Source organism: Bradyrhizobium zhengyangense (assembly GCF_022012435.1).
GTDB classification, from domain to species: domain Bacteria; phylum Pseudomonadota; class Alphaproteobacteria; order Rhizobiales; family Xanthobacteraceae; genus Bradyrhizobium; species Bradyrhizobium zhengyangense.
Genome location: NZ_JAKLUA010000011.1, coordinates 115343 through 227891, shown reverse-complemented (window position 1 = coordinate 227891; position 112549 = coordinate 115343). Strand labels below are relative to the sequence as shown.

99 protein-coding genes and 14 pseudogenes (1 of these 113 only partly in view) are annotated in these 112549 nt (G+C 58.7%); 47 read left to right on the top strand and 66 right to left on the bottom strand.

Annotated elements, in window-relative coordinates; all coding sequences use genetic code 11:
• Positions 1-531: 531 nt before the first annotated feature.
• From L6637_RS29010 to argE, 8 genes are all read left to right on the top strand, one after another.
• The gene (locus tag L6637_RS29010; RefSeq protein ID WP_128929540.1) at positions 532-1026 is read left to right on the top strand and encodes a flavin reductase family protein; all 495 of its coding nucleotides are present in this window, start codon (positions 532-534) and stop codon (positions 1024-1026) included.
• 14 nt (positions 1027-1040) lie between these two features.
• Positions 1041-2477, top strand: a complete 1437-nt coding sequence (locus L6637_RS29005; RefSeq protein WP_128955169.1) for an NAD-dependent succinate-semialdehyde dehydrogenase — start codon at positions 1041-1043, stop codon at positions 2475-2477.
• 47 nt (positions 2478-2524) lie between these two features.
• The gene (locus L6637_RS29000) at positions 2525-3796 is read left to right on the top strand and encodes a hypothetical protein (protein WP_128929542.1); all 1272 of its coding nucleotides are present in this window, start codon (positions 2525-2527) and stop codon (positions 3794-3796) included.
• Between the two features lie 243 nt (positions 3797-4039).
• On the top strand, positions 4040-5299 hold the full coding sequence (locus L6637_RS28995) for a Glu/Leu/Phe/Val family dehydrogenase (protein WP_128929543.1): 1260 nt from the start codon (positions 4040-4042) through the stop codon (positions 5297-5299).
• A gap of 328 nt (positions 5300-5627) precedes the next feature.
• Positions 5628-6917, top strand: coding sequence for a flavin-containing monooxygenase (locus L6637_RS28990; RefSeq protein WP_128930144.1), 1290 nt, complete (start codon positions 5628-5630; stop codon positions 6915-6917).
• 64 nt (positions 6918-6981) lie between these two features.
• A complete protein-coding gene (locus L6637_RS28985; protein ID WP_128930145.1) occupies positions 6982-7398 on the top strand; it encodes a RidA family protein in 417 nt (138 codons plus the stop codon).
• Between the two features lie 4 nt (positions 7399-7402).
• Positions 7403-8077 carry a DUF1028 domain-containing protein gene (locus L6637_RS28980; RefSeq protein WP_128929544.1) on the top strand — a complete coding sequence of 225 codons (675 nt, stop codon included), beginning with the start codon at positions 7403-7405 and terminating at the stop codon, positions 8075-8077.
• A gap of 304 nt (positions 8078-8381) precedes the next feature.
• The gene (gene argE, locus L6637_RS28975) at positions 8382-9545 is read left to right on the top strand and encodes an acetylornithine deacetylase (protein WP_128955170.1); all 1164 of its coding nucleotides are present in this window, start codon (positions 8382-8384) and stop codon (positions 9543-9545) included.
• 459 nt (positions 9546-10004) lie between these two features.
• On the opposite strand, the gene L6637_RS28970 is transcribed toward argE, so the two are convergent.
• The 7 genes from L6637_RS28970 to L6637_RS28950 all read right to left on the bottom strand — a co-directional run bounded on the left by L6637_RS28970 (position 10005) and on the right by L6637_RS28950 (position 14822).
• Complete coding sequence (locus tag L6637_RS28970) at positions 10005-10160, bottom strand: hypothetical protein (RefSeq protein ID WP_164934241.1); 156 nt, start codon at positions 10158-10160, stop codon at positions 10005-10007.
• Entirely contained in the window at positions 10161-10346 is a 186-nt protein-coding gene (locus L6637_RS42855; protein WP_367401020.1) for a hypothetical protein, read from the bottom strand.
• A 75-nt stretch (positions 10347-10421) separates the two neighbouring features.
• Positions 10422-10661 (bottom strand): SDR family NAD(P)-dependent oxidoreductase, encoded by a 240-nt coding sequence (locus L6637_RS42850; RefSeq protein WP_128929546.1) that lies wholly within the window; start codon positions 10659-10661, stop codon positions 10422-10424.
• An 84-nt stretch (positions 10662-10745) separates the two neighbouring features.
• The gene (locus L6637_RS28965; protein WP_164939084.1) at positions 10746-11765 is read right to left on the bottom strand and encodes an Ldh family oxidoreductase; all 1020 of its coding nucleotides are present in this window, start codon (positions 11763-11765) and stop codon (positions 10746-10748) included.
• 16 nt (positions 11766-11781) lie between these two features.
• Positions 11782-12840, bottom strand: a complete 1059-nt coding sequence (locus tag L6637_RS28960) for a ketopantoate reductase family protein (RefSeq protein ID WP_164934239.1) — start codon at positions 12838-12840, stop codon at positions 11782-11784.
• A gap of 35 nt (positions 12841-12875) precedes the next feature.
• Entirely contained in the window at positions 12876-13850 is a 975-nt protein-coding gene (locus L6637_RS28955; RefSeq protein WP_128929549.1) for a flavin reductase, read from the bottom strand.
• Positions 13851-13904: 54 nt separating this feature from the next.
• Positions 13905-14822 (bottom strand): SMP-30/gluconolactonase/LRE family protein, encoded by a 918-nt coding sequence (locus L6637_RS28950; RefSeq protein WP_128929550.1) that lies wholly within the window; start codon positions 14820-14822, stop codon positions 13905-13907.
• 205 nt (positions 14823-15027) lie between these two features.
• Here L6637_RS28950 and L6637_RS28945 point away from each other — a divergent pair, with 205 nt between their 5' ends.
• From L6637_RS28945 to L6637_RS28925, 5 genes are all read left to right on the top strand, one after another.
• Positions 15028-16326, top strand: a complete 1299-nt coding sequence (locus L6637_RS28945) for an NtaA/DmoA family FMN-dependent monooxygenase (RefSeq protein ID WP_128929551.1) — start codon at positions 15028-15030, stop codon at positions 16324-16326.
• Between the two features lie 93 nt (positions 16327-16419).
• A complete protein-coding gene (locus L6637_RS28940; RefSeq protein WP_164934238.1) occupies positions 16420-17406 on the top strand; it encodes a TRAP transporter substrate-binding protein in 987 nt (328 codons plus the stop codon).
• The gene (locus tag L6637_RS28935; protein WP_128929553.1) at positions 17403-19271 is read left to right on the top strand and encodes a TRAP transporter large permease subunit; all 1869 of its coding nucleotides are present in this window, start codon (positions 17403-17405) and stop codon (positions 19269-19271) included. Before L6637_RS28940 ends, L6637_RS28935 begins: the two co-directional genes overlap by 4 nt.
• Positions 19272-19308: 37 nt before the next feature.
• Positions 19309-20175 carry an amidohydrolase family protein gene (locus tag L6637_RS28930; protein ID WP_128955172.1) on the top strand — a complete coding sequence of 289 codons (867 nt, stop codon included), beginning with the start codon at positions 19309-19311 and terminating at the stop codon, positions 20173-20175.
• A gap of 115 nt (positions 20176-20290) precedes the next feature.
• Complete coding sequence (locus tag L6637_RS28925) at positions 20291-20998, top strand: RraA family protein (RefSeq protein ID WP_128929555.1); 708 nt, start codon at positions 20291-20293, stop codon at positions 20996-20998.
• Between the two features lie 24 nt (positions 20999-21022).
• Here the strand turns inward: L6637_RS28925 and L6637_RS28920 are convergent, their stop codons facing one another.
• A complete protein-coding gene (locus L6637_RS28920; RefSeq protein WP_128929556.1) occupies positions 21023-21889 on the bottom strand; it encodes an IclR family transcriptional regulator in 867 nt (288 codons plus the stop codon).
• A gap of 655 nt (positions 21890-22544) precedes the next feature.
• On the opposite strand from L6637_RS28920, the gene L6637_RS28915 reads away from it, so the two are divergent.
• A complete protein-coding gene (locus L6637_RS28915; protein ID WP_128929557.1) occupies positions 22545-23003 on the top strand; it encodes a helix-turn-helix domain-containing protein in 459 nt (152 codons plus the stop codon).
• A 625-nt stretch (positions 23004-23628) separates the two neighbouring features.
• Positions 23629-25902, top strand: a complete 2274-nt coding sequence (locus L6637_RS28910) for a hypothetical protein (RefSeq protein ID WP_128929558.1) — start codon at positions 23629-23631, stop codon at positions 25900-25902.
• 546 nt (positions 25903-26448) lie between these two features.
• Here the strand turns inward: L6637_RS28910 and L6637_RS28905 are convergent.
• Positions 26449-26721 (bottom strand): annotated as a pseudogene (locus L6637_RS28905) (IS21 family transposase); the annotation flags it as partial.
• 178 nt (positions 26722-26899) lie between these two features.
• On the opposite strand from L6637_RS28905, the pseudogene L6637_RS43040 reads away from it, so the two are divergent.
• Both L6637_RS43040 and L6637_RS28900 read left to right on the top strand, forming a co-directional pair.
• Positions 26900-27162, top strand: a pseudogene (locus L6637_RS43040) (IS110 family transposase); the annotation flags it as partial.
• A complete protein-coding gene (locus tag L6637_RS28900; RefSeq protein WP_128929559.1) occupies positions 27140-27640 on the top strand; it encodes a type 1 periplasmic-binding domain-containing protein in 501 nt (166 codons plus the stop codon). The pseudogene L6637_RS43040 and the gene L6637_RS28900, both read left to right, overlap by 23 nt.
• A gap of 374 nt (positions 27641-28014) precedes the next feature.
• Here the strand turns inward: L6637_RS28900 and L6637_RS28895 are convergent, their stop codons facing one another.
• Positions 28015-28431 (bottom strand): hypothetical protein, encoded by a 417-nt coding sequence (locus tag L6637_RS28895; RefSeq protein ID WP_128929560.1) that lies wholly within the window; start codon positions 28429-28431, stop codon positions 28015-28017.
• A gap of 455 nt (positions 28432-28886) precedes the next feature.
• Here L6637_RS28895 and L6637_RS28890 point away from each other — a divergent pair, with 455 nt between their 5' ends.
• The 5 genes from L6637_RS28890 (at position 28887) to L6637_RS28870 (ending at position 32982) form a co-directional block, all read left to right on the top strand.
• The gene (locus tag L6637_RS28890) at positions 28887-29138 is read left to right on the top strand and encodes a multiubiquitin domain-containing protein (RefSeq protein ID WP_042336969.1); all 252 of its coding nucleotides are present in this window, start codon (positions 28887-28889) and stop codon (positions 29136-29138) included.
• Positions 29125-29508 carry an E2/UBC family protein gene (locus L6637_RS28885; RefSeq protein WP_082847948.1) on the top strand — a complete coding sequence of 128 codons (384 nt, stop codon included), beginning with the start codon at positions 29125-29127 and terminating at the stop codon, positions 29506-29508. Before L6637_RS28890 ends, L6637_RS28885 begins: the two co-directional genes overlap by 14 nt.
• Before the next feature lie 146 nt (positions 29509-29654).
• Positions 29655-30854 carry a HesA/MoeB/ThiF family protein gene (locus L6637_RS28880; protein WP_232995573.1) on the top strand — a complete coding sequence of 400 codons (1200 nt, stop codon included), beginning with the start codon at positions 29655-29657 and terminating at the stop codon, positions 30852-30854.
• Entirely contained in the window at positions 30808-32412 is a 1605-nt protein-coding gene (locus L6637_RS28875; protein ID WP_128929562.1) for a phosphotransferase, read from the top strand. Before L6637_RS28880 ends, L6637_RS28875 begins: the two co-directional genes overlap by 47 nt.
• A gap of 9 nt (positions 32413-32421) precedes the next feature.
• Positions 32422-32982: a ubiquitination-like system serine protease family protein gene (locus L6637_RS28870; RefSeq protein ID WP_128929563.1), complete on the top strand. Its 561-nt coding sequence runs from the start codon at positions 32422-32424 to the stop codon at positions 32980-32982.
• A gap of 297 nt (positions 32983-33279) precedes the next feature.
• On the opposite strand, the gene L6637_RS28865 is transcribed toward L6637_RS28870, so the two are convergent.
• Entirely contained in the window at positions 33280-33549 is a 270-nt protein-coding gene (locus L6637_RS28865; RefSeq protein WP_128929564.1) for a WGR domain-containing protein, read from the bottom strand.
• 266 nt (positions 33550-33815) lie between these two features.
• On the bottom strand, positions 33816-34409 hold the full coding sequence (locus L6637_RS28860) for a Cap15 family cyclic dinucleotide receptor domain-containing protein (RefSeq protein ID WP_128929565.1): 594 nt from the start codon (positions 34407-34409) through the stop codon (positions 33816-33818).
• Here L6637_RS28860 and L6637_RS28855 point away from each other — a divergent pair.
• Positions 34408-34860 (top strand): hypothetical protein, encoded by a 453-nt coding sequence (locus tag L6637_RS28855; RefSeq protein ID WP_128929566.1) that lies wholly within the window; start codon positions 34408-34410, stop codon positions 34858-34860. The genes L6637_RS28860 and L6637_RS28855 overlap by 2 nt on opposite strands.
• Positions 34861-34872: 12 nt before the next feature.
• On the opposite strand, the gene L6637_RS28850 is transcribed toward L6637_RS28855, so the two are convergent.
• The 4 genes from L6637_RS28850 to L6637_RS28840 form a co-directional block, all read right to left on the bottom strand.
• Positions 34873-35991, bottom strand: coding sequence for a nucleotidyltransferase-like protein (locus L6637_RS28850; protein WP_128929567.1), 1119 nt, complete (start codon positions 35989-35991; stop codon positions 34873-34875).
• The gene (locus tag L6637_RS42845) at positions 35972-36280 is read right to left on the bottom strand and encodes a Cap15 family cyclic dinucleotide receptor domain-containing protein (protein WP_210214794.1); all 309 of its coding nucleotides are present in this window, start codon (positions 36278-36280) and stop codon (positions 35972-35974) included. Before L6637_RS42845 ends, L6637_RS28850 begins: the two co-directional genes overlap by 20 nt.
• Entirely contained in the window at positions 36184-36549 is a 366-nt protein-coding gene (locus L6637_RS42450) for a Cap15 family cyclic dinucleotide receptor domain-containing protein (protein WP_276575774.1), read from the bottom strand. The genes L6637_RS42845 and L6637_RS42450 overlap by 97 nt, the downstream gene beginning before the upstream one ends.
• Positions 36550-36779: 230 nt before the next feature.
• Positions 36780-37763, bottom strand: coding sequence for a CBASS cGAMP-activated phospholipase (locus tag L6637_RS28840; RefSeq protein ID WP_164934236.1), 984 nt, complete (start codon positions 37761-37763; stop codon positions 36780-36782).
• A gap of 192 nt (positions 37764-37955) precedes the next feature.
• Between L6637_RS28840 and L6637_RS28835 the strand changes: the two genes are divergently transcribed.
• From L6637_RS28835 to L6637_RS28825, 3 genes are read left to right on the top strand one after another with little or no spacing between them, the layout of a single operon-like run.
• Positions 37956-39104, top strand: coding sequence for a CBASS cGAMP synthase (locus L6637_RS28835; RefSeq protein WP_128929569.1), 1149 nt, complete (start codon positions 37956-37958; stop codon positions 39102-39104).
• On the top strand, positions 39034-40785 hold the full coding sequence (locus L6637_RS28830; RefSeq protein WP_128929570.1) for a ThiF family adenylyltransferase: 1752 nt from the start codon (positions 39034-39036) through the stop codon (positions 40783-40785). The genes L6637_RS28835 and L6637_RS28830 overlap by 71 nt, the downstream gene beginning before the upstream one ends.
• On the top strand, positions 40782-41234 hold the full coding sequence (locus L6637_RS28825) for a Mov34/MPN/PAD-1 family protein (protein WP_128929571.1): 453 nt from the start codon (positions 40782-40784) through the stop codon (positions 41232-41234). Before L6637_RS28830 ends, L6637_RS28825 begins: the two co-directional genes overlap by 4 nt.
• 28 nt (positions 41235-41262) lie before the next feature.
• Here the strand turns inward: L6637_RS28825 and L6637_RS28820 are convergent, their stop codons facing one another.
• Both L6637_RS28820 and L6637_RS28815 read right to left on the bottom strand, forming a co-directional pair.
• Positions 41263-42159 (bottom strand): hypothetical protein, encoded by an 897-nt coding sequence (locus L6637_RS28820; protein WP_128929572.1) that lies wholly within the window; start codon positions 42157-42159, stop codon positions 41263-41265.
• A 617-nt stretch (positions 42160-42776) separates the two neighbouring features.
• On the bottom strand, positions 42777-43358 hold the full coding sequence (locus tag L6637_RS28815) for a hypothetical protein (protein ID WP_128929573.1): 582 nt from the start codon (positions 43356-43358) through the stop codon (positions 42777-42779).
• 157 nt (positions 43359-43515) lie between these two features.
• Between L6637_RS28815 and L6637_RS28810 the strand changes: the two genes are divergently transcribed.
• From L6637_RS28810 to L6637_RS28800, 3 genes are read left to right on the top strand one after another with little or no spacing between them, the layout of a single operon-like run.
• Entirely contained in the window at positions 43516-44514 is a 999-nt protein-coding gene (locus L6637_RS28810) for a hypothetical protein (protein ID WP_128929574.1), read from the top strand.
• On the top strand, positions 44508-44996 hold the full coding sequence (locus L6637_RS28805; protein WP_128929575.1) for a hypothetical protein: 489 nt from the start codon (positions 44508-44510) through the stop codon (positions 44994-44996). Before L6637_RS28810 ends, L6637_RS28805 begins: the two co-directional genes overlap by 7 nt.
• Positions 44997-45016: 20 nt before the next feature.
• Complete coding sequence (locus L6637_RS28800; protein WP_128929576.1) at positions 45017-46711, top strand: hypothetical protein; 1695 nt, start codon at positions 45017-45019, stop codon at positions 46709-46711.
• Here the strand turns inward: L6637_RS28800 and L6637_RS28795 are convergent.
• The 4 genes from L6637_RS28795 to L6637_RS28780 form a co-directional block, all read right to left on the bottom strand.
• Complete coding sequence (locus L6637_RS28795; protein ID WP_128929577.1) at positions 46686-47867, bottom strand: radical SAM/SPASM domain-containing protein; 1182 nt, start codon at positions 47865-47867, stop codon at positions 46686-46688. The genes L6637_RS28800 and L6637_RS28795 overlap by 26 nt on opposite strands.
• Before the next feature lie 245 nt (positions 47868-48112).
• Positions 48113-48319, bottom strand: a complete 207-nt coding sequence (locus L6637_RS28790; protein ID WP_050631493.1) for a hypothetical protein — start codon at positions 48317-48319, stop codon at positions 48113-48115.
• A gap of 294 nt (positions 48320-48613) precedes the next feature.
• Positions 48614-49645, bottom strand: coding sequence for a nucleotidyl transferase AbiEii/AbiGii toxin family protein (locus tag L6637_RS28785; protein WP_232995576.1), 1032 nt, complete (start codon positions 49643-49645; stop codon positions 48614-48616).
• Positions 49646-49654: 9 nt separating this feature from the next.
• Positions 49655-50323: a DUF6088 family protein gene (locus L6637_RS28780; RefSeq protein ID WP_128929578.1), complete on the bottom strand. Its 669-nt coding sequence runs from the start codon at positions 50321-50323 to the stop codon at positions 49655-49657.
• 586 nt (positions 50324-50909) lie between these two features.
• Between L6637_RS28780 and L6637_RS28775 the strand changes: the two genes are divergently transcribed.
• The 3 genes from L6637_RS28775 to L6637_RS28765 all read left to right on the top strand — a co-directional run bounded on the left by L6637_RS28775 (position 50910) and on the right by L6637_RS28765 (position 55933).
• Entirely contained in the window at positions 50910-52223 is a 1314-nt protein-coding gene (locus L6637_RS28775) for a DUF2130 domain-containing protein (RefSeq protein WP_128955173.1), read from the top strand.
• 606 nt (positions 52224-52829) lie between these two features.
• The gene (locus L6637_RS28770) at positions 52830-53843 is read left to right on the top strand and encodes an SIR2 family protein (RefSeq protein ID WP_232995577.1); all 1014 of its coding nucleotides are present in this window, start codon (positions 52830-52832) and stop codon (positions 53841-53843) included.
• Complete coding sequence (locus L6637_RS28765) at positions 53840-55933, top strand: ATP-binding protein (RefSeq protein WP_128929580.1); 2094 nt, start codon at positions 53840-53842, stop codon at positions 55931-55933. Before L6637_RS28770 ends, L6637_RS28765 begins: the two co-directional genes overlap by 4 nt.
• Positions 55934-56512: 579 nt before the next feature.
• Here L6637_RS28765 and L6637_RS28760 read toward each other — a convergent pair.
• From L6637_RS28760 to L6637_RS28730, 6 genes are all read right to left on the bottom strand, one after another.
• Complete coding sequence (locus L6637_RS28760; RefSeq protein ID WP_128929581.1) at positions 56513-58069, bottom strand: hypothetical protein; 1557 nt, start codon at positions 58067-58069, stop codon at positions 56513-56515.
• A gap of 15 nt (positions 58070-58084) precedes the next feature.
• A complete protein-coding gene (locus L6637_RS28755) occupies positions 58085-58855 on the bottom strand; it encodes a helix-turn-helix domain-containing protein (protein WP_128929582.1) in 771 nt (256 codons plus the stop codon).
• Positions 58856-60005: 1150 nt separating this feature from the next.
• Positions 60006-60827 (bottom strand): hypothetical protein, encoded by an 822-nt coding sequence (locus tag L6637_RS28745; protein WP_232995578.1) that lies wholly within the window; start codon positions 60825-60827, stop codon positions 60006-60008.
• Between the two features lie 276 nt (positions 60828-61103).
• Entirely contained in the window at positions 61104-62033 is a 930-nt protein-coding gene (locus tag L6637_RS28740) for a relaxase/mobilization nuclease domain-containing protein (protein ID WP_232995579.1), read from the bottom strand.
• A gap of 143 nt (positions 62034-62176) precedes the next feature.
• Complete coding sequence (locus L6637_RS42840; protein WP_128929583.1) at positions 62177-62695, bottom strand: plasmid mobilization protein; 519 nt, start codon at positions 62693-62695, stop codon at positions 62177-62179.
• Positions 62696-63119: 424 nt separating this feature from the next.
• Positions 63120-63281 carry a hypothetical protein gene (locus L6637_RS28730; protein WP_232995580.1) on the bottom strand — a complete coding sequence of 54 codons (162 nt, stop codon included), beginning with the start codon at positions 63279-63281 and terminating at the stop codon, positions 63120-63122.
• Between the two features lie 334 nt (positions 63282-63615).
• Between L6637_RS28730 and L6637_RS28725 the strand changes: the two are divergent.
• Positions 63616-64311 (top strand): annotated as a pseudogene (locus tag L6637_RS28725) (IS91 family transposase); the annotation flags it as partial.
• 113 nt (positions 64312-64424) lie between these two features.
• On the opposite strand, the gene noeE reads toward L6637_RS28725, so the two are convergent.
• A complete protein-coding gene (noeE, locus tag L6637_RS28720) occupies positions 64425-65630 on the bottom strand; it encodes a nodulation protein NoeE (RefSeq protein ID WP_276575773.1) in 1206 nt (401 codons plus the stop codon).
• Between the two features lie 898 nt (positions 65631-66528).
• Here noeE and L6637_RS28715 point away from each other — a divergent pair.
• Positions 66529-66749: pseudogene (locus L6637_RS28715) on the top strand (helix-turn-helix transcriptional regulator); the annotation flags it as partial.
• 200 nt (positions 66750-66949) lie between these two features.
• Here the strand turns inward: L6637_RS28715 and L6637_RS28710 are convergent.
• The 10 genes from L6637_RS28710 to L6637_RS28665 all read right to left on the bottom strand — a co-directional run bounded on the left by L6637_RS28710 (position 66950) and on the right by L6637_RS28665 (position 73939).
• Positions 66950-67933, bottom strand: a complete 984-nt coding sequence (locus tag L6637_RS28710; RefSeq protein ID WP_128929584.1) for a hypothetical protein — start codon at positions 67931-67933, stop codon at positions 66950-66952.
• Positions 67934-68178: 245 nt separating this feature from the next.
• Entirely contained in the window at positions 68179-68604 is a 426-nt protein-coding gene (locus L6637_RS28705) for a WGR domain-containing protein (RefSeq protein WP_371746380.1), read from the bottom strand.
• Positions 68605-68639: 35 nt separating this feature from the next.
• A complete protein-coding gene (locus L6637_RS28700; protein ID WP_128929585.1) occupies positions 68640-69005 on the bottom strand; it encodes a hypothetical protein in 366 nt (121 codons plus the stop codon).
• An 83-nt stretch (positions 69006-69088) separates the two neighbouring features.
• Positions 69089-69763 (bottom strand): hypothetical protein, encoded by a 675-nt coding sequence (locus tag L6637_RS28695; protein ID WP_128929586.1) that lies wholly within the window; start codon positions 69761-69763, stop codon positions 69089-69091.
• Positions 69764-69886: 123 nt separating this feature from the next.
• Positions 69887-70441, bottom strand: a complete 555-nt coding sequence (locus L6637_RS28690) for a 3'-5' exonuclease (RefSeq protein WP_128929587.1) — start codon at positions 70439-70441, stop codon at positions 69887-69889.
• Complete coding sequence (locus L6637_RS28685; protein ID WP_128929588.1) at positions 70438-71604, bottom strand: hypothetical protein; 1167 nt, start codon at positions 71602-71604, stop codon at positions 70438-70440. Before L6637_RS28685 ends, L6637_RS28690 begins: the two co-directional genes overlap by 4 nt.
• Positions 71604-72500, bottom strand: coding sequence for an AAA family ATPase (locus tag L6637_RS28680; RefSeq protein ID WP_128929589.1), 897 nt, complete (start codon positions 72498-72500; stop codon positions 71604-71606). The genes L6637_RS28685 and L6637_RS28680 overlap by 1 nt, the downstream gene beginning before the upstream one ends.
• On the bottom strand, positions 72497-72997 hold the full coding sequence (locus L6637_RS28675; protein ID WP_128929590.1) for an HORMA-1 domain-containing protein: 501 nt from the start codon (positions 72995-72997) through the stop codon (positions 72497-72499). Before L6637_RS28675 ends, L6637_RS28680 begins: the two co-directional genes overlap by 4 nt.
• 2 nt (positions 72998-72999) lie before the next feature.
• Positions 73000-73755, bottom strand: coding sequence for a CBASS oligonucleotide cyclase (locus L6637_RS28670; RefSeq protein ID WP_276575777.1), 756 nt, complete (start codon positions 73753-73755; stop codon positions 73000-73002).
• A complete protein-coding gene (locus tag L6637_RS28665) occupies positions 73670-73939 on the bottom strand; it encodes a hypothetical protein (protein ID WP_232995582.1) in 270 nt (89 codons plus the stop codon). The genes L6637_RS28670 and L6637_RS28665 overlap by 86 nt, the downstream gene beginning before the upstream one ends.
• Before the next feature lie 212 nt (positions 73940-74151).
• Here L6637_RS28665 and L6637_RS28660 point away from each other — a divergent pair, with 212 nt between their 5' ends.
• Positions 74152-75216 (top strand): XRE family transcriptional regulator, encoded by a 1065-nt coding sequence (locus L6637_RS28660; protein WP_128929591.1) that lies wholly within the window; start codon positions 74152-74154, stop codon positions 75214-75216.
• Between the two features lie 193 nt (positions 75217-75409).
• Positions 75410-75712 carry a PIN domain-containing protein gene (locus L6637_RS43035; RefSeq protein ID WP_465251691.1) on the top strand — a complete coding sequence of 101 codons (303 nt, stop codon included), beginning with the start codon at positions 75410-75412 and terminating at the stop codon, positions 75710-75712.
• 1300 nt (positions 75713-77012) lie between these two features.
• Here L6637_RS43035 and L6637_RS28655 read toward each other — a convergent pair.
• The gene (locus L6637_RS28655) at positions 77013-77933 is read right to left on the bottom strand and encodes a nucleotidyl transferase AbiEii/AbiGii toxin family protein (RefSeq protein ID WP_128929592.1); all 921 of its coding nucleotides are present in this window, start codon (positions 77931-77933) and stop codon (positions 77013-77015) included.
• The gene (locus L6637_RS28650; protein ID WP_128929593.1) at positions 77920-78717 is read right to left on the bottom strand and encodes a type IV toxin-antitoxin system AbiEi family antitoxin; all 798 of its coding nucleotides are present in this window, start codon (positions 78715-78717) and stop codon (positions 77920-77922) included. The genes L6637_RS28655 and L6637_RS28650 overlap by 14 nt, the downstream gene beginning before the upstream one ends.
• 315 nt (positions 78718-79032) lie before the next feature.
• On the opposite strand from L6637_RS28650, the pseudogene L6637_RS28645 reads away from it, so the two are divergent.
• Positions 79033-80308 (top strand): annotated as a pseudogene (locus L6637_RS28645) (DUF2130 domain-containing protein).
• A 416-nt stretch (positions 80309-80724) separates the two neighbouring features.
• Here L6637_RS28645 and L6637_RS28640 read toward each other — a convergent pair.
• Positions 80725-81981, bottom strand: a pseudogene (locus L6637_RS28640) (AAA family ATPase).
• 80 nt (positions 81982-82061) lie between these two features.
• On the opposite strand from L6637_RS28640, the pseudogene L6637_RS28635 reads away from it, so the two are divergent.
• A pseudogene (locus tag L6637_RS28635) lies at positions 82062-82404 on the top strand (transposase); the annotation flags it as partial.
• Here L6637_RS28635 and L6637_RS28630 read toward each other — a convergent pair.
• The 7 genes and pseudogenes from L6637_RS28630 to L6637_RS28600 form a co-directional block, all read right to left on the bottom strand.
• The gene (locus tag L6637_RS28630) at positions 82314-82709 is read right to left on the bottom strand and encodes an AAA family ATPase (protein WP_164935606.1); all 396 of its coding nucleotides are present in this window, start codon (positions 82707-82709) and stop codon (positions 82314-82316) included. The pseudogene L6637_RS28635 and the gene L6637_RS28630 sit on opposite strands and share 91 nt — an antisense overlap.
• A gap of 129 nt (positions 82710-82838) precedes the next feature.
• Positions 82839-83585, bottom strand: coding sequence for a restriction endonuclease (locus L6637_RS28625; RefSeq protein ID WP_128929596.1), 747 nt, complete (start codon positions 83583-83585; stop codon positions 82839-82841).
• Between the two features lie 51 nt (positions 83586-83636).
• Positions 83637-84643 (bottom strand): annotated as a pseudogene (locus tag L6637_RS28620) (nucleotidyl transferase AbiEii/AbiGii toxin family protein).
• Complete coding sequence (locus L6637_RS28615) at positions 84636-85235, bottom strand: DUF6088 family protein (protein ID WP_128955174.1); 600 nt, start codon at positions 85233-85235, stop codon at positions 84636-84638. Before L6637_RS28615 ends, L6637_RS28620 begins: the two are co-directional and overlap by 8 nt.
• A gap of 179 nt (positions 85236-85414) precedes the next feature.
• Complete coding sequence (locus L6637_RS28610; protein ID WP_128929598.1) at positions 85415-85831, bottom strand: hypothetical protein; 417 nt, start codon at positions 85829-85831, stop codon at positions 85415-85417.
• 58 nt (positions 85832-85889) lie between these two features.
• Entirely contained in the window at positions 85890-87083 is a 1194-nt protein-coding gene (locus L6637_RS28605) for a Fic family protein (RefSeq protein WP_128929599.1), read from the bottom strand.
• Positions 87084-87488: 405 nt separating this feature from the next.
• Positions 87489-88313, bottom strand: coding sequence for a hypothetical protein (locus tag L6637_RS28600; RefSeq protein WP_128929600.1), 825 nt, complete (start codon positions 88311-88313; stop codon positions 87489-87491).
• A 56-nt stretch (positions 88314-88369) separates the two neighbouring features.
• Here L6637_RS28600 and L6637_RS28595 point away from each other — a divergent pair, with 56 nt between their 5' ends.
• Positions 88370-88789: a GFA family protein gene (locus L6637_RS28595; protein WP_128929601.1), complete on the top strand. Its 420-nt coding sequence runs from the start codon at positions 88370-88372 to the stop codon at positions 88787-88789.
• Between the two features lie 52 nt (positions 88790-88841).
• Here the strand turns inward: L6637_RS28595 and L6637_RS42445 are convergent.
• Positions 88842-89564, bottom strand: a pseudogene (locus L6637_RS42445) (CBASS cGAMP synthase); the annotation flags it as partial.
• A gap of 313 nt (positions 89565-89877) precedes the next feature.
• On the opposite strand from L6637_RS42445, the gene L6637_RS28585 reads away from it, so the two are divergent.
• From L6637_RS28585 to L6637_RS28565, 5 genes are all read left to right on the top strand, one after another.
• Positions 89878-90069 carry a hypothetical protein gene (locus L6637_RS28585; RefSeq protein WP_128929603.1) on the top strand — a complete coding sequence of 64 codons (192 nt, stop codon included), beginning with the start codon at positions 89878-89880 and terminating at the stop codon, positions 90067-90069.
• Positions 90070-90309: 240 nt separating this feature from the next.
• The gene (locus L6637_RS28580; protein ID WP_128929604.1) at positions 90310-90567 is read left to right on the top strand and encodes a hypothetical protein; all 258 of its coding nucleotides are present in this window, start codon (positions 90310-90312) and stop codon (positions 90565-90567) included.
• Positions 90568-90678: 111 nt separating this feature from the next.
• Positions 90679-91479 carry an SAM-dependent methyltransferase gene (locus L6637_RS28575; protein WP_194408521.1) on the top strand — a complete coding sequence of 267 codons (801 nt, stop codon included), beginning with the start codon at positions 90679-90681 and terminating at the stop codon, positions 91477-91479.
• A 15-nt stretch (positions 91480-91494) separates the two neighbouring features.
• Complete coding sequence (locus L6637_RS28570; RefSeq protein ID WP_128929606.1) at positions 91495-91716, top strand: hypothetical protein; 222 nt, start codon at positions 91495-91497, stop codon at positions 91714-91716.
• On the top strand, positions 91713-93374 hold the full coding sequence (locus L6637_RS28565; RefSeq protein ID WP_128929607.1) for a hypothetical protein: 1662 nt from the start codon (positions 91713-91715) through the stop codon (positions 93372-93374). The genes L6637_RS28570 and L6637_RS28565 overlap by 4 nt, the downstream gene beginning before the upstream one ends.
• A gap of 229 nt (positions 93375-93603) precedes the next feature.
• On the opposite strand, the pseudogene L6637_RS28560 reads toward L6637_RS28565, so the two are convergent.
• The 3 pseudogenes from L6637_RS28560 to istA all read right to left on the bottom strand — a co-directional run.
• A pseudogene (locus L6637_RS28560) lies at positions 93604-94054 on the bottom strand (hypothetical protein); the annotation flags it as partial.
• Positions 94055-94265: 211 nt separating this feature from the next.
• A pseudogene (istB, locus tag L6637_RS28555) lies at positions 94266-94988 on the bottom strand (IS21-like element helper ATPase IstB); the annotation flags it as partial.
• Between the two features lie 8 nt (positions 94989-94996).
• A pseudogene (istA, locus tag L6637_RS28550) lies at positions 94997-96487 on the bottom strand (IS21 family transposase); the annotation flags it as partial.
• A 115-nt stretch (positions 96488-96602) separates the two neighbouring features.
• Between istA and L6637_RS28545 the strand changes: the two are divergent.
• The 3 genes and pseudogenes from L6637_RS28545 to L6637_RS28535 form a co-directional block, all read left to right on the top strand.
• Positions 96603-96989 (top strand): annotated as a pseudogene (locus L6637_RS28545) (IS66 family transposase); the annotation flags it as partial.
• Complete coding sequence (locus tag L6637_RS28540) at positions 96986-97588, top strand: plasmid pRiA4b ORF-3 family protein (RefSeq protein WP_128929609.1); 603 nt, start codon at positions 96986-96988, stop codon at positions 97586-97588. The pseudogene L6637_RS28545 and the gene L6637_RS28540, both read left to right, overlap by 4 nt.
• Positions 97552-97899 carry an ATP-binding cassette domain-containing protein gene (locus L6637_RS28535; protein WP_371746379.1) on the top strand — a complete coding sequence of 116 codons (348 nt, stop codon included), beginning with the start codon at positions 97552-97554 and terminating at the stop codon, positions 97897-97899. Before L6637_RS28540 ends, L6637_RS28535 begins: the two co-directional genes overlap by 37 nt.
• Before the next feature lie 81 nt (positions 97900-97980).
• Here L6637_RS28535 and L6637_RS28530 read toward each other — a convergent pair whose 3' ends face one another.
• The 13 genes and pseudogenes from L6637_RS28530 to L6637_RS28475 form a co-directional block, all read right to left on the bottom strand.
• Positions 97981-98637, bottom strand: coding sequence for a GntR family transcriptional regulator (locus L6637_RS28530; protein ID WP_128929610.1), 657 nt, complete (start codon positions 98635-98637; stop codon positions 97981-97983).
• A 162-nt stretch (positions 98638-98799) separates the two neighbouring features.
• Complete coding sequence (locus L6637_RS28525; RefSeq protein ID WP_128929611.1) at positions 98800-100206, bottom strand: MmgE/PrpD family protein; 1407 nt, start codon at positions 100204-100206, stop codon at positions 98800-98802.
• 204 nt (positions 100207-100410) lie between these two features.
• Positions 100411-101232, bottom strand: a complete 822-nt coding sequence (locus tag L6637_RS28520) for a pyrroline-5-carboxylate reductase family protein (protein WP_164933845.1) — start codon at positions 101230-101232, stop codon at positions 100411-100413.
• A 29-nt stretch (positions 101233-101261) separates the two neighbouring features.
• On the bottom strand, positions 101262-102578 hold the full coding sequence (locus tag L6637_RS28515; RefSeq protein ID WP_128929613.1) for an NAD(P)/FAD-dependent oxidoreductase: 1317 nt from the start codon (positions 102576-102578) through the stop codon (positions 101262-101264).
• A gap of 7 nt (positions 102579-102585) precedes the next feature.
• Positions 102586-103881 (bottom strand): NAD(P)/FAD-dependent oxidoreductase, encoded by a 1296-nt coding sequence (locus L6637_RS28510; protein ID WP_128929614.1) that lies wholly within the window; start codon positions 103879-103881, stop codon positions 102586-102588.
• A gap of 116 nt (positions 103882-103997) precedes the next feature.
• Positions 103998-105552: pseudogene (locus L6637_RS28505) on the bottom strand (MFS transporter).
• Between the two features lie 124 nt (positions 105553-105676).
• Positions 105677-106702 (bottom strand): Ldh family oxidoreductase, encoded by a 1026-nt coding sequence (locus tag L6637_RS28500; RefSeq protein WP_164933844.1) that lies wholly within the window; start codon positions 106700-106702, stop codon positions 105677-105679.
• Positions 106703-106727: 25 nt separating this feature from the next.
• A complete protein-coding gene (locus L6637_RS28495; protein ID WP_128929616.1) occupies positions 106728-107495 on the bottom strand; it encodes a LamB/YcsF family protein in 768 nt (255 codons plus the stop codon).
• The gene (locus L6637_RS28490) at positions 107473-108519 is read right to left on the bottom strand and encodes a 5-oxoprolinase subunit C family protein (protein WP_128929617.1); all 1047 of its coding nucleotides are present in this window, start codon (positions 108517-108519) and stop codon (positions 107473-107475) included. The genes L6637_RS28495 and L6637_RS28490 overlap by 23 nt, the downstream gene beginning before the upstream one ends.
• On the bottom strand, positions 108516-109220 hold the full coding sequence (locus L6637_RS42835; RefSeq protein ID WP_128929618.1) for a carboxyltransferase domain-containing protein: 705 nt from the start codon (positions 109218-109220) through the stop codon (positions 108516-108518). The genes L6637_RS28490 and L6637_RS42835 overlap by 4 nt, the downstream gene beginning before the upstream one ends.
• A 16-nt stretch (positions 109221-109236) precedes the next feature.
• Entirely contained in the window at positions 109237-110661 is a 1425-nt protein-coding gene (locus tag L6637_RS28485; protein WP_128929619.1) for an MmgE/PrpD family protein, read from the bottom strand.
• Between the two features lie 22 nt (positions 110662-110683).
• Complete coding sequence (locus L6637_RS28480) at positions 110684-111901, bottom strand: pyridoxal phosphate-dependent aminotransferase (protein ID WP_128929620.1); 1218 nt, start codon at positions 111899-111901, stop codon at positions 110684-110686.
• A 71-nt stretch (positions 111902-111972) separates the two neighbouring features.
• On the bottom strand, positions 111973-112549 hold the 3' portion of the coding sequence (locus tag L6637_RS28475; RefSeq protein ID WP_128929621.1) for an extracellular solute-binding protein. It continues 491 nt past the right edge of the window; only the last 577 of its 1068 coding nucleotides appear in the window; the start codon falls outside the window, past its right edge; the stop codon is at positions 111973-111975.

Genomic DNA, 112549 nt, shown 5'->3' with positions numbered 1-112549 from the left:
ATGCGTCAGTACTGGATGCCGACCCGCTACGCTCGCACAGGCTGATCACTGCAGACGTGGGAGCTCATACCGGTTACGCCCTTCTGTGCGTCCCTCCCGAACTCGGCCGCCAGCCTCAGAGGTCGGCGCTCCTTTTTTCTGAGGAGTGAATGGCTACCGTCGCGGTTTGAGAGCGGCTTGGCTCGAGGATGAACGGATTCTGCGTAGGGGACTCCGAAGCATCGTCGCCTGGTCATCGTGACCGTTGGAGACCACCGGGCTGCCTAACACAGCTGGCATTTGAGGCGCCCGTGACCACGGATGAGTGGCGTTGGTAGGAGTATAATCAACGGTCAATGGCAATCAGCGCGCTGCGCGCCGCGCGCGGAACATGCGAGTTTGGTGCAACTATGCCTGATCCGAATACATGCCTTCAGTATCTCAATTGGATGAAGGCCAATGGCAATGATACGTCTTTGTTCGCTGTGGACGGGGCCGTCCTTCGCCACCGCTATCATGCTTTCGCTGGTACCTCAAAGGAGGGTCCATTAGATGATCGATGCAGGTCGCGCCATTGCCACAGCGACGCCCGAAACATTTCGAGAAGTGTCGCGGAAGTGGGCCTCTGGAATCGCCGTCGTAACTGCAGTCGATAGTCACGGAGCGCTTTTCGGCACCACGATGAGCGCCGTCGTCAGCCTATCGATCAGCCCCCTGCAATACCTGATATGCATCGACAGAAAGTCGAACTCGCTCCCCGCCATCACTTCGACAGGGTGGTTTTGCATCAACATGCTCTCCTCATCCCAAGAGCGCATTGCGATGACGTTTGCAAAGAAGGGGACAGATAAGTTTTCGGCGATTTCCTATCGAGAAGGTCTAAATCGATTACCAATTATCCAGGACGTCGCCTCATATATTATCTGTCACCTGAACAGCAGCTTTGATGGCGGCGATCACGTCATAATCGTTGGCGATGTCATCGAGATCGGTCTCCACGATGCGTCTCCGCTGGTCTATTTGAATGGACGCTTTAATAACGGATGACTTGCGGGGAACACATGAAATATGAGAATACGCTCCTCTTTATTGACGGAGAATGGTGCTCCGGCTCTGAGAAGCAAACGATCCCGATCTTTAATCCAGCAACTGACGAGGAGATCGGTCACGTCGCTAAGGCGACGGTGGCCGATCTCGACCGTGCAGCTGCGTCCGCCGAGAAGGCGTTCCATGTTTGGCGGAGAACGCCCGCGGTGGAACGCGGAGTTACGCTACGTAAGGCAGCTGGCCTGCTCCGCGATCGACTAGAGTCCATCGCCCATGTTCTCACCTTGGAGCAAGGTAAGCCTCTTTTGGAAGCGCGAGCGGAGATCGCGAGTTGCGCCGATGCCTTCGAATGGGCTGCTGAAGAGGGAAGGCGGCTCTATGGGCGCGTGATACCGTCGCGTGCAGCAGGCGTTGCGCAATATGTCGTACGTGCTCCAGTAGGCCCGGTTGCTGCGTTCACCCCGTGGAATTTCCCCGCGAGCCAAGTCGCGAAGAAGCTTGCTCCAGCGTTGGCTGCCGGATGCTCCGTGATCGTCAAGGCCTCGGAAGAGGTGCCACGATCTGCCGCGGCAATCATCACGTCACTTGTCGATGCTGGCATTCCAACAGGTGTTGTCCAGCTCGCATACGGCACTCCCGATGAAATATCGCGGCACCTGATTGCCCACCCGGCGATTCGGAAGATCTCCTTCACCGGCTCTGTTCCGGTTGGAAAACATCTAGCTGCGCTCTCGGGCGAGCAGATGAAGAGGACGACGATGGAACTCGGCGGGCATGGGCCGGCGATTGTCTTCAAAGACGCCGACATATCCTCAGCCGCGGCGCTGCTCGTTTCAGGCAAGTATCGCAACGCCGGTCAAACCTGCGCCGCGCCGACGCGGTTTATGGTACACAACGATGTTTATCATGAGTTCGTCGCAGCTTTTGTTGAAAAGACACAATCGCTTGTCGTTGGCAACGGTCTGGATGCGACAACGCAGATGGGCCCCCTCGCGAACGAACGCAGAGGGAAACTCTTCGATCAATTTGTGGACGACGCGAGGCAGCGAGGCGCAAAGCTCATGTGCGGCGGCGAGAGCTTATTTACTCGCGGAACATTCAGGCAGCCAACAGTACTTGCGAATGTCGATCCATCGATGCGAGTCATGAACGATGAGCCATTCTGCCCAATCGCGCTCATTAGCGGCTTTGACAATCCAAATGAAGCTGTTGCAGAGGCTAACCGATTGCCCTTCGGGCTCGCCGGATATGCCTTCACGGAATCATCGGCGAACGCTCAGTTCCTGGCGGAGAATCTTGAGGTCGGTATGCTCAGCATCAACCACCTGGGCCTTGCCTTGCCGGAAACGCCCTTTGGCGGCGTCAAAGAGTCTGGGTACGGTTCCGAGGGTGGCCTAGAATCAACTGAAGGCTATCTCAATACCAGATTCATCACCAATAAGGCCTACTAGGCGTCATGCCATTTGGGCAATCGACCACGACGACTCTGTGAGGAGCAATGTCCCCTTCAACTATCAACGAAAGAGTCAGCATCACACGACTTGGTGGTCAGGATTACAACTTCTTTTTTGGTTACTATAATAAGACGCCGTGGGACGGGCAGGGTCGCCTTATCCTAGGCCACCAAGTCGATGAACCTAACTTCCGCATTGGCAGAAATAGCGGCTGCAATGTCGGTTATTTTGATGAAGCGCGTGAGTTTCGGCTGGTTGATCGAACCCAAGCCTGGAACTGGCAAATGGGGAGCCAACTACAATGGCTCACCGGCATGCCTGGCCGTAACATAATCTACAATATTCGTACGTCGCACGACGCGGGTGGCCCGTATCCCAACATCGGTGCGCGGATTACCGACGTGGATACGGGGCGCACTCGCGATCTCAATATCCCGATTTACGTCGTAGCCGCGAACAGCAAATTCGCGATGTGCATTGACTATCGACGTCTCTACAAAACGCATGAGACGATCGGCTACTGCGCACTCGCGGGACGGCTTCCACTGGATAATGCACCGGACGATGATGGCATTTGGCGCCTCGACATTGCAAGCGGCGACTCGACACTCGTTGTCAGTTACCGCCAACTTTACGAGCTTGCTCATAAGCCATCCATGGATAAGGCAATTCATTGGGTGAGCCATATTGAGATAAATCCGTCATCAACACGTGTGCTCTTCCTTCACCGATGGACAGAGCGTGTTGAAGACGAGACCTGCTTCTTGCATCGCTTGATCACAATGGATCCGGATGGAAGCAACTTACGTCTCCTTGAATGCTCTGATCATCCATTGCCGCAGCTGGCTCGGCGGTTCGATTCAAAGGCCGTAGGTACCTACGACTACGAAAAGTCCGAATACCAGATCTCTCACCCGTTATGGCGGGATGATAGCAGCATCGTCGTCTGGGGACCTCACGCCGGACGTATAAACTATCAGGTTTACCAAGACGCGCACAATGGCTTAGTCCAGACTATTGGCGACGGCCTCCTAAGAGAGAACGGACACATGTCCTATTCACCTGTGAATATGCGCTGGCTTTTGAGCGATACGTATCCGCATTCCGAGACCAACCTGCGTGATCTCTTCCTTTTCGATGCCAACAATGAAGTCCGGCTCGACCTCGGAAGCTTTTATACTGATCCAACTCTGGCTAAAGAGAACCGGTGTGATCTTCACCCAAGGTGGAGCCGCGATGGGAAGTGCGTTTGCATCGACTCCTATCACGAGAGACGGAGGCGAATGTACACAATTGATGTCTCCGCTCTCGTGTAGTGCTTGTTGTTTTCCCTATCCAGCGACAGCAGGTGTCTAAAAGCAAGGGAACGTTGTTTTCCGCAAGGCATCCGTCCAAGGGCATTTCGACCTACCTTGAGCGCTCAGCTCATCGAATCTCGTTGAAATTCAGCATAACGACCTCGCTGAAGGGGCTTGCTTGCCTCTTACAGCGGCGGGAATACTTCGAATGGTAGCTATCCGCCGTCCGATCCGGTTTCGATCGAGTACAATGGAGCAAACGTGACCACATACAGTGGACCTGTCTTTGACATGGCCGTACAACAGTTCGAAGTGATCGCTGATCACCTGTCTGTGCCGCAGGACGCGAGGGCGCGCTTGTTAATACCAAAGCGCGCGATCACTGTATCTTGTCCTATTCATCGAGACGACGGCACGACGGCGGTTTTTGAAGGGTATCGAGTTCAGCATCACCTCACGCTAGGACCTACGAAAGGCGGCACGCGCTTCGCGGCTAGTGTGGACCTCGGCGAGGTTGCTGCGCTTGCGATCTGGATGAGTTGGAAGTGCGCCCTAACCGGCTTGCCCTATGGTGGCGCCAAGGGCGGCATCAGCGTCGATCCATCGAATCTATCAAGGCGCGAACTAGAGGCATTATCACGCCGCTACATGCAGGAGATGATCCCCTTCGTTGGCCCTCACACTGATGTCATGGCCCCCGATATGGGGACCAACGAGCAGGTGATGGCGTGGTTTATGGACACCTATTCGATGTATCAGGGCCGGACCGTGACGGAGATCGTTACCGGTAAACCGGTCAGCGCCGGAGGGACATTGGGACGCCGCGAGGCGACAGGGCGGGGCGTCGCGCATCTGACGCGCCGCGTGATGAACGAACAGGGCATCAATCTGAACCATGCAACGGCTGCTGTGCAGGGCTTCGGAAATGTCGGCTCGATCGCCGCACTTGAGCTTCACCATATGGGCGTTAAAGTGATCGCCGTCAGCGACCACACCGGCGCGCTCTACTGCGCTTCCGGCCTCAACATTCCAGAACTCGTGGTACATGCGGCAACACATGGCAGTCTCTCGGGGTATTCGAGTGAACTAGCCTTCGATCCGCAGGAAGTCCTCACGCTGTCTTGTGATGTTCTTGTGCCAGCCGCGATGGAGCGGGTCATCGACGCTGCTGTCGCCACGAAGCTGCGTTGCCGTATTGTCGCTGAAGGGGCCAATGGGCCGACGACACCGGAAGCCGATCTGGTTCTTACGCAGCGACAGAATGAGATCTTCCTGATCCCGGATATTCTGTGCAATTCCGGCGGGGTAGTGGTGAGCTATTTCGAATGGGTGCAGGATCTGCAACAACTCTTCTGGGAAGAGGAGGAAGTAGTACGACGCGAATACCAGATTCTCGATCGAGCGTTCGATCGGATGGTGGCGAGGGCGAGCCGCGACAAGGTGTTCAATCGCACGGCGGCCATGGCCATAGGCGTCGAGCGGGTGCGGGGCGCCAAGAATACGCGAGGTCTATTTCCATGAGGGACGGCCTGGTCGGATTCCGTGATGTATTTGCCCGAACCCGCAATGGTTCACATCGAGCCTTATTAGCGCCGGCGAGCCGCAATGGCCACAACCTGAATGGGATGGCGGTTGTATCAAGCGCACGGATAGTCGCTAATTCCATAGCGGTATGATGCCATCATGTTGCAACTCCGCGCTCAGTTTCAGAACAGCTTCTGCGGCGCATAGATGCAGGCCTAAGCGCTCCGACATAATCCCACATGATCATGCTCGCCTCCAAACTCTCGAACCGGATTTCCTCCATGTTCGACGCGATCACTCAATCGAATTAGAAATGGATACAGAGATGTCATTAGAAGTAGTAGATACGATCGTGATCGGAGCCGGTCAGGCAGGGCTGGCTATGAGTGAACATCTGACTTCGGCTGGTATTCCTCACGTCGTCTTGGAAAGGCACCGGATCGCGGAGAGATGGCGAACAGCCCGGTGGGACTCGCTGGTGGCTAATGGTCCCGCGTGGCATGACCGTTTCCCCGGCCTAACATTTCAGACGCACCCTGATGCGTTCCCGGGTAAGGAGGAGATCGCGGACTATTTCGTTGCCTACGCAAAGAAGATTGCCGCGCCGGTGCGCTGTGGGGTGGAGGTTACGGCCGTACAACGGAACGAGGGACGATTGGGCTTTCGAGTGGAAACCTCGCAAGGGACGTTGGAGGCAAATAACGTAGTTGCAGCGATCGGTCCATTCCAGATTCCGACAATACCTCAAGTAGTACCGCAGGACATTGGAGTCGTCCAAATTCACTCGAGCGACTACCGAAACCCGGAGCAGTTGCCTAGAGGGGCCGTGTTGGTTGTTGGCGCAGGATCTTCCGGAAGCCAGATCGCAGACGAACTTCTGCGCTCTGATCGGAAGGTCTATCTCTCCGTGGGCCCCCACGAACGCCCCCCGCGCTCCTACCGCGGCTACGACTTCTGCTGGTGGCTCGGCGTCTTGGGAAAGTGGGATAATGAAGCAAGAGTTCGCGGTACCGAGCACGTAACGATCTCCGTCAGTGGGGCCCGTGGGGGATACACGGTCGACTTCAGGAAGCTCGCCGCAGACGGAATGATGCTTGTTGGCTCAACTGAAGCGTTCGAGGCAGGCAACGTAACGTTTGCCAGTGATCTCGCGAAGAATGTCGCGATGGGTGACGCCTCGCTCTTCACTCTGTTGGATGAGGCCGATGAATACGTTAGGCGGAATGGACTTGCACTTCCGGAGGAGCCTGAAGCGCGCAGGTTACTCCCGGACCCGGACTGCCTAATGAATCCGCAGCGTGAGCTCAATCTAAAGACTGCCGGCGTGAATACGATCATCTGGGCGACGGGCTTTTCGTCGGACTACAGCTGGCTTAAGGTCAAGGCCTTCGACGAGGCCGGAAAACCCGAACACCAACGTGGGGTATCCTCGGAGCCGGGCGTCTACTTTGTGGGCTTGCCTTGGCAATCTAGGCGAGGGTCCGCTTTTATCTGGGGTGTCTGGCATGACGCTAAATATATTGCTGATCGTATCTCTACTCGGCGGCGTTACCTGGAACATCACGTCGTAAAATCGGAGAAAGTTGATCCACGAAAAGCGACGGGAGGCCCCTAAGTTTTTTGGCGAAACAGTTCACCAGTTGGGGTTGCGGGTGCTGACACGTAAGAAGGAGCAAGAAGTGGCTCATAGGCGGATTCGGAAATTCAATACGAAACACACTTATCCGGAGCAGAAGCTCGACAATGATCTATGTCAGGCAGTGGTGACTAGCGGCGGAAAAATTATTTGGCTACGGGGCCAGTGCCCCCAGAGCTTGAATGACGCCGTCAACATCGACAGCCATGATCCTGTCGAGCAGACGCATAAGGTGATGCAGAATATTAAGCAACTCATCGAAGAAAGTGGCGGTAAGATTGAACATTTGGTCAAGGTTGTCGTTTACCTTACCGACGTGCGGCATCGGGAGGCCGTTTATCGAACGATGGGTCAGTACATAAAGGGCGTGCATCCCGTGTCCACAGGACTTGTTGTCCAAGCGTTGGCGCGACCTGAGTGGCTTGTTGAAATCGACGCCACAGCGGTGATACCCGAGTGAGCGTATGACGTTTTCCCTAGTTGCTCGGTGCGACCAGACTGGAATGTTCGGCGTAGCGATTTCGTCTTCATCTCCGGCTGTCGCTTCAAGGTGTTCATTCGCGCGAGCTGGTGTCGGCGCGGTCGCTTCGCAGAACGTAACTGATCCCTCGCTAGGACCATTGGCCTTGGATGCGATGGAGAGCGGCATGTCCGCGTGGGAAGCCGTCGAAGAAGTGAAACAACGTAGTCGATTTATCGAGTATCGCCAGCTACTGGCAGTTGACCGCGACGGAAATGCCGCTGTTTATTCAGGGCCCAATTCACTAGGCATATGGGCTCAGACGAGCGGAGAAAATGTCGCGGCCGGCGGCAATCTCCTAGCAAATGACGGAGTACCGCACGCAATTGTCGATGCATTCATTGGTTCGTCAGGGCATCTTGGTGACCGCCTGATTGCGTCACTAAGAGCCGGGTTGGCCGCCGGCGGGGAGGCCGGTCCGTTACACTCAGCCGGCATGAAGCTTGTTGACCAAGTCAGTTGGCCAGTCGTGGACCTGCGCTGCGACTGGACACAAGAGTGTCCGATCGAACTGCTCGTTTCTGCCTGGAAGGTCTACAAACCCCAACTTAACGCCTACGTGAAGCGCGCGCTTGATCCACGAGCGGCTCCTTCGTTCGGCGTCCCGGGTGACGAATAGCGCTCCGACGAGCGCTCGCCATTGGCCGCACCGCTCCCTTGATCGTCTTCATGACGCGGTGCCAGAGCACAGAGTAGATTGAGCTATACGCTTCAAGTCAGCAGTCTACGCAAACCCGCGGATGTTGACAGAAGACCCCTGAATTGTGGGCATTGGCAAATGTCGGGCAGATTGGGGTTAATTTTGTATCGACCTTTCATAGCGGAGATCTGATGCTGTCTCGGACAACCATGATGACGCTGTAGTCTGGCGACGAGCGAACGCTACGAACCTCAGAAGAACTGGAAAACTGAGCAAAATACAGATGGACAGCATCGCCATTATTCAGAGGTTGGTTGCGTTTCCGACCGTCAGCCAGGAATCAAACCTCAATTTGATTGACTTTGTCGTTCAGCTGCTTCGCGAAAACGGCGTGACCTGCCGTCTTGTCTATTCGCAGGACGGGCGAAAAGCGAGTTTGCTGGCTACGATCGGACCCGATGATCGGCCAGGCGCAATTCTCTCAGGTCATACGGACGTCGTTACGGCCGATGATCAGAGCTGGACCAAACCGCCATTTAGCGCCACACGACAAGACGGTAAGCTGTATGGTCGTGGAACTGCAGACATGAAAGGCTTTGTGGGCTGTGCCATTTCCGCCGCGCTTAAGGCGTCGAAGACACGCTTAAATGCGCCTCTCTACCTGGCACTATCATATGATGAAGAGATTGGCTGTGTAGGAGTGCGAGGTCTGCTTGACTCGATGGTGAATGAGCTGCAACGGCAATCTTTCTGTATCGTTGGTGAGCCAACAAATATGAACGTTGCAATCGGACACAAAGGCAAGGTTGCGGCTCGCGTTACTTGCGTTGGCCGGGAATGCCATTCCGCATTGGCGCCTACCGGGATAAACGCGATCCATTTGGGTTGCGAATTTGTCGAAGCCATCCGCAGAGAGCAAGCTAAGTTGTGCGACGAGGGCGCGCGGGATGCGAGCTACGAAATTCCGTATACAACGCTTCACGTCGGCACGATTAAATCGGGGGGAATGCTCAATATTGTGCCGAGCCGATGCGAGTTAGAGTTCGAGATCAGGAATGTCGCAGCGGAGATACCTGAGGAGATATTGAGTAGGCTGCGAACTAGAGCGAGTGAAATCGCCAATGGCGCAAGGACCATCGCGTCCGAAGCCGCTATAAATATTGATGTAGTCAACAGTTATCCCGGGCTCAATATCGCCTGCGACGCCCCGGTCGTCCATCTTGTCAAGTCTCTCACCGGTGACGCCAACGTGGTGAAGGTGCCATTCGGAACGGAAGCCGGCCTGTTTTTGCAGAGACTGGGGGTTCCAACGATCGTTTGCGGACCGGGGTCGATGCAGCAGGGTCACAAGCCGGATGAGTTTATCGAAATTGACCAGATTGACCGCTGCGACAAGATGTTAGATAGATTGATTGACCGACTAGCAAGCGGCCATGGCTTCCCCTGAGCGAGGCGTTGCGGCCCGATGCGGCAGGAACTCGCGCAACGATGTGACTTGCGCCCAGACATAGAGTGAGCCCGGGAGACCGCGGCGGTGAGATCGCCGAACTACCCCGCTAGACCATCACCCACTTGGGTGGCGCGGGAACCGAGCTGCCTGCGGGGTTGGACCAGCCGCTCCCGCCCGGCTGGGGCGAGACATAGGCTTCTTGGCACCACCGACCATCAAATCAGCACTCGAAGACTGCGAAGCTCGGACTGCTCAAAATCCAGCTCGCGAAGGATTTCAGCCGGCGTCCGCTCGAGGATATCGCCTCGCGAATCGCTGACGCCTGACGCGCTCTGCTCTGAACTCGACCGGACGCAAGACTGCAAGCTCAAGTTCAAAGGCGGGAGAGCTGTTGGCCACCGCCAACGTCGATATGAATGCCGATCGCATAAGGGATCTCTCCGCGAACAGGGAGGGTCACGGCCCGGCCGATCTCTTCAGGCCCCAGCGCGCCATTGGAATGCCGCCGGTGGCGATCAAATCGTCATAACGATCCTTCGCCGCGGCTGTCATCTCGGTGCGAATGATGACGAAGCTGTTCGCCTCACGACTGGCTTCCGAGCCTATCACCATCTACGACGTCAGGCCGGGTGTCATTCCAACGCCCGCCTTGCTGATACAACAGTCGGCCCTGTTTTCGCCGATGATCTCTGCATTCGCCGAGCCGATGAAGATCACCGATCCCGGGCGCCTTTCGACGAGGCCCAGGCACCTCCTCGCAAAACACTGTGTGAGGAAAAAGCCGGCACGAAGGTTGATGTCCAGCGTCCGATCGTAGCTTTCCGGCTCAAGGTCGAGGATATCCCCGCGCTGCAGTGCTGCAGTGAGCTTACGCTAGCATTGTTGACCAGGCAGGTGGCTCGCCGAGCTCTCCCGCAATCCGGGCCAGCAACGCATCGTTTCCCGATCTCGGAAAACATCGTATCTATAATACCGGTCGGGAGCCGGAATTGGCTCCTGCTCCAGATCCTCGGGACTCACGTGGGCGACGGTGAAATTGGCCTTACCGAGCGCGTCGGCGATTGCACGACCGATTCCACGCCCTGCGCCCGTAACGACCGCCACGTCCCTCATCGGTCGCGTCCTCCCACCGGCGCCGCCAGCGCACGAGACGGCCACCACAAACCGCACCTCGGAGCTCACCTGCGAACGATTGAACTAAGCTGGAAGTACCGCTCCGCCTTCTCGACCGAGTTCGGCAAGTTGTTCGAAGAGATTGCGCTCGATCGCGATCCCGACCTGGTCCGCTTGCGCGCGCAGTTCTGCCGCGCGCTCGCCGGGAATGCGGCCATTTCCTCCGACCGCTGCGAGATAGCGCTGCGTCCAAGCCTGCATGTTCTGATCGAAAGCATCTTTGCCGATGAGCGCCGCCGGATCGAACACGAAGCCGAAGGCGCCGACGCCGCCCGGGGCGCCGCCTTCCGACAACAGGGGCCTTGCCCCGGTCAGCACTCCCGCAAGCACTTCCACGATCATCGCCAGCGCGAGTCCCTTGTGACCGGCGGCCGGTAGGATCGAGCCGGCGAGCGCCGCGGTCGGGTCGGTCGTCGGCCGGCCCTCCGCGTCGATCGCCCAGCCTTCCGGGATCGGCAGGCCATCGCGTAGGGCGACGTGGATCTTGCCGCGCGCGACATTGCTCATCGCGAAGTCGATCAGCAGCGGTGGTCCGTCCGGCCTCGGCGCTGCAAATGCAATGGGATTGTTACCGATTGCCGGCCGCGTTGCGCCCCCGGGAGCCATCACCGGCTGGGTCACCTGCGACAGGAAGCCGACCCTGCCGCTTTCGGCGACGTCGAGCAGATGCGAGCCGACTGCGCCAAGATGTCCGGCGTTGCGGATCAAAAAGGGGACGAACGGTCGGGTCGGGCCAAGCGCATCCATCGCCAGTGCCAACGCCTTGGGGCCAACGATTTGTCCAAGCCCAAGATCGGCGTCGATTACCAACACCGTGCCATGCCAGCCGCATTTGATATCCGGCCTCGGGTTCAAGCCGCGGCGCGCGAGCTGGCGCCAATACGAGGGCAGACGCGCGATGCCATGGGTCCGTACGCCCGTGATGTCGGCGAGCAGCAGACGACGGGCTGCCAGCCTCGCGTCATCTTCGCCGAGTCCGGCCCGCGCGAAGATGGTTGCGACCCACGCTTCGAGCGGCGGCAGCAGCATGTTGATCGTCTCCATCGCCCGGCTTTCTATCTCAAATCTCGAACAGCAGCTCCGGGCGCGGGGTAACCTCGCCGCGTTCGACCTTGCGGACGATATCGACGATCCGCTCATGCGCCGGCGCTGCGCAGCCGGCCTCCTTCGCCTTGCGGACGATGAAGCCGTTGATCTCACCGATCTCGGTGCGCCGCCCCTTCTGGATATCCTGTGCCATCGAGGGACGCTGCAAATTGCTGCGCGCCTGCGAACCGGTTCCCTTCTGCATGTGCCGCTCGACCTCGGCCAGCGCCGTGGCGTCGCCTTCGGATGCCGAGCGTAGCAGGTTCGGCTCGATGCCCGTGATGTGCTCGAGGTCGAGGCCGAGCGACTGGCCGGTCCGGATCGCTTCGCCGCCGAGGCGGATGACGAGGCGGCGGATCACGGGATGGGCGTCGCGTTCGTTTCCGCTCATGCCGGTCGCGGCGCTGACGCCGTTGCGCATGCCGTTGACGCAGAGCTTCGACCAGCGCACGCCCCACAGATTGGTAGTGACGCCAGAGCCGTCGATCGGGGTAAACAGGGCGTGCAGCTCCTTCACGCGCGGCGTCACGCGCCCATGGACCTCACCGACGAGAATCGATTTGGTCTCGAAGTCGCGCGGCATGGTGCGACGGACGCAGCCCGGTTCATAGAGATCGACGGCGAAATTATTGCCGACGATGCAGCCGACCGTGCGTCCCCATCCGACGACGCCGGCGATGATCTCCTCGTTGATCGAATTCTGCGCCGAGACGACGTAGCCCTGCGGCGAGAGATACGGCCTGATGAGGGTCGTGCACCATTCGGTATCGTAGGATTTGCTGGAGATGATCGCGATATCGATCGGCCGCTGCCTCGAAAGGCTCTGCACCTCGGTGAGGTGCATCGTCGGGACCGAAACGATGCAGGTTTCCTCATCCCTCATGCCGGACAGATGCAGCCCGCGTTGGCGGATCGTCTCGATGTGCTCGGGCCAGGGATCGATCAGCGTGACGTCGTTGCCGGTGCGCGCCAAATGGCCGCCGAGATAGCTGCCGACAGCGCCGGCGCCGACGATTGCGATACGTTTCTTCATTACCATTGTTCCTTCGTCGTCGGCCTTGGTTCTTACTATGCCGTCGGTGCGCGGCGAACGAGCTTGTCGAGAACGTGCCGGCAACTCGCGATCTCGCCGGGCGAAATGCCGGACAGTTCCTTTGCCTCGATTGCGCGGGCGCGCGCGTGTAGTGCGTGGTTGCGGTCGCGTCCCATGGCCGTGAGTGTCAAGCCGCCGCTAGCGTCGGCCTCGACGAGGCCCATGCGCACTAGCTCGTTCACGGTGCTCTCCGCGGCGTTGAGCCCGAGAAACAATTCAGGCAGCAAGCTCGCGAGCGTGCGTCCCGGCAACGTTTCGATCGCGGCCATCAACCGGCTCTGCAGGACGCTGAGACCTTCGGCATGGCGACCCTCGTCGAGCGCTGCCGAGAGCACGCCATGGGCACGATACATCAGCGCCGTCATGAACTCATTCATCGGGCCGCCGGCGTGCGCCTGTCCGGTCGCCTTCGACAGGTCGGTGGGATCGGCGAAGTCGGCGGCCATGCAATAGCGTCCTTGCGCAAACAGTAGCGGGCCGCGGTCGTGGCGCACGAAGCGTTCGACTTCACCCAGCATGATCAGATGATCGCCGCCGGGATATTCGGCCGCCTTGCGGCATTCGAAGCTGCACAGCGTTCCCTCGAGCAGCGGTGCGCCGCCGATGCCGCGCTTCCAGGAGACGCCCCCGAACTTGTCGCCGCCCGAGCGGCCAAAATGATTTGAGAGAGCGATCTGGTCGCTGGATAGAATGTTTACGGCGAAATGCGTGGCGACCTTGAAGGTCGGGAAGCTCTGGCTCGTTCGCTTGGCCGACCACAGCACGAGCGGTGGATCGAGCGAGACCGAGGAGAACGAGTTCGCCGTCATTCCGACGAGCTCGTCACCGTGAGCGGCGGTGACGACGGTCACGCCGGTCCCGAATTGGCCGAGGCAGCGCCGAAACGCGGCCGGATCTGCCTTGGGATCGCCGCTGTCGACGGCCGCGATGGTCGGGGAGAACTGCTGCATGGCGTGCACTCGGCCTTCTGGTCAGTCGCTCGGAGGTTGCTGCGAATATCCTGATCACGCAGCGTGGGAGTACATCGGCCGTCCCGCCACCGGCATTTCCGCTGCGAGGATCGTACCGCTCTTCGATTCCGTGATGAAGAGTGTCCGCCGATCCGGACCGCCATAGGCGCAATTGGTGGTGAGAAGTCCCTTCGGAGACTTGATGCGCAGCATCGGTTCTCCGAGCGCGCTGAACAGCCAGGTGGCGCCGAGGCCGACGTGACAGATCGCGATATTGTCGTCCTCGTCGATCGCAAGGCCATCGGGGCCGCCACCTCCGGAAAGCTGGATGAAGGTGCCAACCTTGCTTGCGGTGCCGTCGCGCATCAGCGGCACCCGCCAGATCGCATTGGCGCGCGTCACCGCCAGAAACAGCATCGTCTCGGCCTTGTTGAGCACGAGGCCATTCGGGCTCGGAATCCGGTCGAGCACGCAATCGAGCTGGCCACTGGGTCGCAATCGATAGAGGCGGCCGCTCGGATCATGCAATCCGGTCTGCCCCTGATCGGTGAAGTACATGTCGCCGTTCGAGGCGAACACGAGATCATTGACGCCCTTGAATCGCTGCAACAGCGAGCGCTCCAGGAAGGGCTCGACGCGACCCGTGGCCGGGTCGAACACCATGATGCCCTGCTTGTGGTCGGTGATGAAGCCGCGCCCGTCCCTGTGAAACTTCAGGCCGTTCGGCTCACCGTCGTACTCCGCGCCAACACTGACCTCACCGTTCGGCGTGATGCGCAACAGGCGGCCCCAAGGAATGTCGACGACCCAGAGATCGTCATTGCGGTCAAAGGATGGGCCTTCGAGAAAGGTCGGCGTCGGTGCGCCGTGAAACTGCACCTCAGCCCATTCCGAGCGCTGGCCGCTCTTGAACAGATGCTCGGGGATTGCAGTGAAGACGCGCGCCTCCACGCTTGGCGGTGCTGCATACATCGTCGAGTTCTCCCGTGCGCGGAGTTAATCCGCGTCTCGTTAAGCCGCGCATTCCGTGACGACACGTGAGCGCAACCGGCTTGACAGCCGTGGTGATTGGCTATCTATTCTTATATAAGGATAACGTTCCGAAATGAGAACGCAAGGAAAAACCGGGGCGTCGCGCCAGCGCGATGCGGCTCGGCTTTTCGGAGGGAGCGACTTCATGCGTGGCGGCATGCACTTGATCGGGTTTCTGATCAACTCGCCTATCAATCACACGATCCTGAGCTGGTCGGATCCCGCCGATCAGCGTCTCGAGGCGATGGGAAGCCTGAAGCGCTGGCAGAGGCTTGCGCAGACCTATGAGCGCGGCCTGTTCGATGGGCTGTTCTTCGCGGATACGCCGGGTGTGTTCGACCGCTACAAGGAGCGTTCCGACGAGGCGGTGCGCTACGGCGTGTGCTGGCCGCCGCACGATCCGGTCGTTCTGCTGAGTGCACTCGCCGCCGCCACCGATCGGCTCGGCCTTGCGGTGACGCTCTCCATTTCGGCCAATCATCCCTATCAGGCGGTCCGCTCGCTCTCGACGCTCGACTATATGAGCGGCGGTCGGGTCGGCTGGAACATCGTCACTGGCCATCTGCGCGGCGAGTACCGTGCACTCGGTCTCAATCAACTCGATCACGACCAGCGCTACGATCGCGCCGATGAATATATGGAAGTCTGTCGTGCGCTCTGGAGCGGGGTGCGCGAGGGCGCGGTCCAGGCCGACAGGACGACAGGCGTCTATGCTGATCCGGCCAAGGTGGACATCATCAATCACGAGGGCGAGTATTTCCGCTGCCATACGGTGCCGCCGGCTTTGCCGTCGCGGCAGGGCCATCCGGTGCTGTTCCAGGCCGGATCCTCCGGCCGCGGCCAGCGCTTCGCGCAGAAGCACGCCGACGTGGTGTTCTCCATTCAACCGCATCTGGGCGGCATGAAAACCTTCATGCAGGAGCTCGGCGCAGCATCGGGGAGCGCGGCCGCGCCCAAGGTGACGTTCGGCGTGCAGCCGATTCTCGGAAGCTCCGAGGCGGAGGCGAGGCGCCGGCTCGACGAATTCGCCGCGCGCATTCCGCTTGAGGCCGCGCTGAGCCGCTTGTCCGGTTCGCTCGGGGTGGATTTCAGCCAAGTCGAGCTCGATCTGCCGCTCGAGGAGCAGAAGACGCAGGCATCGCAGGGTCTGATGAAGGCCATGTCGGCCTCGTTCGAGAATCGCCGCTTCACGCTGCGCGAGGCGGCGGTACGCTGGGGCCTTGCGGTCGGCATGCCGCAACTGATCGGAACACCGGAGCAGGTTGCCGATCAGCTCGAGACGATCTGGCGGGAGACCGGGTGCCACGGTTTCAATATCACGCCGACGACCACGCCCTCCAGCGTCGAGGAATTCGTTGACCAGGTGATCCCAATTCTGCAGAAACGAGGTGTGTTCCGCACCGCATATGAGGGCGAGACGTTCCGCGAAAATTTGCTGAACTGAACGGCAACGGCCACGCGAGTTGGCCGCGTTCCAACGAGTATCGTTACGAGCAGGGAGGAGATCGTGACAATGAATCACACTCGGAGAGCGTTCGTGAAGACGACGCTGCTCGCGGGCATCGGCGCGCCGGCCCTTGGTCTTTTCGCGCCGAACATCGCGCGGGGGCAGGGGGCGGTCACCCTGAAATTCGCTCATCCCGACAGCAACCTCCATCCCAACCACAAGATGGCGGAAGCCTTTGCGGGCCGGGTAGGCGAACGCACCAATGGCGCTGTCAAGATCGATATCTTCGCCGGCGGACAGCTTGGCTCCAGTGTCAGCATCGCGACCGGCGTTGCGACCGGGACGGTCGATCTCGTGTACCACACCGCGGGATTCCTCTCCTCCATCTTCCCAATGATGCAGGTGCTCGATCTGCCGTTCCTGTTCCGCGACGCGCGCAGCGGCGAAAGGGTGACCGATGGCGAGATCGGCCAGATGATCTTCGCCAGCCTCGCGCCGAAGAATGTCTATGGCCTGGCCTGGAGCACCAATGGCTGGCGGGTGGTGGAGACCACCAGAAAGGTCGTGCGAGCTCCCGACGACCTTTCCGGGATGAAGTTCAGGATCCAGCAAAGCCCGGTCTTCGTCGCGATGGCCAAGGCATTCAACGCCCAGCCCGTGTCGCTCGACGTTTCCGAGATGTATCTGGCGCTGACGCAGAACACGATCGACGGCTACGAATTCCCGCTGCTCTCCGTCGTCGCGACCAAGCTGCACGAGGTGACGAAATTCGTTTCCGAAACCAATCACACCTACAACGCGATGGCGCTGCTCGGCTCGAAGTTCAAGCTCGACAAGCTCGATCCGACGCACCTGAAGGTCCTGCGTGAGGAAGCGCTGCGGTTCGGCAACGACACCCGCAAGTCGATCGTCGAGGCCTCCGCCGCGGCCAAGAAAACCTGCCAAGATGCCGGCATCCAGTTCAACCCCGTCGACTACGCGCCGTTCAGGCAAAAGGTCGAGCCCGTGTTCGCTCAGTTCCGCACGTCGATGGGCGAGCAGCTCATCGACAAACTGCTGAAAGCCGCCGAGGGATGACCGAGCAGGTCTGTGATGTTCCGGCTTCAGGGCACAGCCACGCTCTGTCGCGCTTTGGTCTCGGTGCCATCGCCGAGATCATGGTGGCGATCGCGCTGGCGTTGCAGCTGGCCATCACGCTGCTCTCCGTGCTGATTCGCGAGGTGACGCCGTTCTCCATCCTGTCGGTGGACGAAACCGCAAAATTGTCGCTGAGCGTGATTGCCTTCATGGGCGGCGCCATCGCCTATCGGCGCGCCGAACATGCCTCGATCGAGGTCATCACAAAGCGTTTGACCCCGCACTGGCGACAGGTCCTGGGCTGCGTGGTCGACCTTGGGGTGCTGGTGACGGCGATATCCATCCTCCGGGGCAGCGCCTCGCTGTTCATGGTCCGTCTCGACGAGCATCTGCCGATCACGGGTTGGCCGACCGCCACCCTGGTCGTGCCGCTCGGGCTCGGGCTGCTGCTGATCGCCCTGACCGCCGCCGAGCGGCTCTTGGCAAAGCGCGGGCGACCGCTCCTGGTCGCGCTTGCCGCCGCTACCGTGCTTGCCGGCTGCCTGTTCGCCGATGCCAGCCTCTTCACACAGACTTTCAGCTCGCGATATTCGCTGGTGGCGCTCTTGATCGTGCTGTTCGCCATGATCGGCATCGGCATGCCGATCGGCTTCGCACTGATGGCGGGCTCGCTGATCTACCTCCTGGCCAACGACATTCCACTGGTCGCGATCGCGCAGAGCATGATCGACGCCAACAGCAACTTCATCCTGCTGGCGTTACCGTTCTTCATCCTCGCCGGCGGTATCATGGATCAGGGCGGAATCAGCGTGCGCTTCGTGCGCTTTGCGATGTCGCTGGTCGGCCATTTCCGTGGCGGTCTGCTCCAGGTGGTGGTGATCACGACCTATCTCGTGTCGGGTATCTCCGGATCGAAAGCGGCCGACGTGGTCGCCGTAGGATCCGTCATGCGGCGAGAGCTTGAAAGAACGGGCTACAAGCCCCAGGAATCCGCCGCGGCGCTGGCGGCATCGGCCGCAATGTCCGAGACGATCCCGCCGAGCATCGCGATGCTGATCCTCGGAACGGTGACACCGGTTTCGATCGGCACGCTGTTCGTCGCCGGTCTGATACCCGCGGCAGTGATTGCCGTGATGCTCATGCTGCTGATCTATGTTTCCGCCCGCAACAGCGGTTTGTCCGCCAATCCCAAAGCGACCGCCGGAGAGCGAGCCAGGGCCGGCACGGACGCGTTGCTGCCGCTCGGCATGCCGGTCATCATGATCCTCGGCATCAAGTTCGGCTTCGCCACACCGACCGAAGTGTCCTCGATCGCCGTGCTGTATGGGCTTGTCCTCGCATCCGTGTTCTATCGCGCGCTCACGCTCAGGGCATGCGCCAGAATCCTGATTGAAGCCGGACGGCTGACAGGGATGGTTCTGTTCATCGTCGCGGCCGCGGGCGCATTCGGCTGGGTGTTGACCGCCGCCGGGCTGAACGCGCATCTGAGCCAGGTCGTCGCGCTGCTCGGCAACAGCAAGTTGCTGTTTCTCCTGGGTTCGATCGCCCTGATCATCATCGTCGGGGCCTTGCTGGAGGGGTTGCCGGCGATCATCATCCTCGCACCCGTCCTGATGCCGATCGCCAATCAACTCGGCATCGATTCCATTCATTATGCGATGGTAATCATCCTGTCGATCGGCGTAGGCGTCTTCATGCCGCCTGTCGGCATCGGCTTCTATATCGCTTGCGCTGTCGTACGCGCGGACATCGACCAGGCGTCGCGATCGATGGTGCCGTACCTCGTTGTGCTCTGTCTCGGCGTGCTGCTCATCGCCTATGTCCCCTGGTTTACGCACGCGCTGCCAAATCTGATCGGGAAGTGAGGCTCCGGACCGTCTGCCGCGGTCGAAGGTCTCGACGATGTCGTGCCAAGAAGAAAGAAGAACGGTGACCCGGAGTTCTCAAGCAAGTTTCAAGACCATGCCGGGACGGACCGATACCCATTTCCATGTCTTCGGCCCGGAGGCCCGATATCCCTATCGGACCGAGCTGACCTACGCGCCGCCTGCTGCAACACCCGCAGCCTATATGGCGTTGGCCGAGCGGCTTGGCATCGATCGTGCCGTCATCGTCCAGGCCAGCGTCTATGGATCGGATAACAGCCGGCAGCTCGATGCGATGCGCGAAATCGCAGGCGTGGAAACACGTGCAGTTGTCGTCGTCGATCCCGATGTCTCGGACGAAGAACTCGACGAGCTACACCACAAGGGCGCGAGAGGCGTGAGGTTCATTGCGACCCGGCCAGGCAGCTTGCCGCTCGCACAGCTGGAGCGAATTGCATCCCGGATTCGGCGATGGGGCTGGCATGTCGCGCTGATGCTCGACGGTCGCTCCATCGTCGCGCTTGAGGACCGGCTGCAAAAATTGCCGTGCCCCTTCGTGATCGATCACCTGGCCGATCCCGACGCCCAAAAGGGAACGGAACAACCTGCTTTTCAGGCTCTCCTTCGGCTGCTCCGATCGGGCAATTGCTGGACGAAGATTTCGGCGCCGTATCACATGAATACCGCTGCACCGGCTTATGACGAGCTCGAGCCGCTCGTCGAAGCCTTATTGGCTGAGGCACCGGATCGTCTGCTGTGGGCGACCGACTGGCCGCATGCCGCAACGCATGGACCGACCCCTGACGCGACAGATCTCCTTTCGGCGCTTTATTCGTGGTGCGACGAAACCGTCCTGACCAAGATCATGGTTCGAAATCCGGCGGCTCTGTACGGATTTGGCTGATGCAATGCTCGATCATGACCGTTGGCAGATGCGGCTCGTGTGAGCACCCGAGGATGCGGCTCCGGGCAACTTGAAAACCCTTCGTACGTGAAGAACGCTTACAGAAAGAGGAAACATGCAGTCCGTCATCTACAAGCGCATTCCGCAATGCCCGGCAGACCTCCTGGCCGAGGTCGCAAAATATCCGGTCTCCGATTTGCACGAGGCACTCGGCCCGGTCGAGGGGCGCATGCAGCTCATGAGCTCGCGCATGCGGCCGATCGCGCCAGGCCAGCGGATCGCGGGCCAAGCCGTCACGTCGTATAATTTCCCTGGCGACAACCTCATGATCCATGCCGCCCTCAACGTCGCGCAGCGAGGCCAGGTGCTCGTCCTCGTCAACGGCGGTGGCGCGCACGGCTCGTTGTGGGGCGACGTGGCCGCGACCTTCGCCAAGCAGAAGGGGATTGCGGGCATCATTGTCGATGGTCCGGCCCGGGATGTCGCTGCGCTGCGTGAGCTCGGCTCGCTGACCTGGTCGACGTCGATCTCCTCCAGTCATCCCGAAAAGCGCGGCCCCGGCGCGGTGAACGTGCCGATCGTTTGCGACGGCGTACGTGTGGATCCCGGTGACGTGATCGTCGCCGATGATGACGGGGCGCTCGCGATTCCGCTGCGCTCGCTCGAGCGTGCGGTGAAGGGCGCACGGGAGCGCAATCGGAAGGAGATCGAGCTGCGCGACCGTCTGAAGACCGGCTCGTCGTTGTTCGAGCTGCTGCAGATGGACAAGAACGTGCAGGCCGCCGGCGCTGAAATCAGGGATACTCTCTGGATTGACGGCTGACCGGACGGCGTCCCTGGCGCGAGGTCATTTCTTGCGCCGCTTGCCGGTGTCGGCCCGCTCGGCAGAATCTTCTGCCGGCGGATATGGGCCGCGATAGCCGAGGATCTGCGAGATCTGTTCGGCGGCCTTGAAGGTCAGCCGCTCGATGTGCTCGCGCGCAAGCAGCAGGCGCGCGGTAGGGCCGGCGATCGTCACCGAGCAGCTGACGAGGCCGGCCTCGTCAAAACAGGGGCTCGCGATGCCGGTGGCGCCATCAATTATACCATTAGCGTCGACAACGACGCCGCGGTGACGGATTTCGGGGAACATGGCGACGAGTTCCTCTTTCGAGGATGTGTCGTCCGTGAACTTTACAAACTTGGTCTGGGTCAGATACGCCGTCTGAACATTCTCTGGTAGGAATGCCAGCATCGCCTTTCCTGCGGCCGTACAATACAGCGGCCGCCGGTTGCCGATGCGGACCGCAAAGCGCAGCGGCTTTTCCGATTCGATGACATCGACGTAAGATATCTCGTGGCCCTCCTCGGAGAGGACACCGAGCAGGATCGTCTCCTCGGTCTCTCGTGCGAGCCGCTCCAGGACGGGACGCGCACATTTCGGGAACGATCGAGCCTGAGCCAGGCTCGCGCCAAGCTTGATCGCTTGATCGCCGAGAATGTAGTGGCCGTTGTCGCTGCGAGCATATCCCCCGCCTTCGAGCGCGCGCATGAGGCTGAAGACGCTCGTTTTCGGCAGTTTTAGGCGGTCACTGAGCTTTGCCAGCGTAAGACCTTCCGGTTCGGCCGCTAACGCCTGCAGGATATCCATCACCCGAAGCGCCGAACGAGGGCCGCTGAAGGCCCGTTCGGTTGTCCTCGCGTTGTTGGACATTTGTTCGTCGTGGCGTTTCATCGGTTGATCTTACTTTCATTATTCCTGTCATTCGATTAGCCAGAGCGCAAGCAGCCCAAGCGAGCATCAGTTGAGGGTCCAGATAGACCGTTCTAACAGCTATAGGTTATACTCCACGCAGCCGACCGCGACGCGGCTGGCCGTTGTCTACCCATGTCATCGCCAATGGGGCGGATTGGGCTCAGGTGCTGAAAGAATATGAAGATCTCCCCAGCCATGCCTCGCTAGGTCCGTTTAATCGGCGTGGAACGAGAAGCGCACGAGCGCAAGCTCCGACTGCACGACCCTCGGATGCGTATCGAGGGTCAGAGCCGAGCCACATTGCGGATGAAGCCGTCGGTCCTGTTAGGATGTGAGAGCAGGGCCGGGGGGCTGAACGGAAAAAGATCAGTCTTGATAAAACAGCCTTCCCCCTATGCGTAGGCTCTGCCCAGAATTACTTCTGGACTTCACCGGGCGGTTGCCCGGTCCTGGGCCAGTTCCGCAGCATTCCATGCTTATCCGGGGCGGCCCCGAAAGTCTCACCTTGCATTGAGCTACTTGACCCCGGGGAGGGGACCCCAGCCAACCGGAACTTCAGTATTTTCGTTTATTTCACTTGTTGCGTTTATTTCGAATATAGCCTACATACAATGCCGTACCGAGGAGAACAACGATTACGATGCCAGCCTACGCCGAAGAGCTGGGAGGTACTCGCCTGCCTTCCGCGAGCGAGAAGGCGGCAGCCAACCAGCTTCGTCAAATACTCGCGTCGCATGCGACTGGGGATGCCAAGCTACGCGTGCTCGACGATGCTCAAAAGGCTGCTGAGATAACCTTGTCGCCGGCCCTGTCGAGCCTCTTAATGGAATTGCTTCGGCACATCGGCCGCGGCGATGCGGTGACCCTTGTGCCTGTGCATGAGATGTTGACCACACAGCAAGCTGCCGACATCCTAAATGTCTCACGTCCGTTTCTGGTTTCTCTGCTAGAGAAGAACGAAATTCAGCACGTGACAGTGGGGCGTCATCGCAGGATTAGGGCAGAGGATCTATTCGCCTATAAGCGCACGCGTGATGAGAAGCGAGGCAACGCGCTTGCGAATCTCGCCGAGCTGGACGCGGAGCATCTGTAAGCTTGTTTGCGAATCGTTTCACCGCATTCGTCGATGCGTGCTCCCTTGCGAGTGCCCTCAAAAATAGACTGGCCTCAGGCAGCACAATTTTGATGCAGCTCTGATTTCGGATATTCCAAAATGAAGGTTGTGCAAATCAACGAAAGCTGACTGAGATCAATCGCCTGCGTGTAAAACGACCCGCTGGCTGTCTCCTGCACTCGCGCCACTCTCGGTCTCTGCGCCGAACTAGCGCTATCAAAGGCAGTATTCCCGCGACTGGACCACCGATAGATCATCGCTTCCAACTGCCCGCGAAGGTCAATCGAATGCTCTGCGTATTCAGCCCGACTGTGATCGCACCATCGGCTCTGCAGCGTGCGCGTCCGATACCTCGCCTGCTGAGGGCCCACCAGCCTCTGCTTTAGGGCGGGGAGTGTTGCGCTCCGTCTCCACGGCCTGGTTGCAAAGCAGGACGCGTGTCTGCAGACCGGAAACCTCAAACCAAGGCATCTTCTATGGAATTGGAAGCACGGTGATTCTGATTTTCGTGGTGAGTCCGGGAGAATGCCGTTCGTCAGCTGATCGTCAGCCAAGCCGTCTATCTAATTAGGCTTCACGTTCTCGCCTGGATCGGAGTTAGAATATGACGGGTATTGGCCGGCCTGGCAAATCGCTCGTTGGGGCTCCCGGAGCCGACAGCACTTGGGACTCGAGCAGTTTGCGTTCAGAATCGAGTCTCGCCGCTGGGGAGGGCGGCCAATCCTTCTATTCCATCGTGGAGCGAATGCGCTCTTGGCCTCAGGATAGAGCGGCGTTGGTCGGCAGCCAGCCGCGAACTTCGGATATGGCAGTCCCCATTTCATCGACGGGTGACGAGATCAAGGCAACAAAGCGACAAATGGAAAGCCTGCTCTCGGAAGTTGGCGCTCGCAGTAAGGCGGCCATGCAAGCGCGGAGCTCGTCAGAGGCACAAGAGCTGATCGACAAGCTCATCCAGGTCGGCTCAAAAGTTCTGGAGTACTACGCCAGCCTGCCCCAGCACGAGGCGCGCAGGATTCTGTCTGACGATCAGGCTCGCGGTCTCCGGGACGAGGTGCTCCATGCGGCGGAGCAATGTAACGCTCTGGCCACCCCGACCATCTACGCCTTGGAGCAGAGCAGGAAAAGTGCAACCGTCGTGCTCCAACGGATGCTATCCAACACTCCCTCTGACCTACTGAACCGAGCGGTTTCCGGCGTAGCAAACCGCTATGCGGACTGCATGGAGTGGTGGGGAAAGAAGGCGTTGCGTTCGGAACGGATGCAATGCGTCTGCGCCGCTACTGCTAATTTACCCAATGTAACGGCCCAAAAGCGGCAGGCCGACGAGGCCGCACTGCGGCTGCACAGCGGTTGGGCACTGCACACCAAGTGCATGCATCTGCAATCGCAGGTCGCTCTCGCACAAATCATGATTGAGCCTCTCGAAAGCACGTTCGACCCAGCCACGAGGGAAATCCTCATGGCCGAGAACGGACGGGCTCGCCTGCTCGGCACTTTCATCGATGACGTTTTTCCGGCATTCATATCGACAAAGGACGCAGTTCTACAGAGCCAAGGACGCGCACTCGACGCGGCGCACTGCGCGGTCCTGGAAGGAGTTATGGAGCGGCTTTCTGAATTTGCGTTGGGAGTGCACAACCTCGTTTCAAAGCTAAGGGGTCAGGGGACCGGTGACGACCTGCCATTGAAACTGTTGCATCAGATCGTGGAAAGCGCGTGGGTCACTGCACACGACGTTATGCGGCTGCTGGATCTACAGCCCAAAACGTCGGCCATCAATTCACCGGCGGTCGAAGCAGGGGCTGCGAAGCCGGCCAACGCTACGCGAGAGGCTGTAGCGGCCGAAGGCACTTCTGCGCGCAGGAAGGGTAAAGCCAAACGTACACCGAGCACTCTCGCCGGGAGTTCGGCACGCGACGGGACGCAGCTGCAGATCGCTACAACCGACAAAGCCACGGCGCCAGCAGCCAAAGTTGTGGTGCTCTCGGATCTGGGTACGAAGAAGCTCGTGAGCGCGGAAGAGGCGCATGCGAGGGCGACATCCTCGGCGACGGCACACTTGGCGATCTGGCAGGCCCCGCCATCAATGGAGACGCTGGCGCGCCTACTCGAGCGGTTGGACGCACTTTTGCAGTTTGATCTGGCTGGTCAGCAACGGGCCGTCTCGCAAGCCCGCCAAATGAAGCCCGAGGACGCCGACCACGTTGTGGATGCCGTGATCGAGCGCCTGCAGACCCAGGCCGCCGAAATGCAGGCTTGTGAGGGTTCGCTCGCGGAGCCTGGTCGACGTATCCTACTCACGCCAACGCAAGTGCCCGAGGTGCATGGCAAGCTAGTCCGACTCAAGATGATGCGGGCCGAGGCGCAGGGGCTCGCCAAGACTTTGGACGAGCGAAGGGCATTGACTAGGATTGAATGCATGAAGACCTACGGCTTTCCGTCGCAGAAGTACCTTGAACAGTTGCGCGCGGCCGGGGAGTTGGCGCCTGCCGATCTACCGCGCGCGTTAAAGGGCGAGCCAGGGGTGCTGTTTCAGGTTAAGCTGCAACCCAAGGCGCTGCGCAATGGTGCAATGCCGAGCCCCATGTGGGTTCACATCCATACGAAGCGACCGGTACATACGGGCCAGTTGGCGACGCTGGATGACGCCGACTTCGCCGCTTGCCACGTCAAGTCCAACGAACAACGCGGCTATAATCAGCAGTGGCAGAACGCCCGGGCGGCGACGGGCTGCGAAAACGTCGTGATTCACCGCGGCAAGCTCACGCCTGCGTTCTGTAAGTCCTTGTTGGCCACAGTGCGTAGTGACATCCCACCCTATCGGCTTGCCGAGGCGGAGCAACTGTCAACGCAGGCCGCTCGACTTGGGATCTAGGGGCTTTAACGGTAGAGTACCGAGTGGCGACATCATTGGTCAGACCAGGAAATCCGAAGCCAGTGGGCCGTAATCGGGGTCGTGGGCCTACAAGCTGGCCGGCGACAGCTTGCGCGCGACTGTCCGGTCTGGCCGCAGCGATTGGAAGGAGACAAACTGAGCGTCGGGCGCACCCTTTCGCCGACGCGGACGATCAGCCCGCGTAAGTAGGTCAGGCAGGCTTTGTTGCAGCGAGTCGCCAGCGCGATGTTTCGACAGGAGATTTGGTACAAGTGTTGCAGGTACGAGGTGAGGTCTTCGATGCGGAAATTCTTTCGGTGTTGGGAAAGATCTATGATGAAGCGGTGGCGGCGCTGCCTGCAAGTATGCGAACTCCCGTCAATCGAACAGAGCTTGCCAAGCTGGTACTTAGGCGCACGGCCGCTGGTGAGGCCGAACTGGCTCTCCTAAGAAGGCTAACGGTGGCTATTGCGCCAGTCGCTTAGGCGAGCAGCGGTTGAATGCCTCTACTTGAATTCCAGAACTATAACCGCGTTACCACGGCCGGCGCAGGTCTTCGAAGATCCGGATCAACGTCAGCTGTTCACGAGCCGGTTTAGCATCGTTCGCCGCGAGCAGTCCGTCAAGCTCTACTGGCCATCCTCCCAGCTTTGGCCGCGGCTGCACTTGGCGGTCAAACTCGAAGGAGGTCTCCCCAGACCTCAGTACCTTTCGGACCGTGTTCCGCGACACCTTCGGGTCACAGGCGATCTCCTTGATCGTCTTGCCTCTGATGAAGTGCTCACGCCGTATTCGCGCAATCGTCTCCATGACCAGCATCGCCGACCACCTGCTTCATTCCAAAGCAGGCAGCGCAACAGCCCAACTGGGTCAATGTTGGGCGCGATCCCGGCTTAGGGGGGCAATATTGCAGACGATGACGTAATTGCGGTCGCGCCCGCGGCACGAAAGGTCCACTATCTTCAAGCCCTCCACCATCTTACGAATCGGAGGGGCTATGAAGCAATATGTTGGGCTGGATGTCTCGCAGAATGAAACGTCAGTGTGTGTGCTCGACGAGGTCGGTCAGGTCTTGTTAGAGGGAAAGGCCAAGTCCGACCCCGGGCGCTCACGGCACTGCTCCGCAAGCGAGCTCCACACGCCGAGCGCATTTGTTTTGAGACCGGGACGATGGCGAGTTGGCTGTGGCACGAGCTTCGTAGGGCTGATCTTCCAGTGGTCTGTATCGACGCTCGGCATGCGCAGGCGCCTTTGTCAGTGCTCGAACCGCTCGGATTCTCAGTCATTCTCGCGCAGTCGCGCTACGACTCTCCCCTCGCAGGATCGCCTGCTGACTGCACTGCTGTCGCGGCGGCCGGAGGCGATCATCATGGTCGGATCACCCGCAACGGAGGAGGGCGCTCGCCTGCTGCGGCATGCACGCAGTCCCGTAGGTGAAACACGGGAGCTGCCATCGTCTCCAATCGATGCAGTCGTCGGTTTCGATAACTACCAGGCGGGCGATACCGTCGCCCGGCACTTCGTCGCGCAAGGACGCAAGAACTTAGCGTTCATCGACGGCACCGACCCGCGCACGACCCGCCGCCGGCTCGGATTTCGCGACAACGCCGTTGCGAGCGGCCTTACTGACCCACGTCGGCTGATCCTGGACCGCAACACGGCCTGCACGACGCTGGCGCATGCGCAGCTTCCCGGCGTAGACGCCGTGTTCACGGCTAATGATGCTGCCATCGGTTAAATGGCGGGCTTGCGCAAAGCCGGTTCTTGCGCGAGGCCTGCCTCTGAGGCCCACACTTCTTTGAACGTTCCAACGGTTCCGCTACAGCGTCCAGCACCAACATCCGGCCGACGCTTGCGACCTGCGCCAGCATACACTTCGATACGCGGCCACAACGGTCGTCTTATGTCGTCCGAATAGTCGTCCATTGTGAGCACCCTTGCTGAAGATGACTTTTCTAGCGGGGATCACGCGACTACGCAACCGACGACAGCAGGTACTTAGGGACCAACTTCAGACTACACAATTTGATGCAAACTCAACTTCGGATATTACATAATGAAGGTTATACGAATCAATCATCTTCGATGCTGGAGCCAAGGCCCGTCCTTTGCTCACGAGCGAGCTCTCGCACGTTGCAACTGCCGCAACGCTTGGCGTCGGGTTTGTTTGCGCAGGCGTCGAACCGGCGTGATCGACGGCATCGGCGACAGTGTCGTGGCTGGCGCCGGCTCCTCGACCGCGCGGGCATCAGGCAGCTCCATTGGCTGAGCTGGTGCGGGCCGCGCCTCCATGACCGCGAGAACCTCGCGTCCCTTATCAGTGATGCGCCAGCCGCCGTTCCTTCGCTCGATGAGACGTTGGGAGAAGATATCCAGGTCAGGCACGCGGGCCGCCAATCGCTTCGTGCGTTCGGCCCAGTCCCGTCCGCTGGTGGCCAGAATCGCCATATCGCGCTTGATGTCCTCCAGGACGGCGAACCCGTCCGGATAGCTGACCAGCACCTTGAGAACCGTCACCTGGAAGTTCACTGCCCCACCCGTACGCGGCTTCCGCGAACTTACTTCCCTACATCTTAGAGGCACTCGAGACCTCCTGTCGACTCACGCCATTCATTCGTTGGTTTGTCTTGGAGGTGCGGGCGTGGTGATGGCGTAGCACTCCAGCTCGGAACGGTCATGCCCGCGTCGGGATTGAGGATAGTTGACGTGCAAGCTTGAAGAATTCACCCGCGCGCGGCGCCGCAAGCAGCCGCTTAGATTGCTTCCGCGATCCAGGACGCAGCTAGGCCCGCGCGAAGCGGCGGCGTTTCGCCACTCGCTGGTAGCCGCCAGTCACGTTGAGCCGCACGAACTCGGCGCAACTGACAGGCACCTAGCTGCAAGATCCAAGGGGAGAAGACCTTGACACTGTTCTTTATTTGTTCTAGCTGATAGCATGCGCATCGGTCTTCGTCGGGAGGCCGCACCGGAGCAGGTAGGAGATCATGAACGACAAAAAAGAAAAGGAATTCCACTTTTTCGTTGATGGGGTGAAATACGAGACCGAGCATTCTTATCTCTCCGGGGCCGACATTAAGCGGATCGCCAAGATCGAAGCGAATTATCAGCTTTTTTTGGAAGAGCAGGGAGACACGCCGGATCGTCCGATCGCTGACCCAGATACAGTGCCCCTGAACGATCGGATCAAGCATTTTTTTGCAGTGCCGCCGGCGACATTTGGACATGGAAATCATTGATAAGCAGTTTGCGGCGCTCCAACAGCATTTTCCCTTGGCGCGTCGAACCCCGATGTCCAACGGAGCTGTATTGGTTGAGATTCCGGAATTCGATCTTCCAGAAGGTTGGAGCATCGCTAAAGGGACCGTCATTTTTCTGCTGCCACCGGGATATCCTTCGGCACAACCGGATTGCTTCTGGTTGGAACCGGGGCCTGTTCGCTTGGTGGACGGCGGCGCTCCAACCGCCTCGAACGATGCCAATCCGGTCCCAGGGGGTGAGCCGCGAGGCACTTGGTTTTCGTGGCACTTGCAATCTTGGAATCCAAATCGCGACAACATGCTGACCTATGTCAACGTCATCGCGCAACGTCTAAACCCCGCACGATAGTGGACGATCTTCTCATCACCTTTGCCGATCTCGACTTCGTCCGGCGCTCCGTGCTGGGCGGTCGAACCGAGTTATGCTTGGTCTTGATGTGCGGCAGAACGTCTCGGGCCGACGGTCGTGCAAGGGTGTTGGTGCGAGAGGTCGTAGTGCCCGCTGAAGACGACTACACTCGGCGCAGCCAACTCGAAGCAGAGCTGCGGCCTGCGTTCATCGCCAGGTGGGCAAAGATTGCTGCGCGGACCAAAAGTAGCCTGGTGTTTGTGCATAGCCATCCCGGGAGGGCCGCGCCCGAGTTTTCGCGCATTGACGATGCGGGCGAGGAGGTTCTCGCACACTTCTTTCGGCATCGAACCCCTGACTTGCAGCATCTGGCCCTTGTTGTGAGCGACGGAGGGTATGCATGTCGCTACCTTGGAAGCGACCGACATCTTCGTCTGATTGCGGTAGGGGATGATCGACGAGTCCTGTTTGATCCCAGTCGATCACACGACCCTTCCGATCTTTACGATCGGCAGGTTCGGGCCTTCGGTCGTGCCGGGCAGAGCATCCTCCAAAGCCTCAGGGTGGGGATCGTGGGACTTGGTGGCACGGGATCGCTGGCCGTGCAGCAATTGGCTCACCTCGGCGTCAAGGAGTTCGTTCTAGTTGATCCAGATGACGTCGAGCTGACTAATTTGAACCGCTTGGCAGGGTCCGCATCTGCCGATACGGGGCAGGCCAAAGTCGCGGTGGCCGAGCGATATATTCGCGCAGTTCAACCTCGTGCCGTAGTCACCTCTTTTCAAGAGAACGTCGTCTTCGTCGAAACCGCAAAGAAATTGCGAGACGTTGATGTGCTGTTTTGCTGCACCGATTCACACGGTAGTCGAGCCGTCCTTCAGCAATTAGCTTATCAATATCTCATTCCTTGCATCGATATCGGGACGGTTATCGCCGTTAAGGGGGGCAAGATCACTCACATTACCGGCCGCGCCCAGATGCTGTCGCCTGGATTGGCTTGCCTCACCTGCGGTGGCCTCTTGGACGGTAACGAGGTCCGCCGCGACATGATGTCGGAGGCCGAGCGCAAGCAGGATCCTTATCTCGTCGGCGCTCGTGAACCTGCGCCCGCGGTGATCTCGATCAACAGCACTATTACCTCGCTCGCCATCACCATGTTCTTGTCCGCTGTTGTCGGCGTGCCATCGCCGGCGCGGCATCTTCTGTATGATGGTCTGAGAAGTCGCCTCCGGTCGGTCAAGGGTGAGCCCGTCCAGGACTGCATCGTCTGCTCGCGGGCAGGCGTTTTGGCAAGGGGCGATGGATTGGCTCTCCAAGGCCGTCTCGCTCAAAATGTCAATCGTTGACGTTACAGCTTTTGGTCGGTCGGAGGTTGGCTGGATCGGCGCCGATCCCCCGGCTGAGGCTAAGGCGCCGTTTCAAGACCGCGGCCTCACGATCAGACAACAGCAGATTACCGCTTTTCAGCCGATGGAGCCTGCTCTGTTGGCGAGCCTTGCCGCCGTCGTAATCGTCCAGCAACAAGATTACCCATCAAGATTCCAGCGAATCGTTCGAAGCTGCCTTAAGCACCTGCTTGATTACGAATGCCGCGTCTTTGTCGTGCCGTTCGGCGTTGCTGGTCTTCCGCAAGTGTATAGATGTCTGGAAGAGGCGCGTGTGTTTGCCAGCAACCTTCCGAGCGACGTCCTGCGCAATCAGTTCACGTGGCAGAGATCATTGGGCGATCCGATGCCTCTCCCCCCGCTGCCGCACGTCACCATCTTGTCGCCCATTGCCAATTGGTCGGAAGCGGCCAACTTCTTGGTTCGGCATCTCCCCGGCGAGGCCGTACAAGAGTCTGTCAGTTTCAGCTTCGCTCCCGAATGCGAGTTTGGAGAGAACGACGCTGGTGTTGGCCAAGTCCTTCTGAAGCGCGCATTCAGAGGTTACACGGCCGTGCATTTCAGTCCAATGACCGAAGGCCGGTCCGGGGCTGCCGTATACCGTGCCTACCCGGTCTTCGGCGCCTTTCATACTATGCCGCGTTTTGTCAAACTCGGTGATCGCAGCAAGATCTTTCAAGAATTTCAGAATTACCAATTGAATGTCGAGAAATACGTGCCTTTCAATCTCGGGCCGCGATTGAACTACGATTTATGCTGTCTCGGATCGACACGCGGTGTGCTGGTCGGCGATCTCATCGAATCCTGCGAGAGTCTAAGGCTTGCCGCACGGAGCGGCCGGGCCGGGCCGGCAATATCGTGCCTGTTCGATCGAACGCTGCAAGCGTGGTATCGAAATATCGAACGCCGAGATACGCCACTTTCGCAGACCCTGGGTCCGCGCTTTCCAAAGCAATTTGACCGGCGCCGGATGCAAAGGGCGCGATCGATCGGCTCGAGATGCGACCGCGATCGACTGTTTACATTGTTCGAATACTGCGCAAGTTCTCCGGTGTTATTCGCAAAGATTCATGGCGATCTCCACGTCGACAATGTTCAGGTGAGGGGGCACGAGGCGCTCGTCATCGACTTCTATGCCAATCAGGATGGACCGCTGGTGTGGGACATAGCGACCTTGGAGGCCAGCCTATTGGTCGATGCCTTCGATAATCATGAGCTCTGGTCCTTCGATGAGTGGTGGAGGTCGATTGAGCAACCGTATGGTGGTAAGCCGCTCGACATGCTGCTCGGGCACGGTGATCCGCGCGATCCGCATCGCTGGTTTCACGAAGCCGTGCGACAGATCCGGCACTATGCCGCGCGTGTCGCGTCAGCAGATCAATACGGAGCGGCTCTTGCACTGGCCCTTCTGAACAAGGCGGCCAAAGATCCAAACCTGAAAGGTCCTGAGGATGAGCGTCGCGCCGCTGCGTACGTGTTAGCAGAGCGCATTCTCAACAACAACTTCGCACCGCAGTGAGGCGAATTCATGGGCATCGTCATTCTCAACTTTCGGGCGAAGGTTTCTTCACGAGGCGAGGCGGACCAGCACCTGTCGAAACCCGGCGATGCTGTCCTGGTCAACCGCGGTGGTCCACGTTGGCTTGTGTTGTCCTGTCCTTGCGGTTGCGGCGAACGATTTCCAGTCAACCTCGATCCAAGAAGTGGGCCCGCCTGGCGTATCTACAATGCGGAAGGAGGAAAAATGAGTGTGTTTCCTTCTGTTTGGCGCGATACCGGCTGTCAAAGTCACTACATCATCTGGCGCGGACGTATTTATCTGTTCGGATCAGACAATGATGCGGAAACAGACGCTGGTATTGCATTGGACGATTTGCTCGAGCCAGTGTCGAAACGATTGTCGTCCGCCGCTTGGCGGTCATTTGTCGAGGTCGCCGATGACCTCGGAGAGATCCCTTGGGACGTTCTGGAGGCCTGTCGGACCCTCGCTCGCAAGCGGGTGGCCGAGGAGGGAACTGGCAAGCTGAGAAGCCACTTCCGTTTACGTTCGGCCTTGGGAAGGACGGACAAGGTCGACTTCACGGCTTGAGAACGTTTGCTTCAAACGGCTGCGAATATCGAAGATAAAATAGTCAGCTCGCGTACTCGTCACTTGATTGATCAGCACGAGAGCGCGTTGGGGCAGGGCAAGTTGGGTTGAATTGCTGCGCTGGCAAATAGCTCGTTCTGCAAATGCTCGATACTAAAAGAGGTTGTGATCGGCTAGGATTACTTGGATTCGCATAATGAAGATTATGGAATACTTTTGCAATTCTTGCGAATAGGACTGAAACGACCTTAGATTACTTTGATATACTTATTTCGGCTTTTCGTCCAGCCCAGCATCTCACGCCGGGTCACAGCTTGACGAGTGCCGCTGGACGTAACCACGACTGGTTTTTCGCCTGAGCCAACACTCAAGGGCCTCGACGGCCTGCGCGTGACCATCGAACAAATCGAGCCGCCGTCGACCGCGCCCACCGAGGCGCCCCCATTCACGCACCAATGCCGTATCGCCAAACAGCGTCGGCTCGATCGTGAGCACATAGAACCGCGCCATGTTACGGGCCGGATCGCGACGCTCGAGCACGAGATATTGCACGGTGAGTTCGGACATGCGCCAGAATCGCAATTACCGAATCGACCGTCCAATTAAATAAATGAACCGATCAGGGCCTAAGATTCAGAAATTTCATTGTGGCAACAAACGCCGAGGCCAAGCGTATCCGCTTTCCGCCGATGACCCCGTCAAGCGCCGCCCGATAGAGCTTATGCCGTTGCGTCGACAACTGCGCCCAATCGATTGCGAGGCCTTTAGCGGTACAGCCCGGTCATGGATGCGCCCACACCCGCCGATCGCAAGATCGGGCGCGGCATCGTCGCCTAAAACCAGGCGTGCCTCTCCAGTTTGAACTCGGCGATGCCATTTGTCGGCTGGTCCGTAAAATATTCACCGCTTAAAGTCTTCGTCCCCGACATCCCAACACTCATTATAGCCACGCCTCGATAAATCGTAGGAAGCCCAGGCTTAGTGTACTCAGCCTTCCGTCGATTCTCGAAGACGTAGTACACATGGTATTGCGTGCCGGTAGGATCGCGTGTGGCTACAACCGCCAGCGTAGTCGAGGTCGATTCCCTGGTTTCGAGGACAAGAGACATCCCGCTCAAGTGATGTCGGATCGTCAGCGTGGCATCCCTGAGCTCCTGCCTGTCGGGTGGACCATAGCGCAGCACACCGGTCCACCGGCCACCCAAATAGGGGAATGTCATACGCTGAAGTATCGGGATAGCACGCCATGCCCCGTAGATGACGACAGCAAGAGCAGCAGGTATGCCAAAGACATACCTGGAGAATATCCAGACGTCTTCGTAGGTGTTGCCGGTGAATACATCGGCAAACTTCAACCCTGCGAATATCGCTATCGCCAGACAGACGACTATCGTAAATAGAAGCCGGGTCTGAAGAAAGTTGATCATGTCGAAGACCGAAGCCGCGATGACTGGAATAGACGAAATCTTCAGGATTCTGGCTGGACGTCCAGCAGCTTTCGATCCGCTGATTTGCTGTCTCTACCATCAGAATAACCTACCACGTTTCGCCGAGCCAATGCCGCGCGATCCTTCCCCCGAGGTGGGCCAATTCCTCGACCAGAATTTTGCGGAGACCGTGCGAGCAGCAATCGCTTTTAACGAGGCGATTCACGATGGAGCGATCATGGCTGCCGTAGATCATCATTCGCGCTGTACCATCACGGGGTGGTCCTACCGCCTCTTCCCTCCCCCCTCAGAGATACCCCCACCTGTCAACAAAGGATCGGCGTTCAACAGTTGCGTGGCGATGTCCCTCGTTCCCGGGATCCTGGCTCTCTACCTGGTCTCCAAGGGCACGACGTGGAGATTCGAACGCGGCAGCGTCAATAGGCTTTAGCGGCCCGACGACTTAACTCGGTATCTCGATCGACTCGATGGCGCCTCGCGCCACCCCCCAGGGTATGCCCAGATCGAACGTCAGTTGCGGCTTCTGCTCCTTGGCGACGTTCTTCACGAGATCATCGATTTCATGTGAGAGCGCCTTCATGCCTTCGTACTTCTCCTGTGTGTCGAAAATGAACCGGGAGCTGTCCGGGACGCGCAACTTCTTTGCTTCTTCAGGGTTGTGATACAGGTAATCCAAATGTCGCTGCACCTCCGCGAGGACCCGTAACTCGTAGAGATATCCGATTTTCAAGGCCGTCTGATCCGCGTGATACATGGTAGCGGCTATGTCGAAGCTGGGGAAATTGATCTTGGTACCCTCCTCGACCGCATCAGCCTTGACGTTCTTGCAGAGCCGTATGGCCTTCCTCAGGCCGCCGAGACACGAACTGCAACGATCTTCGATCAGCTTTATGTGTTTGAATGGGAAGTTCTCGATTGTCTTCGGCACTTTGCGATCGAGAATAACAACTCCTCGGTCGTGAATCTGTCTAGACTGCTGGTAGACGACGGTATCGTACCAGTGGGACGGAACAACATCCACCGGTCGCGCCAGAGACCCTCCAGAAACGGCGACCGCCTTCCCACCGGACGTATCGACGTCGGCGGCTGGAAAGTTCAATGGCAGGATCTTCTCGATCGAGGAACGTAGTTCGCCTAGCACTCCAAGCGAGTTGCGCGCCGTGGGAACATAGGTGCCTGCCGCGGGCCCCGACGAGTGGAATATGAGGAAACCGGTCTCCAGCACGAGCAGATCGACGTCGCTGACTCCCCGGATATGGACGTTGAGGGGCACCGACCCCTGAAGCCGAAATTCGACCGAATCGATGGATTTCTGGATTTGGTTGCCCACGCGCTCGGCCGTTTCGACACTGATTCTGGTGTACTCAGGTCCCACCTCCTGCATCGCGCCAAGCGCATATCGCGTGTAAGCATGCGACGGAGCCCTATTCTGCCAGCTTTCCGCAGCCAAGCTCTTCGACAACACTTCCTTGCGGGAAGCCTCGTTGAGTTTTCCAAGACGGTCGACGCCCCTGCGACGCAGGCGCAGTTTGTTCAGTCGACTATTGATGTCCCTTACCATGGTCCCTCTTCAAACTAATCGTGCCAAATGTGAAGCGGCCGTGACCGTTGAAATACTCGCCCTCTGCTGATTCCAGATCTTTCGAGAAAATAAGCATGCAGGAACCGAGATGGCTTCTTAAGTCCACCTCTCCGATAGCCGGGTCGTTCCGATAGTTGTACAGAAGCCTATATCCCTCTGCGTCGTCGCAGATCAGGGCTGCCCAATGCTGTCGGAGCCCGATTGATCCGTCTTCAGCCTCACTCGGATCTTGTCCCAGGTCTGAAAGATCGTGAGGGTCGCCCTCCATGCGTAGCCGAGGCTCCCGTCGGGCTTGAGGCTTCGTCCTTCGCAGGACCAGCTCCCAGCGAGATCCGGGACCTTCAGCGCCGCATTCAGAAAGGGCCATCGCCACGCGTACCGATCGAGCGTCCAATAGAGCGCCGCAAAGACCATGCCCGCACCGACGAGGGAAAGGACCGATGGTGGCAGGTTGACATTGAGCCCGAAGCGGTTCGCCACGTCGACCACGGAAAGCAGCGTGAAAACGATCGCAGCCGATACCGACGCGGCGATCAACGTTAGGTAGCGTCCGACCTTGGCTCGGTTCAGTCCACCGTGCAACGAATAGTCGTGTTGTTTCACTTCAACGTTCCATTTGGCAAATCTCGATTGCGACACATTGACCGAAACTTTAACCTCGATGATCCCGCACTAGCTTTCCGGCCCCACGAGTAGCTCGCATCTCAACCTGCTCGCGGCCTTCAGGCAATCTGCCGATGTTACGCGTTGGATCCCTCTTGCGTAGTTCACACGTGATAGAACGTCGGCTTGGTAGGCCGATGTGCCAACATATCGATGACGCGCCTATCGTTGCACAGCGCTTGATAGCAACCGTCCGCCATCCCTAGCAGGGTCTTCCGCCGGCTCTCGGTCGCGAGGTCCATCCCGAGATCGGAAATCTGCTCGGCGGAGGGCTGCTCGTCGAACCTGATGTAGCGATCGCCGAGCTGATGCTTGAGCATGAAATCGACCAGCTGTTGCTGCGAGGAAATGATGGTCGATGGAAGCCGGTTGTTCTCGAGCCAGTCCCTTTGGCCGAAATTGCGTCCCGCCGACGTCGGCAGCGAGAATTTGCTGGTGGTCGTGCCAATGCTCATCACCGATACGTCCTCGATCTTTTGATCCAGGAACTGGACAGCTTCGTGCAGCGCACAAAGGTCAGGTGCGTTCGCGACCACGCCGCCGTCAATGAAATAGCTGTTCCCGATCTCGGCCATCGGGAAGTACAGCGGCGCGGCCGCCGTCGCCATGGCGATGTCCGCGGCCTTCACCTTGTAATCGGTCATGAACCTCGGATTATGCGCGGTCTTGAACATCTGGACGCTTCCCTTGGTCATGTTGACCGTCGGAACAAGCACGCGCGTCTTCGCGTCGCCGAGCTTGGCGTCGGCGCCGAGCACGCCCTCGATCTTGCTCCGGAGCACCGTACCGTCGTACTTGGGATGTCGCCACTCGAACCACCGGGCCTGCATTTGCGCCAGCCGGCTTTTCGGCGTCTCCCCGCGGGGGAATATCTCTTCCCCGTGCTTGAGAAACATCTCCTGAATCGTCTCGGCCTTCTTTCCCATCGCCAGACCGAGGGCGATAATGCCGCCTGCCGATGTCCCCGAGATCAGGTCAAAGCATTCGTGAAGGGGGCGCTTTGCCTGCTCCTCCAGGCGCGCCAGGACCGAACTTGTGAACAGGCCTCGAAAGCCACCGCCGCTGAGAGCAAGTATCTGAAAAGTCATTGCAATCTCTAGTTTCGGAGCACGCTGTGGCATCGGAGATCCACCGAGGCTCGGGAATCCCGTATGAAATGTTCATTTTCTGTTCTACAATCTAGTGGACTCTCAAGATAGAGTCTGATTCGCGCGGTTGTGCGACTGGAGGGCATTGTCCACCGTCTAGATCTCCCTCGCTTTTCCAGATGGAGATCGGCCATGGCCAACGTCTCGAAAGTGCTGCACGCGTCTGGCGACGCGGCGTGTTTCCTGAAGAACCTGAACATCGCCGATACCGACCGCGCGTGCCTCATGGAAGCGCGCGAGAAGGTTCGAGATTGCCTGCGCAAGACGTTCGCGGCTTTGACCAAGCAGGAGCTCGGCGTGACAGTCCATCCCCGGTTTTTCACGCAGGGCAGCTTCGCATATCGGACCATCAACGATCCGTGCTGGACCCCGCCGCAGCAGATGGACCTCGACGACGGCGCCTACCTCCCGATGACGTTTATCCAGGGCGTACAGCGGCCTTCCGTCGCCGCTACCGCCTTCTTCAAGGTGGTTGACGCCGCGCTCGAGAAGCTCGCGAAGGAAGAAGGCTGGCAGTTCGGGAAGAAGCCGACCTGCTCGCGGCTGGTGATCTCGTCGAACTCGCACATCGACGTGCCGCTGTACGCGATTCCAGATGCGGAATTCGAGAAGCTCGAGAAGCAGATGAAGTCGTTCGACGCTATGGCCCGCGATGCGCGCGTCGACAGCGATGATCGTTGGGACGCGCTGCCGTCGGACTGCGTCCTGCTCGCCCATCGCGAGCACGACTGGATCTCGTCGGATCCGCGCAAGATCCGGGACTGGTTCGTCGAGGCCATCAAGATCTATGGTCCGGTGCTTCGCCGCGTCTGCCGGTACCTGAAGGCCTGGCGCGACCACCACCGCCCCCATCTCGACGACGTATCGTCGATCCTTCTGATGGTGTGCGCCTTCGAAGCGTGCGAGGACCTCGGCCGTCCGAACGTTCCCGGCCGTGACGACCTGGCGCTGCTGCGGATCGCCGAACGTCTTCCGCGCCTGCTGGAAGGCCCGGTCTACAATCCCACCGACCGCGACGAGCGCGTCGACGGCAGACTGAGTGCGGCCAGCCGCCGTATCGCGATCGACATGGCCAAGAAGTTCGATGCGGAGCTCACAGAGATCGTCGAGAAGTGCTTCGATCCCGAAGAAGCCATTGAAAGGCTGACCGCATTGTTCGGTGACCGCATTCCGGATCAGATCGATCTCGTCGACGTCACCAAGGCCGCGCATGCCGAGATACGCTCGCATGCTCCGAGGATCGCCGCCGCCCCCACGGTCGGCAAATCGACCAGTGCCTGAGCGGGACGACGATTCTGTCCGGCGCATTCACGACGCCTTCAGTCAGCGCAACTTCCGGCGCGACTTTTCGCGTCGTGGCCTTCACTACATCGGCCTTCTCGACGAGACCGGACTCAAGGTCCCGGCGGTCGTATCCGTCGACGACCTCGACTTCATCAGGCCTCCGGTCATTTGCCTGACCGACCCGGAAGCGGGATCGAAGGGGCAGGTCCCGCATGTGCTCCGCTCGGACGGCACGTTCTGCTATCTCGACCGCAAGAGCGTCGTGCTCGACCGCTACAAGCCCGCCGAGACCATCATCCAGTGCCTCGAGCGTGCGGACCAGGTGCTGCGTGACGCCGTAAGGGGCCGCCTGGTCGACGACCTCGCCGAGGAGTTCGGCGGCTACTGGTCGGACGGCGAGGTCTTGGTCGATCTGCCCCCTTCTTTCGAAGGCGACGCGAAGGTCCACATCCTCAGGCTGGACCGCGATCCGGAGCACAAAACCATCGTCGTCTCCCACGACAAAACAAGTTTCGCGAAGCTGCACCGGAGGAACACCGTGAAGGATCCTGGTCCAGGTATCCTTTGCCCGATAATTCTGGTGCCGCCGCTTTCGTTCGATCCGAAGCTGCCGTGGCCGCCCAAGGATCTGGCGCAGCTCAACGGCTGGCTGAAGAAAATGGCCCCCAATGCGCTCGGATCGATCGAAGCGGCGTTCGCCAGGACGAAAGATCTCCACATCCAATGGATCTGCCTGTCCGCGCCGAACGGAAGGTTCTTCGTATCGGCGGAGATCGCCAAACCCTATCGGACGCCGGAATTCCTGAAGAACAGGCGAGCCAGCATCGCGCGAACGCTCGATCGGATACCGGCCGCTGTCGAAATTTCGGGCTATGTGGGAGTCCCCGCCGATGAAGGCTATGTCTTTTCGAGGAATCTCGGTCACATGAAGAACCTCGCAGGAAAGCGCATCCTGCTGATCGGATGCGGAACGGTCGGCGGATTTCTTGCGCAGCACCTGGCTCAAAGCGGTGCCGGCGCCGGCGGCGGAAGATTGATGCTCGTCGACGACGACGAACTCCAGGGCGCGAATCTCGGCCGGCACCTCCTCGGCGCGCCGTATCTCACGTGGAACAAGGCCGAAGCCTGCGCCGATTTTCTGGGCCAGCAGCTGCCGCACCTGGACATCGGGTTCAGCTGCGATTCGATCATGAAGCAGCTGGCAATCCTGCAGCGGTACGACCTGTGCATCGATGCCACAGGCGAAGAAGCGCTGTCGATCGCGCTGAACGACTACGCCGTAAGAAAGCGTCCTGACTTCCCGCCGATCCTCTATACTTGGCTCGAAGGAAACGGTGCCGCCGCCGTCGGCTTCATGTCGCACGATCCCGATCTCGCCTGCTTCAAGTGTCTGAAGGTTGAGCTCGCAGGCGAGAAGAGATTCCGGCTGCTACGCGAGGGAGTGGAAATCGAGACCGCCCGGAATCTCGCGTGCGGAGACGCCCACTACATCCCCTTCCCCGTGTCGCGGGCGGCTAGCGCGGCCGGCCTCGCGTGCGACATGGTTCTCGATTGGGCGAACAACGGCGAGCGTCATCGCTGGCGGTCTCTCACGATGGATCATCGGACCGCCAACGAGGTGAAGGACGGCAATCCCAAGCGGGTCGTCAAGTGTCCCGCCTGCGGCGGAAGCGCATGATCTTTCTCGCGAAGGGCCGTCTGGTGACCCTCGCCGACGCCGTCGCGCAAGAGCTCGCGCGCTTCGCGGCTCCGCCGGAGTCGGATCGCGAGGCCGGCGGCATACTTTTGGGACGCTACCGAGGCCCGCACGTCGAAGTATTGAAGTGCACGACTCCGATGCCGGAAGACCGCCGCACCCGCTTCGGATTCGTGCGGCAGGACAAGGGCCATCAGGAAATCGCGAGCAGAGAGTGGTTCGAAAGTGGAGGGGCCGTGAACTTCGTGGGCGAGTGGCACACCCATCCCGAGCGGCATCCAACGCCGTCCTGGGTCGACCGGCGGTCGTGGCGCAAGCAGTTGCGAAGGCACAAGTCCGACCCTTTGGTATTCATCATAGTCGGTACAGCCGCGACGTACTGTGAGATCGGCTCCGACGGGCACCTCGTCGCCATGGGCAAGATCGGTTGAGCCGGCGCAAGCGCTGATCTCCCGCAAATCACAAGCCGAAGTCCCAGGTAGGCGAGCCGAAATGAATTCGGATCAGCCTAGTGAGTGCGGAAACAGATTGCGCGCTTCCTGCGATCAGCTTCAAAAGCCTCTTGCCGTCATCCATTTTATCGACTGCGAAGAGCGCCAATGCGCCCTTCATGACGGAATCGCAATCCTCGTTCGAGGCGACCGATCCAGCATATTCCACCTGATTGAAACCGATCGACAACCAGGCGCTGGCCATGTCGAGGAGCCGATTCCTTCCGCTGCCATCCGGTTGCATGTGTTTGTCCAAGGCGTGGACTCCATGCGCCAGAACGTAGGACAAAAGCTTGCCTGACGTCGTCTGAGGCGAGGGGTCTGCGATTTTCTCGAAGCAATCCGGCTTGGTTCGACAGTAATTCTGGTGATGCCGGACGAAGTCCAATCCCGAGATGTCCGACAACGGAAAATCATCCGCAACCATAAACTCTGAACAGAAATCCGGATGCCACCGCCACTTCCCGTCGACACGCCTCAATGGGCCGTCATCCTTCTCCGGATCGTACTTCGTCACCAACGGCGAAGCGATATCCTCGAACGCCATGAGAAAACGGAAGGCCGGCGGGTGGTAGTTCGGCATCGCCTCGACCCAGTAGATCTTCTTGTGTTTGACGAGTTTCTCCCAATCGAACTGAAATTCGACGGTCCCATAGAGTGACCCCAGCGACCAATTATTGGCCGACAGCCAGGTGACGCTGATGCGTGATTTGTTGAGCCGGCTCTTGTCGAAGACAAGCCCGGACTTTATCCGTCCGTCCTCGATGATCCGGCGGGCGACAGGCAGGTGCACGATATGCCGCACGGTAGTGAGTTCGGCGTACTTGTCGGCAATCTTGTATCGCTCCCATTCTGGCTGGGGCATTTCAGTCCTCGGTTGTCTTCGAGCTCCAAGTGTCGGAACCTGCCCTATCTATCGAACGAGAGGGATCGTCCTTCCGTCAGATCGCCAAGGAACGCGGCGCAACGCGATCTATCGGAGCATAGAGCAGACCGTCTCCGCCGATCTGAACCGGTCCGTCGCTGCGGCGCGCCCTCGCGTCGAGGCGTTGGCCTGCGAGAGCTCTCCGGATGACATCCGCATCGACCCCTACGAACCGGATCGAGTTCGGCATCGCTTGGGCGAGGGTCTGAGCTTGACCGAGGGGAAACGGCAGCACGCCAAGCGGCCCAACGGGTACGCCTAGATAGGTGGCGGAGTCCTCACCGTCAGACCCGAGGAACGCTCCCTCCAGAGGCCTGTTGCCGCCGGCAACGTGCTCCGCCAAGAGCTGCGATGCCATCTCGCTGAACCCCATGCCGGCCAGAAGGTAGCCGACATGAGCCCGGGCAATGTCCTGAACTATATCGTCCCGTTCGTGGGCCGACGGGGGTTCGCCGTGCGTGTCCGGATCCAGCACGTAGAGGAAAGCACCTCGTGGTGGGATTTCGACCCCCCAACGCGACATGACCGCCCAGCCCTTTGCGCGAACCGCGGTCCAGCTATTCCTTCCCGGCCACGTTCCGCAATCTCTCGACCACGACTCCCTTGAGTTGGCCGTCGGCAGTTTTTATAGGACCAGGCAACCCGGTGCCGGTGCCGTTCGATGCCTGACTGGTACCCTTTGCCTCGGCGACCGCAACTCGACCCGATCCGGAGCCGCAGATCCAATCCGGAAGCTCGGTCCCCTTTCCGGCTAGTCTGGTGACACGCAGACGCTTCGAGACGTTCGTTGGATCTCCGTCGATCGGTGTGAACCAATCGAAACCGTGGTATCGGGCGAGGTAAGCCCGGGCGAAAAATCGCCCGAACAACCCCGAAAACGCGCGCCGCATCTCCTTGCCGCGGCCAGGCCCCTTGCCCTTCCAAATGAGTCCGTCTCCGCCGGGGACGAGGAGCTCTTCGAACAGCAGGGCCAATGGCCTGCTCGATCCGCCACCGGTCTGAAGGAGCTCTCCGATGGCACATGCGGCCACGAAATCGGTATCCACCTCGCATTGGCCGCCGGGACTTATGCCGGAAAGCAACTCCTTTGGGCAGGCGCTGGGCGGCCGGACTACATAGCGAATCTTGTGAACGCTCATCTGTCCCCACGCCCCTCACAAATCTCCGTTAAAATCTAATACCATGCACGAATGTCGCAGCCTTTCCTCCCGCGCGACCATGGATTCACTTAGATTGCGCCGGACTTGTCCTGCAAGCGAAAATTGAGCAAAATTCTACCGTGCGGAGACAATCGACGTGGATGCATTCGTTTTTCTGAAGGGATTGCCAGCCGTTCTCGGCATCGTGGGCTTCTTCGTCTATCTCTGGGCCGGCCAGTACCGCATCGGCGGTGACCTCATGAAGGGCGTCGTCGATAAGCTGCGCGCCGCTCCAAATGTCGACATCAAGGATTACGCATCGCTCACGCCGACGCGCATCGGTCAATTGATCGAACGGGACACGGCCGTCCGCAGTGTGGTGAACGATCAGGACGTGAAACTGATCCGCCTCATCGTCATTCTCCATAACGTCTTGACCTTGATAGTGCTTCTAGTCTGCGCCGCACTCGTCGGCCTCGGCATTTGGCTCATCGCAAGGCCTGAGCCCCTGTCAATCGTGGCCAGACCGCCCGTTGCCGCACGTGCGAACGCCGACCTCGCGCTGACCGTTCTCGATCTGGTGAAGGTCGAATGGGATGCGAAGGGGCTGACCGAAAGCGTCAGCGTTTTCCTAGAGAACGTCGACACGAATGCGAGAACGAGCAAGAAGGCGGTATTGGCGGACGTCCGGAGCGTGACTTTCAGTGCCGACGATCTCCACGACGTCGCGAGCAACCGGAATTATCGCGGTAAGAACCGGGTACGCACGGTCATCGAATGGAGTGGACAAACCGTACATTCGGACATCGCGGATATCCTCGTTGGAATCAAATACAGGCTGATGGTCGGTGGGAAGCTGATCACTCCGCAGGGAAGCCGGTCGATAAATACTCTTTTGGCTACAATCGACGACAGTACGGAGCAGATGCCACGAGAATATTGCTTTTCGGTCGACTTCGCCGGCTGGAGCCACTCGAACTCGGCCTTAGTGGCTCCCCTCAAAGCCTGCAACTCCAAGGCGGAGGTGAACCTGCCCTTCCTTCAGCAGGTCGAATGGGGCCGCCCACCCGGCCTTGTTCTCAACGATCCTCTGGCCGACAGACCTATTGCTCGGCTGTGCATTGCCGCGCCGCAGCATTCCGGCAACAATTGCTGACGGACCATGTCGATGGCGGCACCTGCACTGCCTTTCCTTGGAGAGAGATCATGACGGAAGTGAATAGTGAAAACCTCAAGAAATGGGCCCTTGCTATCGTCGCCGAGGTCGAGCCTGACGACACGTTCGTCGTGGAAGACGGCTTCGATGCGCTGGTGGAAGAATGGCATCGCGCGGACGCACAGGATGAGGGCCGCTTCATCGGCGGGGCCGAAGTCGCGACTTTCGCCGCCATGGTCGCTCCGTTTCTTCTGGCGTTCTTCGGGGACGTCGCCAAGGACGTCGTGAAGGACAGAGTAAAGACGGCCATAGGGTCCCTGCTCGATCGGGTGCTGGATCGTCGTGCCAGGAAGGACGACGTGGAGAAGCTTCGCAAGGAAGTGTCGTCGGCGATCAATAAGAGCCGCTTCTCCGCGGCCGAGAAGGCTAAACTCGAGGCCGGTTTCGCCAAGCTGTTTGCCAAGGTTGGCCCGAAGAAATGAAGGGGACCCATCCCAGGAGTTTGCTGCGCCGCCTCGGCATTTCCGACGGCCCCGCCGCGGCGGCGATCATCATCTCGGTTTGTCTGCAGTATCTTTTTCTCGCAAAATTATGGGAGGGCTACCCGATACGGTACATGGGCGACGTCATCCATCAGAACGTCGTGCTTTCGATGATCGGCCTGACCGTGCTTGGCGCGATCGTCATCGCAGCTGCATCGCTGTACCGATGGCGAAACGGAACGAATGCCGCGTCGAAACTAGAACGACTTGCCGTGAACCCGTCCTTCGATCCCATCCGATCAACGCTGGAGCAGATCGCGGCACGTTCGACCCTGCGTTCGCAGCCTCGCCTCCTGTACACTCCGAAGAACGGTGACGCGTTGGAAGCCAGAGAACGCGTGACGCCGTCCGGCGATGCGGTCGTCGTCGGTCTCAATCAGCGTGCTAGACAACGCGATCAACCACGTGCCTTCGAAGCCATGATTGGGCATGAAGTATCGCACCTCGAACTTGGCGAAACCTGGCTTGAAATTTGGGCAAGACGCGGCATCCTCCTGCATTTTCGAACGCTCGGCTGGGCGGTCGCGATATTCTGCCTGGTGCTCGGTTTCATCGATCGCAGAGGCATCGGCAGCCATCCCCCTTTCGGAGGCTTCATTCCGGTCTTCGATGGCGCTATCTTTGCCGGCCTGTCCTCCCAGTTCGCGGTTCTGATCCTCTCGAGCGCGATCGTTTTCGTCTATTCATACTTCTTCGTCGTTCGCCGCGAGCACATCCACGATTTCCGCGGCTCCCAACTTGCCGGAACGGACGCCTTGGCCGACGTCTTCGCCGCCCAGCAGCCGCCGGCGTTCCGGCCGTTCGACGCCTTCAAAGATTTCTTCAATCTGCATCCTGATCCGGCCGCACGAACCCGCGTGATCAGAAATCGTGACCTGATCCTGATTTCGGTGATCCTGTATCCGTTGGTCATGTCGGGCTTGCAGCCGTTGACATTGTTGCTGACGGCGGGCTGGCGCGACTTTTTCGGCGTGGCGAGAGAGGCTTGGAATTTCGGCCTGACTGTCGCCTCCGGCCTCTTCCTGTATGCCGTTCTGCGCGCTGATCTTGCAAGGTTGGGTTTGGGTCTGCTTTTGGACCCACGTCGGTACGCCCTGTTCGTTCCGATCTACGCTCTGGTCGCGGGTCTAGCCACACAGATCCCGCGCATCGTGCTGGAAGTCCTATACGGCTGGCGTCATGAATTTTCGCTCGACCAGATCGCCGATCGGATTTGGAGCGGAACGCTGATCGGGGGTGCTCGCATCGCGCTCATGACGGCCGCCATCCTCGGCCTGCTCGCCTTCCTGAACGGCGTCCGCATCGCCGCAACCGGCGAAACAAGGCCGGGCAAATGGAGCGCTATAGGTGACGCGGTTGCCGCCATTCTGGTGGTCGGAGCGTTCACCATCGCAAGCCTATCGAGCCTTCAGTTCGCTATCGGCGTGCTGGCATTCTGCGCGCCTCTGATCTTCGCTTATGCAATATTGTTTGCATTAGTTTGTCGATGTCTGGACTGCGGTCGCAGGCGCACTTCTGCTCTGCGGCTGTCGACGCGATGCAGTTGCGGGAGGGACCATTTGTCTCTGCCAAAGCTTTGGACTCGACATCCATTCGAGGTCCAGCTGTCGGTACCGAACCAGGTGGACATCAAGGGTCGAGAGAAGCCGGCCTAAACTGGTCGGACTCGGCGAATGTGAATTCGCTTTCCTGGAGGGCCACTCCGAATTGCCAGGCGATCTTCTGCGGCAAAGCTTTGCGCCAGTACAAGCTCTGCTCGTGCAAGGAATGCGAGTCGCCTTCCAAGTGCTTCTTCGGACAGCCGCCCCAACAGACCGGAAGGAACGAGCAGCGGCTGCAATTGGGCTGCCGCGTTGGGTCGAAGCCGGTCCACCAGGCCGCATCGCGGCCGGGCACCATGTCGCCTCCGGCACGGCGGATGGCGACGGGGCGGTCCTTCTCGCCCACTTGAAGCCCGCACCGATAGTGATTGCCGTCCGCTCCGATCACGATCGAATCGTTGGCCAGCGCTGCACAAACGGAGGTCCTTGGCAAAGGATAGAGCGAGCGGGTTGTGGTTTCGTCGAGAGTTGCTTCGTCGGGGACCATCTGCCGGGACCGTTCGCGAAGTCTCTCAAACTCTTCCTCAGAAAGCTTCGTGCGGCTAAGAAATCCGGCGCGCTCGGAAAAGTCGGATATCCGTGCGAGTTGAAAAACGCACGGAAACGCTCTGTCGAACCAGCCGCGGTCCTTGCAGAAGGCGATGAAGCCGTCCAAATCGCATTGGTTTCCGTGATCGGCATTGAACCTTACGTCGACGCGTACCACCTCGAGCAATCCGTCGACCACCGCGGTCGCCTGATCGAACGAGGAGACAGACGGATCGGGCGCCCTGCCCCTTCTATATCGGCGTCTCTTGTCGTGGTTCGGTTTGAGGCCGTCAAAGGAAATCTGCACCTGCCGGAGGCGGTGTCGCCTCACGAAGCCGGCGATGTCGTCCGGCCAGCATGTCCCGTTCGAAATTACGGAAGCGGAGTAACTTACCCCGATCTCCTTGCATAACGATTGAAGCGCAGCGGACGCTGCATCGATGAAATCGACGTTGAGGAGCGGCTCTCCGCCGTACCAGTCGACGTGAAGGCTGTCCTTACCCGACGCGACAAGGCGCTGTCGGGTCCAATCGACTATCGCCGGAACATCGCCTTCTGCGAGAGCATCGCGGGATCTCTCTTCGTAGCAGTAGTAGCAACCCAGGTTGCAGTCCTGCGTCGTCGTGAGGGTGATGACCATAGGCGTCCGTCCACGCGCATGCCAATAGCGCTCGCGGATCATGTCTAGCTCGTCGAATTCGTGGTCGACGAGAAAGCCCCCTCGCCGTAGTGTGGCGAGGAGCGTACGCGGGATCGTCTTGGCGGCGACCCTCCGCGGAGGACCGCAAAGCAGCTGCGCAAGCTCGCGCGCGTCCTGGCCCGACAGCCGAACCGAAGCGCCCGTACCCGCGTTGTACAGGACGTTGTCGTCGCCTAGCGGGACGCAGAAGTTGTAGCGCGATGATCGCAGACGATGCCGCGCTGCAGTCACTTGTCGATATCGACGATGGCGAGGCAGATATTCGTGCCGTACCCGCAAAGCCGAGCACCGACGCGACCGGCCTTCTTCAGATCCGGAGTGATAGTTTCGACCTGAACGACGTGCAGCTTGCCGGGTCGGACCTTCAACTTTACGTCCTTGTCGTCGGAGACGATCAAGCTCACCTTCGGCTTCTTGGTCGGCTTTCGCGCCATGGCTTCCTCCCGCCCCGTTTCCGTGAACAACCTATGGTCGCACATTCTTCGCAATCGTCAAGTGCAGCCTTTTGCCCGTCCGAACTTAGGAATCCCTGACGGCGGCGTGCGCCTGGCATCGAAGCCGTATCGAGGCTAAGCGTCCAGCGAACTCGTTTTCAATCGCTCCACCGGGTTTCGCCGATGATGTGGGTACCCGACTTCGCGACGGCCGCCGACGGCAGGCACGTCGGCAAGTCCATCGGCAGGGTTGTAGCCGGTGGAGGACCGATTGAGACTTTGGTCAGGTGGCGTTCAAGGTCGCTTCGGCTGCTTTAATCTTGCCGAGGATATCCTCGAAAGAAGGGATCCTCCGAAGATCATGCCGGCCATCTTCTGGTAGTCCGCCTTCAAAGGTTCGAGCATGCCGTCGACCGGTACGATACCGAACGTTCCGGGAGTCGCCTGGTCGAGATCGAGAGGCTTCCGGTTGAAGTAGAGGCGGGCATGGCGAACGCAGCTTTCCGCGAGCTCCAGATCTTTAAGTGCGGCTTCGCCGTGTTCGGAGGTCAGAAGCCGGAATATGTCGTAGTAATGGCGCGACAATCGCTGCCCGTCCTTGTAGAGCTCCCCTCTGTTCTGGAACCAGTGTCGCTGTCCGTGTAGGATGATGATCTTGTCCCAGAACGTCCTCTCGGGCTTGATCGTCAGCACGTTTGGCACGGTGAGGTCCAGGCCGTCGGTGTCGGTGGCAGAATATGGACTGATCGTTTTCGTCTCATGCGGATCGAGCGCCGACTTAGCGCCGGATTCGATCTTCACGACGCGTCGGACGTACCGCTCGTCGGAATCCGCGAATGCGCTTGGATAGTGGAAGAGCAGGGATTGAGCGTCGGGGTCGTCCGGATCGGGCTCGATCTTGAACGTCAGTCCTTCGAGCTCACCAGCGGCGAAGTTCGTCAGCGCGTTCTGGAATTCGCCGTTAATGAAACTGCTGCACCGCTCCTTTATTTCGTCAAGCTTTCGCTTGCGTTCGTTCGATCCCATCGCGCGGAGATCGTCATCTGACGGGAAGTTTTCGCCGGGCAGGTCGTCGCGGAATACGGTGATGTCGATGTCTTCCGAGAACCGCTGGATCAGATCGAAGGCCTTCGAGAGTGACGTGCCGCCCTTGAAAAGCAGACGCTGCTCGATGCCCGCCTTGTTGTAGAGCGCGTCGAGGATCCAACAGACCCAAAAGTCCTTTTCGATGTTCTCCGGGGGGCACGAGAGACGCTGTCCGGTTTGTTGGAACAGTCCCCGCCGGTCTTCAGCGCTTGCTCGAATGATCTGCGGCAGGTCGGTCATGATCGCATCTCATTGGCCGCGGATCGGCGGGAGCGGATCTGGCGCCGTTGCGTCGGACTTGAGGATATCTTTTACGATAGGAACGAGCCAGTCGGGGAGATCACCCAAGTGGTCCTGCAAATCCTTTCGCATGCGGTGCCCGTCGTCGCCGTCGTTCAGGATGGACTTGAGGCGCTTTGCGATCTTGTCGCCATCCGAAGGAAGAACGTCGCGCAGCCAAATCAGAGCTTGCACCAACTGCGCGGCCGGGCGGTCAGCCCACAGAAGTCGACTTGGCGCGACTTTCTTGAAGTCGATGACCATTTGGTCGAGTTGGATCGGCTTCACGCGGGCGTCCGTCCACACGACCACCTTCGCCGGGACGGCGTTGGTAAGTCCCAAGTTGTTGGCGGCGGTTATTCCGTCGACCAGTACTTTGGCGCCGTCCCGTCTCGCGACCGCCTGAATCACCGACTTGTAGTCCGGTGGCGAAATCTTCTTCGTCAGTTGGTTGGTGCGAGCAAGATCGTAGAGACCTTGGTCGATGCGCCTGATGCGGTTGTCACTCCGGAGGCGGTGGAGGGCGACGTCGACAGCCGATCGAGTGCCGGTGTCCGCAAAATCGCGTGCGGTCCATACCTTGCTCGGCTGAGGGTCATGGCTCATCCGATCGTATATCTGGTTCGCTGTGCTAGCCATTTTACGGTTCCCTTGTAAGAAATTTGCGCCTTAAATCTTACAAAGTCAAGACCGCGTAAGAAATATGACTCATATTCCTTACGGCCGTCTAATTTCGGCGCCGGAACATATCGGAGCAGCGAAGCACCACGCGATGGGCCTCTTCCAGGAGCCATCGCGAGATTTCCGGCTGTTTCGGCGTCTTTGCCCAGTCAGATTACGTAAAATAGAGGATTCCCTCGGGTTGGTTTGGAAAAGTGCTAATTTACTTAGTATGGCTGAGCAAAAGGACAGAAAGCTAAACAAGCTCGAAAGGACTCTCCCTCAGGGGCTTCTGGTCGATGCTGCCTGGATGGAACGACAGGGTTATTCCACCAGCCTGCGCAGCCAATTGGCGCTTGATCCTGTTTTGTTCTCATCTAGAATATATTCCCAATAGAACGGCTCGCCCTGAGGCGTGGCCTTACGTCGACATGTCGTGATGCCTTCCGTGGAAAATCCCCCGGCCAGGTCGATATCGGCGACGCGGATGTGGACATCGAGAGCGGCGACATCGCAATCGCGCGCGGATGGTGTTCAATCCTGCTCTACGATGACGGGGGAATTCATGAGTTTCAAAGTAACCGCAGCCGGCGCTTCACACGAACCTACCCTGCATTGTCCCAACTGCAATCACGAGATCCGGTTGACGGAATCATTGGCCGCTCCCCTCCTCGCTGAAATTCGTCAGCGCTTTCAACAGCAGCTGGCCAGCAAAGATGCAGAGATGGAGCGTAAGACCGAGGCACTGCGGCTGGAACGCGAGCAGGTCGCTAAGGACCGCGAGCAAATCGAGGACCACGTTGCGAAACGATTGATCGCCGAACGTGCCCAGCTGGTCGCGGCCGAAAGCAAGAAGGCGCGAGAGGCGGCCGCGGCCGAGCTGCAGGCGAAGGAAGCGGAAGCCGCGGAGCTGCGAGCCAACCTGCTTACCAACAACGCAAAGCTTGCCGAGGCCCAAAAGCAGCAAGCCGAACTGATGCGACAGCAGCGCGCACTCGAGGGGGAAAAGCGCGAGCTCGACCTGACAATAGAGAAGCGCGTGCAGGCCTCAATCAGCGAAATCCAGATCAAGGCCAGGCAGGAAGCCGACGAGGCTGCGCGCTTACGCGTTGCAGAGAAGGACCAGACTATCGAGTCGATGTCTCGAACGATCGAGGAGCTCAAGCGCAAGGCCGAGCAGGGATCACAGCAATCCCAAGGGGAAGTACTCGAGCTCGAGCTCGAAGAGCTTCTGCGCGGACGTTTTCCGACCGATTCGATTGAGCCGGTTGGAAAAGGTGAGCTTGGGGCGGACGTTATTCAACAGATAAATGGCGCCATTGGCAAACCTGCCGGCATCATCCTTTGGGAAACCAAGCGAACCAAGGCATGGAGTGACGGATGGCTTGCCAAACTGCGTGACGACCAGCGTCGTTCCGCCGCCGACGTCGCTCTGATCATCTCTCATGCGCTGCCGAAGCACGTCGAGCAATTTGACCTAGTCGACGGCGTATGGGTGGCCCATCCGCGTTGCGCATTGCCGGTCGCCGTGGCGCTGCGCCAGGGGCTGATCGACGTAAGCGGATCGCGCCTCGTTCAGCAGGGTCAGCAGACCAAGATGGAGCAGGTTTATCACTACCTGACCGGCACGAAGTTTCGGCAGCGGGTAGAAGCTGTGGTTGAGAAATTCAACGATATGCGCGACGACCTGGACAAGGAACGCAAGTTCATGGGCCGGCAATGGGCCAAGCGCGAAACTCAGATCCTCGCCGTGGTGGAGTCGACCGTTGGCATGGTGGGCGATTTGCAGGCGATCGCCGGCAAAGCCATGCCAGAGATTCCGAGCCTGGATATGCCACTGCTTGAGAGCCACGCCGCTCCTGAACGAAAGGTGGGATGATGGCGGAAGCTGATGGCGAGCTCGAGTCGGAGAGCATACCTCGCTCCCGCCGCCTCCACCCGAGCCGGCGGACGGGATCGACTGAAGCTGGAGGCGTGAGGGAGCCAGGATAGCGGCACTCCTCGTCAGATCTCGTCTCCTCACCGGTTCAAGCGATTAGTCGAGGAAGCTAATCTCGATGCCCTTCATCCCCTCGCCGCTTCGCTGCTTACCTTTTTCACTTTGACTACCTGCCCGCCTTGCAACCTCTGATTATGTTGCTTTAAGACTTACTAGCGGGGACTCAGGTCGGTCCTGCAACTCGTCGCGAGGGTCCATGGAGTGGAAGGCGCACGGTTACCGGGTTGGTGCATCGAGCGAGACCTTCGATAGCATCCCAGAAAGCGCAGACGAACTTGATCGGTTCATCGCGCTACACCGCCGAAAGATCGAGCCGTGGCTCTCGGCGGTATTCCAAGCTGAGCATCTGAACCTCCTGCTTGGCAGCGGCTTTACCATTGCTGTGGGCTTCGCTGCCGGCGTCAAGGCGACGGGTATGGCGATTGCGACGGGGAAGTCGAAACATGCCAAGGCAATCCTCGTCACGCGACCGCAAGCGCCAAAAAGATGGGTCGCGGTCAAGCTAACATCGAAGATCAGTTGCGTAGCGCCATTGCTGTGCTCGATGGTCTTGACATCATCGATAAGGGGTCGGCGCAAGGTGTTCGCGACGACATTAACTCCGCAATCGCGACATTCCTAACCTCACTGCTTGCTACCGAGCGAGGTATTTTCGAAGCAAACAGTGCATCAGCACTGGCGACGGTGCAGTCATTTCTGCTCAGCTTCGTCAGCCGCGCCGCTTCACGCGAGCGTTTACATATCTTCACGACCAACTACGACCGGTTGATCGAACATGGCTGCGATCAAGCGGGGCTACGGATCATTGATCGCTTTGTGGGGAGCTTGCGTCCACTGTTCCGCAACACTCGGATCGAGCTCGATTATCATTACAACCCACCCGGGATCCGCGGTGAGCCGCGCTTTATGGAAGGCGTCGTCCGTCTGACCAAGCTCCACGGCAGCCTTGATTGGCGCTTCGACCCCATCGCGCATCGGATCTATCGGTCAGAGACACCATTTGGTGCCGACGACGATCATCCGAGCTTACCAGATTCTCCAGTTGATACCGTGATGATCTATCCTAATCCGGCTAAGGACGTGGAGACCACCCAATATCCTTATGCGGAGCTATTCCGTGATTTCGCCTCGGCAACTTGCAGACCCAACTCGGTGGTGGTGACCTACGGCTACGGGTTCGGTGATGACCACATCAACCGTGTTCTGCTCGATATGCTGTCGGTTCCGTCCGCACACCTCGTGATCATCGCCTTTGAACTAGACGATCGCATCAAGGGATTTCTCAATCAAACTCGTCCTGCACAAGTCAGCCTCCTCGCCGGCAACCATTTCGGAAGCCTCCAGCACCTCGTCGACGATTATCTGCCAAAGCCCGCGCTCGATTACATCACCGGGCGTATGTCTGACTTGCTGAAGAACCGCGCTTTCGCAGATGCCGCTGCGGGCCTGGCGCCAGCCGAACCGAGTCAGCCGCCAGCGGGCTCTGGAGGAGGAACGTGAGCTCCCCGATCGAACGGCTCGCTGAACTGGTCATCGGCACGGTCGAGTCGATCTCCTCGGATGAGATCCGTGTGCTGCTCGATCTCGATGCGCCACAGGCTACTGCGCTCAACACCGGCACACCGATGAGCTTCCCAAGGCTCAATAGTTACGTGCTGATACCGAATGAGGCTGGTGCTACCGTCGCCTACGTCACGTGGATCGGGATTGAACGATCGCCGTACCCCAAACGGTCGGGGCTTAAGGATTTCGGCCTGATCGATCTGCCATTCCCTCTGCGGAAGATGTCGCTCACTCCGATCGGCACCCTGTCTGTCGCTCGAAACCGACGCGAGGGAAGCAGTATGTTCGAATTGAGTCGAGGAATCGTTGCGTTCCCTTCGGTAGGCGATCAGATACCAATCCCAACGCCGGAACAAATCACAGCTATCGTCGGAGCAAAGGACAAGGACCGCCGCGTTCGCATCGGCTCGTCACCGCTGGCTGCAGATACCTCAATTATGGTCGATCCCGATAAGATCTTCGGGCGGCACGTCGCCGTACTCGGCAACACCGGTAGTGGAAAATCCTGCTCCGTCGCTGGGCTGATCCGCTGGTCACTCGATGCGGCGCAGGCCGCTCTTGAGAATGGCACAGAACAGCCGAATGCGCGGTTTATTATTCTTGATCCTAATGGGGAGTACGCCAAAGCATTTGCAGATAGGGGCGGAAATATCCGCCTGTTTCGTGTCCCGCCCATCGACCTCAACAGGGGTGAACGCGCGCTCCGTCTGCCGGCCTGGCTCTGGAACGGTCACGAGTGGACCGCGGTATCGTTCGCACGACCCGGAGCGCAGCGGCCCCTGCTGCTCCAAGCGCTTCGTGAACTAAAGAACGGGCAGCTGGCGGGGACGCCTCGCCAAACTATCGTCAGGCGGCATTTGTATTCCTATCGCATCATGATCGCCGCTATGTTGGCCGAAGGTGCCGCGACCTACGCTGGCAGCGCAAGCAATCGGCGGCGCTGCGGCGAACTGCTAGACAACATTGCATCAGACTGCAGCAATATGACGGAATCCGTTGATGGTGAGCACAAGACAGCTCTGGAAGAGATAAGCAGCATTATCGAAACTATCGCTAATTCCCGTCGGTCAGGAGACTGGTTCAACTCCTTCTCAGTACAGGACATGGAAGCGGTGCGGAGGTCACTGCAGAGCTTCGTAGATCTGGTAGAGGATGCTTTCGCCATCGCGCATCTTACGGAAGATGCACCGATACCATTCGACGTACACATGCTGCCAGAGCACCTTGAGAGGATAGCAGCGACGGAGGGAGGTGCGTTGGCCGGATTCATCAGCACGCTCGGCATGCGCATCCGCGGCATGATGTCGGACCCGAGACTCGGTCAAGTGATTGGAAGTGACCCGGCGATCACCTTCGATGCCTGGCTTGACGCGTTCGTGGGCAGCAACGCCTCGGCCAACGGACAGGTCGCAATCGTTGACCTTTCGTTGGTGCCTTCAGAAATAATCCACGTAGTCGTTGCGGTTCTGGGACGGCTGACGTTTGAGGCATTGCAGCGCTACCGACGGCTTCATCCTGATGGCAAACCTCTGCCCACGACCTTGGTTCTAGAGGAAGCACACAACTTTGTTCGGCGAGGCGCCAACGAAGATGGGCCGGCAGAAAACCCGACCCAGCTCTGTCGCGAGACGTTCGAAAAGATCGCGCGCGAAGGTCGCAAGTTTGGTCTTGGATTGATGCTATCGTCACAACGCCCATCGGAGCTCTCGCCCACGATCCTTGCACAGTGCAATACTTTCCTACTGCACCGGATCGTAAACGACCTCGATCAGGCGCTAGTTGGACGTCTCGTTCCCGACAATGTGGCGGGCTTGCTAAAGGAGCTACCTAGCCTACCATCCCGTCAGGCAATTTTGCTGGGATGGGCCACGCCGATTCCTTTGCTCGTGGAGATGGATGAACTTGCCGAGGCACATCGGCCGCAATCGTCAGACCCAGATTTCTGGGACGTTTGGATCGGCAAGAACCCACGTCCGATCGATTGGCCCACCCTCGTCGGCGATTGGACCGGCAGTGCGCAGAATTGAACAGACTGCGCTCCTCGATCAGACGTTTCCATGACTGCCGCACGCCTTATGAGTCCGACGGGAGAAAACAAGGTGAGCTGGTGATCTCATTGCTCAATGGCTTGCAGGACGAGACGGAGAGCGAGGTCGAGTTCGTCGAATCCGCTATTGTCATTCGGCGTCACAATTGATCCCTTCAGCATCCAATTTTGCATGCCGAATGACAGCTTGCCCGCTAAGTTGAGTGGCGTAAGTCGGCCGGCGTCAGCAGGCGATGAGATCGCTTCGACGGAAACACTGATCCGGCAGCAAGTGCCCGAGCATTGCTAACTGCGTTTCGTGTTGCGGGGACTTCGTGCTGAGCACAGACGAGGCTAGGGCCGAGATCGATCGGATCGACACCATTGCAATCAACTGGCGCCAAGTTTTTGAGGATGAGGGTGTCGACGAAATCGAAAGAATAGCACCTGCCTTCCCAATAGCAGACTGCTTTCCCCGCAAGCTCGTCTCCAGCCTTAGAGAGCTCAGCCGACTTTGCCGGCTGCGCTGGCCTTGCTTTTTACGGTCGTACTTCCACCGTTGTGACTGATAAGCACTTCTCTACGAGATGGAGAGCATGACCTTATCCCAGTTAGAGAATCCCTCCGCGAAAAAGGCCGGTCTTTTCGACCCCCGATCCTTATTCGATCGTTCAACTGCGCTCTCGACAAAGTCAGACGTATCGGCATTCAATGCCCGCACCACCTCTGATACAATATGGGGCCGACCACCGATGAGCGTGACCTCCGGCTCCGAGCGGCTCGATGATACAATCGGAAGTTCGATAAGCGCCGTATAGCACGACCCAAAACATTCGAGCGAAAAAGGCGTCAACAAAGCATCGTCAGAAGTCAGTTGAATTTCGTCAGGCCAATGGTTGAAGATGATATTGACGCCTGGCGTTGATGCTACGGCAAGAAATTCGATGTGAGTATCAACCCAATCGACGAAGTCGGCAAATTTAAAGCGGCGCGCTGTCTGCCGACCTGCCCGAACCATCGCCGATACAATCCTACGAAGAACTGGCGCGGCCGGAATCCAATGCGCAAATGGCCCTTCGCCTGGTGCCATTTCCAACTTGAGCTCTTTTCCCTTGAAACGGAGCGTTATCGATTTCTGCGGCCTGGCCAGTATGACGCCAATCTCGATGATGGCGACCGCCTCCTCCAGGTCGACAATTCGTTCACCGTCATAGTTGAGCGTTAGGTTCGCCTCCGCCTTCGGAAAGTCGATCAAAAATTCAAGGAAGTTGTTTGCAAGTCGCACCGGCCCGAGCTTTCCATCGAATATCGGAGTGACGAACATCTCGAGCTCTACCGAGGTCCACTCGCCTGCTTCCGAAGAAAGTTCAACCGTGGTTGACATCGATGACGATACGTTTAGCTCCAGCACCGCTTCCCGAAACTCATCGCGATCATTGTCGAGCGGAATTCCGAACCGGCGTCGCTCAATCGTCAGGTCCGTCACCTTAAGCGTGCGAGGGCCACCCAAAAAGAGCTGACCGATCTTTTCGCCCGCATTTTCTCCTGGAACGAAAAATCGACCGACAATGGATCTGTTATCAAAACCGCAAGTCTTGCGGTAGTCGACCTTCCCTGCAATATAATCGGCAGGTGCCCCTCCGAGCATTCCGTTTAAAGCCTTTGCCAGCCCTTCTCCTGCTGGAGACAATTCTACCGCACGATCGAGTGGCACAAGAATCGTGATTCTGTGAATGTTCCGCTTTCCTTTGGCTTCCTCGCTGCGAACCCGCTTGAGGGTGTCGTAGATCATTTTTTGATCGACCGGGACGAGGAGAGTGCGAATCGGCGTCCGCCCGTCTTTGACGAAAAACATGACGACGATCGCCGCCGGCAGGTCAGCATCAACGAGATGCTTGAGCGCCGACAGCTTGATCCTCGGCGGCTGAGATCCTTCTGTCGCTTTCACTTGGATCAAGAATTTCGGAAGATCGTTCTGGGAATCAAGCGGACGCTCTTTCATCCGCAAAGGCTCGCCTTCAAGGAGGTAGTCCCAGCCGAGACGGTCTGCCTGTGATTTCTGGGCACGAAACCCTTCCGGTTCACACCAACCGATGAACACATTCTCACCTCGCGCGCCAAGATCTGGAACGCTCACTGAATTCTTCATATTTTAGACCATAGCCTTAGCTACTGCTGAAACCAGATCGATAGTCGGGAAGAACCCGAGTTCGTGGAGTTGATGCAGTAATTCCTCAAATTGAAGGTGATTGGCGCTGCCCTTGGCGGCAAGCTTCGCCAGTTCATCGATTTTGCCGGCGAGTAATTCGATGTCCCGCTGGCGGCGTTTGGAGTCCGCAGGCGACAGCCGCTGCGGGCCATCGACAACAAACGCGGCCGAATGTTTTCGGACGTACTCCGCGACGTTGTCCAGCGCAATTTCGCTTTCGCCGGCCTTTGAAAAAGCCATGCTGATGCTGTACGCGGCATCTTCAAGGTACGGCCTGTCCCGCACGAGGTCCGGCGAGCTGTCTTTGCGGCGGTACCCGCTGAGAGAGAAGCTTCCGTTTTGCAGGTTGTAAAACCCGATCTCAAAAGGACCGAACGTCGCAACGCCTTTAGCGATATTGACCGACCATGGATTTTGCGGCCCGCCGCGAGCTTCGACCGCTTTGATCAGCCCGCTCACCTCTCGCGCATGAAGTCGCGCACGCTCGAGCTGAGCTTGGTCGTTCTCGAATATGGAAATGGCGTCCGGCTTCCAAGCCAAGTGCCGCGCGTGGAGTTGGTGCCAGGCACGCAGAGCGGCTTGGGCCGGACCGGGAATTTCCTCGCCTTCCATCCATCTTCGAAGCGTTCGCGTCGAAACTCCCAACAGTTGCGCAGCCTCGGCCAGGTCGAGGCCCAGAAATGTCAAAATTTCAGTCAGCTCAATACTTGTCATTATGTAAAATCCGTTTTGATAATTTGTCCTTCGTATTTTGACAATATGTCAGAAAAAAGAACCTGCTTTGTCCCCCTCCCCTTCCGCGGGAGTGTCGTCCCGACGCGCGAGTTGGCGAATGCCGTCACCAAAACAGATTGAAAAATGGACCGCCGCTACTCGGTCGTCGTCATCGCATTCCGTCGGTTCAGACGCAGATTTACCGCAAGAGTATTGGGATTCAATCCTGGCTGACGCGAGCGTCGGAACGAGTCCAGGCGTGCCAATTCAGCAGCGACGGCTATCGGAGATCCCTCGTCACGTTTTGCGGGTGACCTGCCAGCGCTGCAGTCGAATCGTTGAGATCCGAAAAGGCAGATGCGGTCGGGTCTTTCGATCAGCATGCAGTCTGGAAGGACGTCGGGCAGAAGTCGGCCGATCGGACATGTCAGAATCGTAGCGCGCGCTACGAGGAGGATGGCTGCTGGCTATCTTTCAAGAGCTCCTAAAGGATCCGCTCGCGATCGGTTTGTTACTCAATGGCGCTTAACCACCATCCAACACCCCTGTCCGGTGGCGATCGCAACGCTCTAAAGAAGGAGCTGGGCAAACGACTCCTTGAAATCGACGGGCAGGGCCAACCCGAAGGGGTAGGTCGTCGGAAAAGATCGGGGATGAAGGAGCCTTAACAAGCGGGACACGGATCGGGCTAACGACTTCACGCCGCCCGAAAAGCGGCCGGCTTCGAGTCCAGTTGAGAGGCCGCTGCCCGCTTTGGTGGCATCTGGCCCCTATCGAGCCCACGAGACGCGGCTTCCCGAAGTCTATCTTGTTGAGACGCTAGGCTGTCAGCCGGCGACCGCCGTCGTGCTGATCGTGTCGCCACGGTGGCGAGACTTGCCTGCCGATCGCCTGCAGATCATCCATCCAGGCAGCCGTTTGGTCCTCGACACCGGTAGCACACATCTCCTGCCCGGCGCCTACTATGTCGCTCTCCGTACTGGCACATCATCGCCACCGAGGAAACTCACTTTTCGCCGGCATCATCAGTCTGATCCCGACAGCCGCCTTCACAGGCATCCCGCAGTCGGGGCGCGCAGCACGCAAAGGCGTAGAGAGAGCGAAGCGTCTCCTTCTTGGCACTGTCGTGCAGCCCGCACCTCGTTCGTAATCAAAGCCTAAAGCTGCCGCGATCCGCATAACCTTTGGGCCGAATATCCAGCGCGGCGATCAGGTCCAGGCGCTGCTTCCGACAACCAAACTCGGGGTGATCTCCCACCTGGAGCCACGCTCCGTCACGGCGCTCAAGCCATCCGGATGCAAACACCTCGCCCGCCAGGAAACCGCCATTTGCCGTTCGGACCCAGCGTTCGCCGTCGATCGCAGGCCACAGAGCAACGTGGATTGATAGCTCGTCCCAATCCGCGTCGTGAACGCTGGCAATCGCCGCAATATCCTCGATCATGAATCGGTACGTTCGACCATCGTCCCCGTACCTCGGATCCAGCAGCGGCCAGCTGTTTTCTCCTGCACGCGGCGTAAACAATCCCTGGTCGATGCCAGCATTGATCCCGGCGACCATCACATTGCGCCAGGCCCGCCGCCTGCGGGACCCGTCGTATTTCACCTTGGTTACCCCCTTGGACGCGGTCGGAATCACGTCCGCACCCTCGTAGTTGAGGCGATCGAAGGAGAATCCGCGGAGGTCTTCGTCCGATGTCGGAACACCCGTCATCGCCGCGAGCCGGCTCAGGAACGGCAATTCCTCGAGCAATGCAAAGTCCGGATGCACCGGTGCACGCTCCAACATGCGGGCTCGCAGCGCTGCATGACTTGCAAAGCCGCATGCGGCTGCGATCGCCTCGGTCAGATGGGATGATTTGTAGTTCGGATAGCCCTGCCTAACCGCACGCTTCACGGACGTGAGCGCAGATTCAGTCAAAGGGATAGCGGTCAAAGGATCCACCTGTTCATATCGGCGGCCGATGTCCACAGATTACGCACCGACCTGGATATGACGGTCGATCCAAGGATTTGAAATAGTGCCCACTTTGACCCTGTGGCAGGTCCGGCGAGACGGCCGATTCGAAGAATGCACGATCTATCAGCCAGCTTTCAAGGACCTAGGCGCCTCAGGGCAGCCGCTCCATAGGGGTGTAACTTCCCGTTGACGGCTCCAATGCTGTTCGCGCGCTCGAGGAACATGACAAGCCGCCAGTGCACATCTACGTGCCAACCGATGAAACGGTTGGCGGAGCGCGCGGGCGCCTTACCTCGTCCGCTCATCGTCTCGCTTGTGACCGCGCAACTCGGCATCGATTCCCTGCTCTGCCTTGCGGCGACGGCTATTGGTGAGCTCCGAAAGCTCATTCTTTAGTGCATGCCGCCGGGTTTCAACGGCGGGCATGTCGTTCACGAATTGCCTAACCTGGCGCGCGAGCGCGTGATCTGCCGCCGCTCCAGAATGCTGCAGCTCGGCTGCGTAATCGAGATATCGCCGCCGGATCGCATCCTGACGTGACTTGATCTGCTCGTCCCAAGGACGTTTTGCAGTCGTGCCGCCCCTCACCTCCGAAAGCACCTCTTTCCGGGCGAGCCGGTCGACATCAGGTACGATTTTTCGCTTGCGCATAGCGAGCACCGCCCCGCGATCGGCCTTTTGAACTCGCCCGCGGGTTCGCCGCGGCGTTGCCTCGGCCGCTATCCCGCGAAGCCGGAGTTCGCCAGCAAATCGCTCCCGCCAAGCCTGCAGATCTGCCTTCCGAGGGTTGAGACGCTTGCCGTCGTGGCCCAGGGACCGGACGGTCAAGTGCACGTGGGGATGTTTGTCGTCGAGGTGCTGGACGAAGACATAGTCATGATTGTCCCCGAACGTTTCGATGGCAAATGCCCGGGCTGAATCCTTGACGGCGACGGCATCGGTGCCAGCCGGCATCGACAGAATGATGTTGATCGAAAGCGACCCATCACGGCGGCGCTTGTCGTCAAGGCCGGCATCATCCTCCCAGCGTTGCTGTAGGTCTTTCAATCCGGAACGACCGGCCAGACTCGCGCCCTGCTCTGTTTCCGCATCGAGCTCGCCGTTTCGCGTGATATACGCAAGGTGCGACTTGAGATGCGCCACGTCCTTGGTGCGGCCGGTGATCTTGACCATCACCTCTGGCGCTCGGCGCACGATCCGTTCGAGCTTCGCGCGCATAGCCGGCGTCAGGCGACTAGGAACCGCCGGATCGGGGATATCCCACTCGGCCCGCCGCGGGCGCCGATTGGGCGTTTCCCAAACATATGAGATCGGCGGAAGCTCGGAGGCCAGGTCTGCCGGCCGCGGCTTATGGCGCCGACTCATCGCCGCCCATCCCAATAATCCGCGTTGCCGTGCAGCGCATTGCGTAGTTGCGCGAGCTCTTTTTCGATGACCAACTGGGCCTCTTGAATTGCGGACAGATCGGGCTCGACCGCCCTGCCCTGCAGCACACTGGCGTTCGCTGCGCGCGCGATCTGATTGATGTTGCCGCCGATCTGGTTGAGCTCGCGAACAATCGCGCGGAGCGCCTCGTGCTCGCCTGGAGAATGCTGCACCGGTGATCCCAACCGCGAGCGCACCAATGCAACGATCCAGCCGGTTCGGGTCATGCCGCGCTGATGTGACACTTCCGCGAGCTGCCGCATCTCGCTCTCGCGAAATCGCACCGTCACCTTCTCCGGTCGCCCGACAGGCAGCACGGAGATGCGCGGCACTGGTTCAGCAAGTGCCTCAGCAATGAGACGCCGCAAGAGCGCGGATTTGCCGCCCTGGGTCGCTGCCAAAGCTGAGAACTCCGCAGCGACTTCGTCAGAGACGCGAAGCGAGATCAGAGCCATGCACTCCAATCCCAATCGCGATCTAATACATCGCTGGCGCGAAGCCTATCCTGCACTAGAAAAAGCGAATCCTTCCACTCCCTCCGTGTTGGTTCGAACCAACAGGCTCGGCATTCAAAGCTCGGGATTTGCTGCAGGTGAGATCCAACCCAGCCGACGATCGATGCGCAGAATTCCTCCGGGAATGGCGCCGCCGTCAGCCCCGGTGCTCTTATTCCACGAACGCCGCGCGTGGAGACCGGCAACATTGGCACCGGGTATGTGGACCGCGGCTTACCAGCAGCCTCCGGCCTCTCTACGGCGCTGTGGGGGGCGCGTTCGGCCTCCGGCTGCTGCGCTAACGCGCCATCCTTCGGATGGGAAATCCGCTCCGCCGGCATGCCAAGCGCAGCGGTCTTTCTGAGGAGACAGTCGAAGGCCAGCTTCATGCGAAAATGATCTCTTCGATGGTGATGGTCGATGCCGGCACCTCTTCCACTTCTTCTGCGCCATCGACCAACAGCACGGCATGGCGTGAGCCTTGAGACGCGAGCCGATCGACGAGAAGACAGCCCGCGCGATCTTGGTGGCGCACTCTGATCGTCACTGACGAACTCATTCGCTCATTTCGATGGACGGAAGACCTGGAGCTCTTCTCCGCGGCCGCCGTTACACGGTCTCTCTCTATGGGTCGCAATGCTACTTGCGGTGCGATCGGGCCTCGCGCCGATTGAGCTCCAGCGGCACCTTCGCTATCAGCATGGGAGCCCCCAACTCCGCTACGAATTTTGCGAGCCAGCTGGCGGGCGTGGGCGTCGGTGAAGCTCTCCTGTGCTGCACATATGGTCTCGACGGCGTTGGGCTGCTCACGCCAAGCCTGGTAGAGTTCATACACTGCACGGATTGACGAGCCCGCAAGCTTCGACCGGAGAAATTCCGGCATACCAGGCGGCGGGATCGCTCCTGATGGAAGCTGGGTTCATTGTCGCCCCGGCTTCTTCCTTCCCGTTCGCGTGCTATCACGATTGCATCGTCGGCTATTCCTGGAGCGCCTGCAGGCGGCGTTCGATGGCACCAAGCTCCAGTTGTTCGGCCATCTCGCGCACCTCGTCGAGCCAGCGGCATTCGCCCGCCATCTAAACGCCCTCCGCAAGGTCGAGTGGGTCGTCTACGCCAAGCGTCCCTTCGGCGGACCAGAACAGGTTCTGACTTATCTCGGGCGCTACACTCATCGCGTTGCGATCGCCAACGGCCGGCTTCTTACCTGTGAGCAGGGCCACGTCCGCTTCCGGTGGAAAGATTATCGCGCCGGGAACAAATCCAAAGTAATGACGCTCGACACTGAGGAGTTCCTTCGTCACTTTCTGCTTCACATATTGCCGAAGGGGTTCCGCCGCATCCGTCATTTTGGTTTCCTGGCGAACGCCTGCCGCGCCGCCAAACTCGCGCGCATCCGAGCGGCACTTGAAGCCCCGCAGCCACCTCCGCCTGCCGAAGCTGTCGACTATCGTGAGCGCTGCGCCATCCTCCTTGGTCACCGCCTCGACGTGTGCCCCATCTGCGGAGGCCGCATGGTCGAGATTGGGCCTGCGCCGCGTGCGCCGCCGCGACGCGCACCTCGCTGCGATACATCATGACCGACTACCTCGACTTATTCGCTCCCACTGCACGTCAAGCGACGCAGCAGCGCGCGCGGGAGGGACCTGTGGGCCGGTGGGGCGATCGGGCGCGCGGTGGTCACGCGTTTGTCCTATCGTCGGCCCGCCGGCGCAAGCTGTCGCCTCACCTCCGAGGACACGACCGCCGTGAGCTCCTCGTTCAACTGCGCCGCGATTGAATTTGCCACCCGCAGATTCTCTTCCTTCTTAGTGGCGGCCAGACGTTGCGCTTGCTGAAACACTGAGGCTGCGAAAGCAACCGCGGCGTGTTCCTCCGCTTGCCCACCACTATTATTGAGTTCGGCGGGGAGCTCGAACGATCCTCCCGTCTTGCCGTCCAGAAAATCCCAGCAGGTCCGAAATAAGTGGCGATAGCCTTGGGTTGCTTCCGGCCCCCTATCGACGACGCCGGCTTGCTTTGCGTACTGAAAATCCCGCTCATAACCGAGCTCTGTCAAGAGCTTCGCCCCAACCAGGTCGGTCACGACTTGCATCTCTTCGATGCTCAAGTCAGTTTGCCAAGCCTCCACTGAGCGGTCATCGACGGCCTTTCGCTCCAGGATCTTGCGATCTCCGAAAGTGCTGGAGCGGAGATAGTCCGTCTGCCCCCCCGGCGCCGATCCCGTCTCGGTCGGAGTGTAACCGAGGCCGGCAAGCACGCGCCGAATTTCGTCATCGGGGTGCGCCACAAGGGTCTCATAGTGGACCACCTGCGTCTGAGGTCGACTGCGGTATGCTGCTAGCGCAGGCAGGCCCAGGACAAGATCTGCGAGAGAAGATGCGATCGCGGGCGTGGGCTGGCCCAACGCGATATCGGCGAGACACGATGCGATGGCGGGCGGGGAACTTGCGGCCAGCAGAGGGACGCCCCATGTCGTCTTCAGTGATGCGGCGATGGCGTAGGGGTTACGCATGAGAACGAGACGCGGTGCTTCCGGATAAAGGGAATCCAAAAAGTCGAGCACCGTCCAATAGCGCGGCGTCTTGTCTATGAGAGTGCGTTTGCCTGCAGCAGCTAAATACTGGCAATAAGCTGCATCGGAAAAAGCGCGGGTAACGATCATCCGATCTATTCGCCCCAAGAACTGCGAGGTTGCGCTTTGAACCAATGATGCGCCGGCTGGGTGGCGGTGGTCGACTTTACCGAAGGCCTCAAGTGCCAACATGAGCCACGGTTCAGGCGGAGCCAAAATATCCGGGTGCCGCTGCAGCAAATGCGCTAGCAGCGTCGTCCCCGAGCGGGGAAGACCGAGCAAAAAGCACACCGCAGGCGCATGGCTTACATCGCGGTTCATCATTCAACAGCCTATCTTGGACAGACCGAGCGTCCGTCTTAAAACCTTCGTCCGGTAGAAAGAGACAACACCAGCAATGGCAATCCAGATAGGGTCAACCATCCCTATCCTCAGATGACGTGACATCCGCGAGGATGACATCATGCCGCGACAACATTCGATGGCCCTTGTGGCAGCTTTGGCTTGTTCGCTGCATGAGCGCCTACTGCGCGCTTCGGATGGACGCGCGCCATCTCCGATTGGCAATGCGTACGTAGATTGCCCGTTGTTCAGGTTTGTTGCAGATAGACCGTAACTCTCATCGATCCCATTCGTAGCGGAAATGGAAGACGACCCTATCCCTGTTTCGCATGATCTGGGTGCCATGAATTCAATCCATTTAGCCAGCCACAGCACCGCACCTGAGATCGGCTGCGCCCAGCTCCTTTCGGGGCCGGAGCCTCCAAGCATCGCCCCGCCGCGCGGAGCTAAGCCATATTGAGACCATCAGAAAAGCTATACCGTGGTTTATCGGAAATAAGCGGCAAAGCGACCGCGGAAGCCCGTCGCTTCGAGCCGCCACGATGCCATTCCCTCGCCAGCCAAAGAAGACGGTAGCTCATCTCGATGTCTAAGTGCGCCATCTGAACCCAATATCCGCCATTCGTAGGATCGGCAAAACTCAATAGTTTTGATGGAGCACATCCATACCGTGGATTGATGGCTTAACCGGCCAACGGCCTCTGCATCCAAAGAGACACGGCCGTGCTCTGCCTGTCATCTCGCAAGGAACAGAGCAGGGGTGCCGAAATCATTCCCGCATCTTCGGCATCCCCTTAAGCGCTCTTCTACTCCACACCATCATGCTCGTCGGCACGCGATCAGCCGCGCGAGCCCTCCAGAAGAGCAGGGAGCATCTCAAATGCCAGACCACCGCCGGCTGCCGCCGCGATACTTGCGGAGCCCCGAAGCGGCACGCTTTCTCGGCCTGTCCGCCGAACTTTGGAAAAGCATCGCACATACGGTACGGGGCCGACTTATCGCAAGCTCGGTGGGCTCGAAAACCTCGAAGCCTTGGTGGACCGCGGAGCCAAGAAATCGACCAGCGATCCCGGCACAGGAACGGTCTTGCTCGCAAAGCGGCAAATACCGCATTCCTTATGTGTCGCGCGCCATGGAAAACTGCCCCCCATATTGCCTCAGATGACAATGTTACCGAAGTCACCCTGGTGTCTTCTGGATCGACTGCCGCGAGTCGGAGCAAGCCGCTCGCGAAGCTCGCCCCCCAGAGCGCCGTAGCGAGCGAGCGGCTTGCGGTGCTTCAGCGAAAGAACCTGTCAGGATTAAATACGAAGGCGCGAAGCTTGGACCGATAGTGTGATCTCTGTGTTGCTGATGAGCTGTCGAGCGGCCTTTGATCGCCAATTCTTCACCAATCGCTGCACCGTGCGCCGCTGATGGCCGCTGAACCGACCGGGCGCATGCGCTTCCAGCAGGGAGAGAAGATCGACCGCAGACAAGTGCGGAGCTGCGGCGAGCCATTCCTCGATGATGGGAATGTATGGGTCGAGCATCGATGGCCGACGTGGCACAGGCTTGCGCCGCACATAGCGACGCCGATGAATGCCTCGCTGCTCACCCTGTTTCCAACCATCGCCGAGCTCTCGGGCAAAGGCCGCCAAATCACTGTGCCCCTGCGCGACAGTCATCGCTGACTTTCCAGCCCGTTGATCGACACGCTTACCCAACTCATTCTGAGCGTCCCGCATCTGTGCCAGCAATGCCACAGGATCAAGCGTCCGGTAAATCTCCCGCAGCCGACCTTTGAATGCCTCATTGAGCCTCGGGTGGACCAATGCTTTTTCGTACGGCGTAGCGGGAGGAAGATAGCACTTGATCATCTTGGCACCTTCGCGGTGCTTCTCCTTCAGCTTAAACGAGGGCTGGAAGAAATTGATGTATAGCCGGGCCGCCGCAAACAGGCGAACCAATGAACGGGCGGCATCAATGCCTTCAAACCGCCCGTAGCCCACCAGGCGGCGAACGATAGCTCCGTTCTTTTGTTCAACGAATGCCTGATCGTTCTTCTTGTAGGCCCTGGAACGAGTGACTTCGACATCGTGAGAACGGCACCACGACACGACCGTGTCGTTCATGAAGGCGCTGTCGTTGTCAAAATCGAGCCCCCGAACGGGCCAGGGAAATAGGTTCTGCGCGCTCGAGAGCTTCGACCACAAGAGCTGCTTCACGCACAACAAGCGGAAAGCATTCGGTCCACCCGCTGATCTGATCTCGCGCTTTGCGCGCATGCTGATCTTCCCTGCCATACCTGCCACCGAACTGATTCGGCAGCTCCGCCCCAGACACGGCAGAGAAGTTGTCCGGTAACATTTTTAGTGAGGCAATGCGGGGGGTCAGTTCCGGATGGCGGGAGCCGGTGACCATGTCGAATGACACATGCTCTGCTTGTGGGCAACAGCGCGGTCGACTCGATCTGTTTCACTCATTCCCGGCGATCTGGCGCCGCACGGATCCACGCCTCGCTTGAATAGCAACTGATGGAGCATTTCTATTATGGAGTTCGGTTGATCTCTCCTACTGAAACCATGACACTATTTAAATTCGCATAATTAATTATGGAATACTTTCGCAATTCTTGGAATATGGTCGAGTATGATCTCGGATTACTTTGATATACTTCCACTGACATTTTGTCCAGATCAGCCGACTTGTGGCGTGTCGCACGCCGGCTCCGAGCCCGGAAAGTGCCGCTGGACGTAACCGCGACGGGCGTTGCGCCTGAGCCAGGACTCAAGAGCCTCGACGGCTTGAACAGATCGAGTCGCCGTCGACCGCGCCCACCGAGACGGCCCCATTCGCGCACCAATGCCGTATCGCCAAAGAGCGTCGGCTCAATCGTGAGCACATAGAACCGCGCCATGTTACGGGCCGGATCGCGACGCTCGAGCACGAGATATTGCACGGTGAGTTCGGACATGCGCCAGAATCGCAGCCGCCGAATCGACCGTCCAATTAAATAAATGAATCGATCAGCGCCAACGATTCAAAAATTTCATGCTGACAACGAGACAGGTCGCGGCGAGGCTCGCGATGGGCGACTGAGCTGAGGCGCGCTCCGGCCTCGCTGGGTGGCAGCGTCTCCCCTGGAGAAGCCGTCTGAACAAGTTGCCATCGCATGGCCGCCAGGTAAATGGAGGGTTTCCTCCTCCGACCCCATGCGTTGCGCAAGACTTTCTCGACTTGCGCGACGAGCTTCGCCCTGTGCTCGGCAGGCAGTTTGTCCAGATTGATCTGCTTCCAGCGTATAGCCGGCAGGTCCGCCGCGCCAGGGACGCCCAGCAGGCTCCAATCCGGCTCGCCGCGCTTGAGGTCCGCCATCACGGCGAATGCGCAGGAGACATCGATATATTCTTCTCAACGGCTGCCTTCTCTGGATCCCAAACTAGAATCCAACACTGACCTTATCGGAATGCTTTGCGAGCTACCTTTTCAAGGTCTGCGGCCGCACTTGACGACCAGCCGTTCCGCTGAGCCCATCGGCGGACCTCAACTGGATCAAACGAATGCCCTTCCTGACGCAGCTGCGCGATTGTGCGCTCTGCGTGTTTCTTGTCTGAGGGATGATTGAGACCCGTACCCAAATTGACGGCTTGGGTCAGGCTCTGCAGCGCCTCCTCCACGGGCTCGGGCAAACTAACGGTCGGTGCCGGTGCAGTAGTGGCTCCTACGATCTGAGCTCCCCATGTCGCTCGCCAGTTTTTGCCGTCGGTATCGTTCCAAGGAAGGTAGACGATCGCTTGCGCGCCGATCGCATCGTCCAGCTTGTTCATGTCTTTGTCCGAGATGTGGCCGCCGATCAGCAGCCCATCTGACCAACTCCCCCGGGAGGTCTGCGCACTTTCCAACTTCATCTGAACGCCCTGCGCCACCAGAACGGGTTGCCCCTTGACGAGCGCCTTTACGACGTTCGGTCCGAGGAATTCGGCCACGATGGTCCGATCGAAGCCGCCCTTCTGCGGCACCACCAACGTCACGCTGGAGATATTCCTTTCCTTGCAAATTTCGAGGACGCTCTTGAAAGCGAGCCGGACCTGGTCCGGCGACCGCTCAACGACATATCGCGCGACTGATGCCACCTATTGTTCCCCTTTAATAGAAAAGCGACCGATCAAACGTAGTTGCTTTGCAAAAAGTTGCATCGCGAATGCGAGTGGTCCTTCGACAATGAGCGAGCGTCGCTTCATGTCTCCCGCCATGCTCTACCGATTTCCCAAGAGCTTGGTTCGAATGAGACTGAATAACTCGGCCTGATACTGCGCATCATGCAGGGCCTGATGATCGCCCTTCAACCGAGGCGACAGGCGCTCCGTCATTTTGCTCGATCGCGTATCGGCCCAATCGCACCCCGTCGCACCCATGAAAAGCGCCTTGATGTCCAAAGCCGTGAACCCGAATGGATTATCGCCCGTGAACCGATGGAAATAATAATTTACGAATGACCAATCGAACGGCGCGTTGAGCCCGACGAAGACGACCGAGCCGTCTTTTTCAACAAGCGCGTCGAGCCACTGCGCGAAGGCCCGCATCGCCTCCGCCGGTTCGAGCCCGTTCTTGGCAAGCTCATCCAGCGACAGGCCGGAAACCTGCAGGGCTTTCGGATCGGCATTGCGATTGATCGGCTTCAATTCGCAGGAGAAGGTCTTTGCCGGATCGTTGACAACGCAGGCGCCGATCGACAGAAGGCTGTACTCACCGGGGATCGGCCCGGCGGTTTCAACGTCGACTGAGACGAACACTTCGGTTTTACGCCTCATGAGATCAATGGCTCCGCCGGCACGAGCGAGGGTCGCGTGCGGATCGCCTGCCAATGTTCGCGGAAGGCGCGCCGGCGATCCTCGGCCGCGCCGCTGTTCTTCCAATGCAGGCCAGAGAGCGTGGTGATGTCAAACGGCAGGTCCGAGCCCTCACGCGCCGTCACCATAGTAGGCAGCCCGCGACCCAGAGCATATCCCAGCTCGAGGAAACAATTCGATCGTCCGCCGGTAATGTCGGCGATCACGACGGCGCTGCGGTGCAACTTGGCGAAGATTTCCTGATCGATACGGGCATGGTCGTGGGCTTGCCGGCCGTCGATGACGACGAGCCGGTAGCCAAGCTCGTTCTCGATCACCGGCTGCACGACGGTGTCGAAAAAGTCCTGCACGTCGGCATAGTCCGGCAGCGCCGGATTCAGCAGCCGCACCGCGAAGGCCTTTGGTCTTTCCAGGGACTCGAGCAGGTCGACGAGGACCGCGACGCGATCGGGGATGGACTGGCGCGGCGGAAACCGGATCTTGTTGAGCCAGTCATGGGCGTCGCCGTCATCCGCAACCTGGAACAGGCGGCGGGTTTGGCTGCTAGTCAATCCGAAGCTGTAGAGCCGGCGAGCGCCCGCCGTTTCCGGCGACACGGGAAGATTGAGGGGAATGATCGGCTTTCCGGCATCGTGGTAGAGATTTGCGAGGTAGAGGACCCCTTCCGTCCCCCCGAGCGCGACAAGAATATCGCCGAAGCGGGCCTGGGCTTCCATGCGCTTGCTGGCCATGTTCCAGTGCGCGGCGTTCTCGATCTTGACCATTGGCGAGCTGCGCAGCTCGTCCCATAGGTCGGCATACTCAGCCGGGACCTGATCTTCGCTCTTGTGGTGCTGCACGGCGACCGCGAGCGGGCCCGGAACATTCGCCGGGCGTGACGCGAGGCTCTCCCTGAGCGTCTTCCAGATCAGCCAGTCGAAGCAGATCGGAAGCCCGTCGGATTTGCGCAGAGGTTCAGCGTCGACAGGCACGACGAAATTCGCACCGCGACGGGCCAATTCCTTGACCAGCGCAGCAACGAGCTCGCGGGCCTGATTGACGTCGGCGGTCGAGGCGATGGCAAGGTCTTCGACGATGCTGCCGGCAATGTGGATGCGCCGGCCGAACAGAGGGGAGCGCGCCATCAGCGATCCTCCATCACCGGCGACGCGGTGATCGCCGCGGCGGCGAGCTTGAGTTGATCGAAGCGCAGTGGCCCGCTCGGGAAGGCCTTTGCCAGCGCGGCCGGATAGAGCCTCGTCCTGATATCCGAATAGGTCCAGGACGGCTTGCCTGCCCGCGCTCCGGTGGCTTCGACGAGCTGCGATAGCTGAATGGGCGTCAGAGACAACCCGGCCAGATCCATCGTGAGCAATTGGCGGCGCTCGTCGTCCGTTGGACGGCGGAACTCCTCGATGATGGCGGCGCGGCGGCACAAGGCAGGATCCAGGACCGACAGCCGGTTGGTGCACAGGATCACCACGATCCGGCCGCCGTACTGGCGCAGGTCATCGACGCCCTGAATGAGCGTGTTCACCGCTACCTTGTCTTCGTGGTGGCTGTGCTCCTGGGCGCGCGAGGCGGCGAGGCTGTCGCCTTCGTCGATGATCAGGACCGCGCGGCGGTGCTTGCCGGCCGATTGAATGACCTTCTTGAAGGCTTCCGCGATCAATGTTCCCATCTCGCCGACCATGCCGCTGCCGCGGACGCGGTTACTCAGCTTGAACAGGATCGAATCTTCGCTTCTGGCCTCGATTACCAACTTGTTGGCGATGCACTCCGCTGTTGCGGTCTTGCCGGTGCCGACATCGCCGTGAAAGATCACCAGCGGATACTGCTCGGCGACGAGATCGCAGATCGGAAGGCTCTTGCCGTGATTCTTGTGGCTCCAGCCCGCCAGCTCGCGGACATTCAGCAGCAGACGAAGCTGATCGTGGACCCGCGCATATCGGGTATCGAACCCCAGAAGGGTCTTCTCGCGTTTGGCCAGCGTATCGCTGGGCAGCGGCGTCTCGCTGTCGAAGATGCTGGGTTGACTCACGAGGCCCAATCCTTGCGCTGCATGCCATAGGCATTGCTGACATAGTTGCGGCCGCCAGCCGACGAGAGAGCGGCATGGCTGGTATCGTCGTAGCAGGTCACCCAACCGATCTTAAGCTTACCTTTCGTGGCTTCGCGTGCGGCACTGGTGTAGTCGTCGGTGTAGCTCAGCACGACACGAAGCTTGGCCCCTGCGACCTTCGGCCAAAGAACGCCGCCGGGCCGGCTCGTAGACAGCGAGCCGGCGTCGGTATCGACTTCGAACCTGACGGCCTTGATCTCGACCCCACTGCTGATCAGCGTGACGTCGACCCATTTGAGGTAGCCGTCCTTGGCCAGGACCTCGATGTCATGGGCGTAGTTGCGAGCCTCCTCCGGAGTCCAGCAGCCGGTGCTGTCCGCGATCATCACGAGATCGGCGTTGACGCGCCGAACGACGTTCTCGATGTCGACGTAGGTGTAGGTCGCGCTCGCGCTTCTGACCTGGGTCATGCTCATCTTCAGTCCTCCGTCTTGAATCGAGGGCCGAAGATCTCCTTCCAGACCTCATTGTCGTTCTCGGCCGATGCAAAATTGGACGTCTCCCAGGCCTCCTGGGCGGCGGCGACGATCTGTTTCCGCTCGTCCTCGGAAATCCGGCTGGTCACGTTGTTGAGGCTGTAGACCGGATCGAGAATGACCACCGGATCGCAGAACGTCGTGAATGGCGCGACATTCTCGGGAAACTTGATCTCTTCCTTCAACTGCGACTGCGCGACGTAGAGGAGGAAATTGCGAAAGCGCTGTTCGATGCTTGCACCGTTGCCCTGCTTGGCGAGGACATGCGCCATGATCAGCTCGATGGCGAAGGACTTCAGCGGCTTCAGTTCCGCCTGGTTGCGCCACTTCTTGGCCATGCGCACCAAGGTGCGGAAATCCGCGTCCTGGTCCTTGCGATCGCGGACGAACTTGATCTGGCAAGGCGCGCAGGTCTGCGTCTTCGTGCCGTCGTGAATGTCGAACTGCCAACCGTAGCCGGCGCGGTTCTCGTCTTCGATGACCGGCACGATATCAACGCTGAGGCCCGTGCCCACGAAGGTGACGGTCGCCGCCTTGCGCTGGATCTCAAAATCCTCGACCGACTTGTTCGGATACTGCTTGATCAGCAGCGCGTAGATCGTGTCGTTCAGGCTATCCAGCGTCTCCTTGCTGACGTCTCGGCCAGAAATGTAAAAAACGACATCGACATCGACCGGATCGACAGCGGTCTTCCGCAGAATCGTGTATTTGGCGAAGGCCGGCCTTCACGACCTTAGTGATCTTGATCTCGGTCTTGTCGCGAACGGTCTTGCGGAGTTCATCGATCAAGCGATCGACCTGCTCGTGGTATTCCTTGCGCTTGTCGGCAGGCAGGCGCAGCACGTTGCTGTCGTAGTACCGCAGTTGAGTATTGTTCAACATCGCTGCTCGATTCCTGCTGGTCGGTTTCGCCGGCGGCTGGCGCAAAAGTACGCCACAGTGGAACTTGTCCGACCCAGACCGGTTTACAAATCCGGGACAATGGAGCGGTATGCGGGCCATATAGGCTCAATTTTCCGCGCATCAAGGGTTTTTGGTTTACAAATTTGTGCCCATATCGTACTTCTGTAAACTGAGACGCAAAGGAGGCCCAGATGATCGGACACAAGCTTAAGGTCGCACGGTCGGCCTCGGGCCTGTCGTTGCGTGGCCTCGCTGACGCCATGGATGGCATCGTATCGGCCCAAGCCATTGGCAAATATGAGAGAAACGAGGATATGCCGAGCTCGCGGGTGCTGATCGCCTTGGCGGCGACGCTCCACGTGACGGAGGATTACCTGCTCAGCGAGGACGAACTTGCCCTTGAGGGCGTCGAGTTCCGCAAGAAGGCGGGCACGTCGTTCCGGGAAGAAGCCGCCCTCGAAGCCCGCGCGATTCACATGCTGGAGCGCTATCTCGCGATCGAGGACCTGCTCCAGATGCGCAGCATCGATTGGGAGCAGCCACGCAGCGCACCACATCCGGTGGCCGATGTCCGGGACGCCGAAGATGCGGCTCGCTCTGTCCGCGAAGACTGGGGTTTGGGAAACGATCCCATCCCGCAGCTCGCCGAGCTTCTGGAGGAGCGCGGGATCAAGATCCTGTCGCTCGATCTCGACGATATCGACGGGCTTGCCGCCAAGGTGCGACGCAAGGACCGCAACGCTGCGCGAGTAATCGTCATCAAGCAAAGCACGTGGTCGGAGCGGAAGCGCTTCAATCTCGCCCATGAGCTCGGTCATATGGTGCTGGCCCCATCCCCCGGCGTCGATGAGGAAAAGGCGGCGCATCGGTTTGCCGGCGCCTTCCTGATGCCGGCCGACGTCCTTCGGGCCGAAGTTGGGGTCAGCCGATCGTCGATCAGTCTTGGCGAGCTGGTCGCGCTCAAGAAGCGTTTTGGCGTCAGCATCCAGGCCATCGCCTATCGCTGCAAGGATCTCGGCATCATCAGCCAGTCCGCTTTTGGCCGGCTGTTCAAGATCTTCGCGGAACGGGGATGGCGGACGGCGCCCTATGAAGAGCCAGGCCGGATGAAGCCTGAACTCGAGGAGCCGAAGCGCTTCGAGAGGCTTTGCTATCGTGCGCTGGCCGAACGAGTCATCGGCGAAGCCCGGGCCGCTGAACTGCTGGGAATAACGGTTCGCGAACTGGACGCTCGTCTGGATCAAGTTGCGGCGTAAGCACCTTGGCGGTCCTCGTTTCCGATACCTCGGTTTTGATCGATCTGGAGCGAGGCGCCTTGCTCGAGGACCTGTTTCGTCTCCCTTTTGAGTTTGCGGTCCCCGACCTGCTCTTTGTTCGAGAGCTGGCCGGGGACCTGGGCGATCGCCTTACTGCGCTCGGCCTACGGGTCGAAGAGCTGTCCCCGGCAGAATTGACCCGCGCGACGACAGTCCGCGGCAACGCGCTCATCTCTCCACGCCGGACACGTTCGCGTTTGCCATCGCGGAGGCCCGCCAATGGACGCTTCTGACCGGCGACGGAGGGCTGCGCGAGTTGGCGACCTCGGTCGGGCTGCAAATGCACGGCGTGCTATGGATTTTCGACCAGCTCGCCGACGGCAACCACTGCGAACTGAGCCGACTGCACGCGGGTTTAACTGCCATTTCCAGGCATCCTCGCTGCCGGCTTCCAACGACGGAAGTTCGGCGACGACTGACCCGGTTCGGCGCGTGAACGATCCACCACGCCCCCCCCCCGAAGACGACCGCGAAAGCGCCGAGCTCACGCCAGAGGTCGTATCCATACCCCCTGCCCGCCGGGACGGTCTCTGGACCATCGAAACCGGCGGCGCAAAGTCAATAGGCGCAAAATCCCTCGACGCTCGGCCTAGGTCCCGAGGAGGTTGGACCATTCTCCTTCATCAAGAGGAAGAAGTTTCATTTTGCCATCAAGCCCGACATGCAACTCAGACCAAGGGCTGCTGTCGCCCTGGCGCGCCAGCTGTCGACGAGGGAGTTTTAGGTCGATGGCGCGATAGACTCTCGCACTTCAATGCTAACGAAGGGCAACATCGTTCCTGGCGAACGCGAACCTCATAGGCGGCTCGCCGCTTTCTATCGGTCGTAGTGTTTGCCGCCGGTGCTGATTTGATAAAGGGTCGCCGAATAAGGAAGACGCAGGAGAATGGGACCTTCCTTCGTGACCTTGCCGAGGACGGCAGCCTGGCACAGGAGGCTGACACCACCCATTGTTCGGTCGCAAAAGGCGTCCGCGCTGTCGATAAAGTTCAGCTTTGTAAGGCGAGCTATGACGACGGTCCGCCCCTCGGGTAACGCGCCAATAGGCTGGACAACAAAGATGGTGATGAACTGCGCGCCAATGATGAGCGCTAGAAGGAGCGCACCAATACCGAGTCAGGCTTTCACCCTCCCCTCCGTCTACCTTGAATAATCTATTTCGGCATACTCGGCGCCGACCCGGGTCGCCATGATCAGGCTTCTCACCCGAGGTGGCGAATCCGGCTTGCAACATCGACGCGCGTTCAGCGGATAGGCGCATCGCGCGCCTTTTCTCGAGCAAGCTACGATCGGCAAAGACGATGTGGGCAAATCTCGCCAAGCCTGCCTCGCGCATCTTCTTGCCGCCAGAGGCGGTGATAAAGACGAGAACGATATTGCGGTTCATGCCCTCAATGCGCAAATCCGACAAACACAACAGCGAGCATTTCTGAGCGTCTGCTGTTGGAATAGGTGGTAGCCATTTTGGCGGCCGCGTGTCGTATGGTGGAGACCATCATACCTCTAGCCACGGCGGGACTTACATCGGCGGCTCGGGCTCTTCTCATAAAGGCGGCTCCTACCGAAATCCAAGCACCGGAAACGTGTACGGCACGCATAGGTAGGCGCGTCCACTGTTCGATAGGCGGCTGAGCTGAAGCCCGCAAGCTCTGGGCTCGCTGGGTGGCGGGCGTACCCCAAAAATTCTCTCAACAAGTTGCTACGAGCGTGCTCGACTGAGATCCCCTCCTCCGACCTCAGGCATTGCGCAAGACCTTCTCGAGCTGCGCGACGAGCGTCGCCCTGTGCTCGGCAGGAAGCTTGTCCAGATTGATCTGCTTCCAGCGCACCGCCGGCAGGTCCGCTGCGTCAGGGACGCCTAGCAGGTTCCAATCCGGCTCGCCGCGCTTGAATCCCATGAGGAAGTCCTTGCGAGCTTGCCGCATTTTTCCCGCGATTTCGGCGATCAGCGTTTCCCGGGTTTTGAGCAACTCGTCCAGGGTCACTTCATCGGCGGTCATGCCCTCAAAGCCGTGCGTGAATTCGTGCTGGATGTCCTTGCGACGAGGAACCACGACCTCGGAGATCGGCCGGTCATGGCTGATGAGGTAGACAATGAACGCTTTGCGGAGATCGTCCGTGATGCCTTCGTTGGCGAGCAGATCGCGGACATCGAAGAGGTCGCGCGGATGCTGCCGGTCGAGCGCCGCGACAAGCTTGCCGGCGTATAGATCGGCGAACGAAACGACTTTCATCTGCGCGAAGCCGAACGTCTCTTCGACGCTCGGCGACACGTCGCGCAGCTCCGGCTCGAAGACGCAGCCCCTGATCACCGGCGTGATCTCGATCTTGATCTGCGCGTCGCCTTTCTGGACGGTCAGCTTGGTGACGATCTTTTCACGGGGATTGACGACTTCCGTCAGCCGCGCGCCCGGCAATCCTTTCCTTATGGCCTCTGTCATGCGCTTCATCGCCGCATCTATCGCCGCAAGAGATTCGGGACGCGGAGCCACCGGCAGATATGTCAGGTCGATATCGACCGATAGGCGCGGCATATCTCGGTGGAAGAGATTGATGGCGGTGCCACCCTTGAGCGCAAAATCGGGCTCCGCCGCGACGAACGGGATCGTCTCGATCAACAAGGCCACTTGATGCCGATATTTTTCAGACAGGGGCATTGAGGTCGTCTGGGATGGTTATGAGGTATTTGGTGTCGAGTTTGCCGCCCTTGACGAGCATGCGCTTTCCCGTGCCGAGATTGACTTTCGACTTGTCGATCTGTTTGAGCCAAGCGTGCTGATGTCGCTCCGCGAACCAGAAAAACAATCGTTTGACCTTGACGCTTTTGCAGTCGTTCAGAAGCATTTGCAGCCGCCGGGGGCTCAGGCTCCTCAAGCCTTCCGCCAGTGCATCGACGTGATGGAAGCTTTCGTGGCGGGGCAATTCGTCGAGCAGTTCGAGAAACGCGCGTTCGGGCGTCGATACCGTGAGAGGCCAGTCGAATGGTCCCGGTATTTCCCGCGTTGTCCCCGACTCTGATGTGGGCAGGCTCCCGTGCGTTTTGAACAGGCTTTGCGTGCGGTGAACGCGGAATTTCTGTTTGAGCGGAAGTTTGCCGAGCCAGCCGGGAGCAGACCGCGTTCCGTATAGATGTATGGTCGAAGGACCCGTCTGGCTCAGGTAGTGGCCGAAGCCTTGCACTTCGATGGCGGTGCGTCCGCCAACGACGAAGTCGGAGCCGAGCAATCGCTGGAGTGACACGACGGCGCCCTGCCAGGAGAGTTCACCGAGCGGGCGCTTGAAGGTTCCCCGCGCCGGCTGAACGAGCCAGCCGGCCGATACGTATTGGCTGCGCAAGCTGGTGGAATATCCATGTCGTTCCATCCAGGCGGCATCGACCAGAAGTCCCTGCGGAAGGGTCCTTTCGAGCCTGTTTAGCTTTCTGTCCTTTTGCTCAGCCATACTAAGTAAACTAGCGCATATTCAAACTATATCCAAGGTTTAAGTTCTATCCATTTCCCATGGCCAGACTAAGTAAAATCGTCGTCATACAAACTCACCTCGGGATCCAAAGTTGACGCGCGTTCCTATTTTGTTCTATTCTGGACTACATTCGTGCGAGGCTGCTCGTGCACGCGTTCGGGTAGATCGACGTGTCGGTGGAAAACCCGCCGGCCAAGGTCGAAATCGACGACGCGTATGTGGACATGAAGTCGAGCGACATCGCAATCACGCACAGATCATGTTGAATCCGGTTGCAACGATGATGGGGAATTCATGAGTTTCAAAGCAACCGGCGCTTCGCACGAGGCGACCCTACATTGCCCCAACTGCAATCACGAGATCCGTCTGACGGAGTCATTGGCCGCTCCCCTCCTCGCTGAAACCCGTCAGCGCTTTCAACAGCAGCTGGCCAGCAAAGATGCAGAGATGGAGCGTAAGACAGAGGCACTGCGGCTGGAACGCGAGCAGGTCGCTAAGGACCGCGAGCAAATCGAGGATCACGTTGCGAAGCGATTGACCGCCGAACGTGCCCAGTTGGTCGCGGCCGAAAGCAAGAAGGCGCGAGAGGCGGCCGCCGCCGAGCTGCAGGCGAAGGAAGCGGAAGCTGCGGAGCTGCGAGCCAACCTGCTTACCAACAACGCAAAGCTTGCCGAGGCCCAAAAACAGCAAGCCGAACTGATGCGACAGCAGCGCGCACTCGAAGAGGAAAAGCGCGAACTCGACCTGACAATAGAGAAGCGCGTGCAGGCCTCAATCAGCGAAATCCAGATCAAGGCCAGGCACGAAGCCGACGAGGCTGCGCGCTTGCGCGTTGCCGAGAAAGACCAGACCATCGAGTCGATGACGCGCACGATCGAGGAACTTAAGCGAAAGGCCGAGCAGGGATCACAGCAATCCCAAGGGGAAGTGCTCGAACTCGAGCTCGAAGATCTTCTGCGCGGACGCTTTCCGACAGATTCGATTGAGCCGGTGGGAAAAGGTGAGCTCGGGGCGGACGTAATTCAGCAAGTAAATGGTGCTATCGGCCAATCTGCCGGCATCATCCTTTGGGAAACTAAACGCACCAAGGCATGGAGTGACGTGTGGCTCGCCAAATTACGTGACGACCAGCGCCGTTCCGGCGCCGACGTCGCTCTGATCATCTCCCACGCGCTGCCGAAACAAATCGAGCAATTTGACCTCGTCGACGGCGTATGGGTGGCTCATCCGCGTTGCGCATTGCCGGTCGCCGTGGCGCTCCGCCAGGGTCTGATCGACGTGAGCAGCTCACGCCTCGTTCAGCAGGGCCAGCAGACCAAGATGGAGCAGGTCTATCACTACCTGACAGGCACGAAGTTTCGACAGCGGGTCGAAGCTGTCGTTGAGAAATTCAACGATATGCGCGAGGATCTCGACAAGGAGCGCAAGTTTATGGGCCGGCCAATGGGCCAAGCGGGAAACCCAAATCCTGGCCGTCATCGATTCGACCGTGGGCATGGTCGGCGACCTGCAGGCAATTGCCGGCAAGGCCATGCCGGAGATTCCCAGCCTAGATGCTCCGCTGTTGTAGAACGCTGTCGAGGCCGAACGGAAAACTGGGTGATCCGTCCCCTACCCTCTTTGCGCTGCATCCAGCGATTGGGCTCGATCGCCATTGATGGCGAATACTAAAGCGGAAAACGATCAGCTGTTGCGACGATAGATAAAGGTGACCGGCTTCAAACGGTCGTTCTCTGGCTTCCACGGACGCTGCAAGTCGATCTTTCCCCCTGATTTCTTGCGTCGGCCCAAGGTGATACCGTGAAGGACAAACAGCACGCAGTCGTGCAGTGGATTCTGCGCGTGCCCTTACTTCGTTCGCCGTCAGCACGATCTGCTCACCAGCCGTCGTGGTCTAGTCGGCCAGGCAACAAGGTCCTTGCCTCCGAACTGGACCACTTTAGCATAGCTGTGTTCTTTGCGCCGGGTTGGAACTGCGACAAGGGTTCATCGGCATAGTCGTTGCAGCCCAGCCAGATGGGTAGGGTCTACGGCCTCCATCATCGCGATCAAGGCCGCCGTGGCAGCCTTACTCTCCTCCAGCGTCATAGAGGAAAACCCGATTAGGTCATCGATGTTATCGGAGTGCGATTCCAGTTGCACGAGACGTTCCAGCGCGGCCAGGCGCTCGCCGTCGAGCGTAGCATGATCTTTTCGCAACTGGCCCATCTTCGAAGCGAAACCTGCACTTCCCGGGCACCGGAACGCTAAGAAAACGTCGAGCACTCGCCGAAGTACATTCGGCATCATGTAGGCGTATTCGTAGTCTGGATCTGCGCTGGCGTTGAACTTCAGGACGTGATCCACCAAGTAGTGGTATTCAGACTCATCCTCACGGAGCAGCTTTGACATCTCAACAATAGCTGTTGAGCGTCCGTCCAGCCCTTTTGGAATTTTGACATCTAAAAACAGGAGGCTTGCCGTAGGCGGGGTCGCTTCGTTGCGAGGTTTGTGGAAACCCTTCCAGGCTTTCTTGAACTCGTTCATGCAGTTTTGGTTGTGTGTCAAAACGAACACCTGAGCTGCATTCCCAAGCCGACTTAAAAGAAGGGAACACGCTTAGTTCAACGCTCTGCTGTCCAGGCTAGAAATCGGATCATCCACGACGAGGATACGGTCCTTGATCGAACGCCCTTCAGCCTCAAGCCTTGAAAGGAAATAGCAGAGTGCGATCGCCGTCTTCTCCCCTTCGCTAGGACTGCTGTCTATCGGCCTACCGCGACGGTGGATTTCATAGCCTTTTTCTACGCTTGCAATAGAAAGTTCCTTGTGGCCAAGGTAGGCCTCGATCAAGCGATTGATTTTCTCCGCAGCCTGACCGTGCTCTTTGATCCGAGATCGCAAGTCCGTGGCTTGCTCTTGAAGTTGATTGTAACTGAGCGTCCTAGCATCAACGTCCGTTTTGGCTTCGCTCACCGCGTCGCACGCGTTCTGAAACTCCTGGGATTTGTCAGCCAAATGGTGGCGCCTCAGAGCAAGACGGGCTTCATCCTGCCGTTGGGTGAATTGCGCGAAGGTCTCGTTGTGCTGCTTGATGGCAGCGTTGAGCGTGCCCACCCAGGCGTTTACCAAGCCCAACGTCACGGCGATCGTCTCGTCGTCGTTCCACGCCAGTTCCTCCCGTAGCGCAATTGTCGGTCGGGCTAACTTTGCGTCGATGGCGGCAACCGCCGGACTGAGAACTGTCTCGACCGCTTCTAGCAGGCTGCTGAAAAAGTCGTTTCGTGAGGCGGCTGGAGTGTGATTCTGTGCATGCGGTTGATTCCTTTCGATTGAGGAACGGGATGCGCGGCGAAGATGAGCATGCGGAACGCCTTTTTAGCTACGTGCGGCTGGAGACCCGGATCCCGGCGGACCATCCGCTGCGAGCGATCCGGGAACTCGTTGATGCGGCGCTGAAGGATTTGTCGCGGTCGTTTGATCGGCTGTATGCCCGCGAAGGACGGCCATCGATCCCTCCGGAGCGGCTGTTGCGAGCGCTGTTGCTGCAGGCGTTCTACACGGTGCGGTCGGAACGGCATGATGGAGCAGCTTGACTACAACCTGCTGTTTCGCTGGTTCGTCGGCTTGTCTGCGGACGATTCGGTGTGGGACGCGACCGTGTTCTGCAAGAACCGCGATCGGCTTCCCTGCCGCAGCTCTGTTGAGACTGTACGAGCATGCGCACGCTTGAAGTTTGCTAGCTGTTGCTCCTTTGCGCGAAAGAGCGCTTCTGCCGCGATCTTGCGTTCGTTGGCAACCGGTAGCGCTGCCTCCTTCTTTGCAAGCTCGGCGGCTAACTCGGCCTGTTCTCGGCCGATGTAGAAGACGGGTTTGGCCCGACCAGCCGACCATTGCAGATTCAGGTCGATGAAATCTTCATTGAAGACTGCAAGGCGATTGCTCAAGCTATTGCCCGCACCCGCCTTTACCGTCGTTCCTTCGCTTGTCACAAACTCGAACTCGCAACCAGCGGGTACCCGCAGCTATACCCGCTACATGCGTGTCGCTAAGCTGAAGTCGGTCTGATCAGTCGGAGACCGACACTGCTTCAACTGTTCGACAGATGGTTCAATGCTGGCTTACTTGTTGCGATCTCTGACCGCGCGGAATTTCGCAATCGCCGCTTCTCCATGGTGAAGTGTGGCGTCGAGAAGATCGCGATAACCCACGGCGCTCATGATATCCGTGGGAAGCCCCTTATACTTCTCGGTGGGATCGGGAATATTCTTGAGCGGCAGCGGTGGATAACTGCTATGGCGGAGAATCCTCGAATAAGTAGCCATCGACATCGCGAACCAGCCGAGGGGATCGAGCTCATCCTTCAATTGAAGATATTCGTTTTGATCGGCCTCAGGCCAATGGGGAAACGAGGGCGGCAGGAACGGCTCGGAAAAGCCCATCAGCGGATCGAGCTTCGCTGTGATCACCGGAGTGAAACAATTTTCGAGCCAACTCGGCTCGAACGCGTTCTGAAACTGATCCCAGGTGACCAACTCGACATTTGTCATCTGCGCGGCATCGCGGGCTCCCGACTGAAAGCCCGAACTCGAGATGATGTAGCCCTTGTGGGCGCCGACATCCGTCATCACGCTGCGAAAGGAATGAACCACGGTTTGGGGAACGGCGGCCCTCCAATGCTTGCACCCACAAAGGATGATGTATTTTCGTCCTTTCAGAGTTTCCTCGGCATAGACGTCGATTTCCGCTTGGCCACGAACAAGCTTCACCTTTTTTTCGATTTCGACGGCAAACCCGCATTCCGCCAAGATGCGTGCGGACTGTTCCTGAAGATCTTGCCAGCTTGAGGGGGTTCTCGATGTGATCATGCGAAAGGCGATTGAATGAACATAGCCGACGATGGACAGGGCGGCGGCGCATCAATGTCGCTCGTTGGCACGCTTCTGCAAATCTGCGCAGCGCATCATCAGACCGGCAAAAGGCATGGCGTCGCCGAGAAGCAAACCGGCATCGACCATCTTCTGATAGTCGGCCTCAAGTTCTTTGCGCATTTCACCGTCAGGGACGAGCTGGAGTTTGCCGGAAACGGCGGCATGATAGTCAATCACGTTGCCGTCCCGATCTTTTGTGCGAAAGAATTTGCTTTTCCAGTCGGCGACTTCGTTTGCGAGATCCTGATCGTCGAATGCAGCCTTGGCATAGCCAGCATCATCAAGCTTCACAAGGTCATGCCAATGGCGGGAGATGCGATCGCCTTTGATGCCTTGGGCGCAAAGGACGTGGACGGCGGTGGCTTTCTCCCAGAAGGTGCGCTGAGGCAGCATGATCTTGGGCGCCGCTGCCGAAAACGATAATTCCGGCAGATAAGATGCTGCGTCGCATGTGACCTGGCGTATCTCGGCCGGCTCGCCGGTTGATCGAGCACCGAATTCGAGTTTGACGGACGGCGCTACATATTCGGAACCTTCGGAGACTTGGTGATAGTCGATATAGATCACATCCGCATCGACGCGGAATTTTACATTCACACCCGTCGCCGCGGCATGTTGCTGTAGAACCGGCAGGGCTTCATCTTTGACCCACACGACTAACTTTTCGCGCGCAGCCTTCGTCCATTTGTCGGCTTGGGCGCGTGTCTCGGGTATCGGGTGATCGCCTTTGGCGAGTTCGGGAATGATCTGACGAACGTCGTAGGTGAGATCGATATCTTCGGAGAAGCGCTGGATGATGCCATAACCTTTTGAGAGCGAGGTGCCGCCCTTGAAAACGAGATGTTCGCCGAGCTTCGTTTCAAACAGGCCCTGCAAGGCCCATACGACCCAACTATCTTTTTCAAGCAAATGAATGGGTCGGCTGAGGCGGTGGCAGCAACGCCAAGTGCCTCAAGCCGATCTTCGGCAGAAAACGTCAGAAAGGATTCAGCCATAGCTTAGCAGCGATTGGCTGATCGATTTTGACATCCACGCAGGCAGAGCGGGGCGCACGGCGATGAGGTCTTGCAACGTTTCCGCCGACAATTTCTGCTTAAGGACCCGCAGCGCATCGTTCGCTTGCCGTTTGCCGAGCCATTCCAAGGCGCGAATGGCTTGCCCGGCAGCCGGCTTTGCCGGAAACAGCATCCATTCTGGCGCATGCTTCACCTCAACGGTTTGTGCGCCGAGCTTAAGCTCCCGGTCAGGACCAGACGTCAGATAGACGAGTTTCGTTGGCACCTGGGTCGTAAGACCAAGTGCGTTTGCAGCTGCTGCCCCGTGCGGGACGATTGTTTCGGCACGCGTGGCAGCGAGCGCTTGGACGACTTTCTCCGCTTGCGGTGCGCGTACACCGAACCGGGTTTTGACCGGCAGGACGTAGAACCCATGAGCAAGGCGCATCAGCTCGTTGCGCTCAGAAAGCCTTTTCAGAGCTTGATCGACCGCTGCACGGCTCCCCAAATGCAAAGCATCCTTAGCACCAATCAAGGCGCCTTCGGGCAATGTTCGGGCATATTCCAGAATGCGCTCAGCTACGGTCTGCATGCCCCTCCTCCTATCTGTCAGAAATAGATAGTGATTTCTGACAGCCTGCAATACTTAGCATGCTTGCCAAGCAAAATCAGCAGGTTAGCTGCTAAATTCATCAAGCAGGTAGGTCGAAACACGCTGGATTTTGTTCCCGAGCGGGCTGATGGATCGCACGCCCGCACCCTAAGATAGTGTCATGAGGAATCCGTCACGCAAGCTAATTCACCGAGGTTCCGATGACCCGAATTGATCGTTACTCGCTGGCTGTCGTGCCGCTCGAACAGCTCTTCAATGAAGAGAGCCTGGACATTGCCATGGGTTTTATTTGGAGCCGAAACGGACGTTTCTATTTGGTCACGAATTGGCACGTCATCACATGCCGGCGATTTCCGACTGGCGAAAACTTGCATAGCCAAGGCGCGCGGCCGAACAGGTTGCGCGTCTTGTTCAATCTGGGATTTCAGCAATTTGGAAAGCAGGAGCACCTGATAACGATACGTGACGACGACTCTCGCCCTTGCTGGCTGATCCACCCGAACCGGAATGTCGATGTCGCTGTGAGGGGGCAGTTTTCCATGGCGCGCGACATGTTTCCTGCGCTCCCGCGGCATTACGGGTGTCTGGGCGCGCTCAGGGGCGTAACGAGTCTCCTACCACTCACTCCCGCAATCACGTTTCCGGGAACAATCGCGGAAACAGCACATCCAAGGCCTCAACCGGAAAGCGGAGCGATACCGCGCCCTTGGGCGTGTCTGATCCGAGCACGCCGTCGGCAAGCACGTCAGCAAGCACGCGACGCGCGGTGCGCTCAGGCAAACCCGTTATCCGGGCGACGTCACCACGCTCGAACTGCCCGCGAACCAGCGCCTCTTCGAGGAGGCGCTTTGCTTCTGGCTTGAGCGTGTCGCTGCGTTCGACATAGGTGTTTAAGCGCGAGCCTAGGTTATCAAGCTCAAACAGCCCGTCCATGAACTTCACCTGATCAAGACAGACCTGGAGAAACCATAGAACAAACTCGTTGAGCGCCTTCAGCGAAAGATTGCCCCGTCCGTCGAGGTCTCCCTGTCGTGACGAGTCCGCCATATCCATCATGCGCTTGTACTCGCTCGGCGATTTGAGGCCTCGGGCGAGGCCGCGCGAAATCGACCATAACCCGTGTGAACCGATGCCGGCCAGCTGGGCCATAGCGTGGCTCATCAAGCGGCTAACGCGGCCGTTTCCGTCAGGAAACGGATGGATGTAGTTGAAGCGGTGATGCGCCGCAGGGATCGCCATGATTCGGCCGGCTGTTTTCAGCGGCCTGAAGGCGTAGCGTTGCTCGAAATAGCGCATAAAGTCGTCAACACGCTCGCTAGATGGCGGAACGTGACGGCCTATCGCAACATCATGCTCAGGCTTCGACCGCCATTCGCCGGGCACCATCATAAAGGTCGTGTCGTTGCCGCGGATTTGGAGCATATCGCCCGGCGCCCCTCGATAGAATTCACGATGCAACCACTTGATAAACTCCACTGAGGCCGGCTCACCGAGCTCGCTGTCGGCGGTAAGGCGATCGATCTCCGTCTGCACGCGTACATGTGCCGCGGCCTCCAGCTGAAGGTTGCGACGGCCCTCGTCTTGGTCAAGCTCCCCCTCGAGCGCGCGAGCAATGTCCTTTGGCCGCGTGTTATGGCCCTCGATGAGGTTGCTGTAGTAGGTGTTCATCAGCCGCACCAAGTTGGCAAGGTTCGCAGCTGTGCGCTGATGAAGCCCGACACCGAGCCTGGCCGAGGCTGCCGACAGGTCGGCAACCACATCCGCGATGGCCTCGGACGTTTCCTCAAGCCGCGCCGGCTCAATGCGCTGGGGTGTTTCTATCGCCATTGGCCGATCTTATCGCAAATTAACTAGCTGATTTTACGCATGAATTTCCAAATTACAACCGAATTTGGCCCATTTATTGGCCGATCTCCGATTGCGCTTTCGTGACCGCTGGAACTTTCATTCAAGGCATTGACTTTAAAGCATATTTTAGACCTTTAACGTTTCGATTGGCCGGTATTTTGGCCGGTCCTGCGATCTCTACATGAAAGGTTCTTCATAGGCAGTCCTCTCACCCAACGGCCCTCCTCGCTGGCCGGTACATACATATGCCTCGCCGCCCACTACGAAAAATACCAGTCCCGACGTACTGGGATGTTTATAATCTTCGCGCGACATATTCGGCAAACTCGCGCGCCGTGACGTGCGGATAGCGGCCATGACGGCGAGTGCTGCGCTGCGGCGTTCCTACCCGAGTTCGTGCATCGGCCACGGTCTTGGGCAAACGCCTGCGTGGCGCTGACCGATGACGGTAAGGAGGCCAAGTAAAGCGCTGCCGCAGACATCACGTTCGCCGATTTGAAGCGAGCCGGCGTCCGCTGGGGCCGCACTTGGGTCGATGCCCGCGTTACTGTCGTTCGAACCACTGTTGCTCCCCCGAGCGGTTACTCGCGCCCAGAAGAACACGTCGTCGAGGTAGTTCAACGGCAATATCTCGGAGAGTGTCACCCGGTCTCCGGGCTTCAATTGGACGCGCGCGGGCGAGTAGTAGGCGGATCCAGACTCGACGACCGGACAATCGGATCGGAGGTTGACTGCGATATCCGGGGAAAGCCTCGTGCCCATCAAGAATCCACGCTTATCTGCGTCGAGGAGTATCTGCAGAGTACTCAATCCGAAAGGCATGTCGGGCGTATTTTTGGCGAGCCGAGCCGAACGTTTTCCGAGAAAGACGCACCCTGAAACCGCGATTTCGATAGCATCTACGGCCGTGCTCGTCGGCCTGGTTCCGCCGAGCTCGGCCATGCTCGGAATGGCTTTTCGCGCGATCGGTGACGCGGTCGGACCGCTGAGGATCGATGCGAAGCGCGTCACCGGAATTGCGATGCCTTGCGTCGCGCTGCCCGGCTGGTTGGTCGCTTCGATCATAAGTCCGATCACCCGGCCATCCGAATCCAGCACCGGCGAACCGCTGTCCGATCGGACGTAGTCGCCGGACAAAGTTATCTTGTCGGCGGTCTCATCGAGAACGCGCGCGGCCTGGGCCGTCGCTTTCGCACTCTCCTCGCGCAACTAATCTGCTAGCCTAGTGCTTTGCAGTGAGTCTCGGACGACGATGGGGAATTACTATGGTCTACGCAAGGTGCAACTGTGGTGCAGTCATGCTCTCGCTCCCGGAAGAACCGTCCAAGATAGTCGTTGCTTGTCACTGCATCGACTGTCAACGTCGAACAGGTGCGCCGTTCGGCGTGGGAGCATATTACCCCGCGGAGGTTGTTACCGTCTCAGGAACTTCAAAAGAGTTCGCACATGCCGCTGCAAGCGGCGGGGAAATGCATAACTATTTTTGTCCGCAGTGCGGATCAACGGTCTATTGGAAAGTCACCAGCTTGCCTTCGATGATCGGTGTTGCAGTCGGCGCGATGGCAAATCCAAAGTACCCAGCTCCCGGCATATCGGTTTTTGAGAAATCGAAACACGACTGGGTTCAAATTGAGGGTGCCGTAAAGCACTTTCGGGAAAACTACCACCCGGAAAATTCAGGCTGAAATCTCGCCCCGCGCCGACGAGGTGATTGACGCGTCGAACTTGCGGTCCGAGGTCGGCCACCGCCTGCTTAAACCAATCTTCGAGCAGACGAGGGTCGGATTCGATCCACTTGCCTTCCCGAAGAGCGAGCCGGAGTTCGTCCTGATTGAGGCGCTCGTATATCTCGTCATCGAGCGTCTCTGCATCAAGAAACAGCGCGCTGTCAGCCCGCTTGGTCAATGCGGCGTCCTCGGCCAGCCGAACGAACTCCTGATCCGGGATCGCGTACAGCGGAAGGTCGATGTAAGCTTTGCTGTCGAGGACGACGCGGACGCATTTTTTGGCTCGTCTATCCAACGTCCATTTTCGTTTTTCGCAGAGCGGCGCAAGGACCGTCTCGACCAACCGGTAGTAACCTGCGGCCGCGATCACGGGGTTTCCCGTCTTGGCGAGAAACGAGACCGGAAGGTAAACGCCATCGTCGTAATCAATCTGCTGCGGCGGATGTGCCGGATCATTGAGCGTGCGATACGCGGGCGAGGCACTACCCTGCATACGGAACTTCAGACGCAATCGAGGTTCGGTCGCGCCCTTCCGAACGGCAGTCGTTTCCATAACCAAACTACGATCCGCGAAGCGTTGCCAATCCGAAAATCCAGCCTTAAGCGTCTCTCGGATCTCGTCACGTGCCTTGCGGAGCTTTCCCTCGCGCGGCTCCGGTACCGTGAGCCGGGCGAGATAGTCGTTCTCGGTCGCCGCGTCAGTGAATGCGCGATGCAAGTTGAGTAGAGCCATTATCACCCCCAAATCGAGCGGAATATCAACAAAATGTGGTGGGCTGCTGCCCAGACACGAGAGGTGACGTGAACAAATAGGGTCCCGCCGGAACGCGCCTTCTTTCCCAGTTAAAAATGCGAGAGGATTCGGTCTTCCGGTGGGCAAGCCGTGGTTTGTAACAAAACTTCAAAAAAATATAAGTGATTTCAATACGATCTGGCAGAGAGAGTGGGACTCACCCCCTTTCGGGGTCGCGGACCCCTTGTTTACAAGCCTAACCTTCATTTTCAGGGGTTCTTGTACGGCCGGTCCCACACCGAGGTGCTCCACCATGTCGAATTTCAAGATGCCCAAGCCGATCAAGCGACCGACCTCCGAGAACTACTGGATCCGCAAGAAGGTGCCCCTGGTCGGCAAGACCGAGCTCTGGGCCACTCTGGGGACCAAGGACGAACGCCAGGGCCAACATCAAGATCGGCGCCGTCAACGTGGCCATCGAGGCTCAATGGGCCCGCCTGCGTGACGGGGCTGCCCGGGCGGCGAACTCGACCGAGGTAAGTGGCGACCCGCGCCAAGCTCAAGAAGCCTCTGTTCTACGATCCGGAACGTCGTCGCGGCGGAACGGTCAGGGCATCCTCAATTCCACAAGCTCGCGGAGCGGATCGGCGAATGGGTTCACGGTCCCGGAATCAACATACCCTACGACGTGAAGCCCAACCACGGCTGGCGCCATCTGTTCAAGAGCGTGGCGAGGCACGTCAAGATGGACCGCGAGGTCGAAGGCTTCATCACCGGCCACCGTCCCAAGGACTCGAACGCGGGCAACGACTACGGAGACTGCTGGATCGAGACGATAGCGGCCGAGATCGAGAAGTACCCGCGCTACGACATCGCCGCTCTTGATCATCCCCCGGTGCCGCACAAGCGCCGCGGGCGGACCAACTTCGACGTCGCGATCGCGAAGGTGGCGAAGGAAGGGCGCAAGGCAGCACGCGCGAGCCGGAACTCTGGTGCTGGCTAGGCGACAGAGGAGAGCGGGTGGATGGGGCAAGCGGAATTCGCTTCCCAATTTCCGGATTTCTCCGGGCAGGAGTAGCGGATAGTGAAGGAACTGGGGTAAAAACGACCTGTGATGTCGCAAAGCTGTCCACCTTCGCCGGAGTACCCGCCGATCAAGACCGCCGATCTCTACCTCATCGGATGCGGAATCCTGCCTGCGCGAGACGTCACTTTGGAAGCGCTCTCGATCCTGCGTCAGGTGGTCTCATATACGACGCTGCCAAGCCCCAATCTCCGGTCGTTTCTCGAAAGCAACGGGCTTGATTTCGTCAACATCGAGCACCTCTACGAAAAAGGGAAAGAGCGAGCGAAGATTTACGCAGATGTCGCCGCCCATATTTTCGAAAAGGCGACCAGGGAGCGTCCGGTCGCGTATTTGACCTACGGGCATCCGATGTATCTCGACGAGCCCGTTCGTTTGATGATAGCCGGCGCACCGGCAAGAGGTCTGCGGACGCACGTCGTACCAGGTGTCTCATTCGTCGATTCCATCATCGCACGATTGCCGCTTGTGGTCGGCCCGGCCGGCTTCCAGGTCATCTCGGCCGATCCCTTGGTCGAAGGCACAGCCTCGATCAATCCGTGGCGATCGACCCTCGTCGCGCAAATCGGCAGCTTTCGGATCCCCACCGCAGACGGCGAGCAGGCATTGGCTCCCGCATTGCTGGCACCATTGATGGAGCGGCTGCTCGAGCAGTATCCCGCCGACCACCGCATAACTTTTTGCGACCTCGATGAGAGCGGCGCGGAGCCGCTGTTTCTGACCGTTCCGCTTTGCGCTTGGAGCCTGGCGGCGGATGGGGTAAATTACGCGACGACAATCTACATTCCGCCGATCGACCCCGCCAATGGCGGTCGCGAGAACGGCTTTTGAAACGGGACGTTTGCCATGACTACCGGCCCACTTGAGCGCGTGCTCGCCAGAGCGAAGGAGTTGCTGCTGACGGCGCCCGACGATTGCGCCCGTGAAATCAGAGCAATGCCGGAATTCACACAGCTGTCATCAGCCGAGCGGTCGGCTGTCGCGCAGTTGCCCGTGCGCGAGATCGCCGGTTTCCTGGCGACCGCCGATATCAGGCGTGTGGCGTCACGGAAGGCTGCGCAGGCTTGACGCAGACAGGTGAGCCCGAACAGGACTCACCCCCGCCGTACCGCGAAGTCTACGCGGCGGCGATTATGCCGTTCTTGTACCAACCCAATATTCATGAGTTTGGGGGATGCGGGAGCACGAAGCACTTCACGCGAGTAAAGTCTGAAAAAAAGACGGCCAAGGCAGCGACGTCCCCCCAGCAGACGCCCGAAGCGGCGACACCAAGCTGGGTCAAGGCATTCGGCAAAGCTAGAGACAACATCTACAAGGCGCAACCGGCTTGGCGCGAGGTCACTCAGTTCAGCATCGAGGTGCCGATCGAAAAATTCGACCTCTATAAACAAGAGCTTGAAGAGAAGCCTGATAGAGAGGAGGCTAAAAAGCCGCGGAAATTTCCGATTGAGAATCCTCGCTTCAGGGCGATCGTTTCACTCTTCCCTGGGACGGGCGTCGGCACGATCGCCTTCTGGCTGAAAATCGGGTCAATCCATGCGTGCGATGCTTTGCAAGCGGTTGACCTCTTCAAGCTGACCGACCCCGCTGCGGCTTTCGGCTGTCTGAAGGTGGCTCACAGGTCGACCCCCTTTGAGCAGGTCTCGGACCTTGCAAAATTTTACCTGCAGATGTTCCGGGAAGAATCTCCGGCCTTATTCACCGAGCCCCCCGAGCGTCCTGCGGTTCATCCCGAGCTGCGACGATGGAACGAGACCTATAGGCAAGTCTTGGAACGTGCCCGAGCCTACTGGGCCAGATTTCAAGAGAAGTATCCGGATCTTTCGCGCGACTTCAAGGAACCAAGTCAAGAGGGTGATGAACAAGACCCGTCTTTCTCCTATCCTTTCTTGTACGTTTCCTCCGTCGCGGACACGAGAAATGCGGCCGACCTCAAAGAGGGGAAAACAGGGCAGGAGATCGTTTCGATCAACAACCGCTACCGCCTCTTGGACCAAACCATTGCGGCCTCCGAGGTCGAACAGGCGTTCGAGGCCAATCTACTACAATACGACTATGGGGTGATCCTGGTCTCGCGTGCGAGCACGGTCGAAATCCATGCGGAGATGCCGTTCTCAAGGCCGAAGGCCGGGCAGACGGTGCAAGACTCGATTCTCGACGACCTCTTCCAGTTGATGCTCCTCGCCGAGGTCCCGGTCATGCAGTTGTTTTCGCTGCAGCACGTGAATTTACGACTAGGGAGCGATCTCGAGAACGTTCGGACCGAGTTGCATCCTAGGACTTGGCGTAACCCGCTCGCTGTAGCCTTAATTTCGCTGGTGGCTCTCTTTGTTGCAGTAGTCATCATTTACGCATCTGTGCGGGCATCGTGGCCGCTAACACTTTTGAGATGGCCAGCGAGGCTTTTGGAAGTTTGCGCTTCCATCCTCTTCTGGCTGTCGATCTCGGTGGTCGCTTTCAGCTTAGCAGAACCGCTTTGGCAGAATTTGCTGCAAAAGCGGAAGTTCATGAACTTGATCAGCCGCTTCGGCACTGTGTGGGTAGCCGGTGAAGTGATCTACGGTCGATTCAACGATGCCTACCAAAGCGCGTTTCCGATCGCCCAACTGACGAAGAGTTACGAACAGAAGCAGGCGACACTCGATTCGCTGCTTGAGTCCGGGTTCCGTCTATTCGTTACGGTCGTAGGCCTGCTGGTCGGGCTGTTCACTGCGCTTGTTCGATGAGCACAAAGGCGCCGGTCTCGTCTCAGCGAATCCTCCTCGCCGACGATGGCACAGAAAGCATCTTCTCGGCGCCGGAACGACCAAGCTCGCTTACAAAGCCGCACGCCTGATCGCCTGGGCAGACGACACTGGAGGCTCTTGCGGAGCAAGGGGTCGACCGCGCGCTCGACCTCGGTCCGGGACACGCGCTGGCCCAGATGATGCAGAGCACATTCCCCTCGATCCGATGTTATGCTTCCGACGGATTCCACAGCATCAATGGTCTGCGCGACTGGATCGCCTTCAGGAAAGCGATCTCGTCCTCGGACGCTGTCTCGCAGACGTCGATGTACCCAGGATTTGGACCGACCGTCGCTGCCGTCGCTCCCGCGATAGCCGCGCCTCTTGAGTAAATCCTTGAGATCGAACGGGGATTGCTCCGCCCACACCCGCAGCGTCGGCTTGCGGGCGGTCCCGAGCAGGAGCGCGAGAGCAGGCTCTCCTGTTGTCGGCAGGTCGATCGAGAGGATTTCCAATAAAGCGTGGCAATCGTCGACCGCGCGATGCGCATGGTGGAAGAGGCCGGCACCGTTCAACAGGTAGCCGAGACGCGACCCCTCGAAGCCATGCTTCCGCCAGTCGACCTCGGTAGCCGAGCATCCCCAAGCCTTCGTCTCGAAGACCGGCCAACAGCGCGCCGCCATCTCTGCTGCGAATTGCGCCAGCCACGGCAGATCATACCGCGGTTTCATGAAGAGCGGCGATTTGCCTGTCAATCGGCCTGCAAATTTGACCCCTCATCGGCGTCCAATTTTGACCCCTTCGTGCGGCGGGCTTTGCTGGTAGCGCTCGTCTCGTCGGAGCTGGCCGGGATAGCGGAGGCGAGACGAGCGCGGTGGCGTGATCGTCGTCTCGGCTCTTGAACCGCCAGCTATCGTTGCCGGTTTCGACAATGTCGCAGTGATGGGTCAATCGGTCGAGCAGCGCGGTGGTCATTTTGGCGTCGCCGAACACGCTCGGCCATTCGCCGAAGGCGAGATTGGTGGTCACGATGACGGAGGCGCGCTCATGGAGCCGGCTGACGAGGTGGAAGAGAAGCTGGCCACCGGACTGGGCGAAGGGCAAATAGCCGAGTTCATCCAGCACGATGAAGTCCATCCGGGTCAGATGCTCGGCGAGCCGTCCTTGCCGTCCGTTGCGGGTCTCGGTCTCGAGGCGATTGACGAGGTCGACGACGTTGAAGAAGCGGCCACGGGCACCGGATCGGATGCAGCTTCTGGCGATGGCAATGGCCAGGTGGGTCTTGCCTGTGCCGGTGCCGCCAACCAGCAAGACGTTGCGTTGTTGGGCGATGAAGCCGCCGCCAGCGAGATCATTGACGAGAGTCTGATTGATCGGCGTGCCGTCGAACTGGAAGTCGGCGATGTCCTTGGCCAACGGCAGCTTGGCAATGGTGAGCTGGTATTTGATCGACCTGGCTTGCTTCTCGTTGATCTCGGCGTTGAGCAGGTCGCCGACAATGCGCTGAGGTTCGTGCTGGCGCTTGACGGCAGTTGCCATGATCTCGTCGAAGGCAGCCTTCATGCCGTAGAGCTTGAGTTCGCCCATGAGGTCGAAGATTTGGGTTCGTTCCATCAGATGGTCCTCCGGAGGTTGTCGTAGCGGGCACAATCGGCGATCGGCGCATGACGGAGCGTCAGTGCGGCCGGCGTCATGATGTTGGCCGGTGGGGCGGGTTCACGTTGACGGGCCAAGATATTGAGCACGACATCGGCGGAATGGACGCTGTGACTGAGCGCTTCGGCACAGGCCGCTTCCACCGCGGGCAGACCGTCAGTCAGCACCGCGTTGAGGATGTCGATCATTTGCCGATTGCCATCGTCCGTGCTGGCAAGTTTGCGCCGGATCCGCTCGATCGCGGCCGGCAGCACCCAGTCTTTGAAGGGAGCACCGTTGCGCAAGGCGCCGGGTTTGCGGGCGAGCACCGGCACGTAATGCCAGGGGTCGTAGACGGTATCGCCGCGGCCAAAGGATCGCGGGTGCTCGGCAACGATGCGTCCATCCTGACGGATCACGATGCGATCGGCATAGGCTTGAACCTCGACCGGCCGTCCGACTGCGCTGGCTGCGACCGAGTACTTGTTGTTGTCGAAGCGCACCAGGCAGGTCTTCGAGACCGATGCCGTCACCGCATGGAAGCCGTCGAAGCGGCCAGCATAGGGAACGAGTTTGGGGCGTTCGGCTTCGAACACTTCCCAGATCGTCTGATCGACCAGCTCCGGATGGCGATGAGCCTTGGCGTAGGCGATGCATTTGTCGAGCAGCCAGGCGTTTAACTCGTCGAGGTTTTTGAACCGCAGCCGCGGCGTGAAGAAGCGTTCCCTGACCAGCCCGACCTGGTTCTCGACCTGCCCCTTCTCCCAGCCCGACGCTGGCGTGCAGGCGACCGGATCGACCAGATAGTGGCTGCACATCTGCAGGAAGCGGCGATTATAGAGACGCCCTTTACCGACGAAGATCGTCTCTACGGCGGTCTTCATGTTGTCATAGATGCCGCGGGTGCAGGTGCCTTTGAACAGCGCGAACGAACGGTCGTGGGCGTCGAACACCATCTCCTGCGTCTCCCGCGGATAGGCCCGCACGAACAGCATGCGGCTGTGACAGAGCCGAACATGGGCGGCCTTCACCATCACCGTGGTGCCGCTCAGCAAGACCACCTCGTGGCTCCAGTCGAACTGGTAAGCTTCGCCTGGGGCAAAACTCAGCGGGACATAAGCGGCTGCGGTCGATTGCCCGCGTTCCTTGCTCCAGCGCCTGGCGTAACGCCGCACCGCATCGTAACCGCCGTCGTAGCCGCGGCGGCGCAGCTCTTCGAAGATCCGGATCAACGTCAGCTGTTCACGAGCCGGTTTGGCCGCGTTCGCCGCCAGCAATCCGTCAAGCTCTACTGCCCATCGGCCCAGCTTTGGCCGCGGCTGCACCTGCCGCTCGTACTCGAAGGAGGTCTCTCCCGACCTCAGCACCTTCCGGACCGTGTTCCGCGACACCTTCAGGTCACGGGCGATCTCCTTGATCGTCTTGCCCTTGATGAAGTGCTCGCGCCGGATCCGGGCAATCGTCTCCACGATCAGCATCCCCCACCACCTGCTTCGTTCCAAAGCAGGCAGCGCAACAGACCAATCTGTAGGGGGTCAATTTTGGACGCCGATCCCCCGGCTTAGGGGGTCAATATTGCAGGCCGAATGACAGTTTGAGGCCAAGCTTGATCACCTTGCACCGAAGAGCGACACGGCGAAGGCTTTGCGTTACGCGCTGCGTCATTGGAACGGCCTGGCGCTCTACCTTGATGACGGGCGCATCGAATTGGACACGAATGCTGTCGAGCGTGCGATGCGGCCGATCAAGCTCAACGCCAAGAACTCCCTTTTTGCCGGTTGCGACGAAGGTGCCGAGAATTGGGCATTGCTGGCTTCGCTCATTGAGACCTGTAAGCTCAATGGCGTCAGTGCCGAGCACTGGCTCGCTGACGTTCTCGCCAAGCTCGTCAATGGTTGGCCTGCGGCGCGGTTGGACGAACTGCTTCCCTGGGCGTCGACCTATACGATGCATACACTTGATCCGAGGCTGGCGGCATGAACCTGAACACGACCGCGGTCCGGATCAAGGTGACCCTCAAGGATGTGAAGCCGGCGGTGATGCGTCGCCTCGTCGTACCCGTCACCTTGCGCCTTGATCGGTTGCATCTGACGCTTCAGGAGGCATTCGGCTGGACGAACGGTCACCTCTTCGAGTTCTTCGCTGGCGATGTTCATTGGGGAATTCCTGATCCCCACAACGATTACGGCCACCAGCCCATGGATGCGAGCAAAGCGCGCCTCTGCGACATCGTTCGCGAGACCGGCGCCAAGACGATCCACTATCTCTATGACTTCGGCGACAGCTGGGACCATGTGATCAAGCTCGAAAAATGGTTCGAGAACACCACGACGGAGGGACTTCCCTTCTTGCTCGAGGCCGCCGGTCGTTGTCCTCCGGAAGACGTAGGCGGTGCGCCGGGTTATGCCGAATACCTCGAAGCCATCAGAGACCCCGCCCATCCGGACCACGAACATATGCGCCTCTGGGGCCCGGGGCGGTTCGATCCCAACGTCGTCGACCGGAAGGCGCTCGAAGCCGCCGTCAACGCGTTGTCCGACATATGGAAACCGCGGCGGCGCGCTACGCGAACAAAATAGGCGTCAAGCGCCATTCAAAAGGGCCGCAGAGCTACACTTACCATGAATCCGAAGGTAATGCTGTTCGACGAGGTCCTGCCGCGCTCGATCCGGAAACAAAGAAGGAGGATCTGGTCACCATTCGCGATCTCGCCGCAGAAGGCATGACCTGCATTCTCGACACCTACGAGATGGGCTTCGCTCGCGAAGTGGCGGATCATGGCTACTGCACCGATGGCGGCGTCATCGTCAAGCACGGTGCACCAAGTTCGATCTTGGGTACGCCACGCGAAGAACGGACCCGGGTATTTCTCGATAAAGTACTGGGTTGATCTAACCGCCGCAGTATGAAGATTCAGGAAACGCCGGTGGCGTGAAGGAAAGTACGCTTTCCGCGCCAGCAATAGGAGCGCTCACCGACTCCTACGGCGCTGCACCATGAGCGCCTTCTTGGTGTTAGAGATATGTGCTTCGAGAAGATCGACGGCCTTTTCAACGTTCCCGGCGCGGCAAGCTTTTAAGATATCCACATGCTCTTCTTGCGGCGTTTTCTTGCCTGACGCCATAGAGACTTGTGCCCGGACGAACAAGCTCACCTGCCCGTAGTTGCCTTCGATAAGAGACAGCAATCTAGGTAGATTACAGGGGATATAGAGGGTTTCGTGAAACTTCCAGTTCATCTCCGCCCATTGAGCGGGGTCGCTTTTCTTGTCGTATTCCACGAGAATACGTTTGGCCTCATCAAAATCACTCTGAATCATATTAGGAATGGCTAGACGCAACGCGCGGCACTCCAGCGCAATGCGAATTTCCATCAATTCGATCACCTCGGCCGAAGTGAATGAGACTACCTTGGCGCCCCGATTGTTTAGGAGCGTGACCAGACCCTCCGCCTCGAGGTGTCGCAAGGCCTCCCTTACCGGAATGCGGCTCGTTCCGAATTTGTCCGCCAATTCCTCTTGGCGAAGCTGCTCGCCGGGGGCGAATGTCCCAGCAAGAATGTCAGCCCGGAGAAGCTTTCTCACCGTCTCAGTCGCCGAAGGCCTTTGTTGATTGTCCAGTTCTGTCACAAACTTCGCCTCAAATGTATCCTCTTTGCCGAAATTATATACAAAAGGAGGACGAAAGCAATTCGCTCACCCGAACATCAAGCGTTTCTGGGCCTTCCGACCTCCGTTGTTCTCCCTAAATACCCACCACCAGCAGATGTTGATTCTGACAGATTGTATTGACTACTCATCCAGAAGGCTATCGACTTCCGACCACTGCACAGTTTCGAGTTTCATCAGCATATTCCAAAGATCCCTGGCTTTCGGCTTTCCAACAGAAAGCGCTGCACACGTTTCGAATTTTCGTCGGAGCCTTTCAGGCGGAGCCGGATATTGATGGTTGCCGACCGCCACGCTTTGCCGCTTGAGATGGATCTTCCCCGACTTGTGAACCGCTTCGATTTCGGTAAAGGCGGCTCCTTTGGTATAGACCTTTTCGAACTGCTCCTTGGTTGACAGGTCGGGATGAACATAGGCATTGACTTTGCCCATGCGGCCGCGGATCTCATTTCCGGCAACGGACTGGTCGGAAAAACTCCCAAGCGTTACGTCGCCATGCGCCAATGCCGCCGCTATGCAATACGGGATGCTGAACCTCGCCTGCAGTGCATCTTTCGGATCGTTGTATCGCATTAAATTCAAAGCATGGTAGCTGACGCCCACATTGATGACCTCGAGGTCGTCCGCCACGATTTCGCCACTCGCAATACCCTCCGTTACAAGATCCAGGGCCGGATGTACAAGCGAGCATGTCGGATAAAGCTTGGGGTTATTGCGGATGAGTTCGAGGGATAGGCCAAGATCGCGGATTGCTTCGTCCGCGTTCAGCTTTTCTGGATCTGTAAAGAGATCGAAAAACCCCTCGTGCCCCTCGATCGCATTAGGGCTTGATCGCATTCCGGCCTTAGCAAGTTTGGCGGCAAGGACGCCGTTCTGCGCTGCGAATCCTGCATGTAGCGGTTTGGTCATGTATCCGAAGTTTTGACGTAATCCAGATGCAAGCGAGGCTGCAATTCCGAAGGCTTCTAGCATGAGCTTGCCATCAAGCCCCAACAGGTTTCCGGCGGCAGCGGCAGCTCCGAATGTCCCGAGCGAGGAAGTTGTGTGCCAGCCACGACCATTGTGTTCATAGGTTACGGCGATGCCGAGACGGCCTTCCATCTCGACACCGGCCGCATAGGCCGCAATGATATCTGCACCCGAAGCTGCCAGTTCGTCTGCGAGCGCAAGGATAGCGGGCAATACTGGGGCGGATGGATGCCCCACCATCGCATAATTACCGTCGTCGAAGTCATGCGCATGAGCCATAGCGCCATTGGCCAGAGCAGCATTTCGAGCTGTCGTTCGCAGCGCAGTATTCCAGACACGTGCCTTTCCTGGTTCTTCGGCGAAGAACCCGCCCATGACTCCCGCAACTTCCTCAGCTTTCGCCGCTAGGGCAACAGACAACGTGTCGGCAATGCCCCTCTTTGCGGCCTCGACGGCGGCAGCGGACATTGATTCGAACTTCAGCTCCGCGCAGAAGTCAGCAAGGATGCGGCCGACTTCCGGTCGCTGCTTTTGAGAGTCTGACGCTCTTTTCGCGTTCATTTTGCTTCCTTTTGCTTATCTATCGATTATGCCGACCAGACGTTTTTGTCCGGCCAATTCGGTTCGAGCTCGATTGGCATAGGTCCGCCATTTTTCAAATCGCGCCTTCGGTGCGCGGCAGCGCGATCCGGCCGCTTACGCATCCAGTTCGGCGAGAATTCGCCGTACACTTTCGAACCTCCCAATCGTCTTGCGATCCCAAATCTAACTTTTTCTTAGTTCGACACTCCGTCGATACGCAGCGCTGGTTGCAGCGCGTACTATCTTGGGAAGGGCCCCCTCACGCTCCATTTCGATCACGCCAGCCTCAGTGGTCCCTCCCGGACTTATGACGGCTCGCTTGAGCTCGGAAGGCGAGCGCGGATCAGCTGCTAACATCGCCGCCGAACCCAACATCGTCTGCGCAACGAGCAACTGAGCGAATTCTGTATCAAAATCCAGCCTCGCCAGCCGCTTGCGCCGCTGCTCAGCAAAAGCGAAAATATAGCGAGGCGCGCAGGCGTAGAACGGCATAGCCTTGTCAATCAATGCCGCGTCCACCACCCATTCAAATTTGCCGACTGGCGCGAAGACTTGCTCTACGGCCGTTTTTGCCGAGATTGGAAACGTCTGCCCGGTTACGCCGAGGCTCGTCCCTTGACCAACAAACGCAGGAAGGTTGGGCATAACGCGCGCCACTCTCGCACTGCCGCATACCTCCATTAATCGCCCAAGCGGCATGCCGGCCATAACCGAAAGAACCGGACTCTCGGCCAGCAAGCGTCGATGTCCATCAGAGAAAGTTGCAACATTCTGCGGCTTCACCGCCAATACGAGCAGATCGTAGCCTGATGATGAACTCGGAGCGTCCGGCAAGATTGATACGCCTTGAAGACCACGCACAGCGTCTTCCACTCGGCCGACATCCGGATCAACCAAGATCAATTTTAAATTAGGTAGTGCTTGGCGTACTCCTCGGATAAGAGCCGAACCCATATTTCCCCCGCCGAAGAACAGCAGTCGAGTGGACTCCTTCATCACCACCATTTCCCTATCCTGCTGGTCCAACTTTGAGATCAGGTTGCATCTGCACCGGCACGGAATTCCTCGTACATTGCCGTGCCACGCACGCCGACGAATCTGAATGGCTCGGGCGGCAGCCATCCGGGACGGCCGAGCGGTCCAGTCACCGTTTCTTGTGCGACTTTGCCGGCGACTAGTTCGGCAAGACGGCGCCCCAATGCGGTACCTTTCGCGACACCAGAGCCGTTATAGCCGGCACTTATAAAAAGCCCCTGCTCCAGCTCTCCCCAAAATGGAGCGCCTCCACGCGTGACGTCGGTAACTCCGCCCCATACGTATTCGAAGTCGATATCCGCAAGATGCGGATAACGACGGCGAAACCGATCGAGCAATCTTCGTCGGATTACGCTCTCCTTGAGCTCGGCCTCATAGGAATAGAGGCTGCGGATCATACAGCGTCCGTCGGAAAGTCTACGAAGGGTGCTACCACCGGCCCGTTGGGCCGACGTCATGCCCCATTCCGGAAGACTACCGAGCAGACGTGCCCTGTTGCCCAGCCTTTCCGTCACGCCCACATAAGTAAATAAGGAAACCAACCGATCTTTGCCGTATCCCAGCAGCTTAACAAAGGCATTGTTGGCCAGGATGACGTTCCGCGCGGATATCCGCGCCTGCGGACAAGTCAAGTGCCAACGCTCACCTACTTTTTCGATGTTGCTGACAGTGGTTCCTTCATGAAAGACAATGTCAGAAGGTAGATGATCTGCCAGACCGCGCACGAGCGCAGCCGGCTGAAATAGATGTGTAGACTCGGATCGAATGGCCAACCGATAAAAGCATGTGCCGGTTAGCTCTTCCAAAGCATCTTGTTTGTAAACCGGAAGCGTGCGGCCCTGTGTCGATGCGCTCTCGCTCATTCTCAACAGAGCCGCAGCGGCTCGCTCGCTTACAGCGGCCTTGAACGAACCGACCTGTCGAAGCCCGCAATCGATCCCGTACCGGGCCACGAGGTCTTTCAGCCAAGCCAAACCCTCGGCATCAAATACGGCTATGACGTTCTGTTTGCTTAGAGCATCGGCTGAGGCGTCAGCTCTGCTGGCCGATGCCATACTCACCGTTGGCAGATCGCTGCCAGAAAAGCCGGAATTCCGACCTGAAGCATTCTCGCCAACTGTTCCGCCGTCAATGATGAGAATATCAGTTTCGGGTTCCAGCTCTTTGAGCCTTCTTGCAACAGCGAGCCCAGTGAAACCTGCGCCTACAACGGCATGATCGACGCTCAGCTTTCCGTTGAGGGCGGGCCGGCAAATGCGAGGCGGTAGCATCGCGTTCCAACCGCTTCGCATCTGATACGTGCTTGCGCGATACATATCCGTTCTACTGTGCGAAAGCCGGCTGGCGTTTGACGCTCGACAGCCGGTTGAAAGTAAAAGGAGAAGGATCGACGATAGGTTTTTCGGAAGTAACCAGATCAGCCGTCAGATGCCCGGCCGCAGGACCAATCCCAAAGCCGTGACCGGAGTACCCGCTACTGATAAAAAATCCCGGAATGGTGTCCACTGCCCCAATGACCGGCTTTGTATCGGGCATGACATCGATCAGGCCGGCCCAGGTTGCGGCAACTCTCATATTGGCGAATACGGGAAACTCGCGACTGATATTACGCTGCGCCTGACGAAGATCGTATAGTGATGGCACGGGATCCAGGACACGTGTCTGTTCAAAAGGCGTTTGTTCATCCATGCGCCAGCGCGATTTCTGAAACAGCTCCGCAAGCGTGCGCCGCCCCAGACGCAGCCGTACATTGTTTCCACCAGTCAAAATCATCGGCAAATAGTCGACGAGATAGCGGAAACTGTCGGGCACGATTTCCGTTCGATTCCACGCGCCGTAACCTATGGTGAACCCTCCATCGTGCCGAGTGCGGATCGAAAAATCGGGGCCCTTGATCGACGTTTTTGGAGCCCCTTCCAACGGGTACGCTCGGACAAGGCTCGACATTGTCTTGAGTTGCGGCAACCGCAAACCCATATTGTTACAAAAGAGCGAAGACCAAACTCCGCCCGCCAAAACAACTGCTTCGCAAGATACTGGCCCGAGCTCCGTCACAACGCCACAAATGCGTCCCGCCCGGGTTTCAATTCCTCTCACAGCGCATGACACGACAATCTGCGCGCCGAGCGCCCTCGCCGCGCTTGCGTACGCAGCAGCTGCCAATGATGGCTCCGCCCTGCCGTCATTGGGAGAATACAGGCCGCAAGCCCACGGTCTTGACGCGCCAGGCAGCAAGGCTCGCAATTCAGCCCCTGAAACGATGCGAGCAACGATATCGTCGGGACAGGTGTTGGCGAGCCAGCTTTCACAAGCTTCTGCTTCCTCGTCGCGCTTGAATACCGTCAAAATACCCGTCTGTTTAAAGCCGACACTTTGGCCTAGCTGCCGCTCCAGATCGTTCCAGATTCGCAAACTTTCCCGGATCAACGGCATTTCTTGAGCGTCGCGCTTTTGAGCGCGAACCCAACCCTGGTTGCGTCCGGATTGCTCTGCTCCGATAAGTCCCTTCTCGCAAAGCAAGGTTGGAACCCCTCGCTTGGCCAGGTAGTAAGCAGTTGAACTGCCGATAATTCCGCCCCCTATCACGATCACTTTGGTTGAAGCGGGCAGTTGGGACATGACGAACCAGCAAAAAGTCAGGGCGAGAGACTTGGTGCATACTTAACTTAGCTATTGGATACAATCAACCAACTTCTGCGTCGAAAGGTGAGAGGGCGCTTGGATCGTACTCAAGATCAAAGCATTGCTTCGGGTTTTGGCGGAAAATCGCTTCGCGTGGGAACAATCCGGCTATCAATCAGGCGATGCACACGACGCAGATCCTTAGGCCCCCGATGTAGACTGCGAAGCGACGCCAAGTTGTCAGCGTCTGCCCGTACACGGCGGCCATGATGACGCAGATATTCGATCCACGTTGGCGAGTAGTAGCTTTCAACCCAGACGAGTGGCCGTTCAATGTCTCGTAACAAGGCCCAACGACGGGCCCAGTCACGCAAACGGATACGACGCCGTTCTCGCATCAGCTCAAGAAAGCGAAGAGTATCCTCGTGGGCAATTTCATACTCTATTAAGACCAAGACCGGCCCCGAATCCGGCTTGATCTCGACCATAGGCTCGGGCGCTTGGAATGGTCCGATGGGATCGAGATCATCGCCGGACAACGCGTGAAGCGGATATTGAAAGCCCAAGACCGCTCCGATCATCATTACGGTCCCTGCCGCCACGAAGGCGATCGAAAGACCGTGTGAACCTGCAACTTCGCCCCAAAGCCAGGATACAAGGGCCATCCCGCCGAAAGTCGCGGTCTGATAGAAGGAGAGCGCTCTTCCAACCACCCACCGTGGCGTGACAGTTGCACGGTGACGTTGAATAAGGACAATGAAATGACCCAACAGGCACCGGCGACAAGTAGTGCGATGCAGCTAAGGGGCATCGAAGTTGAAGCGCCCAACAAGATGAGCGCGAGCGCAAAATTCGCGAAAGTTGCGCGAATGACAACCTCGTTATTGAACTTGCGGACAATGGCAGCGTTTGCCAAGCCGCCGCCGATCGCACCGAAGCCAAAAGTGCCCAACATCATGCCGTAGGTTAGTGCCGTTCCCTTCAACGTGTCTCGTGCAACCAACGGAAGCAGAGCCAAAACGACGACACCGGCCAAGTTGAAGATCGCCGTTCGTAGGAGAACTCTCAAAAGATGGGGAGACACCCTGATGTAACGAAGGCCGGCACCAATCGCTGCTCCCACATGCTCGGGGGGAGCTCCGGCTTTGGATAGTGCGGCTTCCAATGCAAGAGCGCGCCTATCAGCGGCAGTGTGAGAAGAACATTCGCAGCGAACGCCGCGGCGGACCCTGCCACTACGACGACCAATCCGCCCGAGGCAGGGCCAACGCTGCGCATCATGTTGAAGCTGAGCCCATTCAAACCGACCGCGCCGGCAACATCTTCCTTTGAGATGACATCGCCTATCGAGGCTTGCCACGCGGGATTGTACAGCGCGTTGCCACAACCGATTAGAAATGTAAGGGCGAGAAGAAGCCAAGGATCCAGAACATTGAAGCAGATAGAAGTCGCGAGAACCGCGGATACTAACACCATGCCACCTTGTGCCATGATCAATATGCGACGACGACTATAATTATCCGCCAGCGCACCCGCTATCATCGAGAAGATCATCACGGGAAGGGAATTCATTGTCTGAACCAGCGCCACCATGGCCTGCGAACCCATCATAGTGGCCATGACCCAGCTGGCGCCCACCGACTGCACAAGCGTCCCGAGATTCGACATCATCGTCGCGATCCAGAGCGATCGAAACGCCTTTTGCTTTAATGGAGACAGAAACAGGGGAACCGGCACAATTGTCTCGGTGATGCTTTTGGCAACACTTGTCGCCTTCGCGATATCAAGATCGCTAGTCCTCCGCCAAACTGAGAACGCGCGCCCAATTGCGCGCATCGACCGACAGCATTCCGCTTTCATGCACCGCTTGGCGACGCCGATAGCGGTTATCGGCCGGCATGCGAGTTGATCCTGCGTGTTTCAATTCCGCTATTAGCCTCTCCAACTGTCCCTGGAACGAAGCATTCCCGCCAGCACCGGGATCAAGGGCCAAAATGAATTGCCCGGCATTCGAGGTCTTCGCCCCAGGAAAGTTGGAAGAACAATCTTCAAATCCGAAGGTGCCGCCGGAGAGTGCCGCCACCAGAACCTCGGCCATAAAGGCAAGCGACGCTCCTTTTGCTCCGCCGAACGGCAGGAGCGCCCCCCCGTCCAGTATCGCCGCCGGATCAGTAGTTACGTCTCCGTCCCTGTTAATTCCGACCCCTGAAGGAACGGGTCTACCAGCGGCAGCGTGCAGCAGGATGTCGCCGTGCGACATGATGCTCGAAGCTTGGTCCCACACCAAAGGCGGCGCGTTTGTCCTTGGACAGGCAAATGCGATCGGATTGGTGCCGAGCGTCTTTCGCTTACCCTGCCAAACAGCCATATGGCTGCGACTGTTCACCATCGCAATTGAGATCAGACCGGCGCGCGCCAGGGGTTCCACGTCCTGCCACAAAGCACCAAAATGATGCGAATTGCGGACAAACATCGTCGCGACACCTTGGCTCCGAGCCATACCAGCAAGACGGTTCGAGAAGGCGCGCGTTGCTTGTTGAGCAAACCCGTTGTCAGCCTCAACCGCCAAACAGCCGGGCCGCGTCTGCTCGCAAGCCGGTTTAGCTGCAGTATTAATCCAGCCGCTGGATATGCTTGAGACATAGCCGGGCAAGCGATGGATCCCGTGGCTTCTACTGCCGTCGATTTCGGCGCCGGCAACCGTTTCGGCAATGATTCGTGCGATGGGTTCCGACAGTCCCGCTCTGCGCAAGGCCGAAGCTAATTTGGGTTCGAGGATCTCTAGCGGGATCTGAATTTCGTCGTCCGCTACGGTCAAGTGACGCTCCGCGATAAACGCTGTTCTATTCGACAAGCTCTGTCAGTGGCGTCACTTGTCCACCGCCTCTCTCAATCGTGTCGCGCAAAGTCTTGGCAATCTCGACCGAGCCAGGCGTATCTGAATGAACCAGAATGCTTTTCGCATCCAACTTGATTCGTTTTCCCGTGATAGCTGTCACCGTGCCGTCATTCAAGAACTGGCTTGCTCTCGCGGCGATTTGATCGAGATCGTTGATGACTGCTCCCTGCTTCTTTCGCGAAACGAGCGAGCCGTCTTCCTCGTAGGCCCGGTCGGCATAAATTCGTCCAACAGTCCGCAACCCGATCTTCCGCGCGTAAGCTTGCCAAGGGCTGCCGGGTTCTCCCGGCACGATGATGTCGGGATCATAGGCTTTGAAAGCATCGAAGATGAGCTGAAGATATTCCGGTGTTTCGCGCGACATCATGCCAAAGACGCCATGCGTACCGGCATGTGTCACCTTATAACCTTCAGCCTTGGCGATCGCCGAGAGAGCGCCCAACTGGTAAAGTGCGTGTTTCCGCATATCGTGGGGATCAATCTTCATCGGAACACGACCGAAGCCTAGTAGATCGGGCAGGCCGACATGCGCTCCTAGCGCCACTCCCCGCGCTCTCGCCTGCGCCGCCATGTCGGTCATGATGACCGCATCACCCGCGTGAAAACCGCAGGCCACATTCGCGGACGAAATCAGCGCCATCAGAGCGGCGTCATCGCAAAGCCGCCAACGCCCGAACCCTTCTCCGATGTCAGAATTGATATCGATTTTCATCGTTCGCCATCCCTGCCTCGGTTTCTCGCGAAATGCGCGCTGGTACGCCGCCGTTGTCGGCCGTCGCTATCAGGCAACCCAGCCTGTCCAAATATTTCACGATCTCAGATAGAGCCTTACGCGCTTCGGTTACCGAACATTCCACGAAACGGAACACGCTGCCTGGCCGCGCTTGGGCGACGCGCCAGAGATCGGCTTCTATGACGTAACCAATTTTCGGATAGCCACCCGCAGAGTTGCCGTCGACCAATTGCACGATAGGGCGCCCGCCTGGGGGCACCTGGATCACCCCGGGCGTGATCGGACATGATCGCATTTCTCCGGGGTCGGTACGCATCAGTTCGGCGCCATCCAATCGATAGCCCATTCTATTGCTCTGAGCGGAGACCCTCCAGGGATCACGCCAGAACGTTTGCTGCGACCTAGATGTGAAATCATCATATTCTCCGGCACGAACGACGCGGAGAACAATATCGTCCTGCTCCGCTAATGCGTGAAGTCCGCGTTCGAGAACGTTGTCGGGCGGCAAGACGGAGAGTTCGGGTTGCGGCTGCGCACTCTTTTTCAGAGCGCCTAGCTTGTCGCCTACGCGAAGCATGCGCCCTTCCAGGCCACCAACGCGTTGCCTGAAATAGGTGCTGCGGGATCCCAGCACCTCGGGAACGTCGATGCCTCCGGGCACACAAAGATAGGCTCTAAGCCCCATACGTGCCGGTCCAATCGCCAGCTCGTCGCCCGGCGCAACCGCGAAACGCGACCATGGTGCGACTTGACGTTGGTTGAGAACGGCCTGACAATCGGCCCCACACAGTGCAACCATGATTTGCTGATTGAACAGCAACCGCATGGGACCCATCTGGACCTCAATTCCGGCGGCCTCAGTGGAATTTCCAAGCAAGATGTTGCCCACCGATAGAGCGACCCGGTCGGCCGCTCCCGTTCGGGCAATTCCATGGTGACGTTGCCCTATCCGCCCCAAATCCTGCACAGAATTCAAGGGAAGCGTTTGAAGCACTTCGATCATGTCTCAACCCGTTCGATTCGGAAACGAATGCAGTCTCCCAGGTCAAGAACGTTGGGCGGCGTTTTGCTGAAGTCGAACGGTATGGGCGATGCCGGTGCATGTCCGAGTGCGTACCAGCCGCTTGGAACGAGCGAAGGCTCCTCCCCCGGCTTCAACGGCGGTCCAAGAGACGTCTGCGCTCCCGCCATGCTCAAATTTGGACCATTGGGTACCATTTGAGGTTCAGGCCGGCGTGGCAGGTGCAGCCGTCTATCCAGTCCGAAGAGAAAGCCGAAGCCTGGACCCGTTCCAGGCGCAAAGACAGTGTAATTGCCTGCCGAATGCAATTCAGCCACCCTGCTCGGCGATACTCCGAGACGATCGGCAACTTCGCGCAGGTGCCGACCTGCAGCTCCCCCGTAAACGATCCCGATTTCGAGTGTGCGGCCATTACCGGACCAAGCGGTCGTTCCATTCCATTCCGCCAAAAATCTCATCGCCAAAGGCTCGGTGTCCGTTGTCAAAGGGTCGACAACGATTAAGAGGCTGTTCAATCCCACCTGCGCGTCAGTCACCTCTTGCCAATTCCGGACCGTTCTATCCAACGCCCAAATGCGTTGCTGCGTTTGCAACGAAAGTGGCCCTTCGGCATCGAGCAGCAGAGCCGAAGCACCGCAGTGACTGACCCTCGGTGCATCAAGAACCACTAGCTTTGCGCACATGCCCGTACTTTGTCCGTCACTGCAGCTCTTCAAGGCCCAATAGAATTGGTGTACCGACCCGGTTCAGCCTGTCCAAATGTTGGAAACGTGTCAAAATAAGATCCGACCTGGCGGAATCGAACATTCCATCAGTACACGCCCGATATTTCCGCTCCAGATGTTCCCAACTGACGGGGTCGCTGCTCGAGCCGATATAATTGGATTTGCGCCGTTTAAAGAGACTCCCGTCTCGCCGCATGACATCAACTTCGGTAAAGGCTTTTCCGGCTCTGTAGAGCGGCTCGAAAAGCTCTGGCGTGCTCTGGTCTGGATGAACATAAGGTTCAACCGACTCCATTATCTTGCGCGTCGCGGGATCCTTGAGCGCATCGGGAGTGAAATCGGCTAGCGTGACGTCGCCTTTTCGCAGTGCCACAGCCACGCAATAGCTGTAGCTAAATTTTGCCTGTAAGTGACTTTCAGGCCGATCATAACGCATGATGTTAAGCGTTTGATAGCTGGTGCCGCAACGCACCGAGGTTATATCTGCCAGATCAAGCTCTTTATTTCGGAGGCCTTCGACAAGCACGTCGAGAGCCGGGAGCACCATCGCGCAAACCGGATATAGCTTGACGTTGATGCGCATCACTTCAAAGGGGGCTCCCATGTCGCGCATTGCGTCTTCAAAACAGATCACACTCAAGTCACCGAATAGGTGCATGAAACCTTCATGACCCTCGATGGCAGTCGGGCTTGCGTCGATGCCAGCCAGAGCCAGCTTTGCGGCCATTACGCCGTTCTCGGCAGCACGGCCGGCGTGGACGGGCTTGGTCGACGTTCCAAAGTTCTGACGGATGCCACAAGCCATCGAGGCGGCGATCCCCAACGCATCTCTGGTCTGCTGCGCGTCCAAACCCAACAGCTTTGCCGATGCAGCCGTCGCTGCGAAGGTTCCGAAAGTCGACGTCGTATGCCAACCGTTGGCATTATGTTGGTAGGTCATCGCCCGCGCAATCTTGGCGCCGACTTCCATCCCAGCCACATACGCGGTGATCAGTTGTTCGCCCGAAACGTTGCGCTCGTCGGCCAGCGCAAGAAGCGCCGGAACCATGCCAGTGGATGGATGGCCAAGCATAGTCGCGTTGCCGTCATCGAAATCGTGCACATGAGCTGCCACACCATTGAGAAAAGCCGCCGTTCTCGCCGTCGTGCGCAAGGAAGTGCCGATAACCAGCGATTTGCCGGGTTCATCGACCAAAGCTTGACGCGCCCTGCTTGCGGCCGCCTCGCCTGCGCCCGCAAGCGTCACAGACAACGTGTCTGCGAAAGCGCGCTTGGTCGTCTCCACCGCCTCTGTCGGGATGTCGGAAAAGCGCAGTTTCGTAACCCAATCAGCAAGGAAGGCGGTCACGGGTGGACGTGATCGCGTCGCCTCGGCGGCACTGGAAGTGATCTCGTTCATATTATGATACTTCGAATTTGGTTCAGCGTAAGGCTAGAACCGCGGAGCGGATCGCTGCCACGGCGGTACGCAAGTCGTCGTCCGACGACGCGATGGAGATACGGAAGTAAGGAGAAAGGCCATAGGCCGCGCCTTGTACAACTGCGATGTCGGCCTCGGCCAGTAAGTAATCGCACAGAACGCTATCAGACGAGATTCGGCCGCCTGCCGGCGTCGTTTTCCCAATCAGATCGGTACAGCTCACAAAGATATAGAACCCTCCCTCAGGGCGCTCGGCGGAAAGACCTGGAATTGCCTTGATGATCGGTAAGACAAAATCTCGCCGCCGGTGGAACACAGCTACGCGCTGGGCTAAGAAATCTTGTGGCCCTTCGAGTGCGGCCAGAGCAGCAGCCTGCGCGATTGAACATGCGCCACCCGTCGCTTGCGACAAGACTCGAGTAATGTCCCTGATCAGCCAATCCGGCCCGGCGCAATAGCCGATACGCCAACCCGTCATGGCGTATGCTTTGGAAACGCCGTTGACCGTCAGGATGCGCTCCCGCAAATCGGGCGCAATCTGCGCCAAGGTGTAAAACGGCCGCCCATCAAACCGAATGTGCTCATAGATGTCATCTGACAAAGCAAGGACGTTAGGATGGCGACGCAATATTTCGGCGAAGGAAAGCAATTCCGCCTTTGAGTAAATTGATCCCGACGGATTGTTTGGCGAATTCAAAAGAAGCCAACGCGTCCGAGGTGTGATGGCCGCCTGTAGTTGTCCAGGCTGCATCTTGAAGTCACTTTCGACGCCGCACGCGACTATCACCGGCTGTCCGCCGGCGAGCCGCACCATGTCTGGCATCGGCACCCAATAGGGTGCAGGTATAATGACCTCGTCGCCGTCGTTTAAGGTTGCGGCGAAGGCATTATATATACTTGGTTTCGCGCCCGGAGCGACCACGATCTGATTGACTCCGTATTCCAAGTCGTTGTCGCGTCTCAGCTTGCGCGAGATGGCCTCGCGCAGCTGAATGGTACCCGTATTGATGGTATAGCGGGTTTCTCCAGCTCGGATCGCCGCAATTGCCGCTTCCTGAACGTGCTCTGGCGTATCGAAGTCAGGTTCGCCCTGTGCAAGGCTGATAACGCGCTTGCCTGAGGCCACTCTCAACTTTGCTTTTTGAGCCATGCTCTCGGAGACATCGACCTGAATCTTGCCAACCCGCTTCGATCTGCTTCGTGTATTCAAATTAGTCACCGCTTCCTAGTCCGTGAGAACGACGCCAGGCTTTCGACCCGTCTGCGCGCGGGCTCGGCTGTCGCAGCCTCTTATTTGATGAGCCAAGCGTTGAACATTTCATTCGACTTGGACAAGTTTTCACCCCAGAAGCTGACATCGAGGGGCACGAGCTGCTTAAAGTTGTCAGGCTGCGTCGGGATCAAATACAAGATCTTGGGGTCGATATATTGGTAGGCGCTGATCGAAGCCGTTCCGTTCAGGACGCGCGCTGCACGCGCGGCTTGTCGCTTCGGATCAAGAGTGAATTCGATGAGCTTCTGAACCATCGCCACCTTCGGATTCCCTTTCGGAATCGACCAGCCATATGCGGTGTAATAGCCTTGATTCCATAGGATCTTAAGATCCTCTCCTTGCACGATAAGCTCCGCTGCCCGGTTGACATAGGTCGCGGTAATGTCGATTTCGCCGCTGTGTAACAGCTGCGCGCTCTGCGGCGCCGTCGTCCACCACATAGCGATCCGCGGTTTGATTTGATCGAGCTTCTTGAATGCCCGAATCCAACCGGCATCTGTTTTCAGTTCGTTTATGATGGCCTGGCCGGGCTTGACGCCGTCGGCGCGCAATGCCCACTCGATGTTGTCCCGGCCGCTGTTGCGGAGGGACCGC

What these genes read in the sequence shown, in the direction of transcription:
- L6637_RS28770 (WP_232995577.1), top strand. Translation starts at nt 52,830, where the DNA reads ATGGGTCGCGGTCAAGCTAACATCGAAGATCAGTTGCGTAGCGCCATT.
- L6637_RS29000 (WP_128929542.1), top strand. Translation starts at nt 2,525, where the DNA reads ATGTCCCCTTCAACTATCAACGAAAGAGTCAGCATCACACGACTTGGT.
- L6637_RS28740 (WP_232995579.1), bottom strand. Translation starts at nt 62,033, where the DNA reads ATGCGCGCGAAGCTCGAACGGATCGTGCGCCGAGCGCCAGAGGTGATG.
- L6637_RS28910 (WP_128929558.1), top strand. Translation starts at nt 23,629, where the DNA reads ATGACGGGTATTGGCCGGCCTGGCAAATCGCTCGTTGGGGCTCCCGGA.
- L6637_RS28925 (WP_128929555.1), top strand. Translation starts at nt 20,291, where the DNA reads ATGCAGTCCGTCATCTACAAGCGCATTCCGCAATGCCCGGCAGACCTC.
- L6637_RS28820 (WP_128929572.1), bottom strand. Translation starts at nt 42,159, where the DNA reads ATGCCCCAGCCAGAATGGGAGCGATACAAGATTGCCGACAAGTACGCC.
- L6637_RS28595 (WP_128929601.1), top strand. Translation starts at nt 88,370, where the DNA reads ATGGTCTACGCAAGGTGCAACTGTGGTGCAGTCATGCTCTCGCTCCCG.
- L6637_RS28515 (WP_128929613.1), bottom strand. Translation starts at nt 102,578, where the DNA reads ATGTATCGCGCAAGCACGTATCAGATGCGAAGCGGTTGGAACGCGATG.
- L6637_RS28685 (WP_128929588.1), bottom strand. Translation starts at nt 71,604, where the DNA reads ATGGCGCGCTCCCCTCTGTTCGGCCGGCGCATCCACATTGCCGGCAGC.
- L6637_RS28610 (WP_128929598.1), bottom strand. Translation starts at nt 85,831, where the DNA reads ATGCCGCGGGAGCGCAGGAAACATGTCGCGCGCCATGGAAAACTGCCC.
- L6637_RS28935 (WP_128929553.1), top strand. Translation starts at nt 17,403, where the DNA reads ATGACCGAGCAGGTCTGTGATGTTCCGGCTTCAGGGCACAGCCACGCT.
- L6637_RS28860 (WP_128929565.1), bottom strand. Translation starts at nt 34,409, where the DNA reads ATGATCAACTTTCTTCAGACCCGGCTTCTATTTACGATAGTCGTCTGT.
- L6637_RS28690 (WP_128929587.1), bottom strand. Translation starts at nt 70,441, where the DNA reads ATGAGGCGTAAAACCGAAGTGTTCGTCTCAGTCGACGTTGAAACCGCC.
- L6637_RS28650 (WP_128929593.1), bottom strand. Translation starts at nt 78,717, where the DNA reads ATGGCTGAGCAAAAGGACAGAAAGCTAAACAGGCTCGAAAGGACCCTT.
- L6637_RS28865 (WP_128929564.1), bottom strand. Translation starts at nt 33,549, where the DNA reads ATGTCCGAACTCACCGTGCAATATCTCGTGCTCGAGCGTCGCGATCCG.
- L6637_RS28710 (WP_128929584.1), bottom strand. Translation starts at nt 67,933, where the DNA reads ATGGCAGGGAAGATCAGCATGCGCGCAAAGCGCGAGATCAGATCAGCG.
- L6637_RS28965 (WP_164939084.1), bottom strand. Translation starts at nt 11,765, where the DNA reads ATGGAGACGATCAACATGCTGCTGCCGCCGCTCGAAGCGTGGGTCGCA.
- argE (WP_128955170.1), top strand. Translation starts at nt 8,382, where the DNA reads ATGGACAGCATCGCCATTATTCAGAGGTTGGTTGCGTTTCCGACCGTC.
- L6637_RS28495 (WP_128929616.1), bottom strand. Translation starts at nt 107,495, where the DNA reads ATGAAAATCGATATCAATTCTGACATCGGAGAAGGGTTCGGGCGTTGG.
- L6637_RS28535 (WP_371746379.1), top strand. Translation starts at nt 97,552, where the DNA reads ATGGAAACCGCGGCGGCGCGCTACGCGAACAAAATAGGCGTCAAGCGC.
- L6637_RS28780 (WP_128929578.1), bottom strand. Translation starts at nt 50,323, where the DNA reads ATGGCTAGCACAGCGAACCAGATATACGATCGGATGAGCCATGACCCT.
- L6637_RS28890 (WP_042336969.1), top strand. Translation starts at nt 28,887, where the DNA reads ATGAACGACAAAAAAGAAAAGGAATTCCACTTTTTCGTTGATGGGGTG.
- L6637_RS28605 (WP_128929599.1), bottom strand. Translation starts at nt 87,083, where the DNA reads ATGGCGATAGAAACACCCCAGCGCATTGAGCCGGCGCGGCTTGAGGAA.
- L6637_RS42835 (WP_128929618.1), bottom strand. Translation starts at nt 109,220, where the DNA reads ATGTGCGCAAAGCTAGTGGTTCTTGATGCACCGAGGGTCAGTCACTGC.
- L6637_RS28875 (WP_128929562.1), top strand. Translation starts at nt 30,808, where the DNA reads ATGGATTGGCTCTCCAAGGCCGTCTCGCTCAAAATGTCAATCGTTGAC.
- L6637_RS28960 (WP_164934239.1), bottom strand. Translation starts at nt 12,840, where the DNA reads ATGAAGAAACGTATCGCAATCGTCGGCGCCGGCGCTGTCGGCAGCTAT.
- L6637_RS29010 (WP_128929540.1), top strand. Translation starts at nt 532, where the DNA reads ATGATCGATGCAGGTCGCGCCATTGCCACAGCGACGCCCGAAACATTT.
- L6637_RS28945 (WP_128929551.1), top strand. Translation starts at nt 15,028, where the DNA reads ATGCGTGGCGGCATGCACTTGATCGGGTTTCTGATCAACTCGCCTATC.
- L6637_RS28830 (WP_128929570.1), top strand. Translation starts at nt 39,034, where the DNA reads ATGCCGAGATACGCTCGCATGCTCCGAGGATCGCCGCCGCCCCCACGG.
- L6637_RS28850 (WP_128929567.1), bottom strand. Translation starts at nt 35,991, where the DNA reads ATGGTAAGGGACATCAATAGTCGACTGAACAAACTGCGCCTGCGTCGC.
- L6637_RS28980 (WP_128929544.1), top strand. Translation starts at nt 7,403, where the DNA reads ATGACGTTTTCCCTAGTTGCTCGGTGCGACCAGACTGGAATGTTCGGC.
- L6637_RS28930 (WP_128955172.1), top strand. Translation starts at nt 19,309, where the DNA reads ATGTCGTGCCAAGAAGAAAGAAGAACGGTGACCCGGAGTTCTCAAGCA.
- L6637_RS28900 (WP_128929559.1), top strand. Translation starts at nt 27,140, where the DNA reads ATGCGCAGGCGCCTTTGTCAGTGCTCGAACCGCTCGGATTCTCAGTCA.
- L6637_RS28625 (WP_128929596.1), bottom strand. Translation starts at nt 83,585, where the DNA reads ATGATCACATCGAGAACCCCCTCAAGCTGGCAAGATCTTCAGGAACAG.
- L6637_RS28885 (WP_082847948.1), top strand. Translation starts at nt 29,125, where the DNA reads ATGGAAATCATTGATAAGCAGTTTGCGGCGCTCCAACAGCATTTTCCC.
- L6637_RS28920 (WP_128929556.1), bottom strand. Translation starts at nt 21,889, where the DNA reads ATGAAACGCCACGACGAACAAATGTCCAACAACGCGAGGACAACCGAA.
- L6637_RS28615 (WP_128955174.1), bottom strand. Translation starts at nt 85,235, where the DNA reads ATGCAGACCGTAGCTGAGCGCATTCTGGAATATGCCCGAACATTGCCC.
- L6637_RS28655 (WP_128929592.1), bottom strand. Translation starts at nt 77,933, where the DNA reads ATGCCCCTGTCTGAAAAATATCGGCATCAAGTGGCCTTGTTGATCGAG.
- L6637_RS28485 (WP_128929619.1), bottom strand. Translation starts at nt 110,661, where the DNA reads ATGAACGAGATCACTTCCAGTGCCGCCGAGGCGACGCGATCACGTCCA.
- L6637_RS42850 (WP_128929546.1), bottom strand. Translation starts at nt 10,661, where the DNA reads ATGAGGGACGTGGCGGTCGTTACGGGCGCAGGGCGTGGAATCGGTCGT.
- L6637_RS28665 (WP_232995582.1), bottom strand. Translation starts at nt 73,939, where the DNA reads ATGTTGAACAATACTCAACTGCGGTACTACGACAGCAACGTGCTGCGC.
- L6637_RS28970 (WP_164934241.1), bottom strand. Translation starts at nt 10,160, where the DNA reads ATGGTGATAGGCTCGGAAGCCAGTCGTGAGGCGAACAGCTTCGTCATC.
- L6637_RS28955 (WP_128929549.1), bottom strand. Translation starts at nt 13,850, where the DNA reads ATGCAGCAGTTCTCCCCGACCATCGCGGCCGTCGACAGCGGCGATCCC.
- L6637_RS28700 (WP_128929585.1), bottom strand. Translation starts at nt 69,005, where the DNA reads ATGGCGGACCTCAAGCGCGGCGAGCCGGATTGGAGCCTGCTGGGCGTC.
- L6637_RS28490 (WP_128929617.1), bottom strand. Translation starts at nt 108,519, where the DNA reads ATGATCGAAGTGCTTCAAACGCTTCCCTTGAATTCTGTGCAGGATTTG.
- L6637_RS28950 (WP_128929550.1), bottom strand. Translation starts at nt 14,822, where the DNA reads ATGTATGCAGCACCGCCAAGCGTGGAGGCGCGCGTCTTCACTGCAATC.
- L6637_RS28840 (WP_164934236.1), bottom strand. Translation starts at nt 37,763, where the DNA reads ATGACTTTTCAGATACTTGCTCTCAGCGGCGGTGGCTTTCGAGGCCTG.
- L6637_RS28510 (WP_128929614.1), bottom strand. Translation starts at nt 103,881, where the DNA reads ATGTCCCAACTGCCCGCTTCAACCAAAGTGATCGTGATAGGGGGCGGA.
- L6637_RS28585 (WP_128929603.1), top strand. Translation starts at nt 89,878, where the DNA reads ATGTCGAATTTCAAGATGCCCAAGCCGATCAAGCGACCGACCTCCGAG.
- L6637_RS28855 (WP_128929566.1), top strand. Translation starts at nt 34,408, where the DNA reads ATGTCGAAGACCGAAGCCGCGATGACTGGAATAGACGAAATCTTCAGG.
- L6637_RS28835 (WP_128929569.1), top strand. Translation starts at nt 37,956, where the DNA reads ATGGCCAACGTCTCGAAAGTGCTGCACGCGTCTGGCGACGCGGCGTGT.
- L6637_RS29005 (WP_128955169.1), top strand. Translation starts at nt 1,041, where the DNA reads ATGAAATATGAGAATACGCTCCTCTTTATTGACGGAGAATGGTGCTCC.
- L6637_RS28790 (WP_050631493.1), bottom strand. Translation starts at nt 48,319, where the DNA reads ATGGCGCGAAAGCCGACCAAGAAGCCGAAGGTGAGCTTGATCGTCTCC.
- L6637_RS28815 (WP_128929573.1), bottom strand. Translation starts at nt 43,358, where the DNA reads ATGAGCGTTCACAAGATTCGCTATGTAGTCCGGCCGCCCAGCGCCTGC.
- L6637_RS28675 (WP_128929590.1), bottom strand. Translation starts at nt 72,997, where the DNA reads ATGAGCATGACCCAGGTCAGAAGCGCGAGCGCGACCTACACCTACGTC.
- L6637_RS42845 (WP_210214794.1), bottom strand. Translation starts at nt 36,280, where the DNA reads ATGGAGGGCGACCCTCACGATCTTTCAGACCTGGGACAAGATCCGAGT.
- L6637_RS28580 (WP_128929604.1), top strand. Translation starts at nt 90,310, where the DNA reads ATGGACCGCGAGGTCGAAGGCTTCATCACCGGCCACCGTCCCAAGGAC.
- noeE (WP_276575773.1), bottom strand. Translation starts at nt 65,630, where the DNA reads ATGATGAACCGCGATGTAAGCCATGCGCCTGCGGTGTGCTTTTTGCTC.
- L6637_RS28990 (WP_128930144.1), top strand. Translation starts at nt 5,628, where the DNA reads ATGTCATTAGAAGTAGTAGATACGATCGTGATCGGAGCCGGTCAGGCA.
- L6637_RS28540 (WP_128929609.1), top strand. Translation starts at nt 96,986, where the DNA reads ATGAACCTGAACACGACCGCGGTCCGGATCAAGGTGACCCTCAAGGAT.
- L6637_RS28705 (WP_371746380.1), bottom strand. Translation starts at nt 68,604, where the DNA reads ATGTCCGAACTCACCGTGCAATATCTCGTGCTCGAGCGTCGCGATCCG.
- L6637_RS28520 (WP_164933845.1), bottom strand. Translation starts at nt 101,232, where the DNA reads ATGGTGGTGATGAAGGAGTCCACTCGACTGCTGTTCTTCGGCGGGGGA.
- L6637_RS28795 (WP_128929577.1), bottom strand. Translation starts at nt 47,867, where the DNA reads ATGATCCGCGAGCGCTATTGGCATGCGCGTGGACGGACGCCTATGGTC.
- L6637_RS28870 (WP_128929563.1), top strand. Translation starts at nt 32,422, where the DNA reads ATGGGCATCGTCATTCTCAACTTTCGGGCGAAGGTTTCTTCACGAGGC.
- L6637_RS28785 (WP_232995576.1), bottom strand. Translation starts at nt 49,645, where the DNA reads ATGACCGACCTGCCGCAGATCATTCGAGCAAGCGCTGAAGACCGGCGG.
- L6637_RS28825 (WP_128929571.1), top strand. Translation starts at nt 40,782, where the DNA reads ATGATCTTTCTCGCGAAGGGCCGTCTGGTGACCCTCGCCGACGCCGTC.
- L6637_RS28755 (WP_128929582.1), bottom strand. Translation starts at nt 58,855, where the DNA reads ATGACAAGTATTGAGCTGACTGAAATTTTGACATTTCTGGGCCTCGAC.
- L6637_RS28775 (WP_128955173.1), top strand. Translation starts at nt 50,910, where the DNA reads ATGAGTTTCAAAGTAACCGCAGCCGGCGCTTCACACGAACCTACCCTG.
- L6637_RS28575 (WP_194408521.1), top strand. Translation starts at nt 90,679, where the DNA reads ATGTCGCAAAGCTGTCCACCTTCGCCGGAGTACCCGCCGATCAAGACC.
- L6637_RS28660 (WP_128929591.1), top strand. Translation starts at nt 74,152, where the DNA reads ATGATCGGACACAAGCTTAAGGTCGCACGGTCGGCCTCGGGCCTGTCG.
- L6637_RS28570 (WP_128929606.1), top strand. Translation starts at nt 91,495, where the DNA reads ATGACTACCGGCCCACTTGAGCGCGTGCTCGCCAGAGCGAAGGAGTTG.
- L6637_RS28525 (WP_128929611.1), bottom strand. Translation starts at nt 100,206, where the DNA reads ATGAACGCGAAAAGAGCGTCAGACTCTCAAAAGCAGCGACCGGAAGTC.
- L6637_RS42840 (WP_128929583.1), bottom strand. Translation starts at nt 62,695, where the DNA reads ATGGCTCTGATCTCGCTTCGCGTCTCTGACGAAGTCGCTGCGGAGTTC.